The sequence below is a fragment of the Enterobacter sp. DN genome (genome assembly GCF_046054285.1).
Taxonomy (GTDB): Bacteria; Pseudomonadota; Gammaproteobacteria; order Enterobacterales; family Enterobacteriaceae; genus Enterobacter; species Enterobacter hormaechei_C.
Genome location: NZ_JBJJTG010000002.1, coordinates 630,132 through 744,158, shown reverse-complemented (window position 1 = coordinate 744,158; position 114,027 = coordinate 630,132). Strand labels below are relative to the sequence as shown.

Genomic DNA, 114,027 nt, shown 5'->3' with positions numbered 1-114,027 from the left:
AAAGAATGCTGAGTTCCTGGTGTAAGTTATCGGCCTATTATGATAGGCCTTATTAAAAAAGAGGAAAATAAATAGAAAGGCAATAGGTCTATTTTATGATTTTTTCTGAAAAAGAAAAAGGCCGCAAATGCGGCCTTTTTATCATGTGAAACCGGTATCAGTGATGTTCTACCGAATGATTGTGCTCAACGTCTTCATTCTTACGGCTGAAGCGGCGGCGAACCACCACGAAGAACACCGGTACGAAGAAGATCGCAAGAACGGTCGCGGTTACCATCCCACCCATTACGCCGGTACCTACTGCGTTCTGTGCGCCGGAGCCCGCGCCGGAGCTGATAACCAGCGGCATAACGCCGAGGATAAATGCCAGGGACGTCATCAGGATTGGACGCAAACGCATACGAACGGCTTCCAGCGTTGCTTCAATCAGGCCTTTTCCTTCTTTCTCCATCAGATCTTTGGCGAATTCGACGATTAGTATCGCGTTCTTCGCCGACAAGCCAATGGTTGTCAGCAGGCCCACCTGGAAGTAAACGTCGTTGGTCAGCCCACGGAACGTTGCGGCAAGCAGCGCACCGATAACCCCCAGCGGAACCACCAGCATAACGGAGAATGGAATCGACCAGCTCTCATACAATGCCGCCAGACACAGGAACACCACAATCAGTGAAATGGCGTACAGGGCAGGGGCCTGGTTACCGGACAGACGTTCCTGATAGGACATGCCGGTCCAGTCGTAGCCGACACCCGCAGGCAGTTTGCTGGCCAGTTCTTCCATCAGGTTCATGGCTTCACCGGTGCTTCGGCCCGGCGCTGCCTGACCGAGGATTTCCATCGATGGCAAGCCGTTATAACGCTCCAGACGCGGTGAACCGTATTCCCAGCGCGAGGTTGAGAAGGCGGAGAACGGCACCATCTGGCCATCGCTGCCGCGAACATACCAGTTGTTGATGTCGTTCGGCAGCATACGGTATTGCGCTTCGGACATCACGTAGACTTTCTTCACGCGACCACGGTCGATGAAGTCGTTGACGTAGCTGCCACCCCAGGCTGCACCCAGCGTGGTATTAATGTCGCTGATGGAAACACCCAGCGCCTGCGCTTTTTCCTGGTCGATATCGATCTTGTACTGCGGCGTATCTTCCAGACCGTTAGGGCGAACGCCCACCAGCAGGTCAGGGTGTTTTGCCACCTCGCCAAACAGCTGGTTACGCGCCTGAGTCAGTTTTTCGTGGCCCAGACCGCCCTGGTCAATCAGCTGGAAGTCGAAGCCGGTCGCCGTACCCAGTTCAACAATCGCTGGCAGGTTAAAGGCGAAGACCATCGCATCTTTAATCTGTGAGAAGGTGCCCATCGCGCGGCCGGTAATGGCTTCTACCTTGTTCTCTGCGCCCGGACGTTCAGACCAGTCTTTCAGAGAAACGAAGGCGATACCGGTGTTCTGACCACGACCCGCGAAGCCAAAGCCGTTAACCGCAAACACGGATTCGACGTTGTCTTTCTCTTTGGTCAGGAAGTAGTCGGTCATCTCATCCAGCACCTTTTGCGTACGCTCTTGCGTCGCACCGGCCGGAAGCTGAGCCATACTCAGGAACACGCCCTGGTCTTCATCTGGCAGGAACGAGCTTGGCAGACGAACGAACAGGAAAGCCATGCCCACCACGATGATGATATAGAGCAGCAGGTAACGACCGGTGCTGCGCAGGATGTTACCCACGCTGTCGGTGTAGTGGTGCGTACTCTTATCAAACATGCGGTTGAACCAGCCGAAGAAGCCTTTATGCTCGCCGTGACCGCCTTTCTGAATCGGCTTCAGCATGGTCGCACACAGGGCTGGCGTCAGAATCAACGCTACCAGTACCGACAGCGCCATCGCCGAAACAATGGTGATGGAGAACTGACGGTAAATCGCACCGGTAGAGCCGCCAAAGAAGGCCATCGGGATAAATACCGCAGACAGTACCATCGCGATACCGACCAGCGCGCCCTGGATCTGGCCCATTGATTTACGGGTTGCTTCCTTCGGCGGCAGGCCTTCTTCCGCCATGACACGCTCGACGTTTTCGACCACCACGATGGCGTCATCCACCAGCAGGCCGATGGCAAGCACCATCCCGAACATCGTCAGGGTGTTTATCGAGTAGCCAAATATCGCCAGCACCGCGAAGGTCCCGAGCAGTACAACCGGCACGGCGATGGTTGGGATCAGCGTTGCGCGGAAGTTTTGCAGGAACAGGTACATCACCAGGAAGACGAGAATGATCGCCTCAACCAGGGTTTTCACCACTTCGTGAATCGAAATTTTAACGAATGGCGTGGTGTCATACGGATAAACGATTTTCAGACCTGACGGGAAGAACGGTTCCATCTTCTTCAGTTCTGCACGGATAGCCGTCGCGGTGTCCAGGGCGTTCGCGCCCGTCGCCAGTTTGATACCCAGACCGGAAGCCGGTTTACCGTTGAACTTCGCAATGATGTCGTAGTTCTCACCGCCCAGCTCAACCTTCGCCACGTCACGCAGGCGAACCTGCGAACCGTCCTGATTCACCTTCAGCAGAATTTTGCTGAACTCATCGGCGGAGGTCAGACGCGTTTGCGCGATGATCGACGCGTTAAGCTGCTGGCCTTTCACTGGCGGTGTACCACCCAACTGACCGGCGGCAACCTGGGCGTTCTGCGCTTTAATTGCGCTGATCACGTCAACCGGCGTCAGCTGGAAGTTGTTCAGTTTATTCGGATCCATCCAGATACGCATCGCGTACTGGGAACCGAACAGTTGAACGTCACCCACACCAGACGTACGGCTGATGGCGTCCTTCATGTTGGCGCCCACGTAGTCGGAAATATCCTCCTGCGTCATGGTGCCGTTGGTGTTGATCACGCCGACAACCATCAGGAAGCTACTGGACGATTTCTCGACGCTCACGCCCTGCTGTTGTACTTCCTGCGGCAGCAGAGGCATCGCCAGCTGCAATTTGTTCTGCACCTGAACCTGTGCAATGTCCGCATCCGTACCGGATTCAAAGGTAAGGGTGATCTGAACCGTACCGGTTGAGTCACTGTTTGAGGACATGTACATCAGGTTATCGATACCGTTCATGTTCTGTTCGATAACCTGCGTAACGGTATCCTGCACCGTTTTGGCATCAGCGCCCGGGTAGGTTGCGGAGATCGTCACTGCCGGCGGCGCAATCGTTGGATATTGCGCGACAGGCAGCTTCAGGATCGCAAGTCCCCCGGCCAGCATGATGATTATGGCGATCACCCACGCAAATATGGGGCGATCGATAAAGAAATTAGGCATGTCTTAACGGCTCCTGTTTAAGTTAAGACTTGGTTTGTTCTGACTGGCCAGCGGCCGACGCTTGTTGTTTGTCGTCAGATTTCACTTCCTGAGCTTTGACCTGCGCACCAGGACGAACTTTTTGCAAACCAGTAATAATTACGCGATCGCCATCTTTCAGACCTTCCGTTACCAGCCACTTGTCACCAATCGCCTGCGTTGCAGTGATATTGCGCGTTTCGACTTTGTTATCGGCACCCACAACCAGTGCGCTCGCATCGCCGCGTGGCGTACGGGTCACACCTTGCTGAGGAACCAGAATGGCGCTTGGGTTAGTCCCTTCCTCAAGACGGGCGCGTACGAACATACCCGGCAGCAGGGTTTTATCCGGATTCGGGAAAATGGCCCGGATGGTGATAGAGCCGGTGGTCTGATCGACGGTCACATCAGAAAATTCCAGTGTGCCAGTCTGTGAGAACTTGATACCGTCGTTGGTAACCAGTTCCACTTTGGCTTTACCGTTTTCCTGTTTCAGGGTGCCGTTAGCCAGCTCCTGTTTGAGACGCAGGAAATCGTTGCTGGACTGGGTGACGTCAACGTAGATCGGGTCAAGCTGCTGCACGGTGGCCAGCGCGTTGGTTTGACCGTTCTGCACCAGCGCACCTTCGGTGACGGCAGATTTACCAATGCGACCACTGATAGGGGAGGTCACTTTGGTGTAAGCCAGGTTAATACGCGCGGTTTCTACCGCCGCTTTCGCCGCCACAACGGCTGCGTTGGCTTGCTGTGCATCGGCCAGGGCAGAATCGTAATCCTGTTGGCTGATGTACTGCGTGCCGAGCAGTTTCTTGTAACGATTCAACGTCAGCTGCGAGATTTTGGCTGCCGCTTCGGCTTTAGCCAGATCGCCCTTAGCGCTCTCATAAGACGCCTGATAGGTTGCTGGATCAATCTGATACAGAGACTCGCCTGCCTTGACATCACCGCCTTCGGTGAAGTTACGTTTCAGGATGATACCGCTCACCTGCGGACGCACTTCCGCAATGCGGTAGGCGCTGGTGCGGCCCGGTAGTTCTGTTGTCATCTGGAGAGGTTCGGATTTGAGCGTCACGACGCCAACTTCTGGCACCTGCTGAGCTCCTTGTTGAGCCTGTTTGTCGTCACATCCTGTAAGCGCTAAGCTGCCTGAGAGCATCAGAACGACCGCCAGAGGCGTTAACCCTCTGTTTTTGTTCATATGTAAACCTCGAGTGTCCGATTTCAAATTGATCAAGGGTCCTGAGTCTAAAACCCATTGCTGCGTTTATATTATCGTCATGCTATGGTACATACATTCATAAATGTATGTAAATCTGACTCCTGTAAATTCATCAACGTATGGCACGAAAAACCAAACAACAAGCGCTGGAAACCCGACAACACATTCTGGATGTGGCAATGCGTTTGTTCTCACAGCAGGGTGTTTCGGCAACCTCGCTGGCACAGATTGCTCAGGCCGCGGGCGTCACGCGGGGAGCGATTTACTGGCATTTCAAAGACAAGTCCGATCTGTTTGGTGAAATCTGGGAGCTTTCAGAGTCCAGCATTAGCGATCTTGAGAGTGAGTATCGGGCAAAATTCCCTCACGATCCACTCTCAGTGTTAAGAGAAATTCTAGTATATATCCTTGAAGCGACGGTTGTTGAAGAGCGTCGTCGTCTGATGATGGAAATCATCTTCCATAAATGTGAGTTCGTTGGTGAAATGGCGGTGGTTCAGCAGGCGCAGCGCGACCTGTGTCTGGAAAGCTACGATCGCATCGAACAGGTCCTCACGGAGTGCATGCAGGCCAAAATGCTTCCTGCCACATTACTCACCCGCCGGGCGGCGATCCTGATGCGAAGCTATATTTCCGGCCTGATGGAAAACTGGCTTTTTGCTCCGGAGTCGTTCGATCTCAGATCAGAGGCGCGCAGCTACGTCGAAATTTTTCTTGAGATGTGCCAGCTCTGTCCGACCCTTCAAAGTAAACATAGCCCGCGCTCTGCCTGATCGGGCATGGGAAAAATCGTAGACCCTTTCCGTCGTACTATTCTGCTTCAGCCGGGCGTGATATCCTTCATGCCCGACTATTTCCGGTCATTTCTCACATCACATTCACAACTATGCTGCACATCAATCGCTCGCAACATCCTGTTCTGGCCCTGTTTTTGATCCTGCTGTTTTACTTTGCAGCCGCGCCGCTTTCATGGGCCCGTGCAGACAATGGCAGTGACATTCCCACGCGTGCTGATGTTCAGTCGCAACTCGACACCCTGAATAAGCAAAAAGATCTCTCCGCCCAGGAAAAACTCGTTCAGCAGGATCTGACGGAAACCCTGGAAACGCTGGACAAGATCGATCGCATCAAAGCCGAAACAGCCCAGCTACGGCAGAAGGTCGCTCAGGCGCCGGAGAACATGCGTAAGGCAACGGAGGCGCTGAGTGCGCTCAGCGACGTCGATAACGACGATGAAACCCGAAAAACGCTTGCCACGCTGTCGTTGCGCCAGCTTGAGTCGCGCGTGGCGCAGCTGCTGGACGATCTGCAAACGGCGCAGTCCGATCTCTCAACCTACAACAGCCAGCTGGTTTCGCTGCAAACCCAGCCTGAGCGCGTGCAGAACGCCATGTACTCGGCGTCGCAACAGCTACAGCAGATACGTAACCGTCTGAATGGCATCACCGTGGGGGAAGGGGCGCTTCGTCCCAGCCAGCAAACGCTGTTGAACATCCAGCAGACGCTGCTAAACGCGGAGATTGAACAGCAGCGTAAGAGCCTGGAAGGCAACACGGTGCTACAGGATGCGCTGCAAAAACAGCGTGACTACGTGACCGCGAATATCAACCGGCTTGAGCATCAGCTTCAGCTGTTGCAGGAAGCGGTGAACAGCAAGCGCCTGACGCTGACTGAAAAAACGGCGCAGGAAGCGGTTTCGCCAGACGAGACGGCCCGTATTCAGGCCAACCCGCTGGTGAAGCAGGAGCTGGAGATTAACCACCAGCTGAGCGAGCGTCTGATTCAGGCGACTGAAAACGGCAGCGCGCTGGTGCAGCAAAATATTAAGGTCAAAAACTGGCTGGATCGCGCTTTGCAGGCCGAGCGCAACGTCAAGGAGCAGATTGCCGTCCTGAAGGGCAGCCTGCTGCTGTCGCGCATTCTCTACCAGCAACAGCAGACGCTGCCTTCCGCCGACGAGCTGGAAGACATGACCAACCGCATTGCGGATTTGCGTCTTGAACAGTTTGACGTTAACCAGCAGCGCGATGCGCTATTTCAGAGCGATACCTTCGTTGCCAAAGTGGAAGAGGGCCATTCAGGTGAAGTGAACGCTGAAGTTCACGACGCGCTGTTGCAGGTGGTGGACATGCGCCGCGAATTGCTCGATCAGCTTAACAAGCAGCTGGGCAACCAGCTGATGATGGCGATTAACCTGCAAATCAACCAGCAGCAGCTGGTGAGCGTTTCTAAAAGCCTCCAGGAGATCCTGACCCAGCAGATTTTCTGGGTGAACAGCAATAAACCCATGGACTGGGACTGGTTTAAATCTTTCCCGGAAACGCTGAAATCCCAGATCAAAAGCATGAAAATTACCGTGAACTGGGAGAAAGCCTGGCCTGCGGTGATGATCGCCTTCCTGACGGGGCTGCCTTTGCTGCTCATCGCTGGCGTCATACGCTGGCGTTTGAAATGGCTGAAACAGTACCAGGCGAAGCTGGCCTCGGAAGTGGGGCAACTGCGTAACGACAGCCAGCTGCACACCCCGAAAGCGATCCTGATCGATCTGATCCGTGCTCTGCCGGTCTGCCTGTTGATACTCGCCGTGGGCCTGATCCTGCTGACCATGCAGCTGAATATCAGCGATCTGCTGTGGGCGTTCAGCAAGAAGCTGGCGCTGTTCTGGCTGGTGTTTGGTCTGTGCTGGAAAGTGCTGGAAAAAGATGGCGTCGCCGTCCGCCACTTCAACATGCCGGAAAAACTCACCAGCCACTGGCGTCGCCAGATTGTGCGCATCAGCCTCGCGCTGCTGCCGCTGCACTTCTGGTCAGTTGTGGCGGAGCTTTCCCCGCTGCACCTGATGGATGACGTGCTGGGGCAACTGGTGATTATGCTGAACCTGCTGCTGATTGCCGTTCTGATGTGGCCAATGTGCCGCGACAGCTGGCGGGATAAAGAGTCCCACAATCTTCGTCTGGCTACCGTAACGGTACTGGCGATCATTCCTCTGGCGCTGATGGTGCTGACGGCGACGGGTTACTTCTATACCACGCTGCGTCTTTCCGGCCGCTGGATCGAAACGGTTTATCTGGTGATTGTATGGAACCTGCTGTTCCAGACCGTGCTGCGTGGTTTGAGCGTGGCGGCGCGCCGCATTGCTTATCGTCGTGCTGTTGCCCGTCGGCAGCATCAGGTGAAAGAGGGGGCTGAAGGGGCAGAGCCGCAGGAAGAGCCGACCATTGCTCTGGAGCAGGTTAACCAGCAAACGATGCGTATTACCATGCTGGTGATGATCGCCCTGTTTGCGGTGATGTTCTGGGCAATCTGGTCTGATTTAATTACCGTCTTCGCCTACCTCGACAGTATCACGCTCTGGCAATACAACGGTACCGAAGCGGGCGCTGCGGTAATGAAAAGCGTCACCATGGGCAGCCTGCTCTTTGCGCTGGTGTCGTCAGTGGTTGCCTGGGCGTTGATCCGCAACCTGCCGGGTCTGCTGGAAGTGCTGGTGCTCTCAAGGCTGAATCTGCGTCAGGGGGCGTCGTACGCCATTACCACCATCCTGAACTACGTCATTATTATTGTCGGGGCGATGACGGTATTCGGCTCGCTGGGCGTCTCGTGGGATAAACTCCAGTGGCTGGCGGCGGCGTTGTCGGTGGGTCTGGGCTTCGGCTTGCAGGAGATCTTCGGTAACTTTGTCTCTGGCCTGATTATCCTGTTCGAACGTCCGGTGCGTATCGGCGATACCGTCACCATCGGTACTTTCTCCGGGACCGTCAGCAAGATCCGCATTCGTGCGACCACCATTACCGACTTCGATCGTAAAGAGGTGATCATCCCGAACAAAGCGTTTGTGACCGAGCGTCTGATCAACTGGTCGCTCTCGGATACCACCACTCGCGTGGTGATCCGACTCGGGGTGGCCTATGGCTCGGATCTGGACAAGGTGAAAGAGGTACTGCTGAAGGCGGCAGCTGACCATCCAAAAGTGATGCACGATCCTGCGCCAGCGGTATTCTTCACCACCTTCGGGCCGAGCACTTTGGATCATGAGCTGCGCCTGTACGTACGCGAACTGCGCGATCGCAGCTACACCGTCGATGAGCTGAACCGCACCATTGACCGTCTGTGTCGTGAAAACGATATTAATATCGCCTTTAACCAGCTTGAGGTTCATCTGCGCAACGAGAAAGGCGATGAGCATACGGAAGTGAAGCGCGAGATTAAGGGGGACGACCCTCACCCTAACCCTCTCCCTTGAAGGGAGAGGGAATAATCTGGTGCGGGCTGCTTTTACCCTCTCCCCTCAGGGGAGAGGGCAGGGTGAGGGGGTAATTTTCCCTCAAAATCCCGCCGCACAATCTCCAGCGCTTTCAGCACCGTCTCCGCCGGGATCTCGTGATTCTCCAGCAGCATAATTAAATCGACGGCCAGCTTGACCTCGTCGGGGGCATTTTCCAGTGACATCAGTGGCTCCTGTTAACGGGTCAGGCGTTCAATGACGCGTTCAATCTCATCCAGCGCCTGACGGCAGCGGACGATGCGGCCTTCCAGCGCGCTGATTTCACGCATTAATAACTGCTGCTCTTCCAGCGTTTCGCTGGTGTTCAGGCGGGCTTCGCGCTCGCGCTTCATCTCAAACAGACGGCGCTCAAACTCCTGGTTCTCCAGCCGCTTGCGCTGCCATTTACCGAGCCCCGGCGAGGCGCTGTCCCACGCCCGTAACGGCCAGGCGGCGATTTCCCGGTGCAGGGCGGTGATCTGCTCGGTAAGATGCTCCGCAAGCCACGCGACCTGTTCCTGCTGTTCACTCTCAACCGCGTGACGAAGCTCGTCGAGATTGGTCTGCGCTTCAGCAAGATAATCCTCAATGACGGTGCTGCGGGTGCGGAAGAGCTGCCGGTCAAAGCGCGGTTTCAGCGTGGCGTGGCCCATCAACGGCGTGGCCTGCGCCCGCAGCGCGATCAGCTGATTTTGCAGCCTCTCAAGAAGCAGTGCTGTTTTCAAGGCGCTCTCCAGTGGTAAAGTAGCCGTTCAGTTTGATAACGATTCGCATTATGCAGCGTACTATTTTAATCATCATTGGCTGGCTCGCGGTAGTGCTGGGCACGCTGGGTGTGGTTTTACCCTTGCTGCCGACCACCCCGTTTATCCTGTTGGCCGCCTGGTGCTTCGCCCGCTCGTCGCCGCGTTTTCACCACTGGCTTCTGTACCGCTCGTGGTTTGGCGGCTACCTGCGGCACTGGCAAAAACACCGGGCCATGCCGCCCGGGGCTAAGCCGCGCGCCATTGCCTTCATCCTGATCACCTTCGCCGTCTCGTTATGGCTGGTGAAAATGATGTGGGTGCGCATTCTGCTGCTGGCGATCCTGGTTTGCCTGCTGATCTTTATGTGGCGGATCCCCGTGGTTGATGAAAAGCAACAAAAGCACTGAAGCCTCATCATGGCGGTTGCAATTATGGCGCACAGCCAGTAAATTCGACCGTTTTCGAGCACAGGTGCGCCTGGTCAAAGGTTAAACAACTGTTACTTTGACCGACTCGTCGCGCGCCGTGAGTAACACTGTTTCATTTAGGCACAAACCGATGACCGCAACTGCACAGCAGCTTGAATATCTGAAAAATAGCATCAAAAGTATCCAGGACTATCCAAAACCTGGCATTCTTTTCCGCGATGTCACCAGCTTGCTGGAAGACCCGAAAGCGTACGCCCTCAGCATTGAACTGCTGGTTGAGCGTTATAAAAACGCCGGGATCACCAAAGTAGTAGGTACTGAAGCCCGTGGCTTCCTGTTTGGCGCACCGGTTGCGCTGGCGATGGGCGTGGGTTTTGTGCCGGTGCGTAAACCGCGCAAACTGCCGCGTGAAACCATTGCTGAGAGCTATGAACTGGAATACGGCACCGATCAGCTGGAAATTCACGTTGATGCCATCAAGCCAGGCGACAAAGTGCTGGTGGTGGACGATCTGCTGGCAACCGGCGGCACCATCGAAGCGACCGTGAAGCTGATCCGTCGTCTGGGCGGGGAAGTGACCGACGCGGCATTCATCATCAACCTGTTCGATCTCGGCGGCGAGCAGCGCCTGGAAAAACAGGGTATTACCAGCTACAGCCTGGTGCCATTCCCGGGACATTAATCCCGTATCTCACAACCTCGCTCAATGGGTGAGGTTGTGATAGCATTCCCCTCCATTAATTCACCTTCCAGCGTTGCAGAGCCTGCCCATGAGTTATCAGGTGTTAGCCCGTAAATGGCGACCACAAACCTTTGCTGACGTTGTCGGTCAGGAACATGTGCTGACGGCCCTGGCGAACGGCTTGTCGCTAGGTCGCATCCATCACGCCTATCTTTTTTCCGGCACCCGCGGCGTCGGTAAAACCTCTATTGCCCGTCTGCTGGCAAAAGGTCTGAACTGCGAAACCGGGATCACCGCCACCCCGTGCGGCGTGTGCGACAACTGTCGTGAGATCGAGCAGGGGCGTTTTGTCGATCTGATCGAGATCGACGCCGCCTCGCGCACCAAAGTGGAAGACACCCGCGATCTGCTCGACAACGTGCAGTACGCCCCGGCGCGCGGCCGCTTCAAGGTCTATCTGATCGATGAAGTGCACATGCTGTCGCGCCACAGCTTCAACGCCCTGCTGAAAACGCTGGAAGAGCCGCCTGCGCATGTCAAATTCCTGCTGGCGACCACCGATCCGCAAAAGCTGCCGGTCACGATCCTCTCGCGCTGCCTGCAGTTCCATCTGAAGGCGCTCGACGTTGAGCAGATCCGCGCTCAGCTTGAGCATATCCTCGATGAAGAGAACATTGTCCATGAACCGCGTGCGCTGCAACTGCTGGCCCGTGCCGCGGACGGCAGCCTGCGCGATGCGCTGAGCCTGACCGACCAGGCGATTGCCAGCGGTGACGGTAAACTCTCCACCGACGCGGTCAGCACTATGCTCGGCACGCTGGATGACGATCAGGCGCTGTCGCTTATTGAAGCGATGATTGCCGCCAACGGTGAGCGAGTGATGGCGCTCGTCAACGACGCTGCTGCCCGTGGCATTGAGTGGGAAGCGCTGCTTGTCGAGATGCTCAGCCTGCTGCACCGCGTGGCGATGCTGCAACTGTCTCCGTCGGCCATTGGCGCGGACATGGCGACCATTGAACAGCGGATGCGTGAACTTGCGCGCACCGTGCCGCCGGCTGATGTTCAGCTTTATTATCAGACGCTGCTGATTGGCCGCAAAGAGCTGCCGTTTGCACCGGATCGCCGGATGGGCGTTGAAATGACGCTGCTGCGCGCGCTGGCCTTCCATCCGCGCAAGCCACTGCCGGAGCCGGAAACGCCCCGGCAGTCCTTTGCGCCGGTTGCGCCGACCGCGGTAATGTCACCGCAGCAGGTGCCACCGCAACCGGCATCGCCGCCGCCGCAAAACGTGCCGCTGTCGGATGCCACCAGTTCGGTGCTTGCCGCACGAAGCCAGTTGCAACGTGCGCAGGGAGCAACCAAACCAAAAAAGAGTGAACCGGCAGCGCCTGCAAGAGCGCGGCCGGTGAACAACGCCGCGCTTGAACGACTGGCCTCGGTAACGGAGCGCGTGCAGTCGCGTCCGGCACCGTCCGCGCTCGAGCAAAAAGCCCCGGCGAAAGAAGAGGCATACCGCTGGAAGGCGACCACCGTTGTTGAAACGGTCAAGGAAGTGGTCGCCACGCCAAAAGCGCTGAAAAAGGCGCTGGAGCATGAAAAAACGCCGGAGCTATCCGCGAAGCTCGCGGAAGAGTCCATCGAGCGCGATGCCTGGGCCGCCGAGGTCAGCAAACTGCAACTGCCGAAGCTGGTGGAGCAGGTCGCGCTGAACGCCTGGAAAGAGCAGGACGGTAATCAGGTGCGTCTGCACCTGCGCCCTGGCCAGCGGCACCTCAACTCCCCTGGCGCGCAAAAGGCGCTGGCCGAGGCGCTTACCGCATTACAGGGTGTACCGGTTGAATTGACTATCATTGAAGATGATAATCCGGCGGTGAAAACGCCGCTCGAGTGGCGTCAGGCCATTTATGAAGAGAAGCTCGCGCAGGCGCGCGAGGCGATAATTGCGGATAACAACATCCAGACCCTGCGCCGGTTCTTCGACGCCGATTTGGATGAAGAGAGTATTCGCCCCATTTGATCGTGAGTCTGACTTACGGTTGTAATCCTTAACGTGAAAGAAGAGAGAAGCCTATGTTTGGTGGAAAAGGCGGTCTGGGTGGCCTGATGAAGCAGGCTCAGCAGATGCAGGAAAAAATGCAGAAGATGCAGGAAGAGATCGCTCAGCTGGAAGTCACGGGTGAATCCGGTGCCGGTCTGGTCAAGGTGACCATCAACGGTGCGCATAACTGCCGTCGCGTTGAAATCGACCCGAGCCTGCTCGAAGACGACAAAGAGATGCTGGAAGATCTGGTTGCAGCCGCGTTTAACGATGCCGCTCGCCGTATCGACGAAACCCAGAAAGAGAAAATGGCCTCTGTTTCCAGCGGTATGCAACTGCCGCCGGGCTTTAAGATGCCATTCTGATGCAAACCAGTCCGCTGCTCACGCAGTTAATGGAAGCACTGCGCTGCCTGCCGGGCGTTGGCCCGAAGTCGGCGCAGCGTATGGCGTTTACGCTATTGCAGCGCGACCGCAGCGGCGGGATGCGCCTGGCGCAGGCTCTGACCCGCGCCATGTCAGAAATTGGCCACTGTGCGGATTGCCGGACCTTTACCGAGCAGGACGTATGTAACATCTGCACGAACCCGCGTCGTCAGGAAAACGGTCAGATTTGCGTGGTGGAGAGTCCGGCGGACATCTACGCCATCGAACAAACCGGGCAGTTTTCCGGCCGCTATTTCGTGCTGATGGGGCATCTCTCCCCGCTGGATGGCATCGGCCCGGACGATATTGGTCTCGATCGCCTGGAGCAGCGCCTGGAGTCGGAAACCATCAAAGAGGTGATCCTCGCCACCAACCCGACGGTGGAAGGGGAGGCAACCGCCAACTACATCGCCGAACTGTGCGCGCAGTACGGCGTTGACGCCAGCCGCATCGCCCACGGCGTGCCGGTCGGCGGTGAGCTGGAGATGGTCGACGGCACCACGCTGTCACACTCGCTGGCCGGACGTCACAAGATTATTTTCTGACCAAACGGAGGCTGCGCGCGCGGCCTCCGCTTGAAAATTCCTCCCCTTATCCCCATCTCTCACTCAACGTTTTACAACCCCATTAAATGGCATTGTTGAGGTCGACTTAGATGAAAGGACAAGAAACCCGTGGTTTCCAGTCAGAAGTAAAACAGCTTCTGCACCTGATGATCCATTCCCTGTATTCCAACAAAGAAATCTTCCTGCGTGAGCTGATTTCCAACGCCTCTGATGCGGCGGACAAGCTGCGCTTCCGCGCGCTGTCTAACCCGGATCTGTATGAAGGCGACGGCGAGCTGCGCGTGCGCGTCTCGTTTAATAAAGAGAACCGCACCCTGACCATCGCCGATAACGGCATCGGGATGAACCGCGACGAGGTGATTGACCACCTCGGAACCATCGCCAAATCCGGCACCAAAGCGTTCCTTGAGTCCATGGGCTCTGACCAGGCGAAAGACAGCCAGCTGATCGGTCAGTTCGGCGTAGGCTTCTACTCGGCGTTCATCGTGGCGGACAAAGTCACCGTGCGCACCCGCGCCGCGGGCGACAGCGCCGAGAACGGCGTGCTGTGGGAATCCAAAGGGGAAGGCGAGTACACCGTTGATGACATCACCAAAGCGGATCGCGGCACCGAAATCACCCTGCATCTGCGTGAAGGCGAAGATGATTTCCTGAACGACTGGCGCGTCCGCTCCATCATCAGCAAATATTCCGACCACATCGCTCTGCCGGTTGAGATTGAAAAACAGGAAGAGAAAGACGGCGAAACCGTGGTTTCCTGGGAGAAAATCAACAAGGCGCAGGCGCTGTGGACGCGTAATAAAGCTGAAATTAAAGACGACGAGTACAACGAGTTTTACAAGCACATCGCCCACGACTTCACCGATCCGCTGACCTGGAGCCACAACCGTGTTGAAGGGAAGCAGGAGTACACCAGCCTGCTGTACATCCCGGCGCAGGCGCCGTGGGACATGTGGAACCGCGATCACAAGCACGGCCTGAAGCTGTACGTGCAGCGCGTGTTCATCATGGACGACGCCGAGCAGTTCATGCCGAACTACCTGCGCTTTGTGCGTGGCCTGATAGACTCCAACGATCTGCCGCTGAACGTCTCCCGTGAAATTCTTCAGGACAGCACCGTCACCCGTAACCTGCGCAACGCCCTGACCAAACGTGCGTTGCAGATGCTGGAAAAACTGGCGAAGGACGATGCGGAAAAATACCAGACCTTCTGGAAACAGTTTGGCCTGGTGCTGAAAGAAGGTCCGGCGGAAGATACTGCGAACGTGGAAGCTATCGCTAAACTGCTGCGCTTCGCCTCTACGCACAACGACTCCTCCGCCCAGACCGTGTCGCTGGAAGAGTACGTCTCCCGCATGAAAGAAGGGCAGGAGAAGATCTACTACATCACCGCCGACAGCTATGCGGCAGCGAAGAGCAGCCCGCATCTGGAACTGCTGCGTAAGAAAGGCATCGAAGTGCTGCTGCTGTCTGACCGCATCGACGAGTGGATGATGAACTACCTGACCGAGTTCGACGGTAAATCCTTCCAGTCCGTTGCCAAAGCCGACGAGTCTATCGATAAGCTGGCGGATGAAGTGGACGAGAGCGCGAAAGAAGCCGAGAAGGCGCTGGAGCCGTTCGTTGAGCGCGTTAAAACGCTGCTGGGCGACCGCGTGAAAGAGGTGCGCTTCACGCACCGTCTGACCGATACGCCAGCCATTGTCACCACCGATGCGGACGAAATGAGTACCCAGATGGCGAAACTGTTCGCTGCGGCGGGCCAGGCCGTGCCGGATGTGAAATATATCTTTGAGCTTAATCCGGATCACCCGCTGGTGAAACGCGCGGCGGATATCCAGGACGACGCCCGCTTTGCGGAGTGGGTTGAACTGCTGCTGGATCAGTCCCTGCTGGCCGAGCGCGGTACGCTGGAAGATCCTAACCTGTTCATTAAACGTGTGAATGCGCTGCTGCTGGCGTAATTAAACACCTACCCCTCACCCTGCCCTCTCCCCAAAGGGGAGAGGGTGTTCAAGTTCCCTCTCCCCTTTGGGGAGAGGGTTAGGGTGAGGGGGGATCCACCGCACTAACCAAAATTATCTCCCCCCGTTAACCGTTTCAGCCTTCCCACCTTCCTTGAGCCATACCCGTTCTGGTGGTATTGTTTAGCGCTTTTTGAAAAATTGAATCGACTTTTGAGGGGATTTTCGCAATGCGTATTATTCTGCTTGGCGCTCCGGGCGCGGGTAAAGGAACTCAGGCTCAGTTCATCATGGAGAAATACGGTATTCCGCAAATCTCCACCGGTGACATGCTGCGCGCCGCTGTTAAATCTGGCTCCGAGCTGGGCAAACAAGCTAAAGACATCATGGACGCAGGCAAGCTGGTGACCGACGAACTGGTTATCGCGCTGGTTAAAGAGCGCATTGCTCAGGAAGACTGCCGTAACGGTTTCCTGCTGGACGGCTTCCCGCGCACCATTCCTCAGGCTGACGCCATGAAAGAAGCGGGCATCAACGTGGATTACGTGCTGGAGTTCGACGTACCGGACGAGCTGATCGTTGACCGTATCGTTGGCCGTCGCGTGCACGCTGCCTCTGGCCGCGTTTACCACATCAAATTCAATCCACCTAAGGTTGAAGGCAAAGACGACGTGACCGGCGAAGAGCTGACCACCCGTAAAGACGATCAGGAAGAAACCGTGCGTAAACGCCTGGTGGAATACCATCAGATGACCGCACCGCTGATCGGCTACTACACCAAAGAAGCGCAGGCGGGTAACACCAAATACGCGAAAGTGGACGGCACAAAAGCCGTGGCTGATGTACGTGCAGAGCTGGAAAAAATCCTCGGCTAAGCACACCTCTCTCACCCGGAGCCCCGGGTGAGAAAAATTCTCATCTTACCTATTACAGCAATGGGTTTCGTTTAAACGCATTTCCGCTACAATTGACAGCCTATCAAATGGTTAAGAGGCGTGAATGAGTCAGGCGAAAACCGGCATCCTGCTTGCCAATCTGGGCACCCCAGAAGCACCTACTCCAGCGGCGGTCAAACGCTACCTGCGACAATTTTTAAGCGACACGCGCGTCGTGGATACCCCAAGACTGCTGTGGTGGCCACTGCTGCGTGGCGTCATTCTGCCGATTCGTTCCCCGCGTGTGGCAAAGCTCTATCAGTCCGTGTGGATGGAAGAGGGCTCGCCGCTGATGGTCTACAGCCGTCGTCAGGAGAAGGCGCTGGCCGCCCGCCTGCCGGACATGCCCGTTGCGCTCGGCATGAGCTACGGTAAGCCGTCCCTGGAAAGCGCCGTCGACTCTCTGCTGGCGCAGGGCGTTGAACACATTGTGGTGCTGGCCCTTTATCCGCAGTATTCGTGCTCCACGGTGGCTGCCGTCTGGGACGAACTGGCGCGCATTCTGGCGACCCGCCGCCGTATACCGGGTATCACTTTTATCCGCGACTACGCCGATAACGAGCTGTACATTCAGGCGCTTGCCAGCAGCGCGCGCGCGTCGTTTGAAAAACACGGCGAGCCGGATCTGCTGCTGCTCTCCTATCACGGTATTCCGCAGCGTTTCGCGAACGAAGGGGATGATTACCCCCAGCGTTGCCGCGATACCACCCGCGAGCTGGTCTCCGCCCTCGGCCTGCCGCCTGAGAAGGTGATGATGACCTTCCAGTCGCGCTTCGGTCGTGAACCGTGGCTCACCCCGTATACTGATGAAACGCTTAAAATGCTGGGCGAGAAGGGCGTGAAGCACATTCAGGTGATGTCGCCGGGCTTCTCGGCGGACTGTCTGGAAACGCTGGAAGAGATTGCTGTCCAGAACAAAGAGTTCTTTATGGAGGCGGGCGGAACGAAATACGAATACATTCCTGCGCTTAACGACTCCCCTGAACACATCGACATGATGGTCTCACTGGTCACCACCCGCCGCTGATCGCGTTACGGGCCGGGTTTGTGCTACCATTCCCGGCCCGTATTCTTTGCACAGTTCAGACCATGAAATTTCCCGGTAAACGTAAGTCCAAACACTATTTCCCCGTCGATGCCCGCGATCCGCTGTTACAGCAAATTCAGCAGGAAAGCGAAACCAGCGCTGCCTGGGTGGTCGGTATCGATCAGACGCTGGTGGACATTGAAGCCAAAGTGGATGATGCGTTTGTCGCACGTTACGGTCTGAGCGCCGGGCACTCGCTGGTGATTGAGGATGACGTTGCTGAAGCGCTGTATCAGGAGCTGGTGCGCGAAAATCTTATCACCCACCAGTTTGCCGGCGGCACCATCGGCAACACCATGCACAACTACTCCGTACTGGCAGACGACCGCTCGGTGCTGCTTGGCGTGATGTGTAGCAATATCGAAATCGGAGGCTACGCCTACCGCTACCTGTGCAATACTTCCAGCCGCACCGATCTGAACTATTTGCAGGGCGTTGACGGGCCGATTGGCCGCTGCTTTACGCTGATAAGCGATTCCGGCGAGCGTACCTTTGCCATCAGCCCCGGCCATATGAATAAGCTGCGTGCTGAAAGTATCCCGGAAGAGGTGATCGCGGGCGCGTCTGCGCTGGTATTGACCTCCTATCTGGTGCGCTGCAAGCCGGGCGAACCAATGCCGGACGCAACCATGAAGGCAATTGAGTACGCGAAGAAATACAACGTGCCTGTGGTTCTGACGCTGGGCACCAAATTCGTCATTGCCGACAACCCGGAGTGGTGGCAGGCCTTCCTGAAAGAACACGTCTCGATTCTGGCGATGAATGAAGAAGAGGCCGAAGCGCTGACCGGCGAAAGCGATCCGCTGCTGGCGTCTGATAAGGCGCTGGACTGGGTAGATCTGGTGCTCTGCACCGCCGGGCCGGTCGGGCTGTATATGGCGGGCTTCACGGAAGAAGAGAGCAAGCGGAAAACCCAGCACCCGCTGCTGCCGGGCGCAATCGCCGAATTTAACCAGTACGAGTTCAGCCGCGCCATGCGTCATAAAGACTGCATCAACCCGCTGCGTATCTTCTCCCACATCGCACCGTATATGGGTGGCCCCGAGAAGATCATGAACACCAACGGCGCGGGCGACGGCGCGCTGGCCGCGCTGCTGCACGACATCACCGCCAACGCCTACCACAAAACCAATGTGCCGAATTCCAGCAAGCACACCTTCAACTGGCTGACCTACTCCTCGCTGGCGCAGGTGTGCAAGTACGCGAACCGCGTGAGTTATCAGGTGCTGAACCAGCATTCACCGCGCTTAACGCGGGGGCTGCCGGAACGGGAAGACAGCCTCGAAGAGGCGTATTGGGACAGGTAAAAGCAAAACGGCAACCCGTGGTTGCCGTTTTTAGTGTTTGTTCCCTCTCCCTGTGGGAGAGGGCCAGGGTGAGGGCATCAGGCCGCACATAACTTAACCCGTCACCGCCTCTTCAACCGGCGGTTTCGTCAGCATTGTCAGCATCGTATTCGCAATCTCACGCTCGCCCATCACCACCTGATTCGCGCCGCGCTCGGTGATGTACTCCACTTCGTCATCATAATGGGCGCGGGCAATGATTTCGATATGCGGGCATTTTTCACGGGCTGTGGCGACAATCTCGCCAGCTTCGTAACCGTTCGGGATAGTGAGCAGCAGCCAGCGAGCGCAGTCCAGATGCGCCAGATTCATAATCTCTTCGTTAGCAGCGTTGCCCAGCACCGCACGGATGCCGCGCTCGCGAAGCTCGTCGACGCGGGTGCGGGAGGTTTCAATCACCACCAGGGGGATCCCCTGGGCCATCAGCTTCTCACCGAGCAGGCTGCCGACGCGGCCAAAACCGACCAGCAGCGCATGGTTGCAGATATCCACGGGGATCTGTTTCTCCTCCTCAATCGCTTCTTCCAGGGTTTGCTCTTCGAGGGTTTCGGTCTTCTCGAGATATTTCTCCAGCAGGGCAAACAATACCGGGTTTAGCATGATGGAGAGGATCGCCCCCGCCAGCACCAGATTTTGCCCCGCCTGTGGCAGCAGGTTCAGGGCCATCCCCAGACCGGCCAGAATAAAGGCGAACTCGCCAATCTGTGCCAGGCTGGCGGCGATGGTCAGCGCCGTGCGCGGCGAGTGACCGAACATCCGTACCAGGAAGAAGGCGGCAACGGACTTACCAAAGATAATGATCGCCAGCGTGCCCAGCACCGCCAGCGGCTGCTGGATCAGAACCAGCGGATCAAACAGCATCCCGACGGAGACAAAGAACAGCACGGCGAAGGCGTCTCGCAGCGGCAGGGTGTCGTGCGCCGCGCGGTGGCTCAGCTCGGATTCGTTCAGCACCATCCCCGCGAAGAACGCGCCCAGCGCAAAGGAGACGTCAAACAGCTCAACCGCGCCAAAGGCGATCCCCAGCGCCAGCGCCAGCACGGAGAGAGTAAACAGCTCGCGTGAACCCGTCGCTGCGCTGCGGGACATGATCCACGGCACCAGACGGCGACCCACCAGCATCATGATGGCGATAAACGCCACGACTTTACCAATGGTGATACTCATATCCAGCGCCAGCGAGGCAAAACCGACGTTGTCTTTTTCCATCATACCGGCAACGGCAGGCAGCAGAACCAGCGTCAACACCATCACCAGATCTTCAACAATCAGCCAGCCAATCGCGATTTGCCCGCGCTGGCTGTCTATTAGCTGTCTCTCTTCAAGCGCGCGCAGCAGCACCACGGTACTGGCGGTTGAAAGACACAGCCCAAACACGATGCCGGTCATCAGCGACCAGCCCAGCACCGCCGAAAGCGCCATCCCCAGCAGCGTCGCCACCCCTATCTGGGCGATCGCTCCCGGTATGGCGATAGACTTTACCGCCATCAGGTCCTTCAGCGAGAAATGCAGGCCTACGCCAAACATCAGCAGAATCACGCCCAATTCCGCCAGTTCAGGTGCCAGTTTAGTATCCGCCACAAAACCCGGCGTAAAGGGCCCCGCCAGCACGCCCGCTAACAAATAGCCTACCAGGGGCGAAATACGCAGTTTATTGGCAATCATGCCGAGGATAAAAGCGAGCACAAGTCCACCAACAATGGTGGTGATAAGCGGTGTGGCGTGGTGCATTCCGTCTCCTTTCGCGATGGGTGATCCATTTTTGGTGCAAATACCAAAAAGCCGATTAATAGTTTATGACAATTTTTACGCTTATGTTTATGAATAATTGTTGAAATCAGAATAAAAACGCAATAAGCGTGAAAAAGTGCATGTTTTGGTAAATTTGCAGGTGGGAGGGAGAGGAAAGCCTTATGGCCTCAGGTTATCCGGCTGCCAAAGTTTAACTTTGGCAGCCGTGAAGTCACGCTTTATGACGGTTGTCAGGCAGGAATATGGTCAACATCCCAAGAAGTGGCAGGAAAGCGCAGATTTTATAAACCAGGAAGATACTGGTGTGGTCTGCAACCATCCCTAACACCGCGGCTCCCAGGCCACCCATGCCAAAGGCAAAACCAAAAAAGAGGCCTGAAACCATACCGATACGTCCCGGCAGCAGCTCCTGCGCGTAGACCAGGATGGCTGAAAATGCCGATGCGAGGATAAAACCAATAATCACCGTCAATATTCCAGTCCATTCCAGCGTTGCGTACGGTAAAACAAGCGTAAACGGCGCAACGCCGAGGATAGAGCCCCAAATCACATATTTACGTCCAATTTTATCCCCCACAGGGCCGCCAATCACCGTGCCTGCCGCCACCGCAAACAGGAAGGCAAAGAGGTGGAACTGGGCATTTTGTACCGATAATCCGAATTTTTGCATCAGATAGAAGGTGTAATAGCTGCTAATGCTCGCCATATAGAAATATTTTGAGAAAATCAGCACCAGCAGCACGCTGACGGCAAGGATCACCTTATTGCGCGGAAGGGGATTGGTTATCTTCGCGGCAGGTTTTCCCTTATTTACGCGATGCTGCGCGGCATACCAGCGGCTGATTTGCGCCAGGACGACAATCGCCAGCAGCGCGGCCAGCACAAACCACGCCACGTTGCCTTTGCCGTAAGGCGCGATAATTACCGCCGCCAGCAGAGGACCGAGGGAGCTACCAAAGTTCCCCCCCACCTGGAACAGGGACTGCGCCAGCCCATGGCGTCCGCCGGAGGCCATACGCGCCACGCGGGACGATTCCGGATGGAACACCGATGAACCGGTTCCCACCAGCGCCGCGGCAACCAGTACCGCCTCAAAGCTGCCCGCCATGGCCAGCAGCACCAGCCCGCTCAGGGTGAAGCACATCCCAATGGGCAGCGACCATGGCATCGGGTATTTGTCCGTCCAGTAGCCCACCACCGGCTGGAGTAGCGAAGAGGCCAGCTGGAAGGTCAGGGTGATCATCCCGATCTGCACGAAGGTTAATGAGAACTCAGACTGCAACAGCGGGTAGATCGCCAGAATCAGCGACTGGATCATGTCGTTGAGCAGATGAGAGAGACTGATTGCGCCTAATACTTTAAAGGAAGTGCGCGATTTCGGCGGCGACGCCGGAGCGCCCTGGACGGGCTGGGTTGATTCACTGATTGCCATAAATACCACGTCGATTTGTTATTAGAGATGCAGGGAGTAATTATTATCCGACTAACATACCCGTCCGTGACATTTGAAGAAAGTCGCAATTCTGAAAACTTATTTGTCTATTCTTGTGAGTCACTGTAATTTTTGCGTTTGTCTATGGGTCAGGGAGAGAGAAGATGAAGTTAATGAAGCGTGGCGTCGCGCTGGCGCTCATCGCCGCATGGGGGCTGACAAGCCTGCCCGCGCAGGCGTATGAAAAAGATAAAACCTATAAAATTACCATTCTGCATACTAACGATCATCACGGCCATTTCTGGCGCAGCGAATACGGTGAATATGGCCTGGCGGCGCAAAAAACGCTGGTGGACGGCATTCGTAAAGAGGTCGCGGCCCAGGGCGGCAGCGTGCTGCTGCTGTCGGGCGGGGATATTAATACCGGCGTACCGGAATCTGATTTGCAGGATGCCGAGCCTGATTTTCGCGGCATGAATTTAATTGGTTACGACGCGATGGCGGTCGGAAACCACGAGTTTGATAATCCGCTGAGCGTGTTGCGCCAGCAGGAGAAGTGGTCCAAATTCCCGTTCCTTTCCGCCAATATTTATCAGAAAAGCACCGGCGAGCGCCTGTTTAAACCGTGGGCGCTGTTTAAGCGTCAGGATCTGAAGATCGCGGTCATCGGCTTAACCACCGACGATACGGCCAAAATTGGCAACCCTGAATTTTTCACCGACATCGAATTCCGTAAACCGGCGGACGAAGCGAAGCTGGTGATCCAGGAGTTGCAGCAGAATGAAAAACCGGATGTGATTATCGCTACCACCCACATGGGGCATTACGATAACGGTCAGCACGGCTCTAACGCGCCGGGCGACGTGGAGATGGCGCGCAGCCTTCCTGCGGGCTCGCTGGCGATGATTGTGGGCGGTCACTCACAGGATCCGGTCTGCATGGCTTCTGAGAATAAAAAGCAGGTAGATTATGTGCCCGGTACGCCGTGTGCGCCGGATCGTCAGAACGGGATCTGGATTGTACAGGCCCACGAGTGGGGGAAATACGTTGGTCGCGCGGATTTCGAATTCCGTAACGGCGAGATGAAGCTGGTGCACTATCAGCTCATCCCGGTCAACCTGAAGAAGAAAGTGACCTATCCGGACGGCAAAAGCGAGCGGGTACTCTACACGCCAGAGATCGCTGAAAACCAGCAGATGCTCTCTCTGCTGACGCCGTTCCAGAGCAAAGGGAAAGCGCAGCTGGACGTGAAGATTGGCACGCTTAACGGACGACTGGAAGGAGACCGCAGCAAAGTTCGCTTCGTACAGACCAACATGGGGCGTCTGGTGCTGGCCGCGCAGATGGCGCGCACGAATGCGGATTTCGGCGTGATGAGCGGCGGCGGTATTCGTGATTCCATTGAAGGCGGAGACATCACCTATAAAGACGTGCTCAAAGTACAGCCGTTTGGCAACGTGGTGGTCTATGCGGACATGAGCGGGAAGGAGGTGATTGACTACCTGACCGCCGTGGCGCAGATGAAGCCGGATTCCGGGGCGTATCCGCAGTTTGCTAACGTCAGCTTTGTCGCGAAGGACGGCAAGCTTAACGATCTCAAGATCAAAGGCGAACCGGTTGATCCGGCGAAAACCTACCGCCTGGCAACGTTAAGCTTTAACGCCACCGGCGGCGACGGCTATCCGCATATCGATAACAAACCGGGCTATGTAAATACCGGGTTTATTGATGCGGAAGTGTTGAAGCAGTTTATCCAGCAAAATTCACCGATTGACGTGAACATGTATGAGCCGAAAGGCGAAGTGAGCTGGCAGTAGTGCGTTTTTTTGCCGGGTGGCGGCTTCGCCTTACCCGGCCTACATTCGAATCGTAGGCCCGGTAAGCGCAGCGCCACCGGGCAATTTTCTCAATCCCGGCGCGCAATATCCGCAAATTTCGCGTCCAGCATTTTCGCCAGATCGCCTGCGGCCAGTTCGATATCCAGCCCGCGTTTGCCGCCAGAAATATAGATCGTCTCAAATTCCTGCGAAGGCGCATCGATCAGCGTCGGCAGACGCTTTTTCTGGCCGAGCGGGCTGATCCCGCCGACCAGATAACCCGTTGTGCGTTGCGCAACCATCGGGTCAGCCATATCGACCTTTTTCGCTCCCAGCGCTTTGGCCACTTTCTTCAGATCAAGCTGTCCGGCGACGGGCGTCACTGCCACGGCGAGGTGCTTCATATCGCCGTTCACCGCGACCAGCAGCGTTTTGTAGACCTGGTCCGCGTTCAGCCCCAGCTTGCGCACCACTTCATCACCAAAGTTGGTTTCGTTCGGATCGTGATCGTAGGTGTGGATCCGGAAGGAAATTTTGTTTTTTTCGAGTAATTTAACGGCGGGAGTCATGGCTATCCTTCTTGCGACAGACGATTCATACCAGCAGCATACGCCTGACGTTTGTCTAAAAAATAGCACCATCTTGCGCAATAGTATTGGCAGTGATGGTTACTTTGAGCGACAATCGGCGTAGCCGAAGGTCACTTCGGTATAATAAAAACGATGAAATTCCTCTTTGACGGGCCAATAGAGATATTGGCCATTTTTTTATTTCAGCAGCGACGGCAAATTCCCTTCTCCGTACAAATGCAACGCGCCAACCGCGACAACATAACGACCGGCAGGCAGGGCATATAGCGTCTCCCGCCACGCCTGGTTGCGCGCGTTCATCAGCACATCATACAACGATTCACTGAACGTCGACGGTAGCGCCAGCTTACCGTCTGCGGGCGGCGCATCCAGCCACCAGCCAATCATCGTTTGCAGCAGACGCGCGTTGGTGTGCCAGTGGGTCAGGGTATCATCCAGTAGCATCAGGCCGTCATCGGGAAGCTGGCGAAGGAGCGCAATCTGGCTGTCCGTGCCTTCCAGTTCAATAACGGACAGGTTGCGCGCCCTTGCCGCATTCAGCAGTTGATAATCGATACCGTAATCGCCGCGCAGCCCCAGGCGCTGCGCCTGGGTGGCCTGTAGCACCATGGCAATTTGCCACAGGGGCAGAGTGTCGAGCATTGAGAGCGAGACGCCGGTCTCATCCGCAAGACGGGTAAGCTCAGCCAGCTGCGTCTCGTTAAGACGTTCCGCCAGGGGGCGATCGCTTTCCAGCCCGGCAAACGGCGATTCATGGCCGGAGATGTCGGCTTCGACGATCAGCGCGTCGGCGCGCTTCAGCAGTTTAATCAGGCCGGAGGGTAGGGGGGACATATCCTGCGTGCCCATATGAATGCTTCCCACCAGGTGCAGATGCTGCCCGCCCGGAAGCGAAATATCCATACCGGGCCAGGCATAACGGCGGGGAAAAAGGGCGCGAAACGATGTTTTTAGACGATTAAACAGACCCATACGCGCTCCATGATCGGAAAGGTTCATGCTAGCGCGTACGGGTACAAGGTTCAATCCTTCGGTTTAAACCGCAGCAGACGGTTAGCGTTGCTCACCACGGTAATTGACGAGAGCGCCATCGCCGCACCCGCAACAACCGGGTTCAGCAGGGTACCGGTCAGCGGCCACAAAATCCCGGCGGCAATCGGAATGCCGAGCGAGTTATAGACGAAGGCCCCCAGCAGGTTCTGCTTCATGTTGCGCAACGTGGCTTTCGAAATCGCCAGCGCATCCGCCACCCCCATCAGGCTGTGGCGCATCAGGGTGATCGCCGCGGTTTCAATGGCGACATCGCTCCCGCCGCCCATCGCAATGCCTACGTCAGCCTGCGCCAGCGCCGGGGCGTCGTTGATGCCGTCGCCCACCATCGCCACCTGGCGACCCTGACTTTGCAGGTTCTTGATGGCGTCCGCTTTGCCGTCCGGCAGCACGCCCGCGATCACCTCATCAATACCGGCTTCTTTCGCAATGGCGTTGGCGGTGGTCGGATTGTCCCCGGTTAACATCACCAGACGATAGCCCGCGCGGTGCAGGCGCTGTAAGGCATCCACGCTGTCCTGGCGCAACGGATCGCGCACGGCCAGCAGCGCCGCCACCTGACCATCCCTCGCCAGCAGAACCGGCGTCGCGCCCTGAGAGGCCTGCGCGTTTAGCTCTGCGTCCAGCGCGGACGTATCAACGCCGTGTTCAGTCAGCAGTGCCTGGTTGCCCAGCAGCAGCGTATGGCCTTCGGCTTCACCGCTGACCCCTAAACCGCGCAGGGTGCGGAAGTTGCTGACCTGCGGCAGACGGCCATCACCGGCTTTCTCCAGGATGGCGCGCGCCAGCGGGTGGCTGGAACCTTGTTCCAGCGCGGCGGCAAGGCGCAGGGCGTCCGTCTCCGTACAGCCAACGGTACTGACGGCCACCACCTGCGGTTTGCCCTCGGTGAGCGTGCCGGTTTTATCAAAGACAAGGGTGTCCAGCGTGCTTGCCCGTTGCAGGGCGTCAGCATCACGGACCAGTACGCCAAATTCGGCGGCGCGTCCGACGCCAGAGATAATCGACATCGGCGTGGCCAGGCCAAGGGCACAAGGGCAGGCGATGATCAGCACCGTGGTGGCGATCACCAGGGTGTAGACAATCTGCGGCGCCGGGCCGAAGAAATACCAGATCGCCGCGCTCAGCAGGGCAATACCGACGACCACCGGCACAAAAATGGCGGAGATTTTATCGGCAAGCTGACCAATCTCCGGCTTACTGCTCTGCGCCTGGCGGACCATGCGAATGATGCGTGACAGCGTGGTATGGCTGCCGACCGCGCTGGCGCGGAACAGCACGCTGCCGTCCTGTACCACCGTACCCGCATGCACCGCATCGCCCTGAGATTTCTGCTGGGGTATCGGCTCGCCGGTCAGCATCGCTTCATCCAGCCAGGCATCGCCCTGGGTGATTTCACCGTCGACGGGCACGCGGTCGCCGGTGGTCAGGCGCAGCGTCATTCCCGGCTGTACCTCTGAGAGCGGAACGCTTTTTTCCCCGTCGTCCGTGACCACGCGGGCCGTCGGCGGGGTTAAATCGAGTAATCTTTCCAGCGCTTTCGACGAGCGCTGACGCGCGCGGGCTTCGAGCATATGGCCTAAGTTAATCAGACCGATAATCATCGCGCTCGCTTCATAATAGAGATGGCGCGCCTCCATCGGGAACCACTGCGGCCAGACGTTCACGCTCATCGAATACAGCCACGCCGCGCCGGTACCGAGCGCGACCAGCGTGTCCATCGTCGCGGTGCGGTTTTTCAGGCTCTTCCAGGCGCTGGTATAGAAATGTCCGCCAGCAAACACCATCACCGCAAGAGTAATCAGACCAATCACCAGCCACAGGGTGCGGTTGTCAGCGGTGACCATCATGTTGTCACCCATCATGCCCCACACCATCACCGGAATACCGACCAGCAGGGCGACAATCGCCTGCCAGCGGAAGCGCTTCATGGTGGCGACAGCCGTTTCCTGCTGGCGCTCGCGGCGCTCGGCATCATCTTCGATGGCCTCTGCCCCGTAGCCCGCTTTCTCCACGGCCTGCACTAACTCTGCGGCGGAGGCGCTGCCCATCACCAGCGCAGTACGCTCCGCCAGGTTTACCCGTGCCTGTGCGACGCCCGGTACCGCCTGTAAGGCGTTTTGTACCCGGGAGACGCAGCTGGCGCAGCTCATGCCGTTGATCAGCAGCTGTTGGCTGTTATCAATATCATCAGCTACCGGAAGCTCAGGAGTGGCCGCTGTCAGTGCTTCCGACGGGGATGATGACTCTGCCAGCGGTTTAGCCTTTGGGTGGCTTAACTCCGCCCCGTAACCGGCCTGTTTAATGGTATCAATCAGCGCGTCGGCGCTGGCGCTGCCGGTCACGGCGGCATGATCGATACTCACCTCAGCGCTTTCCACGTCAGGACGCTGCTCCAGGCTTTCTTTAACGCGTTTGACACAGTGGCCGCAGGAGAGGCCGTCCAGTGTCAGGTCAATAGTGTGAGACATAACAAAACTCCCGTATAATGTTCTGGTCAATTGTTGACCTTCACTCTGCTTTTCGCTAACTGTTATGAAGGTTAAACCTTCCATCAAGGGGAAGGTCAAGTGTTTAAATAGCTGATTGAAATGGGGTTTTAAAATCAGCGTCCACACTTCGAAAAAAGTGTCCACATTTCAAATACAAACCCTGATTAACTCAGGCGTTTTTGTAGAGTTAGGTGCCGATAGTTGTAAATGCAAAATGTATGCAATTGATCTTCGTTAGTGTAACTCATGAAACATTTATCCAAAAAGAAATGTATTAAATGAAGGATATTATAATGCCAGTACCAGATAAGTTATTTAAATATAAATCTTTTAATTCTGATTGCATGGAGTTGATCATTGGTGATTATCTTTATTTTGCTAATCCGAATCAATTTAATGACCCTCTTGATTGCAAAGTTTCTATATTTGATGATATTAAGGATGAAGAGCAATTGAAAAATATATTATCAACTCTTTATCAAAGAAATGCGGAGGGTAAATTAAAAGGTGCGGCTAATAATCTTCATTATAATGGCCAGAAAACCCAAGATAAAATATCACTCCTTAGTAAAAGTGAATCAGAAAGAATGATTGCTGATATATATCAGCAATTTGATTTTTACGAAGATGAAACATTTTCTATAACAGGTGTATTAGCTAATTTAATCGGAAAGATCATCCTTTCTGGATATAGCAAAGGAGTACTCTCCCTTGCTGAGGATTGTGATTGTCCATTAATGTGGTCGCATTATGCTGATAATCATAGAGGATTATGCTTGGGCTATACGATTCCAACTAATGCTAAAGATAAAATCCAACCAATAAATTATACAAGTAACTCAAGAGATATCAAAACCAGTCAAATATTGCAAATGCTGAATGGCGATGCGAATGCAAAACTTGAAATAGAAAAAGCGATTTTTCTTCGGAAGGCATCTCCTTGGCAATATGAAAAAGAATGGCGAATGATTTCTAACATTGGTAAGCAAAATGCATCATTATATTTATCGGATATTATTTTTGGCATGAGATGTAAAGATACTACCATTTACACAATCATGAAATCCTTGCAAGGACGAGATTTACCTATTACATTTTGGCAAATGACTGAAGTCCATCAACAGTTTACACTTCAGAAAATTGAAATTAATTTAGATGATGAATGTTTTATTTATTTACCTCGCTGTATGGAATCAATAGCTAATTTTTTGATGAAGAATGATTAATCCCTTCTCCGTTTATTGTTTTTCAAAAAGCTCCCTCCAGTACATGGAGGGGGGCATAAAAGTGCCAGATTTAACTGCTACATTCCATAGTGCGAAGCAGGGAAAGTATCGCAGGGGGAATCAGGCTGTAACGGTTTCCGGTTCTGGGACAACCGTATTAGAGACTCAGAGGATTGTACCTTTGAGGTTTATACCGTTACAGCACAGATTCTGGCTGACAGTGTCGCTGAGGCGCAATTCGAATCAGTGGACGAACCGCTAACCCCGGCTAACGTTAAGGACATGGTTATTTTTCAGTAATTTTCGATCCCAATATTGCCTACCACCACCGGAGCACTACTTGTACGATTTCTAATGCCACTCACTCAGAGCGCATGAGCGCCATTTTGGCAGGCGCAAACTGCGATCGACCCCGCACATATTCAGAAGTAATTAAGCGCACGATGAAGGCGTAAAAGGCCGAACAATGGCAATTAAAGCCCTGTTCGCCCCCCCTGTCGTGTGGGCTGTTCTCACGTCACCTGCGCGCAACAAACACGCTTGTTTTCTCGCAATAGCAAATACACAGCCGGGAAGCATAGCTGCTGCGCTTAACAGTGATAATAAATATAAAAAAATTTGTGCAAGTTTGTGCAAGTTTGTGCAAAATAATAATCACAAAATCAAAGTTACCTATGGGGCTCAAGCGTGGCTGATTGGAAAAATAATCCTTGGATAGTTGCAGTAATATCAGGTTCTGCAGTGCTGACTACAACATTATTTATCGTTTTTAATTATGTAATCCCGACATACCAAAAAGAAGACAGTAATAAAATATCAGAACTGCAGATCAAAGTTGATAGCAAAAATGAGCTTATCAAACAAATAACTCAGGAGAGCAACAAAACAGCAACTGAAAAGGATAGTGATTTACATACCTTAAGTGCATTTAAAAATTCAGAGATAAACAAGCTTAAAGGTGATTTGACATCTAAAAGTACAGAGTTAAATGAATTGAAAAAACTCATGCAATTCCAGAGGTTAGGGGCTTTGTATCAAAAAGGGTCATACTTACCTATTGGTTACGACGCCATTGATATAGGTGCGAGCAGAGATTCAATTTTTAAATTTTACGGATCGCCGAGGGTGATGCCTGACCCAAAGTATGGCTACATATCAATAAATTATGGGCAGGGAGGAATAGATCATATTGTTTATTATCTTAAGGATAAAAAAGGAAAAATAAATAATAAAGGGGATGTGGTTTCACACATAGCTGTATTTAAAGAAAACGAAATAACTATCGATAGAGAGAGGAAGACATTCCTTGAAAATTTATCTCTCAAGGATTTCCTAATTAGTAATTTGGGATACATTGAGCCATGTAAAAATGACTATTATGTATGGCACTTTCCAAATAAAAAAATAGCTGTTTATTATGATGACAGCGAGGGTGATAGATATTTAATTTACGATGATAATTTTGCTCCAGCTAATTTTGATGAAGAGTGTCAGTTTATATATAATGAAAGGTGATTTCATATAAGAAAAAGGGAGCGGGGCTCCCTTTTGTTTTTGATATTTGAAGTGATACTGTCTTGTGATTATATTACCATCAACGATAATGCTTATTTATATTTTCTAGGGCTCAAATGCTCATAAAACAAAAAATTCATACCGGAATAGTGTATTAGTTAGTGACGTAACGATTTCACCGATTTAGCTTTTTATTCACGGGTTTAAGACATTTTTTCGCTTCAGCCATCCGGGTTTTATGTTAAGGATAGTCACAAAATACGTCAGCTATGGGTCATTAAATTCTTTTAATGGCTGGACCAGGCTTACTTAGTCTCGCCGCCTCATCTGAGCGGATATAATGTTTTTTTGGTCTCCCGTCCCTCATGTGAAGTTTCACGATAATAGAGCCAGTTTTGATAGTCAGCTTCCCTTTTATAGGGAACAAAATACTTGCCCACTTTCCCCCGGTAATGAGCATAACCCTTAGCTTTTCTAGTATCATATCATTCTCCCGTTATTTTTACGCTTAAACCCTTTGCATGACATCATCACTACACTCTTATGCTGCGTTTGATCCTAATAGTTTCGCTGTACAGGCCAGACAGAATTTTTCAACACCATAGGTTATGTCATCAGGTTATGTCATCCTGATTTAACTCAGCATTACAGCCTCTATCCCTACAGTATATCTCTTTACTCTTTTCTACCAGATAGCCATCGTTCAGATATCGGTTGATGTCACTAGGATAATCAAACACAGGGAATTAGGGCGGCTTTTTCGGATGGGTTATAAAACGTTCGGCTTGAGGATGAAAAAAACAAATCCCAATTTGCCAGATGGAAAGGTGGACCACATTTTGCGACATACATTCGCTACATACTTTATGATGAACGGTGGCAGCATAATGGCCTTAAAGCGAATTATGGGTCATGTGTATATTTCTCAAACGATGGTTTATGCGCTCTTCGCACCAGAGCACCAGACTATTTACTGGACGCTGTGAGCTATAATTCTCTTAGCGGCATGTCCACATTGTGTTCACACTCTGGAGGCAAAGCGGGGGATTTGAGGATTAGTTAAGTATGTGAAATACTGATTTGGCGCAGTAGTTTACGGAGCTGCGCCTGTCAGAATCCCACCATCAAGGGGAAGGTCAAGGGGGAAATGTGAATATCAGCGATGTTGCGAAAAAAACCGGCTTAACCAGCAAAGCGATTCGCTTTTATGAGGAAAAAGGGCTGGTGACGCCACCGTTGCGCAGTGAGAACGGCTACCGCAGCTATACGCAGCTGCATCTTGATGAACTGACGTTACTGCGCCAGGCAAGACAGGTAGGATTTAACCTTGAAGAGTGCGGCGAGCTGGTTAACCTGTTTAACGATCCGAAACGCCACAGTGCCGACGTGAAAAAACGTACGCTGGAAAAAGTGGCGGAGATCGAACGCCATATCATCGAATTACAGGCGATGCGTGAGCAACTGTTACAGCTGGCAGAATCCTGCCCGGGAGATGACAGCGCCGAGTGCCCGATTATCGACAATCTTTCCGGCTGCTGCCACCGTAAAACCCACGCCTAACAGGCTTTAACCCGCAGGGTAATGCCTTCCACCGCAATGACCTCAACCCGCGTGCCGGCGCTGAGGTCATCGTCGGCCACTACCGGCCACGAACTGTCCCCCACGCGCATATGACCGCGTCCGTTGATCAGCGCGTTATCAAGCGTAAAGCGTCTACCCACGATCTGCTGCCCACGCTGGTTGAGGTGCGCGTCGACCGGCTTCTGCGCCTTCACCCGTTTGTTCAGCCAGCGCCACCACAGCCAGGCGGCCAGCAGCGTCAGCACGGCAAACAGCGCGCCCTGCCACTCCCAGCCGACAGGCAGCAGCCAGACGACCAGCCCGGTAATCACCGCGGCAACCCCGCTCCACAGCAGATAACCGTTGCCGCCAAGCATCTCGGCGGCCAGCAGTAAGCCGCCAAGGCTTAGCCAGAACGCATGAGGATGTGCAACGATGAGCTCTATCATTTTTTACGCTCGTTTCCGCCGTCTTTGATCAACTCGGCAATTCCGGCGATAGATCCCATCAGACTGCTGGCATCCAGCGGCATCATTACCACCTTGCTGTTGTTCGCGGAGCCGATCTCCTTCAGCGCATCGGTATATTTTTGCGCGACGAAGTAGTTCACAGCCTGGATATCCCCGGCGGCAATCGCCTCGGAGACCATTTGCGTCGCACGGGCTTCCGCTTCTGCCGAACGTTCACGCGCTTCCGCCTGGAGGAAGGCAGACTGACGGTCGCCCTCGGCTTTCAGGATCTGCGACTGTTTTTCCCCTTCCGCTTTCAGGATTTCAGCCTGACGCACCCCTTCGGCTTCAAGAATATAGGCACGCTTGGTACGCTCGGCCTTCATCTGCGCGTTCATGGAAGCAATCAGCTCTGCCGGTGGGCGCACGTCGCGGATCTCAATGCGGGTCACTTTGATCCCCCACGGATTGGTGGCTTCATCCACAATGTGCAGCAGGCGGGTATTAATGCTGTCGCGCTGGGAGAGCATTTCGTCCAGCTCCATTGAGCCAAGCACGGTACGGATGTTGGTCATGGTCAGGTTGACGATCGCCAGCTCCAGGTTGCTCACCTCATAGGCCGCTTTCGGCGCATCAATCACCTGAATAAAGCACACCGCATCGATGGTGACGTTGGCGTTATCCTTGGAGATGACTTCCTGGGAAGGGATATCCAGCACCTGCTCCATCATATTGATCTTACGCCCAATTCTGTCCATGAACGGGACGATCAGGCTTAAACCCGGCTGAAGAGTATTGGTGTAGCGACCGAAGCGTTCGACGGTCCACTGGTAACCCTGCGGGACAATTTTGACGCCTGCGCCCACGATAACCAGCGCAACGAATATAAGGACAGGAACAACGATGAGCATAAAAACCTCCTGTTTTGCATGCCGTAACGAGAAAAACTGCGTATTTGTTGAACGTAAGTATATCGGCTAACGAACAGGATTTCGCCCCTGTAAAGAGGTGGGAACCGGACTGGCAGAAATAAAACGCCCCGTTCGGGATGCGGGGCGCAAAGCGTTACTTTTCAGACCAGGTATAGCTGAAGTCAGTGATAAACCCATCCCCGGCGTCAGCGATAGCTTTTGATAAGCCCTGATAGTATTTTTCCAGGCCGATGGCCTCTATCTGCTGGATCTGCTCGCGAACGGGAGCGCAGAACAATACCGCATTGCCCGCCCCGACACGTTTGTTGTTCGGCGGCAGATCGCCGGTAATCGCCTTAAACCAGGTTCTGATCCCTTGCTTTAAGCTGTGCGGCGCTTTTGTAAGATCCTCCTGGCCGGTCAGCACCTGTAGGGTAGGGAATTCATTAGCATTGACGGCGGTTTTCATACGCGCAAAGAACGCGGTAAAAAGCTCAAAAGAGCCGAGATCTGTGACGCGAGGCTTGGTGGTTTTTCCGTTTTTATTGCCCATTTTTCCGGCAGGGGCTGTAGGCGCCGGAACCACATTGACCTTATGCAGATCCAGACCAAACAGCAGATTGCAGTGCGCCCGGCGCTCTTTAAGCGGGTAGGACATCAGCACGTCAATAAACGCCGTCGCCTTCACATCGGCCAGATCATGGTTAATCAGCCATTGCGAGCGGGCAAATTCCGCGGGGGAAACGAACCAGTCCGGCACCTCAGTAAAGCGTCTGGATTTACCCTTGCCGTCAAACTCGAGAAAGTAAGCTCCATCATCGAAAGCAAAATAGCAGTTTTTAAAGCTACCGATTGTGGTGTTAACGATGAGCGCCTTCTTAACAAAATCGACCACCTCTGCACCCATGACAAAACGCGTGAGTTCAGAAGAATTGATGACTTCCATTAATGTTTCCACATCAGGAACACCAGGCTTCAGGGAAGAGAACTCATAAAAGATATGTGTCATGTTGCTGACTTCCTGTAGTTATAGAGGTGACAATTAGCGAGCAAAAAGTTTAACACTTGCTATAGGTTAAGGCTATTCGCGCTGCGTAGCGGAAAGGATTATGCTAAAGGCTGTTCTTATTACAGCGGTTAACGGAATCGGAATGAATAATAAAAAAAATCTTCTGGATATCAGGGATGTTGGCTTTCGTGTGGGTGATAACACCATCCTTCAGCACGTCGATTTTTGTCTCTCTCCGGGCGAATTTAAACTGATAACTGGCCCCTCCGGCTGCGGCAAAAGCACCCTCCTGAAAATCGTGGCTTCGCTACTGAGCCCAACGGAGGGAACCATCCTGTTTGCAGGAAAAGATATCGCCACGCTTTCACCGGAAAGCTATCGCCAGCAGGTGTCATACTGCGTGCAAACGCCGTCCCTGTTTGGCGACACGGTGTACGACAATCTGGTTTTCCCCTGGCACATCCGCAACCAAACGCCTGATCCGAAAAAGTTTACCGACGATCTGACCCGGTTCGGGCTTTCGCCGGAGACGCTGACCAAATCGATCGCCGAACTGTCGGGAGGGGAAAAGCAGCGCGTCTCGCTGATCCGTAACCTGCAATTCTTGCCGAAGGCGCTGTTGCTGGACGAAATCACCAGCGCGCTGGATGACGCTAACAAGCGCAACGTCAATGACATTATCCATCGCTACGCCCGGGAGCAGAATATTGCCGTGCTGTGGGTGACGCATGATTCAAATGAAATTACCCATGCGGATGATGTCATCACGCTCAGGCCGCAGGGCGGAAAAATGGAGGAGGCTCACCGTGGGTGAACATAACATAACCAACGAATCGCTGGCGCTGTCGATGGTCCTGGTGCTGGTGGCGATTGTGGTCAGCTACCGGGAAAAGCTGGGGCTGGAAAAAGATATTCTTTGGAGTATCGCCCGCGCGGTCATTCAGCTCATCATCGTCGGCTATGTGCTGAAATACATCTTCAACGTCAATCATGCCGTGCTGACCCTGTTGATGGTGCTGTTTATCTGCTTTAACGCGGCATGGAACGCGCAGAAACGCAGTAAATACATCGATAAAGCGTTCATTTCGTCGTTGATCGCCATCACTACCGGGACCGCGTTAACGCTGGCGGTACTGGTACTCTCCGGCTCGATAGAATTTACGCCGATGCAGGTGATCCCCATTTCCGGGATGATTGCGGGCAATGCGATGGTGGCGGTCGGGTTGTGCTACAACAATCTGGGGCAACGGTTCAGCAGTGAACAGCAGCAGCTTCAGGAGAAGCTAAGCCTGGGCGCGACGCCGAAGGTGGCCTCGGCGCGGTTGATCCGCGACAGCATTCGCTCTTCGCTGATCCCAACGGTGGATTCCGCCAAAACGGTGGGTCTGGTGAGCCTGCCAGGCATGATGTCGGGGCTGATTTTTGCCGGTATCGATCCGGTAAAAGCGATTAAGTACCAGATTATGGTGACGTTTATGCTGCTCTCTACGGCGAGCCTGTCCACCATCATTGCCTGCTACCTGACCTATCGGAAGTTTTACAACGCGCGCCACCAGCTGGTGGTGACGCAGTTGAAAAAGACGGGGTAATATCGGCTTTTGTAGGCCCGGTAAGCGTTAGCGCCACCGGGCATTTTTTTACTAGTAGAGCAACGCGTACAGCTGACGACGATATTTCGACGCCAGCGCGTCACCGGTACCCAGCGCGGCCAGGATCTCCTGGAACATCTTCCGCGCCTGTCCGTCTGCGGCGCCCAGGTCCTTCTGAAGATGGCTAAACAGCAGCTCCAGCGCCTCTTCGTTACGCCCCACCTGATGAAGCTGAAGCGCCAGCTGGCTTGCCAGCGCGGCATCCTGCGGGTTGTCCGCAACCTGCTGCTGAAGCTGTTGAATTTCAGGGGTATCGGCCGCCTGTTTCAGCAGGTCAATCTGCGCCACCAGACCCTGATAACGGGTATCCTGATCCTGCATCGGCACCGTTTTCAGCACGGCTTCCGCGTCTTCAGGGCGGTGCAGCGCAATCTGGGTCTCTGCCAGCAGCAGACCAATCTGGCTGTTCTGGTTCGACAGCTGCCACGCGTCTTTTAACAGCGGCAGCGCCTCGTCGTACTTGCCTTCCTGCATCAGCGCCATGGCTTCCTGCGCTTTCAGCTCTTCTTCGCGCGGCAGAACTTTATCCAGCAGGGCGCGGATCGCCTCTTCCGGCTGCGGCCCCTGGAAGCCATCCACCGGCTGACCGTTCTGGAACAGGTAGACGGTTGGGATCGCGCGCAGGCCAAACTGGGAAGCCACCATTGGTTCGGCGTCACAATCCAGCTTCGCCAGAATGAACTGACCGTTGTACTGCGCGGCAAGGCTTTCCAGGACCGGCGTCAGTTGCAGGCAGTGTTGGCTGCGTTCAGACCAGAAGTAGAACAGCACCGGTTTAGTCATTGACTGTTCGAGCGTCTGTTGCAGGTTAGCTTCAGTTATGTTGACGATATTCTGTACGGACATGCGGCATTCTCTTTTATCGGTTTACTCTTTACATGGGGGTAAGCGTCGTCGCTTCAACTCAACCCTGCAAAATTTTGTCCATCATCCGCCCCGGCAGCAGGCGTTTCAACCAGCCGACGGCATGGGTTACCAGCGTGACCGGATAGCGCATTTTAGGGGTATCGCTCTCAAACGCGTGGCGCACTTTGGCAACGACGGCTTCTGGCCCAAGCGTAAAACGCGCCGCGATGCCGGGGTTTTCGACCGGTTTGTCCGCCTGCGTCTGGTTAACGTTTTCCGTAAAGCGGGTGCGGATCGGGCCCGGTTCAATCAGGCTGACCTTAATACCGCTGTGGCGCAGCTCCATGCGCAACGCATCGGACCAGGCTTCAAGCGCATATTTACTGGCGGCGTAAGCCCCGCGGCCCGGCGTGGAGATCAGGCCCATGACCGAGGAGGTCATCACGATGCGCCCTTCGCCGTGCGGCAGCATGGCGGGGAGAAGGCGCATGGTAAGCTGATGCGCCCCGAAAAAGTTTGCGGAGAACTGCTGCTCCAGCTGTTCCCGTGAGAGAGTCTGTAGCGGGCCGTACACGCCGTAGCCCGCATTGTTGAACAGACCGTAAAGACGGTTGTTGGTCAGGGCGATAACCTCATCGGCGGCCTGCTCTACGCTCTCTGGCGAATCGAGATCCAGCAGAATGCCCGTAAATCCCAGCCCTCGCATGCGTTCGACATCCTCGGGTTTACGGCAGGCTGCCAGTACCCAAAACCCCTGGCGTTTCAGTTCAAGGGCGCTTTCAAGGCCAATTCCGCTGGAACATCCTGTTATTAAGACCGATTTTTGCATAACTTTACCTGTCAGGTTCTCAGCTGTTTGACGAGTCATGTTTTACTAAAGGAGCCAGCCGGGTTGCCATCCAGTCGGCAATGAACGGCTGGGCATCGCGATTGGGGTGAATGCCATCATCCTGCATCCACTGGGGTTTCAGATAGACCTCTTCCATGAAAAATGGCAGCAGCGGAATATCAAACTCTTTGGCAAGCTTAGGATAGATCGCGCTAAACGCCTCATTATACCGACGGCCGTAGTTAGCGGGCAGGCGAATTTGCATCAGCAGCGGCTGGGCGTTGGCGGCCTTAATGGTCTGCAAAATGGTCCGCAGCGTTTGCTCCGTTTGCTGAGGCTGGAAGCCGCGCAAACCATCATTACCGCCCAGTTCGACCAGCACCCAACGCGGTTGATGCTGCTTAAGCAGGGCAGGCAGGCGCGATAAGCCTTGTTGCGACGTATCGCCGCTAATGCTGCCGTTAACGACAGACGCCCGGGACTGCCATTTATCATTGAGCAGGGCGGGCCAGGCCGCACTGGCGGCCATACGATAGCCCGCGCTCAGGCTGTCGCCCAGAATCAATAACGTGTCCGCAGCCGCCGCGCGGAAGGTCATCAGCATCAAAAACAGGAAGGGCAAATGCCAGCGGAAAACATTGTTGAAGTTCATCGTCTTAAGAAGTCCGTCGGTCAGGGAGAACACGAGCTTTCCATCCTCACCGGAGTTGAACTCGTTGTCAAACGTGCCGAAACCATCGCCCTGATTGGTGAATCCGGTTCCGGTAAGTCCACGCTGCTGGCCATTCTCGCCGGTCTGGACGATGGCAGCAGTGGGGAAGTGAACCTGGTCGGCCAGCCCCTCCACGCGCTTGATGAAGAGGCCCGCGCCGCGCTGCGTGCCCGGCATATCGGGTTTGTCTTTCAGTCATTCATGCTGATCCCGACGCTGAACGCGCTGGAAAACGTTGAACTGCCCGGCCTGCTGCGCGGTGACAATACCCGTGAAAGCCGCGATCACGCCAAGGCGTTGCTGGAACAGCTGGGGCTGGGAAAACGTCTCGACCACCTTCCGGCACAGCTTTCCGGCGGTGAGCAGCAGCGCGTGGCGCTGGCGCGCGCGTTTAACGGCCGCCCTGAAGTGCTGTTTGCCGATGAACCCACTGGTAACCTTGACCGTAAAACCGGGGACAAAATTGCCGATCTGCTGTTTTCCCTCAACCGCGAGCACGGCACCACGCTGATTCTGGTTACCCACGATCCGCAGCTGGCCGCCCGCTGCGACCGCCGCCTGCGGCTGGTGAACGGTATTCTTCAGGAGGAAGCATGATTGCCCGCTGGTTCTGGCGCGAGTGGCGCTCGCCCTCGCTGCTGATTGTCTGGCTGGCGTTGAGCCTGGCGGTGGCCTGCGTGCTGGCGCTCGGTAGCGTCAGCGATCGTATGGAGAAAGGGCTTAGCCAGCAGAGTCGGGAATTTATGGCCGGGGACCGGGCTCTGCAAAGTTCTCGCCCCGTGCCGCCGGGCTGGATTGAGGAGGCGCGCAAAGAGGGGCTGAAGGTAGGGGAGCAGATCACCTTTCAGACTATGACCTTTGCGGGCGACACGCCGCAGCTTGCCAGCGTAAAAGCCGTGGATGACATCTACCCGATGTATGGTGACTTACAAACCAGCCCGCCGGGGCTAAAACCGACGGCCGGTACGGTCCTGCTGGCATCGCGACTGATGGCGCTGCTGAACCTGAAACCCGGCGACAGTATCGACGTCGGCGACGCGACACTCAAAATTGCCGGGGAAGTGGTGCAGGAGCCCGACTCTGGATTTAATCCGTTCCAGCTTGCGCCGCGCCTGCTGATGAACACCGCCGATGTGGCGAAAACCAACGCCGTCCAGCCGGGAAGCCGTGTCACCTGGCGGTATAAGTTTGGCGGGACGCCTGCGCAGCTGGAGGCGTACGAAAAATGGCTCCTGCCGCAGCTCAAGCCGGAACACCGCTGGTACGGGCTGGAGCAGGATGACGGGGCGCTCGGCAAATCCCTCGAACGTTCCCAGCAGTTCCTGCTGCTGTCGGCGCTGTTAACCTTGCTGCTTGCCATTGCGGCGGTTGCCGTGGCGATGGGGCACTACTGTCGCAGCCGTTACGATCTGGTGGCGATCCTCAAAACCCTCGGCGCGGGCCGCGCGCAGCTGCGCAAGCTGATTGTCGGCCAGTGGCTGATGGTGCTGGCGTTGTCGGCTCTGACCGGCGGGGCGATAGGGCTGCTGTTTGAAAAGCTGCTGATGGTGCTGCTCAAACCGGTACTCCCCGCCGCATTACCGCCTGCCAGCCTCTGGCCGTGGCTGTGGGCCATCGGCGCGATGACGACGATCTCCCTGCTGGTGGGGTTACGCCCGTACCGGCTGCTGCTCGCCACCCAGCCGCTGCGCGTGCTGCGCCGCGATGTGGTGGCCAGCGTCTGGCCGCTGAAGTTCTATCTGCCGGTGATTATTGCGGTGGCGGTCGGGCTGTTGGCCTGGCTGATGGGCGGCAGTACGCTGCTGTGGGCGGTGCTGGCGGGCGCGGTGGTGCTGGCGCTGCTGTGCGGCGTGGTGGGCTGGATACTGCTTAACCTGCTGAGAAAGCTGACGGTTAAATCGCTTCCCGTGCGGCTGGCGGTCAACCGACTGCTGCACCAGCCGTGGTCTACCCTCAGCCAGCTCTCGGCGTTTTCGCTGTCGTTTATGCTGCTGGCGCTTTTGCTGGTGCTGCGCGGGGATCTGCTCGATCGCTGGCAGCAGCAGCTTCCGCCGGAAAGCCCGAACTATTTCCTGATCAACATTGCTCCCGAACAGGTGACGCCTCTGAAGGGTTTCCTGTCTGAGCATCACATTATTCCGGAATCGTTCTATCCGATCGTGCGCGCCCGCCTGACGCAGATCAACGGCCAGTCCACGGACGGAAATAAGGATGAATCGCTCAACCGCGAACTCAATCTGACCTGGCAGGCGAAACGTCCGGACCATAACCCGATCGTTGCCGGCACCTGGCCGCCGAAAGCGGGGGAAGTGTCGATGGAGGAGGGGCTGGCGACACGCCTGAACGTGAAGCTCGGCGATAGCGTGACTTTCACCGGCGATACCCAGGATTTCACCGCCAAAGTCACCAGCCTGCGTAAAGTGGACTGGGAAAGCCTGCGACCAAACTTCTTCTTCATCTTCCCGCCGGGGGCGCTGGACGGACAGCCCCAGAGCTGGCTCACCAGCTTCCGCTGGGAAAACGGCAACGGCATGCTGACGCAGCTTAACCGGGAATTTCCGACGGTGAGCCTGCTGGATATCGGCGCGATCCTCAAACAGGTCGGGCAGGTGCTGGAGCAGGTGAGCCGCGCGCTGGAGGTGATGGTAGTGCTGGTGACCGTCTGCGGCGTGCTGTTGCTGCTGGCGCAGGTGCAGGTGGGCATGCGTCAGCGTCATCAGGAGCTGGTGGTCTACCGCACGCTGGGAGCCAGTAAACGGCTGCTGCGCGCCACGCTGTGGAGCGAATTTGCTCTGCTCGGTCTGGTGGCGGGCCTGGTGGCGGCCATCGGGGCGGAAACCGCGCTGGCGGTACTCCAGAGCAAAGTCTTCGACTTCCCGTGGGAGCCCGACTGGCGGCTGTGGCTCACGCTGCCCGTCTGCGGCGCCGTGCTGCTGTCCCTGTGCGGCGGCTGGCTCGGAACCCGGCTGTTGAAAGGTAAAGCGCTATTCCGCCAGTTCGTCAGCTAGTTTACTGACGTGATGATGACGCACCGGCATTTCTGCTGGTGCGTCATCGCTTAACGGCACAAATCGTTAATGCCCCTGCATTTAGTAGCACAAAACATTAAAAACCCGCCCACACAGCCCGAATTTTTCCGGTTAATATTCACCAGCTAAATATTTAGCAGCGTGTCTATCAAGGAAAAAGAATGACTATAAGAAAAACAGCGCTGGCGACAACGATCGGCGCAGCAGTGGCATTGGCTTCTTTCGCATCTCAGGCGGAAATCACCCTTCTGAAACAGGATCCGCAGGCGGGTAACCCGCTGAGCCGCCTGAACTTCACCGTTGGCGGCAGTATTCGTCCTCAGTTCCAGAATATGACCGGTGATGACGGCAAAAACAGCTACAAGCGCAACGGCTTTGACGGCGGCACCCGCTTCCGTTTCGCTGCGGATTACTACCTGTTCGATGACATCAGCTGGATCAGCTACTACGAGCTGGGTGTGAACATTCCGGCGCAGTTCAACTGGGATCATCACTACGCCGACGGCGCGCACGACACCTCTCGTCGTATGCTCTACACCGGTCTGAAGAGCGACACCTGGGGTACGCTGACCTTCGGCCAGCAGAACAGTGTGTACTATGACGTAGTGGGCGCAAAAACCGATATCTGGGACTACGACATGATTGGTCAGGCGCCAGGTAACGGGATCAACGGCGACTATGACGGCTCTTACCGTTCACGCCAGATGCTGAAGTACAAGAAAACCGTGGGCGATGCTGACATCTACGCCTCTTACCTGTTTGAAGACAGCGAATACCTGCCGGGCAACGGCCTGCGTTACAAACGTAAAGGCGGCGGTTCACTGGGTATCGATTATCACCTGACTACCGATCTGACCTGGGGCGCAGCGTGGAACTACACCCGCGCGGACATGCGTAACCCGGACAACGGCGACAGCAAATCCTACGACCAGAACATCCTTGGTACCGCCCTGAGCTGGACGCCGGATAACTGGACCTTCTCCGCAGGCGGCGGCTGGTATCAGAACTTCCTGACCACCAAAAAAGTGTCCGTTAACGACTACTTCGCCGGTGATGCATGGGGTATTGAATACTTTGCGGGTTACAAGTTCCCGGTTGGTCAGTATGCGGTGAAATCCATCCAGCCGTACTTCATGGGCGACCGTATCGAGTACGTGAATGGCCGTAACTACCAGCGCATCGACAACGGTGTGGGTATCAGCTTCCAGCTGGATTACGGTTTCCGCGTGGATTACGAACACGTGTTCACCTCCAGCACCGACAACCTGGGCGATATGAACCTGGTGCGTCTGCGTTACGACTTCTAAGTGGTTTGTTCCCCGGTGGCGCTGCGCTTACCGGGGTTACAAAAGTACGCGTAGGCCGGGTAAGGCGTAGCCGCCACCCGGCTTTTTTCAGCGATCGAGCCACTCAGCAATTTCTTCGTACGTCCCGCGATACACAATCTTCTCCGCCTTTTTCTCCAGCTGGTAGCCGTACATCGGGTCGTAATAGTCCTTCAGCAGCGGCACAAGCCAGCTGAAGTGCGCGTCAGTGCTGCCAGTACGCTGTTGCTCGACAAGCGCGGCATCCAGCAGGGCGGTAAATTCCGCAAAGCGTTGCAGCCCCAGACGGCGACGAATGGCGTACAGGCCGTGATGCAGATATTCGCTGTATGCTTTCCAGCCCGCTTCTTCACCGTAGGCGGCAGAAAAGTCGGCCCACGTGTGGACGAAATACTCTTCGCGCAGGCGCTCAAGACGGATCTCAAACGGATCCTCGACCACCACGACAGGCGCTTCAGCCATGCGGTCGCGCAGGCACTCCGGCAGGTGGTTAGAGCCAATCATCCGGCCTTCATCTTCCAGCACCCAGCGCGCGGCGTCTTTTTTTAGCAGTTTGACGGCAAGGTGATTTTCAAAGCTCGCCTGGGAAAGCTGCGGGGTGAGCGTGCGACCAAATGACGAGCCGCGATGGTGCGCCAGCCCTTCCAGATCGATGCCCTGCGCATGCTGCTTCACCAGCAGCGTTTTACCGTTACCGGTACAGCCGCCGATAAGCACCATCGGCTTTTGTGACTGCTCAATGGTCACCTGAATCGCCGTCTGACGCAGGGCCTTATAGCCGCCGCGGATCAGCGGGTAGTCGATGCCCGCCTCTTTCAGCCAGGCCTGGGAGATGTGTGAGCGCTGGCCACCGCGCGCGCAGCAAAGGTAGCCCTCAGGATGGGCAAGGCTGGCTTCCCGCCAGGCGCTGATACGTGCCTCACGCGTCTCGCCGTTGACCAGGCTATGGCCGAGCGCCAGCGCGGCGTCCGGACCCTGGCGTTTATAGCAGGTGCCGACGGCGGCACGCTCGTCGTCGTTCATTAAGGGCAGGTTGAGTGCGGCGGGCATCGCACCCTGGGCAAATTCGATCGGCGCGCGAACGTCGATTAAAGGGGTATCGGACGCGAGGATCGCGCGATAGTCCGTTCCATCGTTCATGGTGGTTCCAGAAGAAAACTGAGCAGCAATGGGCGGGGATTGTACGCCGGGGAAGGGGAAGGTCAACTCCCCGGCGAGGGATACTTACTTCAGTTTTGACTGCGCCCAGACAATACCGCTCGCATATTCTGGCGGCAGCAGGGGAACAATCGCTTCCAGCGTGGCGCTCAGGCGGTCCGTGTCGGTATCGTTCAGGTTCAGATGGCCGACCTTACGCCCCGGACGCACCTCTTTGTCGTACCAGTGCAGGTGCACCAGCGGCAGCTTCAGCCAGTTGTAGTTCAGATCGGTACCGATCAGGTTGATCATCACCGACGGGCTGGTCACCACCGGCTGCGGCAGCGGCAGATCGGTGATGGCGCGCAGGTGCAGCTCGAACTGGCTGATGGAGGCACCGTTTTGCGTCCAGTGGCCGCTGTTGTGCACGCGCGGCGCAAGTTCGTTGATCAGCAGACCCGACGGCGTGACGAAACACTCCATCGCCATCACGCCCACATAGCCCAGCTCATGCATGATGGCAGAGAGCATCTCTTCCGCCTGCGCCTGCTGGTCAGCATTGGCCTGCGGGAAGGCAACGCTGGTGCGCAGAATCCCGTCCTGATGCAGGTTATGCGTTAGCGGGTAAAAAACGGTGTGCCCGTCATGCCCGCGCGCGCCAACCAGCGACACTTCACCGCTAAAGTTAATGCCCTGCTCAACAATGCATTCGCCGTAGCAGTCGTCCGGCAGCTCGGCGGTGTCGTTCGCGCGCAGGCGCCACTGCCCGCGGCCGTCGTAGCCGCCGACGCGACGCTTCACAATCGCCAGGTCTCCCAGCATCGCAAACACGTCATCCCACTCGCGCTTATCGGAAAGCAGCTGCCACGGCGCGGTTGCGAGGCCGAGCTTGTCGAAAAGCTGTTTTTGCGTGAGACGGTCGGCAATGATCGGGAAGACGTCGCGGTTCACAAAGGCGTTATGGCGCGCCAGCTCGCGGGTCAGGGCGGTTTCCGGCCAGCGTTCAATTTCGGCAGTGATCACGCTCTGATGGAACGGCACGGCTTCTGGCTCGGCGTCCAGCCCGACGGGCCAGACGGCAATGCCCAGCGGTTCACCGGCCTGACGCAGCATCCGGCCTAGCTGACCGTTGCCAAGAACGCAAACCTGCTTCATGCCGCACCCCGCGGGTCCGGGTTATCCAGCACCTCGTCGGTCTGGGCTTTACGCCACTCCGCCAGACGCTGATGTAAGTCTTTATCATGCGTCGCCAGGATCTGCGCGGCCAGCAGGGCGGCATTTGCCGCACCCGCTTTACCAATCGCCAGCGTACCGACGGGAATACCGCGGGGCATCTGGACGATAGAGTAAAGGCTATCAACCCCGCTTAACGCGGCGCTTTGCACGGGAACACCCAGTACCGGCACCAGCGTTTTGGCGGCAATCATGCCCGGCAGATGTGCTGCGCCGCCCGCACCGGCAATGATCACCTCGTAACCGTTCTCTTCGGCGCTTTCGGCGAAGCTGAACAGTTTATCCGGCGTACGGTGCGCGGAAACCACTTCGACGTGGTGCGGAACATTCAGGATTTCAAAGATTTCGGCGGCGAACTGCATGGTAGCCCAGTCGCTTTTGGACCCCATCACGATGGCGACACGCGCCGGATTATTGCGGGAAGACATGCGTCTTAAAACTCCTGTGGTGCGGAACACACTGCTTTCGAGGGCACAGAGAATAGCATGTAATACCGGCAAGGAAAACGGTTGCGTGGTCGGGAAATGAGCGAAAAGACGGGGGGCGTTAAAACGGGAAGGCGATCAGTTCAACACCTTCCGGCGTGACTTTGACCATCGATCCTTCGCTGTGCCAGGCGCCTAAAACCACGCGATGGGCGGGCTCGCCGTTGGCGATAAGGGAATGCACATCGGGACGATGGGTATGGCCGTGGATCAGCCACTGAACACGGTGCTTCTCCATCACCTTTACCACCGCCTGCGGGTTGACGTCCATGATGGTCATCGATTTGCTGCTGTTGGCGGCCTTGCTGCCCGCGCGCATTCTGGCGGCGATGCGGTTGCGGATAAACAGCGGCAGGGCGAGGAACACTTTCTGGATCCACGGGGTGTGAACTTTGGCGCGAAACGCCAGGTAGCCGGTATCGTCAGTGCAGAGCGTGTCGCCGTGCATGATCAGAATATTGCGGCCATAGAGGTTTAGCACCTGCTCTTCCGGCAGCAGCGTCATACCGCTCTCGCGGGCGTAGCGCTGGCCGATCAGGAAATCACGGTTGCCGTGAATGAAATAGCAGGGGACGCCGGAATCCACCAGCACTTTAATGGCCGCAGCCATCTCACGGTGCAGCGGGTTCGGATCGTCGTCGCCTATCCAGGCCTCAAACAGGTCACCCAGAATGTACAGCGCATCGGCGCTTTTCGCTTCACCGCGTAAAAAACGCAGAAAACCGGCGGTTATCGCCGGTTCTTCTGTTTGCAGATGCAGATCCGCAATAAAGAGTGTCGCCACGAATTACTCGCTGACGGTCACGCTTGTGATCACAACGTCTTCTTTAGGAACGTCCTGGTGCATACCGCTGCGGCCAGTAGAAACGGCTTTGATCTTGTCGACCACGTCCATGCCTTCAACCACTTCTGCGAATACGCAGTAGCCCCAGCCTTGCAGACTTTCGCCAGAGAAGTTCAGGAAGTCGTTGTCCGCTACGTTGATGAAGAACTGTGCGGTCGCAGAGTGTGGCGCCTGAGTACGGGCCATTGCCAGCGTACCACGGGTGTTTTTCAGGCCGTTGTTCGCTTCGTTTTTGATCGCTTCTTTCGTCTCTTTCTGGCGCATGCCAGGCTCGAAACCGCCGCCCTGGATCATAAAACCGTTGATCACGCGGTGGAAAATGGTGTTGTTGTAGAAACCTTCGCGGCAGTAGTCCAGGAAGTTTTTAACTGTTTCAGGCGCTTTGTCATCAAAGGTTTTGATTACGATATCGCCATGATTAGTGTGGAAAGTAACCATTTTTGCATCCTGTTCCGTTATTGTGGTGCGTCGACCCGTGCTCGGGTCACATATAGGGGCTTGTTATAGCATAACCACAGGACACGATCACCTTGCATTGTGTGCTGACCGTACTCCGAATTATGGGTATTATAAGGAACAAACAATCCACACACGTGTTTACATGGAATCTTCGATGTTAAAAATCTTTAATACAATGACGCGCCAAAAAGAGGAATTTAAACCTATCCATGCCGGGGAAGTCGGCATGTACGTGTGTGGTATTACGGTTTACGATCTCTGTCATATCGGCCATGGCCGTACCTTTGTCGCGTTCGACGTGGTGTCACGCTACCTGCGCTTCCTGGGCTATAACCTGAAGTACGTGCGCAACATCACCGACATCGACGACAAAATCATTAAACGTGCTAATGAAAATGGCGAAAGCTTTGTCGAGCTGGTGGATCGCATGATCGCCGAAATGCACAAGGATTTTGATGCCTTAAATATTCTGCGCCCGGACAGCGAGCCGCGTGCGACCCACCATATCCATGAAATCATTGATATCACCCAAAAGCTGATCGAGCGCGGTCACGCCTATGTGGCGGACAACGGCGACGTGATGTTCTCGGTGCCGACGGACCCAACCTACGGTGCGCTTTCCCGCCAGGATCTGGACCAGCTCCAGGCCGGTGCGCGCGTGGACGTGGTTGACGTGAAGCGTAATCCGATGGACTTCGTGCTGTGGAAGATGTCCAAAGCGGGCGAACCGAGCTGGCCATCCCCGTGGGGCGAAGGGCGTCCGGGCTGGCACATTGAATGTTCCGCGATGAACTGCAAGCAGCTGGGCAACCATTTCGACATCCATGGCGGCGGTTCGGATCTGATGTTCCCGCACCATGAAAACGAAATCGCGCAGTCCACCTGCGCCCACGGTGGCGAGTACGTGAACTACTGGATGCACTCCGGGATGGTGATGGTTGACCGCGAGAAGATGTCGAAATCGCTGGGTAACTTCTTCACCGTGCGCGACGTGCTGAAGTATTACGACGCGGAAACCGTGCGCTACTTCCTGATGTCTGGCCACTATCGCAGCCAGCTGAACTACAGCGAAGAGAACCTGAAGCAGGCGCGCGCTGCGCTGGAGCGTCTGTATACCGCCTTGCGCGGCACCGATAAATCTGTTCCGGCCGCAGGCGGTGAGGCGTTCGAGGCCCGCTTCGTTGAGGTCATGAACGACGACTTCAACACCCCGGAAGCCTACTCCGTGCTGTTCGACATGGCGCGTGAGGTGAACCGCCTGAAGTCAGAAGATATGGCGGCGGCCAATGCGCTGGCGTCTCATCTGCGTAAGCTCTCTTCCGTGCTCGGTCTGCTGGAGCAGGAGCCGGACCTGTTCCTGCAAAGCGGCGCGCAGGCGGACGACGGTGAAGTGGCGGAAATTGAAGCACTGATCAAAGCACGTCTCGAAGCGCGTCAGGCGAAAGACTGGGCGGCGGCGGATGCGGCGCGTAACCGTCTGACCGAGATGGGTATTATTCTGGAAGATGGCCCGCAGGGAACCACCTGGCGTCGTAAGTAATTTTCCCCTCACCCTAACCCTCTCCCACCGGGAGAGGGAATTGTTAGGTTTTCTCCCTCTCCCTGTGGGAGAGGGCCGGGGTGAGGGCATTAGCGCGCACGTTTTCTCCACCACAACATCCCCATCAGCACCATCCCCGGCAGCCACACCCACAGCAGTTCTGAAATGATTACCTGATGCCCGTACGGCGTGGTATAGCGCGACAGCGCAAACGGCGCGACCTTGATCACCTGCCACGGCGCAAAGAAGCGCTCATCTGACCAGGGCCACAGCCAGCCGACGCCTTTCCCGCCTGTCGTTATTGAATCCAGCAGGCTGTGCGACAGCAATGACACGGTTAAAAACAGCCAGCACCGCGTCAGGCTGGCCCTGAACCAACGTCGGCCAGCCAGCACGCAGAGTATCGGCACCACCAGGGCAAACAGTAGCGAATGAGTGAAACCGCGGTGGCCGAAAATATTCCCGTAGGCGACACCGAATTTAAACGCCAGTACGTCGGCATCGGGCAGCATGGCGAGGACGATCCCGGCAAACAGCAGGCGGGGTGGGATGACGTTGGTTCCGAGCCCTAAGCCCAGACACAGAGGTACGGCAGCGTGGGTGATAATGGTAGGCATTGCATTTATCCATGGCAAATCATGGGAATATAGCAGCAGATCCGCCGCAGCAAACCTGTGCTAAATTCTGATTTTACGCCGATTCCCGCGCGATAAGCTGCCCGGAGAGGGTAATGCGCTGCGTTTGCAGATCCGGCTCTTTCAGCCTGCGGATCATCAGCCCTGCCGCCTGGCGGCCGGTCTCTTCGCTGGCAGACGAAACGTAAGTCAGTGACGGCGACGTGAGATTAACGTGGAGCATATCTTCAAAACCAATCAGCGCCACCTGCTGGGTTAAAAACACGTCTTTACCCACCGTGCGCCCCACCTGGTGAATACCTGAGATTGAACCGATCATCGCGTCCGGTGAATGGCAGAGCAGGGCGGTAATCGTGTTGTTCTTCTCCAGCAGCTGACGAGTCGCCATGGCCGCCGCCTGCGTGTCATCGGTGCAGGCGGGAGAATATTCCTCACGCCAGACCAGGCCGCTCTGCGTCATCGCGCTGCGAAAACCAAGCAGGCGCTGCTCGCGGATACGGCACCCGTCGCGCCCGCCAATGTAGGCGATGTTGCGGTGCCCGCGCTCGATAAGATAACGCGCGGCCAGGTTCGCCGCCTGGCGGTTATCGCGCATCACCAGGTTGCATTTCTCTTCCAGCAACGACTGCGAAACCGCCACAAGCGGCAGCGGGCAGTGACGAATGTGTTCCGGGAGAGAGGCGGCGCGGGTGTCCGACGCCAGGTAGATGACGCCCGCCACGCCCTGCTGCTTAAAGGAGAGCAGGGTACGCTCAAGATGTTCGCCGTCGTTCAGCGGCTGACCGAGAAATACCATATAACCCTGTTTCTCCAGCTCCTGAACGATGCTCGCCATCACCTTGATGGAAAAGCTGTCGCTGAAGTCGCGCAGGATCAGGCCGATTAAGTTGGAGGTGTTGGCGCGAAGATTGGCAGCGGCGACGTTATGAACATAGCCCAGCGTTGTGATGGCGGCATTGACCTTCCCGATCGTCGCCTCTGAGATCTTCCCTTTCTGGCGCAGCACCAGCGAAACGGTAGAAACCGACACGCCCGCATGCTTTGCGACATCAATAATGCTGACTTTCTTCAAAACCGCTCCCTGAAATTTCCCGATTATCAGCCAGATAAGAGGCGTCCCCCAGCGTACAGGAGACGCCTCCTTCAGGCATCTTATTATTTGCCAATCATCGTGGACATGGTCTGGGCGATAAACTGTGCTCTGGCCCCGAAAATCACCTGTATTCCGTTATCGCCAACGAACACCACGCCGCGTGCGCCAAGCCCGTTCAGCCCGTCCCGGTCCACCGCTTCGCTCTTCGCCACTTCCAGACGCAGACGCGTGATGCAGGAGCCGACGGAATCAATGTTCTGCGCACCGCCGAGCAGGCCGATGATTTCGGTGGCAAGTTCGGAATCGGACTTGTCATTCGCGCTGGCGGTCACTTCAGTGCGGCCCGGCGTCTTCACGTCGAAGCGACGGATCACGAAGCGGAAGGTGAAGTAGTAGATCAATGCCATCGGAATGCCGATGATAATGGCGCTCAGGAAGTTGGTCTGATAGCCGTTAAACGACGGCAGGATCCCGAACGACAGGTAGTCGATAAAGCCCGCCGAGAACGACTTGGCGATGTGTGCATGCAGCAGGTACATGGTCATGTACGCCAGGCCCGCCATGATGGCGTTGAAGACGTAAAGGATCGGCGCCACGAAGATAAAGGTGAACTCTACCGGCTCGGTGATGCCCGTCAGGAAGCAGGTGAGGGCAGCGGAGAACAGAATACCGGCCGCGATTTTCTTATTCTTCGTGTGCGCTTCGTGGTACATCGCCAGACACGCCGCGGGCAGTGCGAACAGCATCAGCGGGAACTCGCCCTGCATGAATTTCCCGGCGTTCTGGTAGGTGTCGCTGCTGAAGGATTTCACTCCCTCTTCCAGCATCTTGAACCAGATGGTCTGGTCACCGTGGATCACCTGACCCGCCTGGGTAGTGTAATCCCCGAACGAATACCAGAAGGAGGGATACCAGATATGGTGCAGGCCGAGCGGGATCAACGCGCGCTCCACCAGCCCGAAGATAAAGGTCGAGGCCGCCTGGTTATCGCCGTTTACCACCACGGACAGGGCGTCGATCCCGGACTGAATATGCTGCCAGACGTACGGCAGCAGCAGGCCGAGCAGGAACGACAGAAACGCCGTCGCAATCGCCACAAAGCGCTTGCCGGAGAAGAAGCCGAGGAACTCCGGCAGCTGCATGGTGTGGAAGCGGTTGTAACACCAGGCCGCAAGAATACCGCAGATCAGGCCGCCAAAGACGCCCATCTGCAACGTCGGAATGCCAACGACCATGGCATATTTCCCGCCCTGAGAGGCCATTTCCGGCGTGATGCTCAGCACGGTGCTGATGGTGATGTTGGTGACAAACACGGAGACCGCCGCGGAGAGTGCGGCAATGCCGGATTCCGAAGCCAGTCCGACGGCAGAGCCGATGGCGAACAGCATCGGCAGGTTATCAAAGATAACCCCGCCGGCGTTCATCATCAGCGGCAGATGGAACTTATCGCCGAAGGCCAGCAGCAGGCCCGCAGCGGGAAGCAGTGAAATTGGCAGCATTAAGGCGCGACCAATCATCGATAACTTAGACAGCGATTTAACAAACCCTGATATCAGGCTCATGCTGATTTCCCCCGAGTAGCGCTTTTTTCACGCTGTTATTGTAAGTAGAACGTTTTAGTAGAACGTTCTACTTATCGTGGGGAAAGTCTGAAAATCGCGCAACTTAATTTTCACATTTCGCCAGAGGGAATAGTGATTATTTGAAGTTGATCGATAATTAACCGTGATGGGTGTGAGGGGATTGTGAGAGAAATTGCCGGGTGGCGGCTTCGCCTTACCCGGCCTACAAACGGAGACAGTACGTAGGCCCGGTAAGCGCAGCGCCACCGGGCATCAGACAGCTCAGGCTGTCACGGTCACGCTCTGTCCTGCGAAGCTCACGGTCTGCCCCGCGACAATTTTGCAGCGCTTGCGGGTTTCCACCGAGCCGTCTACTTTTACCTGCCCGTCGGCGATGACGATCTTCGCCTGCGCGCCGCTTTCGCTCCAGCCTTCCAGCTTCAGCAGATCGCACAGCTCAACGTGCGGGTGTTTACCTAAAGAAAAAGTTGCCATGATTACGCGTCCTCTACGTCGTGATACTCCTCGCACGCCTGCAAGGTATTCTGAATCAGTGTTGCTACCGTCATCGGGCCTACGCCGCCCGGGACCGGAGTAATATAGGATGCGCGCGCTGCGGCATCTTCATACACCACGTCGCCGACCACTTTGCCGTTTTCCAGACGGTTAATACCCACGTCCACGACGATTGCGCCCTCTTTGATCCACTCGCCCGGAATAAAGCCCGGCTTGCCGACCGCAACGATCAGCAGATCGGCGTTTTCGACGTGGTGACGCAGGTTTTTAGTGAAGCGGTGGGTAACGGTGGTGGTACAGCCCGCCAGCAGCAGCTCCATGCTCATCGGGCGGCCCACGATGTTGGAGGCGCCAATCACCACGGCGTTGAGGCCATAGGTATCGATGTTATAACGCTCCAGCAGCGTCACGATGCCGCGCGGGGTGCACGGACGCAGGCGCGGCGCGCGCTGGCACAGTCGGCCCACGTTATACGGATGGAAACCGTCAACGTCTTTGTCCGGCGCGATGCGCTCCAGCACCTTCACGTTGTCAATGCCCGCAGGCAGCGGCAGCTGAACCAGGATGCCGTCGATCTCTTTATCGGCATTCAGGGTGTCGATCAGTTCCAGCAGTTCCGCTTCGCTGGTGGTTTCCGGCAGATCGTAAGAGCGGGAGACGAACCCCACCTCTTCACACGCTTTGCGTTTGCTGCCGACATAAATTTGCGAAGCCGGGTTGCTGCCAACCAGCACAACGGCCAGCCCGGGGGCGCGAAATCCGGCGGCTTTACGCGCCTTCACTTTTTCCGCAACCTCAGAGCGCACCTGCTGCGCAATCGTTTTACCGTCAATAATCTTTGCTGCCATCAGAGAGAAGATTCCGTCTGTAACGTTAGAAAGGGGGGATTGCCTGTATTTTGTCAGAAGCGAGCGCCGCTGTCAGTCACCCTTTACGAGATTTCATCGATGGCCTGCAAAATCCCTTCTCAGGGCATGGTCAATTTCTTAGAGGTGATTAGGATGTGACCTGGCAAAATGACAGCGTTTTGACATATTACAAAATAAATTCCTGAGCTACTTTGTCCTCTCCGAAATAAGCCTTCAATTTTTTAATTGATCGTATTTCTTATTCCCGAATATGCGCGGGAAGGGTTATTTACATTTTAAAGGAATAGACATGAAACTCAGCAACATTGCTTCTACTGTTATTGCAACTCTGGCCCTGGTCGCGGGTGCCGCTCACGCAGAAGATCCGGTAGCGCCTGTATCTGTAAACGGTGGTACGGTGCATTTTAAAGGTGAATTAGTGAATGCCGCGTGTTCAGTGAATACTGACTCTTCAGAGCAGACGGTTAATCTTGGCCAGTACCGTACCGCGAAATTCACTAAAGTGGGTGACACCACCTCCAATATTCCGTTCACCATCGAACTGAACGACTGCGATCCTGCGGTAGCGAAAACCGCTGCTGTCGCGTTTACCGGCCAGATCGACGCCACCGACAAAACGCTGCTGGCGGTAAGCTCCGGTAATAACGACAACTCCGCGAAGGGCGTGGGTATTGAGATCCTCGACAGCAAATCCTCCACGCTGACCCCGGACGGTGCCACCTTCTCTGCGGCGCAGAACCTGATTGAAGGGACTAACACCCTGAACTTCACCGCGCGCTATAAAGCCACGGCGGCGACCACCGAGCCAGGCCAGGCAAACGCGGACGCAACATTCGTAATGAAATACGAGTAATGCCTGAGTACAGGGATGTGGCTGGCCTCAGGGAAGAGGTCTTTTGATCGCCTATACCGGGAGCGAAGGATGACAAGGACTGGGATACTGCTGTGTGCCCTTGCGATTGCCTCAGCGGTAAACGCACATACCGTGGTCATAGACGGCGGCAAAGTACACCTCAGGGGAGAGCTGGTTAACGGCGGCTGCGCCGTGGCCCCGGACAGCCAGAATATGCGCGTGGATATGGGGCAATACCGCACAAACGCCTTTTCCGGCGTCGGCAGCTTTTCCACGGTTAATGTGCCTTTCACCGTACGTCTGCTGGATTGCAGCGTGGACGTCTCCCGCACCGTGGGGATCCAGTTCCAGGGAGTGACACCGGCAGAAGATCCGCAGGTTTTCCTGGCGACATCGCGGCCGGGGGAAAATGCGGTCAGCAGTGGTGTCGGGCTGGCGCTTTTTGACGAACAGCAACGTCAGATCATCCCGAACGCGACGGCGGTGAGCTGGTTACCCATTGACACCCGCGAGCTGGTATTTCATTTCAGCGCCCGCTACCGGGCAATTTCCGAACACCTTGTACCAGGCACTATTCAGTCGAATGTCTGGTTTACGTTGATTTATCCCTGACGCCTGCGAACTAATTATTAAAGGTACGGTTGTGATGAACACCCTGATTAAACCTGGACTGTTTTTAGCTTTTATTTTGATGATGGTTTCTGCCAGCGCGAATGCGTCCGGCGGAATTGCGCTGGGCGCGACGCGCGTTATTTATCCGGCCGATGCCAAACAAACGTCGCTGGCGATCACCAACAGCAATAAACAAGAGCGCTATTTAATTAACGCGTGGATAGAAAATGCCAACGGGCAAAAGGAAAAAACCTTTGCCGTCACGCCGCCGCTGTTTGTCAGCGAGCCGGCCAGCGAAAACACCCTGCGCATTATCTACGCAGGCCCGGCGCTGCCTGCCGATCGCGAATCACTCTTTTACATGAACGTCAAAGCGATTCCCTCCGTCAGCAAAAAACATCAGGACGGCAACAACGTCCTGCAACTGGCTATTCTGTCACGTATCAAGCTGTTTGTTCGCCCGGCTAACCTGGCGATGCCGCCGGAAGAGGCGCTCTCACAGCTGCGCTTTGAGCGCGTCGGCAACCATCTTAAGGTGAGCAATGCCTCGCCGTATTACGTCACGCTGGTCAATCTGAAGCTCGGCGGTCAGACGCTGGATAACCTGATGGTTGCCCCTAAAAGCTCGGCACAGCAGGTGCTGCCTGCCGCTGCGAGCGGCACGCTCTCCTGGCAGAGTGTGAATGACTATGGCGCCATTACGCCGGCGCGTAGCGTCAGCCTGTGAGCAGAGACAGGGCGATGAACACTCAATGGCGTTACTGCCCGGTTGCGCTGGCACTGATGGCAACGCTCTGGCCACTCGCTGGCTGGGGCGAAAGCTACTTTAACCCGGCGTTTCTCTCCGATGACACGGCGAACGTGGCGGATTTGTCGCGTTTTGAAAAAGGCCACCAGCAGGCACCGGGCGTCTATCGCGTCGATATCTGGCGTAACGATGAGTTTATCGGCACGCAGGACGTGCGGTTTGAGCAAGCTGACAACACGCCGCCGGTCGCGGGCGGTTTGTCGCCGTGCATTACGCGCGCGATGCTCGATCGCTTTGGCGTCAATATCGCCGCCTTCCCGGAACTGAGCAACGTGCAGGGCGATGCCTGCGTTCCGCTCACCACGGCTATTCCGGGCAGCGAAACGGCGTTCAACTTCGCCTCGTTGCGCCTGAACGTCAGCCTGCCTCAGGTGGCGATGCAAAACAGCGCCCGCGGGTATATTCCACCTGAACAGTGGGATGAAGGCATCCCCGCCGCGCTGCTGAACTACAGCTTTACCGGCAACCGGGGCAGCGACGACGACAGCTACTATCTGAACCTGCAAAGCGGGTTGAACTATGGCGCCTGGCGATTACGCAATAACGGCGCGTGGCGTTATACCGAAAGCAACGGCCAGCGGCACAGCAGCTGGCAAAATATTGGTACCTGGGCGCAGCGTACGATCATCCCGCTGAAAAGCGAGCTGGTGCTTGGCGACAGCAACACCGGTAACGATGTCTTCGACAGCGTCGGTTTTCGCGGTGGTCGCCTCTATTCGTCCGACAGTATGTACCCGGACAGTCTGCAAGGTTACGCGCCTACCGTGCGCGGAATCGCCCGCACCCCTGCCAAAGTGGTGATCCGCCAGAACGGATACGTGATTTACCAGAGCTATGTGCAGCCGGGGGCTTTTGCGATAACTGATCTTAACCCGACCTCCTCAAGCGGTGACCTGGAGGTGACGGTGGAAGAGAAGGACGGCAGCCAGCAGCGCTACACCGTCCCGTATTCCACCGTTCCGCTGCTCCAGCGTGAAGGGCGCTGGAAATACGATCTGGTGGCAGGGGACTATCGCAGCGGCAACAGCGAGCAGGATACGCCGTTCTTTACTCAGGGTACGATGATTGCGGGCCTTGCCGACGGCTACACGCTGTACGGCGGAACGCAGCTGGCCTCGCGCTATACCGCCATCGCCATTGGCGCGGGTAAAAACCTCGGTGACTGGGGGGCGGTTTCACTTGATCTCACCCATGCCCGCAGCCAGCTTGCCGATGACAGCCGCCATGAAGGGCAGTCCCTGCGGTTCCTGTACGCAAAATCCCTTAACGGATTCGGCACTAACTTCCAGCTGCTGGGCTATCGCTACTCGACTAAAGGCTTCTACACCCTCGACGATGTGGCCTGGCGCACAATGGAAGGCTACCAGTATGGCGACGATCAGGACGATGACGGCGTGCCGGACGTGCAGAGCTATCACAACCTGACGCTGAATAAAAAAGGGCGTTTCCAGCTCAATATCTCCCAGTCTCTCGGCGATTACGGCTCGGTGTACGTGTCGGGCAGCCAGCAGAGTTACTGGGGCACCAGCGAATCCAACGTCTGGTATCAGCTTGGCTACGCGGGCGGGGTGAAAGGGGTCAGCTACGCCTTATCCTGGTCGTGGAACAAGGCCGTCGGCATTGACGGAACCGACCGGATCGCCTCGTTCAACGTCTCCGTCCCGTTCAGCCTGTTCACCCGTCACGGCTACCGTCGCGATAATGCGATCGACCGGGCCTATGCCACAGCCTCTGCCAGCCGTAACAGCGACGGTGATACCAGCTGGCAGACCGGGATCAGCGGAACGCTGCTCCAGGATCGTAACCTGAACTACAGCGTCACGCAGGGTCACACCAGCAATAACGGTGCCAGCGGCAGCGCCAGCGCTAACTGGCAGGCGACGTACGGCACGCTGGGCGTGGGCTACAACTACGCCCGGGATCAGCACGACCTCAACTGGCAGCTCTCCGGCGGCGTGGTAGGGCATTCAGACGGCATCACATTCAGTCAGCCGCTGGGCGATACCAACGTCTTGATCAAAGCGCCGGGCGCGTCAGGCGTGAGCGTCGAAAACCAGACCGGCGTCAAAACAGACTGGCGTGGCTATGCGGTGATGCCGTACGCCACGGTGTACCGTTACAACCGCGTGGCGCTCGACACCAACACTATGAGCAACAACACCGACATTGAAAATAACGTTTCCAGCGTCGTGCCGACGAACGGTGCGCTGGTGCGCGCCAGTTTTGACACCCGCATCGGCGTGCGTGCGCTGCTCACCGTGAAGCGTGATAACCAGCCTGTACCGTTTGGGGCGGTGGTGCGTGAGACGCAGAGCGGCGTAACCAGCATGGTGGGAGATGACGGTCAGATTTACCTGAGCGGGCTGCCGCTGAGCGGAGAACTGCTGATTCAGTGGGGAGACGGGAAACAGTCCCAGTGTCGTGCGCCCTACAGCCTGCCAGAACAAAGCCTGCAACAGGCGATCACACTTAAGGGGATCCGCTGTGAATAAAATCCATTATCTGGGGCTATCCCTGCTGGCGTTTTTGCCGCTATCTAAGGCCTTCGCCACCGTTTGCGTCAATGAAAATGGCGTGCCGACGGAGGTGTATTACGACCTGACGGATAAATTCAACAGTTCCAATAACCAGGTGGGGCAGATAGTCACGCTCAGCGAGAAGTCCCAGTGGGTGGGCGTCAACGCCGTCTGTCCTAAGGGAACGTCCGGGAACACCACCAAGCGTAGCTATGTTACCGATTTCCCGGTCACGGGCACCAGTGATGGCTACCAGTATCTGAAGCTAAACGACTATCTGGACGGGGCGATGAAAATTACCGACAGCTACGCTGGCACGTTTTATCCGCCCAAAAGCTACATTCAGATGGGGAGCCACCCGAATGTGTCTAAAAACAAACCGTTTGGCGTACAGGATTCCAGCCTCGTCTTCCGGCTTAAAGTGACCCGACGCTTTATCAATATGGTGGTGATCCCCCGGGCGACCATGTTCCGGGTTTACGTCACCACGACCTCCTCGGATCCGCTCACCACGCCGGTTTATACCATCAGCTACAGCGGGACCATTCAGGTGCCTCAGAGCTGTGAAATTAATGCCGGGAATGTGGTGGAGTTCGATTTCGGAGACATCGGCGCCTCCCTGTTCAGTAAAGCGGGCATCGGGAATAAGCCGGAGGGGATCTCAGCGCAAAGCAAAACCATCGGCATCAAATGCACCAACGTCGAGGCGAACGCCATGCTCACGATGCGTGTTGAGGCGGAGAAGGTTTCAGGCAGTACGCTGGTTTCCGATAACGCGGATGTGGGTTTTGTGATTGCCAACAGTAATGGCGTGCCGCTGACGCCCAACAACCTGACCAGCAAAATCCCGTTCCGTCTGGACGACAGCGCTCAGGCGCAGGTGGGGATCCGCGCGTGGCCCGTCAGCGTAACCGGTAAAAAACCTGCCGAGGGGCGTTTTACCTCTCGCGGCTATTTACGCGTCGACTACGACTAAGGAGCAGGTATGCGAAACGGAATGCGGTATTTAGCCGTCGCGCTCTTTGCGCTTTGCTCCCCTGCACACGCAGAGACGGCGCTTGGGGAGATTAACATTCAGCTTTACGGCAATATCGTGGATTTTACCTGCGTGGCGGAGGGGGACGACAGCAATAAAACCGTCACGCTCGGCACCTGGCCCACGAAACAGCTTCGCACAACGGGGAGCCGGACGCAGCCTGTACCGTTCACCCTGAAGCTGACCGGATGCCCGCCGGGGGCGGCTTCGGTCACATTTACGGGGAAGATGGACGGGCATGATAACAGCCTGCTGGCACTGAATGATGCCAGCGCGGCCAGCAACGTGGCCGTGGAGATCCTCGACCGGGATAAAACGCGCCTCGCGTTGCAGCAGGCCAGCCAGACGGTGGCGGTGGATGCGCAGGGAAATGCCGAACTGTCGTTTTATGCCAATTATATCGCCACGGCGGATAACCCGCAGCCGGGACGGGCTGACGCCGATGCAACTTTCATGATTAATTATAATTAATCGTATCCACTCTCCCTGTAACGGTTATATGTTGCAGGGAGAGGGAAGGATTACAGTAATTCGTGCGCCTTCGCGTAATCAATTAATTCAACGATACTTTGCACGCCCAGCTTGGAAAAGATATTAGACTTATGGGCGCTAATTGTTTTGTTGCTAAGTAATAATTGATCCGCAATCTCCTTATTAGATAATCCGTTCGCCAGATATCGCAGAACCGTCACTTCACGATTCGATAATGGCATATCCACGGCGGCGCCCGTCCGCGAGCCCAGATGGTTTATAAAACTCAATGTTTCTGAAGGGAAGAAAGAATAGCCCGTCAGGATCATTTCCACCGCGTTATAAATTTCCCCCAGATCTTTTCGCTTACTGACAAAACCATTTGCCCCGGCGCGGATGGCGCGTCCTGCGTAGAAAGCTTCAGATTTTGAAGAGAGGAAAAGAACCTTAATGTCTTTATTTAAGTTCCTGATTCTTTTCAGCAATACGAACCCATCCGTGCCCGTCATTTCAATATCGAGAATGACCAGGTCAATGGGGTGGTTGCGTATACAGTCAAGCACCTCGTGGCTGTCGCCTGACTTCAGTTTGACCAGGATGTTTTTATTTTTCTGTAGCAGGACTTCTATCGACATTCTGACGATAGGGTGTTCGTCCATAATGATAACGGATGCCGGTTTCATTTTTTATGCCTCAGATTGTTAAAAGCGTTATGCTGAGTTTTGTTAAAACTCTCGAAAAGCCGGAAGGATAATTGCGCAGATCCTTGTACGGTAAATGTCCCTGGGAAGAGCGAAAGCATCCTTGTTTACGTAGTGGTGATATCAATGCCTCAGCGCAGTTATCTCATAAGGCTGGTTATGGCAAAATGATTTTTCTTATTCGCGTGTCAAACACGTCTTATTATACCGTTTAAGTATTGTCCGAAAAGCCTGTAAATTAATATCCATATATTACTGATTATTATGTTCTGGATCTGAATCGCTAACTTTTTAAAATTAGCAAAAATGTCCTGATATTGCATTTACCACACACTTTCATCTTTATGTAATAACAAAAAATAAACGATTTTACTGTATGTTAATGGAGTGTTAACAGTGCGCGGGCTGTGACAACCAGCATCCCTCCTGCCCGCCATCCCTGAAATCCGCCATTTCGTGCGTCATCTCTCCATTTCAAACGCCTCCTGGCAAATTGCCGTTCCCAACAACAGAACAGCACTATCTGCTGTTTTCTTCACCTCTCATCGCATTCTTTTACAGGTGAATCGCTTGTTTTTACACCATTATCATCCTGTTAACTGAAGCGCCAGAACCTTAACGCATGGATAAAATCACTCTCGTTGAGCGTACCGGCAGCATTTCGCATGGTTTAAGACCTGGAATTAGGAATAGTTATAAAATCGAAAGTTTTGTTAAAAAACACAAAAATTTAACATATATCCTAAGTAATTTCCTAAAGGTCTTTAGGAATTAAGAAGTTACTGAATACGTTAATACGTGAAATCTGAGAGGTTGTTGAGAAGATGTAGCAACTCATGACGATGATTCAGCCCAAGTTTCGCCAGGATGCAGCTGAGACGGTAAATAATGCGGCTGTAGGGGCGGTTCTGTAACTGCGCGATCTGCCGCAAGGAGCTCCCCTGCGACAGCGCCTGTAAGATCGGCCATTCATCCCGTGAAAACCACTCTTTGCGGTTGCCGGCCGGTGACGGTGCTTCCAGCAAGGTTTGTTGCATAGCCAGCGCCGTTAGCTGGCGTTCAAGCACATGAAAAGGGCCAGCCGCTTTACAAAACAGGCGAGCATCATAATCATCGGCGCGGACGAGCAGGTAGGGTGTCAGGTAGGGGGCGAACAGGCTGTGGCGGCGTAATCGGTCCAGCAGGTCGATGAGCGGCGAGGCGCGGCTCTCAATGTCTATTACCAGACGCGATGAAGGCCAGTGATTTAAATCACTGAGGGCGGCTTCCAGCGTGGAATAGTCGCAGCAATTGCTCAGGGGCGACTGCCCGCTCAGTAAACCGGAACGGAAAAAATTATCCTGTGTGACCAGAATGATAAAGGGAGCATCGGTTTTGCGGGTCTGGTTGATTGACTGGCTCAAATATTCGAGACGATCAAAAAATGGGAGAGCAAAAGGCGAGTGCGTAGAACCCAGTGAATCACTTCCTGTCCGACGACGCCGGTAACGGCGCACTGTCATTCGCATAGCTTCCCTCTTGGCGATGACCGTTCAGTCCTCCTGCCATCTCCAGGATGGCCAATAATATCCCTGACCGAAGCGCGCGCCAGCATGAAGCGCGCATGTACGGTCCCTTTCTGTTTCAATGCCTTCAATAAGCACATTCGCAGCGATTTTTGAACAAAGGGTGACCAGCTGTGTCAGCGCCGGCGTTTCACGTAAACGCCAGAAAGCGATCTTATCGATTTTTATTCCGCTTAATGGCAGGCGGCAGGATAAAAATGCTTGTCCTGACGCTTCATCAATATCATCCAGCCAGATCCGGTGTCCTCGCGCGGTCAACTGCTGAAGCGCACAACTCACCCTCAGACGCGCCGGGTCTGAGAGTGTAAAGAACGAGGCAGGCTCCACGAGTTCAATGTTCAGCGGTGGGCTGTTAAGTTGCAGTAAACGCTGGAACATTTCCGGTATGGTCAGAACGGTTATCGGCAAATTTATGAAAAGGTTGTCACAGGGGAAGGGGTTTTTTAACGCGGCGATCTGTGCTTCCAGCAGCATAAGCGCCCGGGCGGCGGACCAGTCCTGGAAAAAGCTTTCGCTTTGCTGATGCGGCGACAGCACGCTGAGCACTTCGGCCCCCACCGTGTGCGAAGAGGAGAGGGCGACAATGGGTTCAAGCTTGATGCCTGTAATATCGTGTGAGATGTGCTGCACGCACGAGGGGAAACCTGTCTGGTCTGGCGCTGTCACTCCGTCGTCCTGTTCACTTCCAGCCTCCAGGCGGCCGGGTTACCGCAGGACAGTGTGAAGGTGAAGTAAACAGGAAAACAGCAGGCGTTACTTAAAAGCGGCTAAGCCTTTTCGCAGCCCGTAAAAGAGGGATAAATGTTGAAAAAACAGCCGTATTTACAATCAGCTAGTCATTATCGCCAGAGAAGGCGGAAAAGGCATTGACTCACTACGCATTGACCGTATAATTCCAGGCGTTTCACCACCGCGAAGTACACTCTTCTCCGTGCGCCCTTAGCTCAGTTGGATAGAGCAACGGCCTTCTAAGCCGTAGGTCGTAGGTTCGAATCCTACAGGGCGTGCCATTAAATTTCACAGATTGCCGCCTGCGTGACGCCCTGCTGATTTTCCCCATGAAACACCCATTCCGAAAGTAGCGTTAACGCACATTTTTCACAGCACAATTGACTGTTATAACAGTATTTTTTTTACACTGTGGCAATTTTGCTATTCCTCTACCATGCTCATATCACCTCACTCTTACTCGTGGGGCTTTTTGTAGTTGCTGATTAATCTCAAGGAAAAAGGTTATGAAAAAAACGACTGCTATTTTGATGGGCGCTGCATTTCTGTTTACCACCAATACCTTTGCGGCTGAACTGCTGACGAAAAACGAGTTTGAGAAAGTGGAATCACAGTATGAAAAAATCGGTACGGTTAGCACTTCCAATGAAGTCTCGGTAGACGACGCGAAAAAAGAGCTGATCGAGAAAGCCGATAAAGAAGGTGCTGATGTGCTGGTGCTGACTTCCGGTAATACCAACAACAAAATTCACGGTACCGCCGATATTTTCAAGAAAAAATAATGCCTTAGCAACCACCCCTGTTTCGGGGTGGTTGCGCGCCATACCTCCCGCCAGCCTTGTTTCTTGTCTCTTCTCGCTCAGAGATGCCCGTTGACACTTGATTACGTATTCATAATGCGTATAGTTCTCATTTGCATTTCTTTTAATAACTTTTAAGGCCCGACAACGGGTCATTTTTGCGCGCACGTTAAGAGCTCATTATGAACAACACCACAATGCACAAAACGCTGCTGGCGATTGCCATCGGCGCGGTTACACACTCCGCCTTTGCGGCGGATGAGAAAAAAGAGGACACCATCGTGGTCCAGTCCACGGCGGGGAGTGATTTCAAACCCGGTGGTGACCAGCTGCTTCCGGCCTTCCTCGACGGCCAGGTGGCGAACGGCGGGCGCATGGGGATGCTCGGTCAGCAGAACGCCATGGACGTGCCGTTCAACATCATCAGCTACACCTCGAAGCTGGTGGAAGATCAGCAGGCAAAAACCATTGCTGACGTGGTTGCCAACGACGCGGGCGTGCAATTCGTTCAGGGTTACGGCAACAGCGCGGAAACCTTCCGCATTCGCGGCCTGAAGTTTGACGGCGACGATATGACCTTTGGCGGATTGTCCGGGGTGCTGCCGCGTCAGGTGGTGGATGCCCAGATGGTCGACCGTATCGAGATTTTCAAAGGGGCCAACTCCCTGATGAACGGCGCCGCAAGCTCCGGCGTGGGCGGGATGATCAACCTTGAGCCAAAACACGCGGGCGACACCCCGCAGGCGAAAGTGGGCGTTGACTACACCTCGGATTCCCAGATTGGCACCACGCTGGATGCGGGTCGTCGCTTTGGCGATAACGACCAGTTTGGCGCGCGCGTGAACCTCGTGCATCGCGAAGGGGAAACCGGCGTGCCGAACGACCGCCGCCGCACCACGCTGCTCTCCACCGGCCTGGATTACAAAGGCGACCGCTTCCGCACCTCGCTGGACCTGGGCTACCAGAAAAAAACCTTCCACGGCAGCCCAACCAGCGTCAACATCTCGGCGGTGGACTTTGTGCCTGAGCCGCCGAAGAACGATCGCAACTTCTCGCAGAAGTGGGCCTACAGCGATATCGAAAACGAGTTCGGGATGTGGCGCAGCGAGTATGACATCACCGATAGCTGGACGGCATATACCGGTCTCGGCGCGCAGCACGCGCACGAAGAAGGGATCTACAGCGCGCCGAAGCTCCTCGATAAGAGCGGTAATGCGACGGTCAGCCGCCTTGATACCAACCGCATCAGCGATTCCGTCAGCGGCATGGCGGGTATTCGCGGTAACTTCACTACCGGCTTCGTCTCGCACAAGGTGAACGTCGGGTATTCGGCGATGACCAAAAACGAAAAAATCGCGTGGAAAATGTCGGCCGCGGCGGATAATCCGACCACCAACATCTACCACAACACCGGCGTGGCTATGCCGGACAGCAGCAACTTCAGCGGCTCAGGCGGCAAATACAGCGATCCGCTGACCAGCGGGCGCACCCGCACGCAGGGCTGGCTGCTGAGTGATACCCTGGGCGTGCTGGATGACAAGCTGCTGTTCACCGCAGGCGCACGTCATCAGAAAGTTGTCATCCGCGGGTACAACAAAATCACCGGCGCGGAAAACGACGCGGACGGTTTCGACGGCAGCCGCTGGATGCCAACCTACGGCGTAGTCTATAAACCGTGGGAGGAAATTTCCCTCTACGCCAACCACACCGAGGCGTTACAGCCCGGTGAAACTGCGCCGAACACTGCTACTAACTACGGCCAGAGCACCGGTATCGTGCACTCTAAGCAGAACGAAGTGGGCGTAAAGGCGGACTTTGGCCGCGTGGGCGGCTCCCTGGCGCTGTTTGAGATCAAAATGCCGTCGGCGATCCTTGACGACAGCGGTCACTACGGCCTGGATGCAGAACAACGTAACCGCGGCGTGGAGCTGAACGTCTTCGGCGAGCCAATGCTTGGGATGCGTCTGAATGCCAGCGCCACCTGGTTGCAGGCTGAGCTGACCAAAACCAAAAACGGCGTCAATCAGGGCAACGATGCGATCGGTATTCCGAGCTTCTACGCCGTGCTGGGCGCAGAGTACGATATCAAGCCGATTGAAGGCCTGACGGCGACCGCGCGCGTTAACCACTCCGGCACGCAGTATGCCGATCTTGCGAACACCAAAAAGCTGGACAGCTACACCACGCTGGATCTGGGCATGCGCTATCGCTTCGCGGTGAACCACAATGAAAACCAGATGACCGTGCGGGCAGGCATCGACAACGTGACCAACGAGAACTACTGGTCAAGCGTGGACGATTCCGGTACTTACATCACTCAGGGCGAGCCGCGTACCTTTAAGGTCTCGGTTGGCTACGAGTTCTAAGCGTTCCACCTCGTTATCCGGGGCAGGGACGCCCCAATCCCTTCGTTGTCGTGTTATAAAATTGTAATAAAAGCTTCTTACACTGGTCGCCACATCCTTACCTCTTGGCCAATGACAGGAAGCCGCTATGGGCAGACCCCTCAAATCCGTATTTAAAAAAGAACATCGCGACGATATCAGTAACCGCAGCGCTAACCCGGTATTCTCCGAGGTTGCAGAGGTGTTCCTCTCCCGCCGCCGTTTTCTCCAGATGGGGGCCGTAGCGGGGGCCGCCGTATCATTCCCGTATCTGATCACACCCGAAAATGCCATTGCCGCGGTATCGAAGCCTTCCGCGCTGGCAAAAGCAGTTTCCCTGGGCTTTACCAGCATCGACGTCTCCACGGAAGACACGGTCAGGGTGCCAGAAGGCTATATTGCCCGCCCGTTCTATCGCTGGGGTGATCCGACGGGGATCAAAGACAACATGCCGGCATTTAAGCCGGACGCCAGCAATACCACAGACGAACAGGCTGTGCAGGCGGGCATGCACCACGACGGCATGGCGTGGTTTAGTCTGCCGCAGGGGGCGCAAAACCCGGAGCATGGCCTGCTGGCGCTGAACCATGAATACATCGATAACGGGATGCTGTTTATCGACGGTACGGCGAACTGGAGCCTCGACAAAGCCCGCAAGGGGCAGAACGCGATGGGCGTGTCGGTGGTGGAAGTGAAAAAAACGGGCAGCGGCTGGGAGGTGGTGCGTCCGTCTTCCTTCGCCCGGCGTATTACCGTCAATACGCCGATGCAGCTTACCGGCCCGGCGCGGTATCAGGATTTAATGAAAACCGCCGCCGATCCGCAGGGGGAACGCGTTCTGGGCACCATGCAGAACTGCGCCAACGGCCACACGCCTTGGGGCACCTATCTCACCTGCGAGGAGAACTGGTCGGACATTTTTGTGAAAAAAGCCGATCTCAAACCGCTGGAAAAACGCTACGGCATCAGCGACAGCGATGAGTCCTATCGCTGGAACGAGGTGGATGAGCGGTTCAGCGTCGATAAAACCCCTAACGAACCCAACCGTTTCGGCTGGGTGGTGGAGATCGATCCCTACAACCCGACCTCCACGCCTCGCAAGCACACCGCGCTGGGCCGCTTCAAGCATGAGGGGGCAGCCGTCACGCTCGCCGCCGATAATCGCGTGGTGGTCTACATGGGCGACGACCAGAAGTTTGAGTACATCTATAAGTTTGTCTCCGACAAAAAATACGATCCCGCGAACCGGGAAGCCAATATGCAGCTGCTGACGTCCGGCACGCTGTACGTCGCCAGGTTCAACCAGGACGGAAGCGGCGACTGGCTGCCGCTGATCTTCGGGCAAAATGGCCTGGATAAAAGCAACGGGTTTGAAAGCCAGGGCGATCTGCTGATCAAAACCCGCCTGGCGGCCGACGCGGTGGGGGCAACGAAAATGGATCGTCCTGAGTGGATTGCCGTCGATCCGCACGCCAGCGGCAGCGTCTACTGTACGCTCACCAACAACAGCGATCGCGGTAAAGAGGGGAAGGCACCGGTCGATGCCGCTAACCCGCGCGCCAACAACGTGTTTGGTCACATCATGCACTGGCACGAAGAGGGTGCCGATCCTGCCGCCGCACGCTTTAAGTGGGATATTCTGGTTATGGCCGGGCGTACCGACGGCGACGATCCGAAGGCCAAAGGCTCCATGCAGGGCGCGGCATTCGGCAGCCCGGATGGGTTGTCGTTCGATCACCAGGGCGTCCTGTGGATCCAGACCGACGTCTCCTCCAGCACCATCAATAAGAAAGCGTACGAGGGGATGGGCAATAACCAGATGGTCGCCACCATTCCGGGCACCAACGAGTATCGCCGTTTTCTGACCGGGCCGCGCGGATGTGAAATCACCGGCATTGCGTTTACGCCGGACAACCGCACGCTGTTTATCAACATTCAGCATCCGGGGGAGGGCGGGGATGATATTACCGACCCGGCCAATCCGCGCGCTGTTTCCAACTGGCCAGACGCCAGCCCGAACGGGCGTCCGCGATCGTCAACGGTGGTGATTACCAAAGCGGACGGCGGGATCATCGGGTCGTGACGTTAATCCGCCGGGCGCATGCGCTGGCCCGGCGTTAAGCTTGCTACCACCAGCATGAAGTGTTAAAACGTGCCCCTTCTAAAAAAGAGACAGGGGTAGGGCGTGAAAGACGCGTCATCCGCTTCAGGCCGTGGTAGCGCTGAAGCTTCGTCGGATCAGAGTCCGACGCTGCAACGTGGTTTGCAAAATCGACATATTCAGTTAATTGCCCTCGGCGGCGCGATCGGTACCGGGCTGTTTCTCGGCATCGGCCCCGCCATTCAAATGGCTGGCCCGGCGGTTCTACTGGGTTACGCTATCGCCGGGATTATCGCCTTCCTGATCATGCGCCAGCTCGGCGAGATGGTCGTTGAAGAGCCGGTGTCCGGCTCCTTCGCACACTTTGCCTATAAATACTGGGGGCCGTTCGCAGGCTTCCTCTCCGGCTGGAACTACTGGGTGATGTTCGTGCTGGTGGGCATGGCAGAGCTGACCGCCGCCGGCATCTATATGCAGTACTGGCTCCCGGACGTGCCGACGTGGATTTGGGCCGCGGCCTTCTTCATCATCATTAACGCCGTTAACCTTGTGAACGTGCGCCTGTATGGCGAGACCGAGTTCTGGTTTGCGCTGATCAAGGTGCTGGCGATTATTGGCATGATCGGCTTTGGCCTGTGGCTGCTGTTCTCCGGTCACGGCGGCGAGCGTGCAAGCATCGACAACCTGTGGCAGCACGGCGGCTTTCTGGCGACCGGCTGGAAAGGGCTGATCCTGTCGCTGGCGGTCATTATGTTCTCCTTCGGCGGGCTGGAGCTGATTGGCATCACCGCGGCTGAAGCGCGCGATCCGCACAAAAGCATTCCGAAAGCGGTCAACCAGGTGGTGTACCGTATCCTGCTGTTCTATATCGGCTCGCTGGTGGTGCTGCTGGCGCTCTATCCGTGGGTAGAAGTGAAATCTGACAGTAGCCCGTTCGTGATGATCTTCCACGATTTGAACAGCAACGTGGTGGCTTCGGCGCTCAACTTCGTCATTCTCGTGGCGTCATTGTCGGTTTACAACAGCGGGGTTTACTCCAACAGCCGCATGCTGTTTGGCCTCTCCGTACAGGGCAACGCGCCGAAGTTCCTCACCCGCGTCAGCCGTCGCGGCGTGCCGATCAATTCGCTGTTCCTTTCTGGCGCTATCACCTCGCTGGTGGTGCTGATTAACTATCTGCTGCCGAAAGAGGCGTTTGGCCTGCTGATGGCGCTGGTTGTCGCCACGCTGCTGCTGAACTGGATCATGATCTGCCTGGCGCACCTTCGCTTCCGCGCGGCGATGCGACGCAAGGGGCGCGAGACGCAGTTTAAAGCGCTGCTCTATCCGGCGGGGAACTACCTCTGTATCGCCTTCCTCGGCCTGATTCTGGTGCTGATGTGCACCATGGATGAGATGCGCCTGTCAGCGATGCTGCTGCCGGTGTGGGTGGTGTTCCTGTTTATTGCGTTTAAGCTCTCACGTAAAAAGTAGCGCGGTTTTCTCCCTCTCCCTGTGGGAGAGGGCCGGGGCGAGGGCACCAGACCGCACCAAACCAGACCGCACCACACTGCCCGCCTTCACGCCCGGTGGCGCTGCGCTTACCGGGCCTACATGTTCGGAGGCCGGGTAAGGCGCAGCCGTCACCCGGCACCTCCCCTTCACCTTTATCGTGACTCCCCTCCCAATTCTGTTTTGATCCACAGGATCTTTATTTTGTAATCGATTACTTTTCATTTGAACGAATTTGTAATCGATTACTTTTTCCGGGTGAGGCTTATCATGGTGTCAACTGAGAGTAGTGAAAAGGCGATAACGCAGCACCGGCTGCTGGTGCCGCGTCTGTCGCTGATGATGTTTCTGCAATTTTTTATCTGGGGTAGCTGGTCGGTCACGCTTGGCCTGGTGATGACCCGGCACAACATGTCTTTGCTGATTGGCGACGCGTTCTCTGCCGGACCCATCGCTTCCATTCTTTCGCCGTTCGTGCTCGGGATGCTGGTGGACCGCTTCTTCGCCTCGCAGAAGGTGATGGCGGTGATGCACCTCGCGGGCGCGGCGATCCTCTGGTTCGTGCCGGGGGCGTTGATTGCTGAGAACGGCGCGCTGCTGATTGGCCTGCTGTTTGGCTACACGCTCTGCTATATGCCGACGCTGGCGCTGACCAACAACATTGCGTTTCACAGCCTGGCGAACGTGGATAAAACCTTCCCGGTAGTGCGCGTGTTCGGCACCATCGGCTGGATCGCGGCGGGCATTTTCATCGGCGTCACCGGCGTGGCGTCCAGCGTCACCATCTTCCAGGTGGCGGCGGTCAGCTCCGTGCTGCTGGCGGTCTACAGCCTGACGCTGCCGCACACGCCAGCGCCGGCAAAAGGCCTGCCGGTTAAGGTGCGGGATCTCTTCTGCGCGGACGCCTTCGCGCTGCTTAAAACCCGCCACTTCTTCGTCTTCTCCGTCTGCGCGATGCTGATCTCCGTCCCGCTCGGCACCTATTACGCCTACACCGCCTCGTATCTGGCGGATGCCGGCATTGCCGACGTCAGCACCGCCATGTCCTTCGGGCAGATGTCTGAGATCGTCTTCATGCTGGTTATTCCTCTGCTGTTCCGCCGTCTGGGCGTGAAATATATGCTGCTGATCGGCATGCTGGCGTGGTTCGTACGTTATGCCATGTTCGCGCTGGGCGTCAGCGAGGAGGGGCGCATCCTGCTGTATCTCGGCATTCTGCTCCACGGCGTCTGCTACGATTTCTTCTTTGTCGTCGGCTTTATCTACACCGACCGCGTGGCGGGCGAAAAGGTGAAAGGCCAGGCGCAGAGCATGATCGTGATGTTCACCTACGGCATCGGCATGCTGCTCGGCTCTCAGATTTCCGGCGCGCTCTACAACCGCCTGGTGGCAGGACAGACCGTGCCGCAGGCGTGGGTCACATTCTGGTGGATCCCGGCGGTGGCTGCCGCGGCGATCGCGCTGATTTTCCTTCTCACGTTTAAGTATGACGATGACAAGGCGTAACGTTCAGGAGGTGGTATGAGGACAATGAAAGGACCGGGCATTTTTCTGTCGCAGTTTATTGGCGGGGAAGCGCCCTTCAACACGCTCGACGGGCTGGCAGGATGGGCGGCGGGGAAGGGTTACAAAGCGGTGCAGATCCCCTGCAACCATCCGCATATTTTTGATGTGGAGAAAGCCGCAGAGAGTCAGGCCTACTGCGACGACATCACCGCCAGGCTGGCCGCGCATGGGCTGGTCATCAGCGAGCTGTCGACCCATCTGGAAGGGCAGCTTGTTGCGGTAAACCCGGTTTACAGCGAGGCGTTTGACCACTTCGCCCCTGCTTCCGTGCGGGGTAACGAGGCGGCGCGTCAGGCGTGGGCGACGGAAAAGCTGAAGCAGGCGGCGGTCGCCTCGGCCCGATTAGGCCTGAAAGCGCACGCCACCTTCTCCGGATCGCTGGCCTGGCCGTTTTTCTATCCGTGGCCGCCGCACAACGAGCAGCGCTTTCAGGAGGCGTTCCAGGCGCTGGCAGCCCGCTGGCGGCCGATTCTGGATACCTTCGACGAGCAGGGCGTGGACGTCTGCTTTGAGCTGCATCCGGGGGAAGATCTGCACGACGGCGTCACCTTCGAGCGTTTTCTGGCGCTGGTCGATAACCATCCGCGCTGTAATATTCTCTACGATCCAAGCCATATGCTGCTCCAGCAGATGGACTATCTGGCCTTTATCGATATCTACCATGCGCGCATTAAAGCGTTCCACGTGAAGGACGCCGAGTTCCGCCCCAGCGGGCGCAGCGGCGTCTACGGCGGCTACCAGCCGTGGATCAACCGCGCCGGACGCTTCCGCTCGCCCGGCGACGGACAGATCGACTTTAAGGGCATTTTCAGCAAGCTGACCCAGTACGACTACGACGGCTGGGCAGTGCTGGAGTGGGAGTGCTGCCTGAAGGATGGCGATACCGGCGCGAGTGAGGGCAGCGAATTTATCCGCCGTCATATCATCCCGGTTTCCGGACGGGCGTTTGATGATTTCGCCGCAGGGGGCAGCCATGATTAACGTCGGGATTATCGGCAGCGGGTTTATTGGCCCGGCGCATATCGAGGCGCTCAGGCGTCTCGGGTTTGTGCAGGTGGTCGCGCTCTGTGACGGCTCGCTCGTTAAGGCGCAGGAAAAGGCGCGCCAGCTCAATGTGCCGCACGCCTGTGCCAGCGTGGAGGAACTGCTCGCGCTCCCTAATCTGCACGCGGTGCACAACTGCACGCCGAACCACCTGCACGCGGAGATTAACCGCCAGATCCTGCGTGCGGGCAAGCACGTGTTTTCCGAAAAGCCGCTGTGCATGACGCCGGACGAGGCGCGCGAGCTGGTGGCGCTGGCGGAGCAGGCAGGCGTGGTGCATGGCGTGAGTTTTGTCTATCGCCAGTTTGCGATGGTGCGCCAGGCGGCGAGCATGATGCGTGCGGGCAGCCTCGGGCGGCTGTTTGCTTCGCACGGCAGCTATTTACAGGACTGGATGCTGCTGGAAACCGACTACAACTGGCGGGTTGATGCCGCGCTCGGCGGCGCGTCGCGGGCGGTGGCGGATATCGGCTCCCACTGGTGCGATACGGTACAGTATGTGACCGGCAGGCGCATTACCGAGGTGATGGCTGATTTATCCACCGTCTGGCCGACGCGCAAGGCCAGCGCGGGCGGTCATCAGACCTTCTCCCATGACGAACAGGCGGAGTATGAAGACAAACCGGTCACCACCGAAGACTTTGGCTCGGTGCTGTTCCGCTTTGACGACGGCAGCAAGGGCAGCTTTAGCGTCTCGCAGGTGAGCGCGGGGCGAAAAAATCGCCTGACCTTTGAAATTAACGGCAGCGAGCAGTCGGTGGCGTGGGATCAGGAAATCCCGCAGCAGCTGTGGGCCGGCCATCGCGCCAGGGCAAACCAGATACTCTGCGACGATCCGGGTCTGATGAACCGTGACGTGGCCGACAGCGCCCACTTCCCCGGCGGGCACATTGAAGGCTGGCCGGATGCCTTTAAAAATATGATGGCGCAGTTTTACCGTGCCGTGCAGGCGGGCGCGATGCCGGATAATCCGCAGTTTGCCACCTTCCACGATGGCGCCTGTGTGATGTATATCATTGATGCGATTGTGAAAAGTCATCGGCAGCAGCGCTGGGTGCGCGTGGAATACTGACGTATTGCCCGGTTCGCCGGGCAATCAATTTATGGTAGCCTGCACAAAACGCTAACCGCAGGATGTATCGTCGCTATGTCAATTCAGAAAATCGCTCAACTGGCCGGGGTATCCGTGGCAACGGTCTCCCGCGTACTGAATAACAGCGATACCGTGAAGGCGAAAAACCGCGAGCGCGTTTTGCAGGCGATCCAGGAGAGTAACTATCAGCCCAATCTGCTGGCGCGTCAGCTGCGCACTGCCCGCAGCTATATGATCCTGGTGATGGTCTCGAACATCGCCAACCCGTTCTGCGCCGAAGTGGTGAAGGGCATCGAAGCCGAGGCAGAAAAGAACGGCTATCGCATTCTGCTGTGCAACTCCGGCTCGGATATTGAGCGCTCCCGCTCGGGCTTAAGCCTGCTCTCCGGCAAAATCGTCGACGGCATTATCACCATGGATGCATTCTCGAAACTGCCGGAGCTGGCCGCGCTGATTGGCAACGCGCCGTGGGTGCAGTGCGCTGAATACGCCGATGCGGGCGCGGTCTCCTGCGTGGGGATTAATGATGTTGATGCCTCCCAGCACGTTGTCAGCCAGCTTGCGGACGGGGGACGCAAACGCATTGCGCTGATCAACCACGACCTCAGCTACAAATATGCCCGTCTGCGCGAGCGCGGCTATAAGAGCGTCATACACCTGCGGGATCTGGACTATCAGGCGGTGGAGTACGCCAGTGAGCTCAGCTCTGGTGCGGGCATGGCGGCGATGCAAAACCTGTTAAAAGCAAACCCGCCGGATGCGGTGTTTGCCGTTTCCGATACGCTGGCGGCGGGGGCGCTGCGCGCCATTCAGCAGGCAGGGCTGCGGGTGCCAGAAGATATCGCGGTGGTCGGCTTTGACGGCACTGAGCTGGCGGAGATGATTTCACTCACCACTATTGAACAGCCGTCGCGGGATATCGGGCGCAAGGCGGTCAATCTGCTGTTAAATAAGATCGACAACCCGGATGCGCCCACGGAAAGGGTCATGATGGACTGGCGCTTTATTTCCCGCGCCAGCTCCTGATTATCTGGCGATGACGCCAGCCAGCGAGCGAATATCGTTTCCGGTTGGCGACTGGTGAATACGTAGGCCAAATTCATCTACCACCGCGAAAATATGATCGAAGATGTCGGCCTGAATATCTTCGTATTCCGCCCAGATCACCGTGTTGGTAAAGGCATATATTTCAATCGGCAGCCCGTTGGCATCCGGCGCGAGCTGGCGCACCATCAGCGTCATATCTTTGCGAATGCGCGGGTGGTTACGCAGATATTCATTCAGGTAGGCACGGAAGGTGCCGATATTAGTCATCTTGCGCAGGTTTAATACCGATTCCCCTTCGCCGTTCTGCTGATTCCACAGGTTAATTTCCTCATGACGCGCCGCCAGATACGGCTTCAGCAGTTTCGCCTGAATCAGTTTCTGCTGCTCCTGCTCGTCGAGGAAATGAATGCTGGTGGTATCGATATTCAGGCTACGCTTGATGCGGCGACCACCGGAGGCGGACATGCCGCTCCAGTTGATGAACGCATCGGACACCAGCGCCCAGGTCGGGATGGTGGTGATGGTGTTATCGAAGTTGCGCACTTTAACGGTGGTCAGGCCGATGTCGGTCACCGTGCCGTTGGCGCCGTACTTCGGCATCTCCAGCCAGTCGCCGAGCTTGAGCATGTCGTTGGCGGAGAGCTGAATGCCCGCCACTAAGCCCAGTATCGGGTCTTTAAAGACCAGCATCAGAACGGCAGCCATCGCACCCAGGCCGCTTATCAGAATGGCGGGTGACTGACCGATCAGCAGGGAGATAATCAGTATCCCTACCAGAATGGCACTCACCAGCTTAACGCCCTGGAATATCCCCTTCAGCGGCAGCTGCGAGGCGGTAGCCATTTTCTGCGACAGATTGAAAATCACGTCCAGCAACGAGAAGAAGGAGAGCAGGGCATAAACCATCACCCACAATTTCGCGCAGGTGGTGAGTAATTCCGCCGCTTCGCTGCCTTTTTGCAGCCACAGAACCGCCTGAACGTTGACGATTATCCCCTGGAGGGTAAACGCCAGACGGTGAAATAATTTGTTCTGCGTAATGATCTGCAACCATAAATGACTGCTGGCCTGGGCGCGTTTCTCGAATGCGCGCAGCACCACTTTGTGCAGAATAAAATGAACGATAATGGCTGTAAGAAAAATAATACCAAAGATAATCACTAAAGAGGTGGTGTGATTAATTTCAATCCCTAACTCTTCAACCTGAGCAATTAATTCCTGCATAACGTCTCCTGTATTGATGCAGCCCCATAATGGCGGCTGCGGATCTATTATGCAAATTCAGGCAGTTTTATTTTGTCGCCGGACAGGCCTTGACGACCGGTAAACACAGACGATGGCGCATACGCAGCGTGACCAGCGCCAGCACCACCATCATGGCCGTTTCCACCATCAGGAAGACGTTGACCGCCTGGGTGTAATCTCCGTGATGATTTTGCAGCCCGTGCAGCAAAATCGCGCCGAAAATGGCCGGGCCAAGCCCCAGCGCAGCCTGTTGCAGCGTGCTTAAAATCGCGCTCGCGGCCCCCGCGTCGTCAGGCTGAATATCGCGCATCCCGATACGGTAGAAGCTGTTTACAATCAGCGCCTGCCCGTAACCCACCAGCCCGGTGGCCGGGGCCAGCGTCAGCGCGGTATTCTGCATTCCCCAGTGACGGAACGTGGCGATCAGCGCCACCAGGCCGACAAGCTGAATCGCAAGCCCGGTCAGCAGGATGGCGCTGGTGCTGTAGCGGGCAATCAGGCGTGGGGCGAACCAGGCAGAAATAAAATAGGTGACGCCAAGCGCGATAAAGCTGTTCCCGGACTGCCACGGCGCCATCCCCAGACCGCTTTGCATGGTCAGCGCCATACAGAACATGAACCCGGACCAGACGCTGAAAAAGAGTATCCCGATCAGCACGCCAAAGCGGATGCTGCGCAGCTGTAACAGGCGCGGCGCGATGAGCGGGTGGGCATTCTCACGCTCTTTTTTGCGCGCGTTCAGCACCATCAAACAGGCCAGCGGCACAATCGCCAGCAGTGCGGCCTTCAGCGGCCACGACCAGTGCCACTGCGGGCCGAGCGCCATCGGGAACAGCAGACAGCACAGTATCGCCGTCAGCAGGACAGTCCCGGTCCAGTCAATGCGCGACGGCGTGTCGCGGCGGGTTTCCGGCACGTAGCGACGGCTCAGCGCCAGCACCACCAGACAAATCGGCACGTTGATAAAGAAGGCGTTGCGCCAGCCCAGCCCGGCGATGTCCGCCGACACCAGCCAGCCGCCACCCATCTGGCCGACGATAAACGCAATTCCGCCGATACCCCCGAACAGGCTGATCGCTCTGGCGTGTGCCGTTCCTTTTAACGTCACATGCAACGTCGCGAGAATTTGCGGCATGATCAGCGCGGCGCCTGCACCCTGCATAATGCGCGCGCCAAGCAACTGTTCGATATTTCCTGCCATGCCGCACAGCAGCGAGGCTAGGCCAAAACACGCCACGCCCCACATAAACAGGCGACGGCGGCCAAGGTTATCGCCCAGCTTGCTGCCGGGGGCCAGGCAGACGGCAAAGGCCACGCCGTAGAGGGCGACGATCAGCTCCAGTTCGGTGGCGGTGGCGTGTAACGAATGGGTGATGGAATCCAGCGCCACGTTGGTGATTGAGGTATCAATCAGCGGCAGCATCTGGCCGGTTAACAGCAATATCAGGCCCGCACGACCCGGTGAAACAACTGACGTATTCATGGTGACTCCATTGCGTCAAACAGCGTAGAGTCGTAGCATCAACCATCTGATAAACGGGTACCAGTTCTTGCTTATACTGGTACTGGTACTACCATGCAGGAGATGTTATGGCGCTGATGTCTGAACCTGTCACCTCTCTCCAGGATGACACCCGCAAGCAGCTGGGCGCGTTTTTGCGTGCCCGGCGCGAAAGCCTCGATCCGCAGCGCCTCGGCTTACCGCGCAGCGGCCGCCGCCGCACGCCGGGCCTGCGTCGGGAGGAGGTGGCAATGCTCGCGGATGTCGGCGTGACCTGGTACACCTGGCTGGAGCAGGGCCGGGACGTCAATCCGTCCAGCGCGGTGATGGCCGCCATTGCAAAAGCGCTGCAATGCACCCCGACCGAAGCCCGACATCTTTTTGTGCTCGCCGGTTTGCCGCCGGGTGAAGCCCCGCAGGCGGTGTGCTGCGAGGGGATCAGCGAAGGCACGCGACGCCTGCTGGATACCCTGATGCCGAAACCTGCCAGTATTCAGAAACCGAATTTCGATATCGTGGCGTGGAACGACAGCTTCGGCCACCTGATGGGCGTCGATTTCAACGCCATCCCGCCGGAAGATCGCAACTGTATTTACCTGTTCCTCACCCATCCGGCGTGGCGCGCGCGGCTCGGCAAACGTGACGACGTGCTGCCGATTTTCGTCTCCTACTTCCGCGCGGCCATGGCTGAGCACCGGGGCGACCCGCTCTGGGAAGCGAAGCTGGCGCGTTTTTTTGCGGTGTCCGAAGAGTTCAAAACCCTGTGGCACCAGCGTAACGACGTGCGCGGCGTGGAGAACCAGCTCAAGCTGTTCACCCATCCCGAGCTGGGGGATTTTCATCTCCAGCAGATGTACTGGTACTCTGCGCCGCGAAACGGATCGCGGCTGCTGGTCTATTTACCCGTGGATGAGGCAGGGGAGAGGGCGATGGCGTGGCTGGCGGAGCAGGGGAAATAAGTTTTTTGCGAGGGGCTTTCAGGGAATCAACGCGGATCCGGTCCTGCCTGGAATAAGCTGGTAAGGTGAATCACGAAAGGCAAAATTAGCCTTTAATGCAAATTGCCTTACATGCTAATATTATCAGGGATGAAATACAGTGTTCAGACTTATCGTTCATGCGGCAGTCAGGGAGGAGATCCTCTCATTGCCTGCGGGAGTACAGGCGAAGCTGATTCGCCAGCTTGATAAATTACGCAACAACCCGACAGTATTGCGTGAACCTGACAGCAAACCCTTACCCAATGGTTTGTTCGAAATCCGAACCGTCGGGCTGATCCATACTCGTGGGATCTACGTTTATCAGCGGGAAAGAACCATTTTTCTGCTGCGGGTGTTTATCAAGAAGACGCAAAAAACGCCCTCTGCTGAACTCCGTCTGGCACTGAAACGACAACAGGAGATGTTGGATGAGCAAAAAGATTATTGACTGGGACGAACTCAGAGCTGAACTGTTAAGCGATTCAGAAGTTCAGGCTTCCTTTGATGCAGAAGAGCGCAAGGAACGCCTGCGGGAGATGCTGGCGCAATGGCGCAATCATGCTGGTCTGACGCGCGCCCAGGTGGCGGAGCGGATGGGCGTCAGCGCACCGACGGTATCACGAATGGAAGCAAATATTACCCGGGCGAGTCTCGATACATTAACGCGTTATGCGCTGGTGTGCGGGGTAAAGCATCCGCAGATAACGCTTTACTGAAAACGGGCACGCCGATAGCCGGCGTGCCAGAAGCGCTTAGCATTCAGTCACAATCGTGCTCAGCGGCAGGCGAGATTTCGGCAGCGTGGCGTTGAAATCTTCCACGCTGTGATGCCCGACCGGGACCACCACCAGGCTGGTGAAGCCTTTCTCTTTCAGGCCAAACTCTTCGTCGAGGATCGCGGCGTCAAACCCTTCGATGGGTACCGCATCCAGGCCCATCGCGGCCACGCCCAGCAGGAAGTTGCCGACGTTCAGGTAAACCTGCTTCGCCATCCACTGGTCGTCATCTTTCAGATCCACGCGGTGCATGTCGGCAAAATAGCAGCGGCCTTTGTGGTTCGCGGCTTTTGCTTCTGGCGTGGCGAAACGGCCGTCAGCCTCTTCCTGATCGACAACGCGCTCAAGCCAGGCATCGTCCATCGCGGTTTTCGCGCAGAACACCACCACGTGAGAGGCATCCAGCATTTTGCGTTCGTTAAACACATAGGTGCCCGCCGCGGATTTTGCCACGCGCGCTTTACCCTCTTCAGTGCTGGCAACAATAAAGTGCCACGGCTGGGAGTTGGTGCTGGACGGGCTGTATTGCAGCAGCGTTTTGATTTTTTCCGCTTCTTCTGCGGTCAGTTTTTTGGCTGGGTCGAACGCCTTGGTAGAGTGGCGTTTCAGGGCGACAGAAATAATATCCATAACAACTCCTGGTGATGAAATTCGCCCGCGGGCGGGCGTGAAAGGAAAGCAGATTACCGCGCGAAGCGGGAAAAGATAAGTGCGATTCGAGCGCTTATTCTGTTCGTCTCAGACGAACAATCAGGCTGGCCGAATCCACTTCTGATCTTTTTTCGGCAGTTTATCAACGACCAGATTCCACGAATCCGTAATCAGGTCGGTGACCAGTTCAGGCGTGATGTCGTCCGTGCCATAAAGTGAGATCCAGTGTTTTTTATTCAGATGGTAACCGGGCTCCACGCCACGGTAGATCTGCTGATTGAGCAGCGATTTTTCCGGATCGGATTTCAGGCTGACGTGGGCCCGACCGTGTGCGGTCGCCATCAGCATAAAAATTTTCCCGCCCACCTTAAATACGTCATACTCCGGGCCAAACGGCCAGCAATGTTCGGTAAAAGGCATCTCCAGCGCGACGCGTCTGGCATGTTCCTGCAAGGATTTACTGTCCATGGTTATCTTCCTCAGCAAGCCCGCGCCACATGGCTTCAAAGCCCAGCGCTTTAAAATCGACGGCACGGGACGGATCGCGCGCGGCAAACTCCATGGTGGTTTCAGCCAGCGATAAGAACATTGCATCACCGAAGGTCTTAAACTCGTCAGACATAAACACCGGGCGGATCGAACGACGACACAGTTCATGCAGTTCCGGGAACATGTCTTTCACCGCCTGCTCGGTTTCTGCGTTCAGCTTTTCACTGACGCCAATCTGGCGGATAGCCGCATGCGCCAGGGGGTTACGAATGCCCCAGTCTACATAGCTGTTCCAGATATTGCGGGTATGCTCTTTTGGCTCGGTGATGGTGCGATCGAGATTCGCCAGCATGGTCTGGCAGAGATCCTGCTTCAGATGCAGGTAGAGGGCATTCAGCAGATCGTCTTTGGTAGCAAAGTAGCGAAACAGTGTCCCTTCAGCGACGCCCGCATTACGGGCAATTAACGCCGTTGAGGCGGCAATACCTGACTGCGCAAACGCAGCCGTTGCTGCTTCCAGTAAGGCCTGTTTTTTATCTTCACTCTTCGGACGTGCCACTAAATTTTTCCTCCCGTCAATTGTAAAAGCCCTGATTGAAACACGAGCCTTGATACGCTGCAACGCGGAATGTCAAAGAACGAAAACCTTCTTGACGGCGTAATCATCCTATCTATAATGAGTGCTTACTCACTCATAATCAAGTGTCACCCGCGCAAACCATCGGATGGGGCGCGTAGGCGGGTCAGGAAATGAAAAAGCCTCTATTCATCTGCGTGGTGTTAGTCATGATTATTGCTTCAGCTGCCAGTTTACCGTTTGTACTGAATGCCGGATTTGGCCAGCCACCGCAGGGTGCGCAGCTCTCTGAAGTGGAAGCCTCTCCGCACTATCGCGACGGGCAATTCCATAACACGCTCCCTACGCCGGGCTTTACCGGGCAACAAAATATGCTGGTGGCGTGGTGGCAGTTCCTTACCCGTAAAACCGAAAACGCCCGTCCTGCGCAGCCGCTGCCGCTGGTGAAAACCGATCTGGCGAGCCTGTCGCCTGAACAGGACACGCTGGTGTGGCTCGGCCACTCCTCCTGGTATATGCAGCTGGCGGGGAAACGCATCCTGATCGATCCGGTTCTGAGTAGCTACGCCGCACCGTTCTCCTTCCTCAATAAAGCGTTTGCGGGGGAGTACCCGTGGCGTGCGGAGAGCATGCCGGAGATCGACCTGCTGATTATCTCCCACGATCACTATGACCATCTGGATTACGCCACCATCAAGGCGCTGCTGCCGAAGGTTAAGCGCGTGGTCACCCCGCTGGGCGTGGGGTCGCATCTGCGCTACTGGGGGATGAACCCTGAGATTATCGACGAGCGGGACTGGAACCAGTCGGTGCATATCAGCGATACGCTGACGATTTACGTTCTGCCGGCGCGCCATTTTTCCGGGCGCGGCATTAAGCGTAACCAGACCCTGTGGGGCAGCTTTATGTTTGTCACCCCAGAGCGAAAGGTCTACTACAGCGGAGACTCCGGTTACGGCCCGCATTTCAAAGCGATTGGCGAGCAGTTTGGCGGAGTTGACTTAGCCATCATGGAAAACGGCCAGTACGACCAGGACTGGAAGTACATCCATATGCACCCGGCAGAAACGGCGCAGGCCTCGGCAGATCTCAATGCCAAAGCGGTCGTACCGGGACATAACGGGCGTTTTGTGCTGGCGAAACATACCTGGAACGATCCACTGATCCAGCTGGCGAAAGCCAGTAAGGATAAAAACTACCGGCTTCTGACGCCGGAGCTGGGCGAGCCCGTGCGGGTGAGTGATACCACGCAACAATTTCGCGAGTGGTGGGAATAATGTTTAAGCGAGAAGCAGAGGGGGAGAGCAGTATGACGATTTCCGCTCAGGTCATTGATACGATTGTCGAATGGATTGATGACAATCTACACCAGCCGTTACGCATCGAAGAGATTGCCCGCCATGCGGGTTACTCAAAATGGCATTTACAGCGGCTGTTTATGCAGTACAAAGGCGAAAGTCTGGGGCGCTACATCCGCGAACGCAAGCTGCTGATGGCGGCGCGCGATCTGCGTGAGTCAGACGAGCGCGTGTACGATATCTGCCTGCGCTACGGGTTTGACTCGCAGCAGACGTTTACCCGCATCTTTACCCGCACCTTCAACCAGCCGCCGGGTGCGTACCGTAAAGAGAACCATAGCCAGACACATTAACATGTCGCGTGTAGGCCGGGTAAGGCGTAGCCGCCACCCGGCTTTTTTGTGGGCCCGGTGCCCTAAGTTGCCCGGTGGCGCTGCGCTTACCGGGCCTACAAATCACTTACCACCGATAATTCACCGTTGCCGTCACCGTCCGGCCAATCCCGTAGAAGCACGCCGTATCGCTTGCGCATGACGCCACATACTTCGTGTCTGCCACGTTATTGACGTTGAACTGCACGCTTGCCCCTTTCAGGCTGCGGTTCATCTCGCCCAGATCGTAGCGCAGCATCGCGTCATACAGATCCACCGATGGCACCTTGAAGGTGTTCTTCGCATCGCCGTAGCTGGTGCCGATGTAGCGCATCCCCACGCCAGCGGTCAGGCTCTTCAGCGCTCCGCCCGGAACGGTATAGCTGGCGAACGCCGATGCCATATGCGCTGGAATGCGCGCAGGCGTTTTGCCTTCAGTTCCCGCCACCGTGGTGCTTTCGGTTTTTGCATCGGTGTAAGTGTAGGAGCCAATCAGGTTGATGTTATCCATCAGCGTGGCGTGGATTTCCGCTTCAGCGCCTTTCGAACGCACCTTGCCCGCATTTTCGAACCAGCCTTCAGCGCTGTTATAGGTCGCGACGTTGTCCTGAGTCAAATCGTACAGCGCCAGGGTCATCAGCGTGGTGTCGACCGGCTGATATTTCAGACCAATCTCGGTCTGCTCCCCGGTAGTGGGCCTGAATGGCGCGACGCCCGGCGCACGGTTGGTTTGCAGGTTCGGTTCAAACGAGGTGCTGTAGCTGATGTACGGCGACAGGCCAGAATCAAACGCGTACAGCAGGCCAGTGCGCCAGGTAAATTTGCTGTCGTTCTGCTGCGTAAAGCTGTTATCGGTGAAGTCGTTGGTACGCACTTCGCTCCAGTCGTAGCGCCCGGAAACCAGCCACTCCCAGTTGTTCCAGCTCATCTGATCCTGAAGATACAGGCCCATCTGGTCGAGATTTTGCTGCTCGTCGGTGGCCGTTTTGAAGGTACTTTCATCCACGTTCACGCCGTAAACCGGGTTTGTCCAGTCGAGGTCATACTGTGAGCCGCTCCCGCGCGCCAGCAGCTGTTTATCCTTACTGGTCTTGTAATCAAACCCGCCGAGCAGGGTGTGGTTGACGCTTCCGGTCTCCAGCAGATATTCCAGCTGGTTATCAAGGCCAAATTCGTTGGTCGTGCGCTCTTCACGCTGGGCGCGACGGGTCAACACCGTGCTGTTGGCCGTGCTGTTGGCGTAAACCAGATAACGATATTTCTGCTTGATGGTGGCGTAACGGGCGTTCTGGCGGAAGGTGAGGTTGTCGGCGAACTGGTGTTCCAGCTCGTAGCCAATCATCGTCTGCTCGCGCCAGGATTGATTGTAATTCGGATCGCTGACGTTAAAGTCGCGCGGGATGTACTTCCCGTCGGCACTTTTCACCGTGCCATACGCGGGCAGGAAGTTGCGGTATCCGGCATCCGGATCTTTCTGGTAGCTGGTCAGCAGCGTAAAGCGGGTCTGATCGTTCGGGTACCAGGTGATCGCCGGGGCGATCGCCATCCGCGTCTCTTTATAATCGTCCACCTGATTATGCTGCGTACGGGCGATACCGTTCACGCGATACAGCACGCGGCCGTCGTCGCTCAGCTTGCCGCCGAAATCAAACGCACCTTCGGCGAGATCGTTATTGCCGGTGCGGAACTGCACGTTGTGAATGGCCTCCGCCGTCGGGCGCTTGCTGGTCATACTGATTAACCCGCCCGGATTCACCTGTCCAAACAGCACCGACGCCGGGCCGCGCACCAGCTCCACGCGCTCCAGCAGCCACGGGTCAACTGTGCCCGTCTGTGAGGAAGCCGTTGCGCCAAAGCTTAAGCCGTCGAGGAATTTCGGCACGTAGCTAAAGCCGCGCACAAACACCTCGTCGTTACGGTTAGACGAGCCCCGGTACTCGGTAAACACGCCCGCCGAGTAGCGCAGCGCCTGCGAAACGGAGGTGACGTCCTGCATGTTCATCTGATCGCGGGTGATCACCGATACCGACTGCGGTGTCTTCACGATCTCCGCGCTGGTCTTGGTGGCGGAGAGCGTTTTCGTCGCCACAATGCCTTTTACGGGCGCAGTGGGCTCTTCACTCACGCCCTGCGTCACCGTAATCGTTTCTTCTTTCGTTTCTGCCTGAGCCGCGACGCTGGTCGTCGCCAGACTCAGCAGCCAGAGCTGCATTATCTTATTATTTTTAAACATTTTTATTGAACATCCTTGGTTGCTATCGCCATAAAAACACCGGTAAAACGCCGTTGATGATATTGCAAATTATTACCATTTGCATTAGCGTTGTTAACAAATTTCGTTGGGGAACAAGCGGTAATGAAGAGGGTATGGAGTGGGTTGCTGCTGGGGATCGGCGCGCTGCCCGCCGTGGCGGCAACGTGCGAGCAGTCGTCCCGGCAGGGCGATGTTCAGGGAAAGTTTGATGCCAGCGGCGAAGTCTGCTTCTCCCTGCCCGAGCTGGATGAAAATTACGTTTCCGCCACGCTGCATGGCGTGACGGATGCGCGCCTGCTGGATGGGCAAAACCGTCGCATCCGCACGCTGATCGAAAACGGTCCTGCGGACGGGGAACACACGCTGCTGTTTGCCCTGCCGGTGAAACAGAACACCTCGCTGGTGCTACACGGCGAAGCTGGCAAGCCGTGGCGTTTTCAGTGGCGGATGAAAGAGACCTCTCCGTTACCACGCGTGCAGATGCTGGCGCCAGAAAGCCCGACGCTGAAGGCGCTGGCAAACGTCATTTCTGCCGGTGGAAGTACCGAGGCGTTCTGGCAGGCGCAGCGTCGACAGGGAACGCCGATGGTGGAGCCGGTAGATGCGAGCCATAAGCGGGTGACCTTTCTGTGGCGCGGCGCGCGGGATAACGTCTTCATTCTCGGCTCTCCGGCGGGGGATCACGATCCGCTGTTCCGTCTGGGCAACAGCGACGTCTGGTTCCGCAGCTACGTGGTCCCCGCTGATACGGTGATGCAGTACAAGCTCGCCCCCGATGTGCCGATCGTTGAAGGCTCTGCCCGCGATCAACGCCGTGCCATCCTGGTAAGCGCGCAGGCCGATCCGCTTAACCCGAATAGCTTTGGGGAGCAGAAGACCGATCGCTGGAATCGCTATTCTCTGCTCGATCTCAGCCCGGCGCGCTACTGCTCCGTTCGGGCTACGGCACAGCCGCTGTTACACGGGATGTTGAGCCGCCAGAGGCTGAGCAGCAACATCCTCGGCAATGCCCGCGACGTGATGATCTACCAACCGCGCGGCGCACAGCCTGCACGCTGGACGCTCATCCTTTTCGACGGACAGGTTTATCAGGACGAATACCATTTTGCCAACGTGCTGGACGGTCTGATTGCCCGACATCACCTGCCTCCGATTAACGTGGTGTTTATCGACAGCCTCGATCACGCCCGTCGCGGCAACGAGCTGCCGCCGAACCCGGATTTTGCTGACTTTATGGCGCACGAGCTGCTGCCGTGGCTGCGGGGGAAGGGCATCGGCATGCAGCGGCAGAAAACCGTACTGGCAGGATCAAGCTACGGGGGAATTGCCTCTTCATGGGTGGCGCTGCGCTATCCGCGCCTGTTTGGCAACGTGCTGAGCCTTTCCGGTTCTTACTGGTGGGCACCAGAAGGTGACGCTCCCGGCTGGCTGACGCGTCAGTACCAACAGTCTCCACCGTATCCGGTGCGCTTCTGGTTACAGGCCGGGAAGTTTGAAACCACGGGACCGGGCGGCGGCATCTATCGCACCACGCAGGATTTTGAACAGGTGCTGAGGAATAAAGGCTACCGCGTCAGCTTCCACCCCTCATCCAGCGGCCACGACTACGCGGCCTGGTGTGAAGCGCTGATCCACGGGATGCGCGATCTCACTGGCTTACGACGCCAGTGAAAACCAGCGGCGCCAGATGAAACGCAGGATAAAGAATTCGATGGCGCCGAGCACCAAAAACCACAGACAGAACAGAATGGTGTACAGCTGATTCAGATCGACCATATGAAAGGTCTGAACCAGCTTCTGCGCCAGCACCAGACCCAGCGACGGCGCGGGTAACAGCAGGCAGGAGAGCAGGGCCATCAGCAAAATGCCCCCTGCGGTGAGCAGCGATTCTAACGGGTGTTTCATCGTAATGTTAATCGTCAGTTAAAAATGTCATTGTCCGGCATCCTGAAACGTAAAGCAATATCATCCCCGCTGGCAAAATTGGGTAAAAGGCCACCGTTATTCTGCGAATTAATAACAGAAAATAGATAATATTTTCGGGGCGATTAAATTAATATCGCGTTATGTAAATAAACGTCTTTCTCACGAAAATAATTTTACAAAGCTATAGGTGCTATATCCAATTAACGTCGCAATAACAATGGCTGCGACAATGTATAACGCCAGACGCCGTCCGCGATAAATACCAAACATGCTTCCTCCTCGTTTAGTGTTGGTTTAGAAATATTTTGTAAAAATCAACGCGTCGAAATAATTTTAATCAGTTTTGAATAACCGGGTAGTCAATATATTGCGGTAGATCAATTTAACCCGCAAGACTTAAAAATGAATTATTTAAAGCCAGAAAGGAATTCCGGCTTCCGTCCACCGGATATTGAAGGAAAAATACCATGACCAAAAAAAATTTCTCGCAGAATATGCCACCCGCAGGCGGGCAGGCGTACCAGCAGACCGTAGAGCAGGTGCTTGCTCAGGCGCAGAGCCAGGCTAATGGCCTGGACCGTGCCGAGGCGCAGGCGCGTTTACAGAAGCATGGCCCGAACGCGCTGCCGGAGAAAAAAGGCAAGCCGGGCTGGCTGCGTTTTCTCGCGCATTTTAACGATGTCCTGATTTACGTCCTGCTGGCAGCCGCCGTATTAACGGCAGTAATGGGACACTGGGTTGATACGCTGGTTATTCTGGGCGTGGCGGTAATCAATGCCTTAATTGGCCACATTCAGGAAAGTAACGCGGAAAAATCCCTGAAGAGTATTCGCAATATGCTCTCCAGCGAGGCGCGCGTTATTCGTAACGGCAACCATGAAACTATCCCGACGACGGAAATCGTCCCGGGCGATATTATTGTGTTGCGCGCAGGAGATCGTATACCGGCGGATATGCGCTTAATCGAAGCGCATAATTTACGCGTGGAAGAGGCAATTCTGACCGGTGAATCCACCGTGGTGGATAAACACACGAACCCGCTGAACGGCGAATTACCGCTGGGCGACCGCACGAACCTGGTCTTTTCCGGTACGACGGTAAGCGCGGGCGGCGGCGTTGGCGTGGTCATTGCCACGGGCCAGGAGACCGAACTCGGCCACATCAACCAGATGATGGCGGGCATTGAAAAACACCGCACCCCGCTGCTGGTGCAGATGGACAAGCTGGGTAAAGCGATCTTCGCCATCATTCTGGCGATGATGGCCGCGCTGTTTGTCTTCAGCCTGGTGTTCCGCGAGATCCCGATGGGCGAGCTGCTGCTCTCCCTGATTAGCCTGGCGGTAGCCTCCGTACCGGAAGGTCTGCCAGCGATTATCTCCATCATCCTCTCGCTGGGCGTACAGGCGATGGCGCGCAAGCGGGCGATTATCCGCAAGCTGCCGACGGTTGAAACCCTGGGCGCGATGACCGTGGTCTGCTCGGATAAAACCGGCACCCTGACCATGAACGAGATGACGGTGAAAGCCATCATCACCGCCGACACCTGCTATCGCGTGGACGGCAACAGCTACGAGCCGGTGGGCAACATCTACCTCGAAGGCAGCGACGAGCCGGTGCAGATCCAGCCGGGCACCGTGCTGGAGCAGTATCTGCGCACCATCGACCTGTGTAACGACAGCCAGCTGATTCAGGACGAGCGTGGCCTGTGGGGCATCACCGGCGGGCCAACCGAGGGCGCGCTGAAGGTGCTGGCGGCCAAGGCCCACCTCGAGCCGGTCGTGACCACGCTGGTTAACAAGATCCCGTTCGACTCTCAGTACAAGTACATGAGCACCCACTACCAGATTGGCAGTGAGGAGCAGATTTTGATTACCGGCGCGCCGGACGTGATTTTCGCCCTGTGTGAGCAGCAGCAGACCCGCAACGGTGCGCAAGCCTTTGACCGCGCGTGCTGGGAAACGGAGATGGAGCGCTATGCGCGTCAGGGGCTGCGCATGGTCGCCGCGGCGTTCAAGCCAGCGAACGGCGAGCAGGCATTAACTCACGACGACCTGAGCCACGGTCTGATCTTCCTCGGCATTGCCGGGATGATGGATCCGCCGCGTCCGGAAGCGATTGAGGCGATTAACGCCTGCCAGCAGGCGGGGATCCGCGTGAAGATGATCACTGGGGATCACCCGCAGACGGCGATGAGCATCGGCCAGATGCTGGGGATCACCAACAGCGAGCAGGCGGTTACCGGCTACCAGCTGGAGAAGATGGACGACGCCGAGCTGGCGGAAGCGGCGGTGAAGTATGACATCTTCGCCCGTACCAGCCCGGAGCATAAGCTGCGCCTGGTGAAAGCGTTGCAGGACAAAGGCGAAATCGTCGGCATGACCGGTGACGGCGTGAACGATGCCCCGGCGCTGCGCCAGGCGGACGTGGGTATCGCGATGGGCATCAAAGGCACGGAAGTGACCAAAGAGGCGGCGGACATGGTCCTGACGGACGATAACTTCGCCACCATCGCCAGCGCGGTGAAAGAGGGACGTCGCGTTTACGACAACCTGAAGAAGACCATTCTGTTCATCATGCCGACCAACCTGGCGCAGGGGCTATTGATTGTGATTGCGCTGCTGGCGGGGAACATCATTCCGCTGACGCCAGTGCTGATCCTGTGGATGAACATGGCGACCTCCGCCACGCTCTCCTTCGGCCTGGCCTTCGAGGCCGCCGAGCGCAACATTATGCGCCGCCCGCCGCGTCAGACCGGGCAGCACGTGATGGACGCCTACGCCGTCTGGCGCGTGGCCTTCGTCGGCACCATGATTGCCATCGCCGCCTTTGCGCTGGAAGCCTGGCTGGCCCCGCGCGGCCACAGCGCGGAGTTCATCCGCACCGTGCTGTTGCAGATGCTGGTCTGCGCCCAGTGGGTATACATGATTAACTGCCGCAACACCGACGGGTTCTCCCTGAACCGCGGCCTGCTGGCGAACAAAGGGATCTGGCTGGTAACGGGCGTACTGTTCCTGCTCCAGGCGGCGATTATCTACCTGCCGTTTATGCAGATGCTGTTCGGCACCGAAGCGCTGCCGCTGCGCTACTGGTTCGTGACGCTGGCGGTGGCGGGCGTGATGTTCTTCGTCGTCGAAATCGAGAAGCGACTGACCCGCAGGTTCCGTAAGGCTGCATAACCTTTTGCCCTCACCCTAACCCTCTCCCACAGGGAGAGGGAACTCTGACCTCCCTCTCCCTGTGGGAGAGGGCCGGGGTGAGGGAAAACAACGCCGAGGTACTCCCATGAAATTCCCACTCCTGTTCGCGCTCCTCGCCTGCACCCTGCCACCCGCATTCGCCGCGGCCATTCCCGTGCGTGTCGCCACCGTGGAGCAGACCGCCCACGCCGCCGAGCGTCAGATCCCGGGTCGCATTGAAGCTATCCACACCGTTGAACTGCGCGCCCGCACGGAAGGCGTCATCACCAGAATCCACTTCCGCGACGGGCAGTACGTGAAAAAAGGCGACGTGTTGTTCGAACTGGACGACGCCGAGCCGCGCGCCGCCCTGCGTCTGGCGCAGGCCGAAGTGAGAAGCGCCGAAGCCACGCTGCGTCAGGCGCAGCAGCAGCTGTCACGCTTCGAAAGCCTGGGCAGCAGCAACGCCATCAGCCGCCACGACGTGGACAACGCCCGCATGCAGCGCGACGTAGCGAGCGCCGCGCTGGAGCAGGCGAAAGCCCGGCTCGACACCCGCAGCGTCACCCTCAACTACACGCGCATTACCTCACCGATTGACGGGCGCGTGGGGCACAGCAACTTTCACGTCGGCAGCCTGGTGAATCCTGCCAGCGGTGTGCTGGTGGAGGTGGTACAGCTCGATCCCATCCGCATTGCCTTTGCGCTGGAAGAGGGCACGTTTGCCACTAAAGCCGGACAGCATGCGGATATCAGCGCCATGAAGCAGGCCTGGCAGGCGCTGATTGACAGCAACGGCCAGCGCATCAGCGGGGAACTCACCTCCGTGGACAACCGCATCGACCCGCGCACCGCCAGCGTGATGCTGCGCGCCGAGTTCGCCAACCCGCGCCATCAGCTGCTGCCCGGCGGCAACGTGAACGTCTACCTGCGTCCGTCAAGTGAGCAACCAGTGCTGACTCTGCCCGCCGCTGCCGTACAGCAGAATGGCGACGGGTTCTTCGCATGGGTGGTTAACGCCGAGGATAAAGCCGAAATGCGTCCGCTGAAGGTCGCCGTACAGATCGGCCAGCAGTTCCAGATTGCCTCCGGCCTGAAGCCCGGTGAGCGAGCGATTACTGACGGTGCGCAGCGCGTGCAGCCAGGCGTTGCCGTCCAGATACTGAATTAAGGAGCCATCATGCTGACGTTTTTCATCAAACGCCCGCGCTTTGCGATGGTGATTGCGCTGGTCATCACCCTGCTGGGGGCCTTCGCGCTGAGGATTATTCCGGTGGAGCAGTACCCGCAGATCACCCCGCCGGTCGTGAATGTGTCAGCGTCATGGCCGGGCGCCAGCTCGGCTGACGTGGCGGAGGCCATCGCCACGCCGCTGGAAACCCAGCTGAACGGGGTGGATCATATGCTCTATATGGAGTCCACCAGTTCGGACGAGGGTAGCTATAGCCTGAACATTACCTTTGCGGCAGGCACCGACCCGGATCTCGCCGCCATCGACGTGCAGAACCGCGTGGCGCAGGCCGTGGCGCAGCTGCCGACCGAGGCGCAGCAAAACGGCGTGCAGGTGCGCAAGCGCGCCACCAACCTGATGATGGGGGTAAGCCTTTACTCACCGAACAACACCCACACGCCGCTGTTCGTCAGCAACTACGCCAGCACCCAGGTGCGCGAGGCGCTGTCGCGTCTGCCGGGCGTCGGGCAGGTACAGATGTTTGGCGCACGGGACTACAGCATGCGCATCTGGCTGCGCCCGGACCGCATGAACGCCCTGAACGTGACCAGCGATGACGTGGCGCAGGCGCTGCGCGAGCAGAACGTGCAGGGGGCGGCAGGCCAGGTCGGCACGCCGCCGGTGTTTAACGGCCAGCAGCAGACCCTGACCATTAACGGGCTGGGGCGCTTAAATCAGGCCGACGACTTTGCCAACATCATTATCCGCGCCGGGGAGATGGGTCAGCTGGTGCGCCTGAAGGACGTCGCCACCATCGAGCTTGGCTCGCGCAGCTACAGCTCTGGCGCGCAGCTGAACGGGCACGACTCCGCCTACCTCGGCATCTACCCGACGCCGTCCGCTAACGCCCTGCGCGTGGCCGATGCGGTGCGCGCGGAGCTGAAACGGTTATCCACGCGCTTCCCGGACGATCTGGTCTATGAAGTCAAATTCGACACCACCTCCTTTGTGGCCGCCACCATCAAAGAGATTGGCGTCTCGCTGGCGCTGACGATGCTGGCGGTGGTGGTCGTGGTGTCCCTGTTCCTGCAAAGCTGGCGCGCGACGCTGATTGTTGCCCTTGCCATTCCGGTGTCGCTGGTGGGCACCTTCGCGGTGCTCTATACGCTCGGCTACTCCGCCAATACGCTGAGCCTGTTCGCCATCATTCTGGCGCTGACCATGGTAGTGGATGACGCCATCGTGGTGGTGGAGAGCGTCGAAACGCTGATGGCGGAAGGGCAGAGCCGGACGGCGGCGACCGCGCTGGCGCTGCGTCAGATCGCTGGGCCAGTGATTGCCACCACGCTGGTGCTGCTGGCGGTGTTTGTGCCGGTGGCGCTCTTGCCGGGGATTGTGGGCGAGCTGTACCGCCAGTTCGCGGTGACGCTCTCCACCGCCGTCACGCTCTCAAGCCTCGTGGCGTTGACTCTTACGCCCGCCCTGTGCGCGCTGTTGCTGCGCCCGCGACCGGAGAAACCTGCGGCACTCTATCGCGCCTTTAACCACGGGCTGGACGCCACGCGCGGTTTCTACACCCGCATCGTGAACGTTTTAAACCTGCGCCCGTGGCTGGCGCTGCTGGCCACCGCGGGTGCGGCGGCGGTGGTGGTATTCAGCTTCATGTCGATGCCAAAGGGCTTCCTGCCGCAGGAGGATCAGGGCTACTTCTTCGCCAGCGTCCAGCTGCCGGAGGCAGCCTCGCTGGAGCGCACCGAAGCGGTGATGACCACCGCGCGCGAGCTGATCGCTAACAACCCGGCGGTAGAAGACGTGATTCAGGTCTCCGGGTTTAACATCCTCAACGGCACCAGCGCATCGAACGGCGGGTTTATCTCCATCATGCTCAAAGACTGGAGCGAGCGTCCGCCGCTGGATGAGGTGATGGGCATCCTTCAGCGCCAGCTGCTGGCCCTGCCGGAAGCCACCATCATGACCTTTGCGCCGCCGACGCTGCCGGGGCTGGGCAACGCCTCCGGCTTCGACCTGCGCATTCAGGCGCAGGCGGGGCAAAGTCCGGCGGAGCTGGAGCGCGTGACGCGTGAGGTGCTGGCGAAAGCCAACCAGAACCCGCAGCTGAGCCGCGTGTTCACCACCTGGAGCAGCAACGTACCGCAGATGACGCTCACCGTTGACCGCGAGCGCGCGGCCCGCCTCGACGTGCCGGTGTCACGCATCTTCAGCAGCCTGCAAACCGCCTTTGGCGGCACGCGCGCCGGGGATTTCAGCGTCAACAACCGCGTCTACCACGTAGTGATGCAGAACGAGATGCAGTGGCGCGAGCGCGCGGAGCAAATCAGCGAGCTGTTCGTGCGCAGCAACAGCGGCGAGCGGGTGCGTCTGAGCAACCTCATCACCATCACGCCGACCGTCGGCGCGCCATTTATTCAGCAGTACAACCAGTTCCCGTCGGTATCGGTGAGCGGCTCGGCAGCGGAAGGGGTGAGCAGCAGCACCGCAATGGCGGCGATGGGCGAGATTCTGGCGGAAAACCTGCCAGCCGGGTACGACTACGCCTGGAGCGGCATGTCGTATCAGGAGCAGCAGACCGGCAATCAGGCGATATGGATCGTGCTGGCGGCGGTGGTGATGGCGTGGCTGTTCCTCGTCGCCCAGTACGAGAGCTGGACGCTGCCGGCGAGCGTGATGCTCTCAGTGCTGTTCGCCATCGGCGGGGCGCTGGTCTGGCTGTGGCTGACGGGCTATGCCAACGACGTATACGTGCAGATAGGTCTGGTGCTACTGATAGCCCTCGCCGCCAAGAACGCAATTCTTATCGTGGAGTTTGCCCGCGCCCGGCGCATGGATGGAATGGCGATTGTCGATGCCGCACGGGAGGGGGCATCGCGCCGCTTCCGCGCGGTAATGATGACCGCCGTGTCGTTCATTATCGGCGTCCTGCCGATGATGCTGGCGACCGGGGCGGGTGCCCAGAGCCGCCGCATCATCGGCACTACGGTGTTCAGCGGCATGCTGGTGGCGACCGTGGTGGGGATAGTGTTTATCCCGGCGCTGTTCGTGCTGTTCCAGCGCCTGCGCGAGTGGGGCCACGGCCTTACGGACTCGTCGCCCACAGCTCACAGTGCTTCTGCACCAGAGAAATCAGCGAGCCGCCATCGGCGATAAAGTCCCGCATGCGCTGCGCCTCGCTCTTGCCCTGCTTTAACAGCAGGGCAATCTCATTGATTGCGCTTGTCGCGCCGAGCTTCTCGGCCGACGGCGCAACCTGCTCGAGCAGCCAGGCGATATCTTCTGCCACGGTTTTGTGCTCGCCGGTATGTACGTCCGTCAGAATGCCTTCCAGCCCGTAGCGACAGGCCTGAAAACGGTTAAAGCGATAGAGCAGAAAATCCCGTTCCTGATGCTTATAGGGCCGCGCGGTCAGCAGCCAGTGCGACGTCGCCTGAATAAGCCCGGCGATGTTAATGGCGTGGCTGAGCGTCAGCGGCGTATCCATCACCCGCACCTCGACGGTGCCGAAGTGCGGGCTGGGGCGGATGTCCCAGTGCAGATCCTTAATGCTGTCGATCATGCTGGTGGAGCTCAGGCGGCGGAACAGCCCCTCGAACTCCTGCCAGCTGTTGACCCACGGCATCTGACCGTTATCCGGGAAGCCCGAGAAGATGTTGAGACGCGATGAGGCGAACTTCGTGTCCGTGCCCTGCATATACGGTGATGCGGCGGCCAGGGCGATAAAGTGCGGCACAAAGCGCGACAGGCCGTGCAGCAGGTAAATGGCGTCGTCCCCGGTCCGACAGCCGACGTGTACGTGCTGGCCGAACACCGTCGCCTGCAAAATCAGATAGCCAAAGCGCTCCAGCGTGACGTTATAGCGCTCGTCGTCGCACACTTCCTGCCGCTGCCATTTCTGGAACGGATGCGTCCCACCGCCGCAGATCTGGATATGCTGATCTTCCGCCGCGCGCAGGATGCTCTGCTGCATCACTGAAAACTGCGCCGCTGCCTGGTCGATGGTCTGGCACACGCCGGTGGCGATTTCGAGCATGCTTTCGGTGATGTCGTGTTTGACTTCCCCCCCTTTGATGTCGTCTTTGACGGCGGCGATGAGGGCAGAGGAGTCCTGGCTCAGATCGTAACCCGGCGGGTTAACCACCTGGAGTTCGAGCTCAATGCCGAGGGTATAAGGTTCAGAGGATTTGAAGTCGGGTAAAGGCATGGCGCACTCCGTTGTCTGTTATGAGTTGAGTATAGACAATGGGCGTGGCGCGCTCTTTTCAGGGTGGTATAACTGATAGCAGGCTTAGCAAAAGGGGAGTGATCCATGTCTGACTATCCAACCATTGCGCTGACAGGACCCGGTGCGATTGGGACCACCATCGCCGCGGTGCTGCATGAAGCGGGCCGCACGCCGCTGCTGTGTGGGCGCACCGCGCATCCGGAACTGCGCCTGCGTCATGATGAGGGTGAAATTGTGGTGCCCGGTCCGGTACTCACCGATCCCAGCGTCATTACGCGCCCCGTTGACCTCGTTTTTTTGGCGGTCAAAACGACGCAAAATGCCGACAGCGCCGGGTGGCTGCGCGCTCTGTGCGATGAAAACACCGTGGTCTGCGCGCTGCAAAACGGCGTGGAGCAGAAAGCCCAGCTTGCGCCTTTGGTCAATGGCGCAACGGTGCTGCCCTCGGTGGTCTGGTTCCCTGCCCAGCGCGAGCCGGATGCCTCCGTCTGGCTGCGCGCCAAACCGCGCCTTACGCTGCCGGACGTGCCGCAGGCGCAGCGGGTGGTGGAGGCGCTTCGCGGCACGCGCTGTGACGTTGAGCTCTCGACAGATTTCACTACCGTCGCCTGGCGCAAGCTGTTGCAAAACGCGGTCGCCGGGCTGATGGTGCTGGCCAATCGCCGCGCCGGGATGTTCAGGCGCGAGGATATCAGCGAGCTGGCGCTGGCCTACCTGCGCGAGGGGCTTACCGTCGCCCGCGCCGAAGGGGCGAAGCTGGACGATGCGGTGGCCCAGGAGATTCTGGCGAACTTCCAGCGTGCGCCAGTGGATTTAGGCACGTCGATCCTTGCCGACCGTCAGGCGGATCGCCCGATGGAGTGGGACATACGCAACGGCGTGATCCAGCGCTATGGCCGCAGGCACGGGATTGCGGTGCCCGTCAGCGACGTGGTGGTGCCGCTGCTGGCGGCGGGGAGTGAGGGGCCGGGGTGAGCCAGGGTCTGGCGAGAAGGAAGACCCGGCCGTTGTGCGCCGGGTAACTCTCTTACTTACCCTGACGGGCTTTCTCAGCGTTTAGCTCTTCCATTGTTGCTTCCAGGATCCAGAGGCACTGAGCACCCTCAACCGTATCCAGCAGCGCCCGGCGGGTGCGCTGATAGAACGCGTCGACTTCGGCGGGGGATTTCTCTAGAGGCGGCGTGCAGACGATATCGCTGCCAACCATGTGCGGCCACTTTCCCGCGTCAATGGTCTGGAGCGCTTTCAGTGTGGCGCTGGTGTTTGTTGTGAGCGCTGCGGCCAAAGCATCCTCCAGCAGTTGCGCCTGCCTGACGTCAGCCGTGGCAGCCAGCGTTGGGGCTTGCTCAATCCAGTGTGTGTCACCTGAGGCGATTCCATGAAGTGCTGATGGCCAGTCAGTGCTGGCTGCAATGGCTGGGACAGTGAGCGCACAAAGCAGCAGGACGATTGGATATTTCATCGCACTACCTCAAGCTCACCGCCGTCACGAAGGATTTTACGTCGCGTTGACAGTGAGAGAATAATGCACCCCTCCGAAGCAAATCCGGCTGGACCGTACTTATGGTCACCATGAATGCGGAACTCTGAACGACCAAAACTCTCTCCCGAAGTTTGCTCAAGGATAATGGTAATGGGTCCTTTAGAATTCGAATGTCCCGCAATTTTATATGTTCCGCGCGGCAATGGACCCAGACCCTTCACATGCTGACGGTCCGGATTATTTTTATTGGTAAGGGCACCGGAATATCCTGTCTCAATTAATTTGCCGTCTTTATACATCTTGCCAGTTGATTGCTCATACTTCCATCCCATAACGTTCTCCTTATGCCGTCTTACGGTCATTCCAGCTATCTGAATGCATGATTTTACCGTCCACGTAGCGCCAGGTAATTTTTTCATAGAGCAGCTCTACCAGCTCAAGATGGTTATGCTTCTCATAGTCAGGATCTTTGATATCAAGCATCATTGGACAGACGCTGGCGATCTTCACGCCTTCCAGAAGGGTGGAAAAATATTCCACTTCCTGACCAGCATCGTTGATACGGTAAAACTTTGTCTCTGCGGATTTTAGCTTCTGGCCCGTGCTAACAGCCTTATACAAATAGGGGCTGGAAGCGTCGATCTCTTTATCGAAAGAATAGGGGGAATGGATGCGAAGACTTGTCGCCTTGCCGTTATGCTTGTCCGTGGGCTGCATTATGCCGTGATTTAAGGCGATAATCTCGATGCTACCTTCACGTCCATATATATCGACAGAGCCTTTTATATCGGCGCCGCCGTCATCTTTAAGCCATAAATAAGCGGGAATAGCCATTTGTTTAAAACTCCATTTAAGGAAATCCTGAAAAGACCTTATGGTTTAGCTTGTTACGTAACTAGTGCAACGCTAGCGCGTACAAAATTGGCCGTCAATTTTGTACAGGGTGGATATAAAACGATCTGCGGTTTCGTTGATGCAAATTAAGAAAGTATGGGGGCTTATGGTTTGGATCTGGATAAATTGTTAATGATTAATACGGTGGTTTTGCTTAAATAATAATTAAGTGAATATTAATTGAAGATGTAATAAATACTTGAATGTTTATTGGGTATTCTGTCTATTTGACTCTTTATTAATTGTTTAAAAACTCATAACGGCTCGTCTGAATATCCACCTATCCGTAGCGACACACCTGAAAACGGTAAAGAGGTACCGCAGAAAATCCCGTTCCTGATGCTTATAAGGCCGCGTGGTCAGCAGCCAGTGTGACGTGGCCTGGATCAGCCAGGCGATATTAATCGCGTTGTTGAGCGTCAGCGGCTTATCCGTCGACCGCACCTGCATGGTGCTAATGTGCGGGCTGGGGCGAATGTCCCAGTGCAGATCTTTAATGCTGTCGATCCTGTCCGACCGTCAGGCGGATCGCCTGATGGAGTGGGACATACGCAACGGCGTGATCCAGCGCTATGGCCGCAGGCACGGGATTGCGGTGCCCGTCAGCGATGTGGTGATGCCGCTGCTGGCGGCGGGGAGCGAGGGGCCGGGGTGAGAGAGATAGTGGTATTAACGTCTGGGGAATTGGTCTGGGTGAAAACCTCGCATCAGTTCCCTACAAACGCACTCACCGGCAAACCAAAACGCTTCGCCAGCGCGCATATGATCCAGCGTTAACGTGCCTGATCTATCTTGGTCTGAAATATTTGTTTAATTTGCGTAGCGTATTCAGGAATTGCTTGCTGAGAAGAAGTGCAGCGGAGATAGTTTTGCTAACCAGGTTATATAGAAACGTGTGAAAGATGCGTCCGCTATGTGTCAATAACAGGCATTGCGGGATATGTATGAGACTGGCCGCCATTCCCGATAGCACAGCTCTGATGCTACACTGTTTTCAGTCCTCATTACCTCATCAAATAAATTTATGACTACCGCTGATTTCAAACGCCCTAAACTAGAACTCCCAAACGGGGCTGATAAACTGCTGCTGCACTCCTGTTGCGCTCCGTGTTCTGGTGAGGTAATGGAGGCGATCCAGGCCTCAGGGATCGACTACACCATCTTCTTCTACAATCCGAACATTCATCCGCAGAAAGAGTATCTGATTCGTAAGGATGAGAATATTCGCTTTGCCGAACAGCACGGCGTACCGTTTATTGATGCGGATTACGATACAGATAACTGGTTTGAGCGCGCCAAAGGCATGGAATGGGAACCCGAGCGCGGCATTCGCTGCACCATGTGTTTTGACATGCGCTTTGAGCGGACTGCGCTTTACGCCGCTGAAAATGGCTTCAACGTGATTAGCAGCTCACTGGGCATCTCTCGCTGGAAAAATATGCAGCAAATCAACGACTGCGGTCAGCGAGCCGCCGCCCACTATCCGGGTATGGTCTATTGGGACTATAACTGGCGGAAACAGGGCGGTTCGTCGCGCATGATTGAAATCAGCAAGCGCGAGCAGTTCTACCAGCAGGAATACTGCGGCTGCGTTTATTCACTGCGTGACAGCAACCTGCACCGCAAATCCCAGGGCCGTCCTCTCATTCAGATCGGTAAGCTTTACTACGGTAAAGAAGACGACCAGGCCTGATTTTATGTCACGCCCTCTGTGGCGTGACCGCCTTCCTGTGCATTCCTCTAACAATTGCATGCCCCACCCGGCACGAACAGTAATTTTTAGTCATGAGATGGCTGAAAGTCGATCTGGCATCGAAGCCTGCTGAACGCTCTTAACCGTCATTCATCAAACAACGTTGTCCTTTGTGTAAGGCCGACTCAGTGAGCCGTTATATAATGCTCCTTCACAAACTCCGCTAACAACCCAGCAGTTGCTTACAGAGCGTGGAAAATGTCACCGCATCGTCCATTTCCACCAGTACGCTCACGTATGCCGCACAGGTGCCAGCCAGTTCAAAGAGATCCGCAGAATCGGGAAGTTGCAGGTGAAGAAGGGATGAAAAGGGATGCCCCTGAATTACATAAGGTTGCTTAAAAGTTTGCGAGGCGGCTTCCAAAGGGCATTGCCGGGTGGCGGCTGCGCCTTACCCGGCCTACAAAACCGCCAACAAGCCAACCAACCCGCGACACGAACCGTAGGCCCGCGCAAGCGCAGCGCCGCCGGGCACAGCCACACCGTAGCTACTCCTCGCTCATCATCGCCAGAAACCGCTTCACCGTCCGCGAACGCTCAAAGCGCCGCCAGCAGAGCGCGATATCGGTATAAAGCTCCGGCGAGCGCAGCGCATGGTAGGTGACATTCGGCGGAGAAATAGCGGCCATGGATTTCGGCACCAGCGCGAACCCGCCGCCAGCGGAGACCATGCTCAGGGAAGAGGAAAGTTGTGAAGATTGCAGCGTGTGTTGCATATCGATCCCGGCCCGCTCGCAGCTGCCGTAAACGCGGTCATACAGCCCCGGTGCTACCTCCTGGGGGAACAGCACCACCGGCGTATCCCGCAGCTCATCCAGCGCCAGATCGCCACATGCCGCCAGAGGATGATCGCGATGCAGCGCCACCACCATCGGCTCCCGATCGAGGATTTTTAATTCGAACACCTTACTGCTTTCGCACGGCAGGCGCACAAAGGCGATATCCAGCTCACCCTCCGCCAGCATCGTCGTCAGCGACGACATATTGGCTTCCACCTGGTGAACCTGCACAGCCATGTTCTGCACCTGAAACTGGCGAATCAGGGCGAAGATTTTGGGATGAAAAGCATCTGAACTGGTGATGCCAATCGACAGGCTGCCGTTCAGCCCGCGCGCGATGCCCCGGGCTTTCTCCAGCGCGGCATCGCTCAGCGCCAGGATCTTACAGGCGTCCTCATAGAAGGCCTCTCCCGCTTCGGTCAGCTCCACGCCCCGCGTCAGGCGCCTGAACAGCGGCGTGCCCACTTCCTCTTCGAGCCGTTTGATCTGCTGACTCAGAGGAGGCTGTGAAATACCCAGCGCTTTGGCCGCCCTGGTGAAGTGTCGCTCGCGTGCTACCGCGACAAAATAGCGCAGATAACGAAGTTCCATATCAAAAACGTCTCAAACCAGCATGGATTCTATATTGGAACTCTCTGCTGAATCGGGTCAACATTTATTTAACCTTTATAAATAAAGTTGAAGAGGACGGGCATGATGATGCATTCATCTGCATGCGACTGTGAGGCGAGTTTATGCGAGACCCTGCGTGGGTTCTCGGCTCAGCATCCTGACAGCGTGATCTATCAGACATCGCTAATGAGCGCCCTGCTAAGCGGCGTCTACGAAGGGGAGACGACCATCGCCGACCTGCTGGCACACGGTGATTTTGGTCTCGGTACCTTTAACGAGCTGGACGGTGAAATGATTGCCTTCAGCAGCCAGGTGTACCAGCTGCGCGCCGACGGCAGCGCCCGCGCCGCGAAGCCGGAGCAAAAAACGCCGTTCGCGGTGATGACCTGGTTCCAGCCGCAGTACCGCAAGGCCTTCGACGGGCCGGTCAGCCGTCAGCAGATCCACGACGTGATCGACAAGCAAATCCCCTCCGATAACCTGTTCTGCGCGCTGCGCATCGACGGCAATTTCCGCCACGCGCACACCCGCACCGTACCGCGCCAGACACCGCCGTACCGGGCGATGACCGACGTGCTGGATGACCAGCCGGTGTTCCGCTTTAACCAGCGCGAGGGCGTACTGGTCGGGTTCCGCACCCCGCAGCATATGCAGGGCATTAACGTGGCGGGCTATCACGAACACTTTATCACCGACGACCGTCAGGGCGGGGGCCACCTGCTCGACTATCAGCTGGAGAACGGCGTGCTCACCTTCGGCGAAATCCACAAGCTGATGATTGACCTGCCCGCCGACAGCGCGTTTTTACAGGCCAACCTGCACCCCAGCAACCTTGATGCGGCTATCCGCGCCGTCGAAAACTAACAGGAGAACTACCGTGAACAGTGAGAAACAGTCACGTCAGTGGGCGCACGGCGCCGATATGGTTGTCGGCCAGCTGGAAGCGCAGGGTGTGAAGCAGGTGTTCGGCATACCGGGCGCAAAAATCGACAAGGTCTTTGACTCCCTGCTGGACTCCTCCATCGAGATTATCCCGGTGCGTCACGAGGCGAACGCGGCGTTTATGGCGGCAGCGGTAGGGCGGCTAACCGGTAAGGCCGGGGTCGCGCTGGTCACCTCCGGGCCGGGCTGCTCCAACCTGATCACCGGCATCGCCACCGCCAACAGCGAAGGTGACCCGGTGGTGGCGCTGGGCGGGGCGGTGAAGCGGGCAGATAAAGCGAAACTGGTGCACCAGAGCATGGATACCGTCGCCATGTTCAGCCCGGTCACCAAATACGCCGTCGAAGTTAATTCACCGGACGCGATTGCCGAGGTGGTGTCGAACGCGTTTCGCGCTGCCGAGCAGGGCAGGCCGGGCGGGGCGTTTGTCAGCCTGCCGCAGGATATTGTCGACCAGCCCACCACGGGGGCTATTTTACCCGCCAGCACCGCGGCGCTGATGGGCCCGGCGCCGGAGTCAGCCATCAACGACGTGGCGAAGCTTATCGCGAAGGCCAAAAACCCGGTCATCTTACTCGGCCTGATGGCCAGCCAGCCCGCCAACAGCGCCGCGCTGCATAAGCTGCTGGAGAGAAGCCGTATTCCGGTCACCAGCACCTATCAGGCCGCCGGGGCGGTGAATCAGGAACACTTCACCCGCTTCGCCGGACGCGTCGGCCTCTTTAACAACCAGGCGGGCGACCGGCTGCTGCATCTGGCGGACCTGATTATCTGCATCGGCTACAGCCCGGTGGAGTACGAGCCGTCCATGTGGAACAGCGGCGACGCCACGCTGGTGCACATTGACGTGCTGCCCGCCTATGAGGAGCGCAAGTATGTTCCCGATCTGGAACTGGTCGGGGATATTGCCGCCACGCTGAATCTGCTTGCCAGTCGAATCGAGCACAAACTTGAACTCAGCCAGCGCGCCTCGGAAATTCTTGTCGATCGCCAGCATCAGCGGGACCTCCTCGACCGTCGCGGCGCATCGCTTAACCAGTTTGCCCTGCATCCGCTGCGCATCGTGCGCGCCATGCAGGACATCGTGAACAACGACGTGACGCTCACCGTCGACATGGGCAGCTTCCACATCTGGATCGCCCGCTACCTCTACAGCTTCCGGGCGCGTCAGGTGATGATCTCCAACGGTCAGCAGACCATGGGCGTGGCGCTGCCGTGGGCTATTGGCGCGTGGCTGGTCAACCCGGGGCGCAAGGTGGTCTCGGTCTCCGGGGACGGCGGCTTTTTGCAGTCGAGCATGGAGCTGGAAACCGCCGTACGCCTCAACGCCAATGTGCTGCACATCATCTGGGTGGATAACGCCTACAACATGGTGGCCATCCAGGAAGAGAAAAAATACCAGAGGCTTTCCGGCGTCGAGTTCGGCCCGGTCGATTTCAAAGTTTATGCCGACGCGTTCGGTGCGAAAGGCTTTGCTGTCGAGAGCGCCGATGCGCTCGAACCGACGCTGCGTGCGGCAATGGATGTCGATGGCCCGGCCGTGGTGGCCATTCCCGTCGACTACAGCGATAACCCGCTGCTGATGGGCCAGCTCCATCTCAGCCAGATTTTGTGAATCAATATAAGGACAGAGAAATGCAAAAAGTGGCTCTCGTAACCGGCTCCGGCCAGGGGATTGGCAAAGCGATCGCGCTTCGCCTGGTGAAGGATGGTTTTGCCGTTGCTATTGCGGATTACAACGAAGAGACGGCGAAAGCGGTCGCGGATGAGATCACCCGTAACGGCGGGAAGGCCGTCGCCGTGAAGGTGGACGTCTCTGACCGCGAGCAGGTGTTCGCGGCGGTGGAAAAAGCCCGCACCGCGCTGGGCGGTTTTAACGTCATCGTCAATAACGCCGGGGTGGCGCCGTCCACGCCCATCGAATCCATCACGCCGGAGATTGTCGACAAGGTTTACAACATCAACGTGAAAGGGGTGATCTGGGGCATTCAGGCCGCAATTGACGCGTTTCGTAAAGAGGGGCACGGCGGCAAGATCATCAACGCCTGCTCCCAGGCGGGCCACACCGGTAACCCGGAGCTGGCCGTCTACAGTTCCAGTAAATTCGCGGTGCGCGGCTTAACCCAGACCGCCGCGCGGGATCTCGCGCCGCTGGGGATCACTGTTAACGCCTACTGCCCGGGGATCGTCAAAACGCCGATGTGGGCGGAAATCGACCGTCAGGTCTCCGAGGCGGCGGGTAAACCGCTTGGCTACGGGACGGAAACCTTTGCCAAACGCATCACGCTTGGCCGTTTGTCCGAGCCGGAAGACGTGGCTGCCTGCGTCTCTTACCTCGCCGGGCCGGATTCCGACTACATGACCGGTCAGTCGCTGCTGATTGATGGTGGGATGGTGTTCAACTAAATACACAATACTAAAAAGCTCTGACATGAACTTTCCCCTGCTCCCGTGCAGGGGCTTTTTTTTGTCTCGTCAGCCATTGTGCATTACACTGCGCGCTGCAAAACTTTAGTCTTGAGATCTGACAGGCGGTAACAGCGATGAACGGTACAATCACAACGTGGTTTAAAGATAAAGGCTTTGGATTTATCAAAGATGAAAACGGCGACAACCGCTATTTTCATGTGATTAAGGTCGCCAACCCTGATCTGATTAAAAAAGATGCGGCGGTGACCTTCGAGCCAACCACCAACAGCAAAGGCCTTTCCGCGTATGCGGTGAAGGTGATCCCGGAGAGTAAGCATCTTTATATTGCGGGCGAGCGCGTGAAGCTCACCTCAATTAAATCCTTCGTGGTGTTCAGCGAGGAAGAGCCCGTTGAGACCAAAATCGACAAAGAGAATGCGGTGCTGTCGGTGGGGCTGCTGATGAACAGCATCAAACCAAAAACCGAGAAAAAGCCGGGCGAAATGCGCACGGTGAAGAAGCTGGCGATCACCACCTTCCAGAACACGACGATGATCTTCACTGAAGATGAGATCGACATTGATGCCACGGTGAAGCTGCTGAAGTGATTTTTTGCCGGGTGGCGGCTACGCCTTACCCGGCCTACGAAATGCGTGCGGCACTCGCCGCCGCACGGTTTACCCCATCCTGTGCTCCCCCTGCAACATGGCTTCACGGTCAAATACCCGCTGGATCTCCCCGTGCGCCATAAATGCCGCCCGGTCGGACATATGCGCAATCACGTCCGCATCGTGGCTCACCAGCAGGTAGGTCATGCCGTGCTGCGCCTTCAGGCGGTTGAGCAGGTTCAGGATCTCCGCCTGTACCGACATATCCAGCGCCGAGGTCGGTTCATCCAGCAGCAGAAGCTGCGGGCGCAGCAGCAGCGCGCGGGCGATGGTCACGCGCTGACGCTGTCCGCCGGAAAGCTGATGCGGGTAACGCCTGCTGGCGTCGGCAGCCAGACCCACCTGTTGCAGCGCATCCGCCACCTTTTCGGCAACCTGGGTTTCGCCGTGGAAGTTTAACGGCTCCGACAGGGTGCGGGCAATGGTGTGGTTCGGGTGCAAAGACGCCCACGGATCCTGGAACACCATCTGCACGTTACGGCGAAGCGCGCCTTCAAAACGTCGTCCTGGCCGTAAATTTTCCCCGAGGACGGAAATGTGGCCATTCCACTCGCGCAGCAGCCCCGCCAGCACGCGCAGAAGAGTCGATTTGCCGCAGCCGGATTCACCGATCAGGCTGAAGGTTTCGCCTTTTTCGATCGCAAAACTGGCGGCGGAAACCGCCGTTTTTTCACCAAAACTCACCCGGAGCTGGTTAACCTCAACGAGTGCCATTGTCGGCCTCCTTCCACGGTTGCGAACGGTCGAGCGTCGGCAGCATCTGGCCAAACGTCCCGGCGTTCGGGCGGCAGGTCCAGAGCGTGCGCGTGTAAGGATGGGTTGCCTGCGGCAACTGGCTCGCCGCCATTTCATCAACTTTCTCACCCTGATACATCACCAGCACGCGGTCACAGTGTTCCGCGACGAGCGGCAAATCGTGGCTGATTAACAGCATCGCCATCTGCCGCGCCTCGCACTGCTGTACCAGCAGCTCCAGGATCTGGTTGCGCAGGCGTGCGTCCAGCGCGGAAGTCGGTTCGTCGGCGATCAGCACCTGTGGGTTGTTGACGAGCGCAATGGCGATCATCACGCGCTGGCCCATGCCGCCGGAGAGTTCGCCGGGATAGCGCTGGAGCACGTGCTCGTTCAGCCCCACGGCGCGGATGATATCGTGAATGCGCGCCAGGCGTTCGGCGCGGGGCAGGCGCTGATGGAGGGTCAGCGCCTCATCAAGCTGGGCGGCGACGGTTTTCACCGGGTTTAGCGCGTAGCGCGGGTCCTGTAGAACCATCGCAATGCCGTTGCCGCGCAGCGCCTGCCAGCGGCGGCTGTTCAGGGTCAGCAGGTCGTTGCCAAGCACGTTAAGCCGCTTAGCGCTCACGATGCCGGGCTTGCGCACCAGCCCCAGCAGGGCGCGGGCAGACATGGACTTGCCGGAGCCGGATTCTCCCACCAGCGCCAGCCGCTCGTTGCCTAACGTAAAGCTCAGGTTGTTGACCACGCGCGCGGCGGGGTAGTCGATATTTAGCGCATCGACGATGACGCGGTGTTCAGTCATGCTGTGGCTCCAGTACGTCGCGCAGGCCATCGCCCAGCAGGTTAAAGGCCAGGCTGGCAAACAGAATCGCCCCGCCTGGAATGGCGGCAATCCACCACTGGTCAAAAATGACCTGCATGCCGTCGGCTATCATCGCGCCCCATTCCGCCATCGGTGGACGTGCGCCCAGGCCAAGGAAGCCCAGCCCGGCGGCGGCCAGAATGATCCCGGCCAGATCCAGCGCCAGCCGTACAATCGCGGAGGGCAGGCACAGGGGCAGAATATGGCCGACCAGCAGGCGCGGGCCGCGAATGCCCATCATCTCCGCGGCGGCCAGATAATCGCTGTGGCGCAGACGCTGGATTTCACTGCGCGCCTGGCGCGCATAGGCAGGCCAGGTCGTTAAGGCCAGCGCCAGCGCGCCGTTCACCAGACCGGGGCCGAGCATCGCGACAAACGCGAAGGCGAGGATCAGGCGCGGCATCGACATCACCACGTCGGTAAAGCGCATCAGGATGCGCTCCATCCAGCCGCCGTAGTAGCCTGACAAAATCCCCACCAGCAGACCGGCGGGGAGGGTAATAACGGTGACTAAGGCCACCAGCCCCAGTGCCGGACGGGTGCCGTAGATTAATCGGGAGAGCAGATCCCGCCCATAGCTGTCGGTACCCAGCCAGTGCTGCGCGTTGGGCGGTTGCAGACGCGCGGCGGCGTCCTGCCAGTTGGGATCATGCGGCGCAAGCCACGGCGCGAACAGGGCAATAAGCACCAGCAGCGCGATGGCGATCAGCCCGCAAAACGCGGCAGGGGAGCGGCGCAGGCGGCGTAAGAAGAGATAAAACGGCATTAGCGCACCCTGGGATCGGTCGCCCGCACAAGCAGGTCGGTAAGGTTATTGATCAGAACAAAGCAGACGCCAATCAGCAGCGTGCCGCCCATCACGGCGGTGGTGTCACCGGCGAACAGGGCCGTGGTGAGGTAGCGCCCGATGCCCGGCCACGAGAAGACGGTTTCGGTTAATACCGCGCCCTCCAGCATGCTGGTGTAGGCCAGCGCAATCACCGTCAATAGGGTACTGCGAATGTTCGGCAGCACGTGACGCAGCAGGATGGTCATCTCTCCAGCGCCCTTGGCGCGGGCGAGCAATATGTACTCTTTGTTCATCTCGCTCAGACAGGCGGAGCGCGTCAGTCGGGTGATACTTGCCAGCGAGTAGTAGGCCAGCAGCAGTACCGGCAGCACCAGGTGGCTGATGGCGTTGCGGAACGCCTCGCGGTCGCCGGAAAGCCAGGTATCAACCAGCGCAAATCCGGTTCGTGGCTCAACGGTGAATTGCCAGATGTCGTCCAGCCTGCCGGGGCCAGCGCTCCACTGTAGTTTCGCGTAGAACAGAGCCAGCATCAGCAGTCCGAGCCAGAATATTGGCACCGAATTGCCGAGCAGGGTGAGCGTTCTGATCGCTAAGTCCAGTGGCGAACCGGCGTAGCGGGCGCACAGTACACCCGCAATCACGCCGAGTACCGTGCCGATAATTAGCGCCAGCGTTGCCAGTTCCAGCGTGGCGGGAAAGGCGTGCAGCAGGTCCTGCAATACCGGCTGACCGGTAGCGCTGGCGGTGCCTAAATCACCGTGAGCGAGGTTTTGCAGGTAGTGCCAGAACTGTACGGGAAGAGGCCGATCCAGCCCAAGCTGGTGGCGAACCTGATCGTAAGTGGACTGGCTGGCGTGATCGCCGACGATCTGCAATACGCGATCGACCGGGGAAAAGGCAGAGAGCGCAAACGTGACCAGCAGTAGCCCGAACAGCGTGAGCAGGAGAGTCAGCAGACCCTGAAGCACGTGGGTGGAAAGATGTGGCATGGGAAATCTCTTTATGCCGGGTGGCGGCTTCGCCTTACCCGGCCTGCAAAAACCAGGAACGTAGGCCGGGTAAGCGCAGCGCCACCCGGCAACAAGGGCTACTTCGTAACGCGATCGTACCAGACCATATCCGCGTTCAGCCCCTGCTGATACCCCTTCACGTTATCGCGCACCACGATCTGGGTTTTGCCCTGGTCAACGAACACATACGGCGAGTTATGCTGTAACTGTTCCTGCATCTTCTTATACAGATCCAGACGTTTTGCCGGATCCGGCTCGGCAACCGCCGCCAGCGTAGCGTTGTTCAGCTCCGGAATTTTCCAGCCGTTAAGCCCGGCCACGGTGCTGGATTTCCCGTCATTCCATGCGAAGGCGCTGGCGTTGGAGTGTGCATCGAAGTAGTCCGGGATCCACAGACGTATGGCCGCCTGATGCTGTTTCGCACGCACGCGGGCGTACACCTGGCTACCCGCCGCGGGCAGCAGATCCACCTTCACGCCGCCCTGAGCGAAGCTCGCCTGCATGGATTGCGCGATGGTGATGAACGGCGGTTTATTCTCTACGTCCAGCGTGAAATGCGCGTCTTTGATGCCCGCCCTGGCGAGGATCGCTTTTGCTTTTGCCGGGTCAAACGTGAACGGATTGTCCTCCAGCGCGCCCGGCAGGCCGACCGGCAGGAAGCTCTGATGAACAAAATACTGGCCTTTCAGCAGGTCCTTGGTGATGCCTTCATAATCCACCAGCCAGCGCGAGGCTTCCCAGAACGCTGGATTATTCAGCAGCGGGTTAGCGCTGTTGCCGGTGTTAAACACCAGATAGTTTTGCTCGGCAGAAGGGATGCTAAGCACCTTCACGCCCGGCTTGCCGCTGAGGGCGATTATCTGGTCTGCACCCAGATCGCGCGCCACGTCCGCATCACCCTGCTGGATCAGCAGGCGGCGGGAAGCGGGATCGGGGACGTTTTTAATGATGATGCTTTTAAGCTTCGGCGCGCCGCCGGGCGCGGATTCGTTGGCTTCCAGCACGATGGCCTGATGCGGCTGGTAAACGCGCATTTTGAACGCGCCGCTGCCCGCAGAGTGCATTTTTAACCACGCGTTGCCGAAGTCGTTATCCTTCACGTTCGCCGCAACCTGCTTTTCATCGACGATGGAGGCAATCGGCGTGGAGAGTATATTCAGCGCTACCGACGGGCTGACGTCCGCCGTCCAGCGAAGCGTGAGGGTATGGTCGTCCACTTTCTTCAGCTGGCTGGCGATGTTGCTGGCGTCCCAGCCCAGTACGTTGAGGATAAACGCCGGGGATTTGTTCAGCGTCACGGCGCGGGTATATGAGAAGATCACATCTTCCGGGCGCAGCGGGTTGCCGGAGGCAAATTTTGCATCGGGCTTAAGTTTGATGGTCAGGGTTTTTGCTGCCGCGTCCGCTTCCCAGCTTTCGGCCAGAACCGGGGTGATTTTTTCCGGGTTATCGCGGTCCGGCTGTACCAGACGCTGATACAAACTCGGTACGGTCTGGATGCTGGAAAGTTCGTTGGCTTCGGCCGGGTCAAGGCTCACGATATCATCCAGACCCTGGGCGACAACCAGCGTGTTGGGCGGGGTAGCGGCGTGAGCAGCGCTTGAGAGCGCAGCCAGCACCAGTAACGGCAGCAGTTTTTTATTCATAGCGATCCCTGAAGAAAATATATTGTGATTGTTTTATGCACCGTTACGGTAGGCTGGCTGAGGATTTCCTCAAAGTCGAAATTCTGCTTTGCTTATGCCCTCCGGGAATAACGCATTCGGTCTGGTTATGAGTCACCTCTCTTTTCGTTCGCTTTTTAACCTGCTATAACAAACTCCTTACCTTTCAGGGAGTCACCGCCGTGCCCGAAATCAATCAACATGGTCAAACCGTTAATGATATTGTCCCGGACTGGAAATGCGCCCGCGCGTTAACCCGTACCCTGCTCACCGGGCAGTATTGCCGCCTGGAGCCGCTGGATGCTGACCGCCATTCGGCTGATTTGTTTGAAGCCTATGCGCTGGGTGACGACAGCGACTGGACGTGGCTTGCCAGCACCCAGCCTGTGAGCGTTGAGGCCACTGCGCACTGGGTGCTGGGAAAGGTGCTGGATGACGACCTGGTGCCCTTTGCCGTTATCGATCTGCGCACCGAAAAGGCGGTAGGGCTGGTCAGCTATATGGCGATAGAACGCTTTCAGGGCTCGGTTGAGATCGGCCACGTCACCTGGTCGCGCAGAATGAAGGGCACCCGCGTGGGTACCGAAGCGGTGTGGCTGCTGCTGAAAAATGCCTTTGAGCATCAATATCGCCGGCTGGAGTGGAAGTGCGATTCGATGAACATCGCCTCACGCAACGCGGCGGAGCGGCTGGGGTTTGTCTGGGAAGGGCGCCTGCGCCAGAAGCTGGTGCGTAAAGGACGCAACCGCGACAGCGATATGCTTTCGATTATTGACGGCGAATGGCCGCAGCGCGATGCAGAGCTGCGCGCCTGGCTGGCGGCGGAGAATTTTGACGGGGAAGGACGGCAGGTTAAGCGGCTTGAAGCATTTCGGCAATAATTTCCCCTCACCCTAACCCTCTCCCAGAGGGAGAGGGGACGATGACACCCTCTCCCTTTGGGAGAGGGCCGGGGTGAGGGGAGAAGTTCGCACTCAGCGGCGAACCGGCGCCCCATCCGCCACATAATACGCCGCCGTGCTCTTCGCCAGCGGCTCGCGCCCGCGAATGGCGTCGGCAATCTTTTCGCCAATCATAATGGTGGTGGCGTTCAGGTTGCCGGTGATAATCTGCGGCATAATCGACGCATCCACTACGCGCAGCCCTTCCAGCCCGTGAACCCGGCCTTCGCCGTCAACCACCGCCATTTCGTCGTAGCCCATTTTGCAGGTGCCGCACGGGTGGAAGGCGGTTTCGGCGTGGTTGCGCACGAACTCGTCCAGCTGTTCGTCGGTCTGGCATTCGATGCCCGGGCTGATTTCACGACCGCGATACTTGTCCAGCGCAGGCTGGTGCATGATCTCGCGGGTGATGCGGATCGCGTCGCGGAACTCCTGCCAGTCCTGCTCGTGGGACATGTAGTTGAACAGGATCGCCGGATGCTGGTGCGGATCGCGCGACTTGATGCGCACGTGGCCGCGGCTCGGCGAGCGCATGGAGCCAACGTGGCACTGGAAGCCATGTTCTTTCACCGCGTTCGAGCCGTTGTAGTTAATCGCCACCGGCAGGAAGTGATACTGAATGTTTGGCCACTCGAACTCCTCGCGGCTGCGGATAAACCCGCCCGCTTCGAAGTGGTTGCTCGCGCCCACGCCTGTGCCGCCAAACAGCCACTCCGCGCCAATCTTCGGCTGGTTCCACCATTGCAGGGCAGGGTAGAGTGAGACCGGCTCCTTACATTCATACTGAAGGTACATCTCCAGGTGATCCTGCAAGTTTTCCCCCACGCCGGGTAAATCATGTACCAGCGGGATATCAAACTGCTTCAGCAGTTCAGCGTTGCCCACGCCGGAGCGCTGGAGGATCTGCGGAGACGCGATGGCGCCCGCGCACAGCAGTACCTCTTTCTTCGCTGTCGCTTTTGACGGAATGGTGCTTTCGCCTTCCAGCCACTCGACGCCCACCGCGCGCTTGCCGTCAAAGATAATGTGATCGGTCATGGCGTGGGTGCGGATGGTCAGGTTCGGGCGCGGTTTGGCCTGGTCCAGATAGCCGCGCGCGGTGCTGGCGCGTCGGCCCTGCGGCGTGACCGTGCGGTCCATCGGACCGAAGCCTTCCTGCTGATAGCCGTTGAGATCGTCGGTGCGCGGGTAGCCCGCCTGCACGCCCGCCTCTACCATCGCTTCAAACAGCGGGTTCACGCCCGGCTTAGAGGTGGTGACGCTCACCGGACCGTCGCCGCCGTGGTAGTCGTTCGGCCCCACGTCGCGGGTCTCTGCTTTGCGGTAGTAGGGCAGGCAGTTCAGATAGCTCCAGTGCTCCAGACCCGGTTCTTTCGCCCAGTTGTCCAGATCCATTGCGTTGCCGCGCACGTAGCACATGCCGTTGATCAGCGACGAGCCGCCCAGCCCTTTACCCCGTCCGCACTCCATGCGGCGATTGTTCATGAAAGGCTCTGGCTCGGTTTCATACGCCCAGTTGTAGCGCTTGCCCTGCAACGGGAAGGCCAGCGCGGCAGGCATCTGGGTGCGGAAGTCAAAGCGGTAGTCCGGCCCGCCCGCCTCAAGCAGCAGGACGGTGGTGTTCGGATCTTCAGTCAGTCGTGTTGCCAGTACGTTGCCGGCAGAGCCGGCTCCGATAATGATGTAGTCAAATTGCAAATAAACCTCCCGGTTAAAATATGGACTGGAATTTACCCATCTCAACCTGGATGGACTTCACCTGGGTGTAACTCTGAAGCGTCATGACGCCGTTCTCACGGCCAATGCCGGAGTGTTTGTAGCCACCGACCGGCATCTCTGCGGCGGATTCACCCCAGGTGTTGATCCAGCAGATGCCCGCTTCGAGCTGATGAATAGCGCCGTGGGCGCGGTTCAGATCGGCGGTGACGATGCCCGCCGCCAGACCGTAGTCGGTATCATTGGCGCGGCGAATGGCCTCTTCGTCAGTGTCATAGGTAAGAATGGACATCACCGGGCCGAAGATCTCTTCGCGCACGATGGTCATTTCGTCGGTGCAGTCGGTGAACACGGTCGGGGCCACCCACGCGCCGTTGTCAAAGCCGTCACCCTTCAGCACGTCGCCGCCGCACAGCACGCGCGCGCCTTCCTCTTTGCCTTTGGCGATGTAGCGCAGCACGCTGTCGCGGTGCGGGAAGCTGACCATCGGGCCAAAGTTGGTGTTTTCATCGAACAGGTCGCCCGCGCGGATGCGGCCCACGCGCTCAACGATTTTTTGCTCAAACGCGGCTTTGACCTTCGCGGGTACGAACACGCGGGTGCCGTTGGTGCACACCTGACCGGAGCTGAAGAAGTTCGCCATCATGGCGATATCTGCCGCGAGATCCAGATCCGCGTCGTCAAACACTATCAGCGGAGATTTACCGCCCAGCTCCATCGTCACCTCTTTCAGGGACGAGGCCGCCGAGTTCGCCATCACCTTTTTGCCGCTGGCCACGCCACCGGTGAAGGAGACTTTGGCGATGCCCGGATGCTCGGTCAGGAACTGGCCGGTCTCTGCGCCCACGCCCGGCAGGACGTTAAACACGCCGTCCGGCACGCCTGCTTCGGTGTAGATCTCCGCCAGTTTCAGGGCGGTAAGCGGAGTCACTTCGCTCGGCTTGAAGATCATCGCGTTGCCCGCCGCCAGCGCCGGGGCGGATTTCCACAGGGCGATCTGGATCGGGTAGTTCCACGCGCCGATGCCCGCCACCACGCCCAGCGGCTCGCGGCGGGTGTAGACGAACGAGGTGTCGCGCAGCGGGATCTGGCTGCCTTCCAGCGCCGGGATCAGCCCCGCGTAGTACTCCAGCACGTCCGCGCCGGTAACGATGTCGACGGTCGAGGTTTCGGAATACGCTTTACCGGTGTCGAGGGTTTCCAGCGTTGCCAGCTCGTCGTTGCGCTCGCGCAGGATATCGACGGCGCGGCGCAAAATGCGCGAGCGCTCCATGGCGGTCATCGCCGCCCAGATCTTCTGCCCGCGCTGTGCGCTTTCCACGGCGCGGTCCACGTCTTCGCGCCCGGCGGCCTGCACGGTTGCCAGAACTTCACCGTTCGCCGGGTTGATGGTCTCGAAGGTGCGACCGCTGGTGGCCGATGTGTAACCACCATTGATATAAAGCTGCTGTTCTGCCATTCGGGACATAAATTCTCCTCGGTTAATCGGTCGGTAAATGCTGGCTGATAAAGTGGCTGGTGAGCGACTGGGCCAGGGTTTTATCCAGCGGTTTGCCGCTGAGCGCAGCGCGCAGCCACAGCCCGTCAATCAGTGCGGCGAGCCCGTAGCCCGCCTCTTCAGCCTGTTCACGCGGCAGCTCGCGGCGGAACTCGTACACCAGGTTAGAGAGCAACCGGCGGCTACTGACCTGCTGCAAACGGTAGAGCATCGG

At 57.0% G+C, this 114,027-nt stretch carries 101 protein-coding genes, 1 tRNA gene, 3 pseudogenes and 1 other annotated feature (1 of these 106 cut by a window edge); of the genes and pseudogenes, 56 read left to right on the top strand and 49 right to left on the bottom strand.

All coding sequences use genetic code 11. The features are described 5' to 3' along the window. Positions 1-157: 157 nt before the first annotated feature. Both acrB and acrA read right to left on the bottom strand, forming a co-directional pair. Positions 158-3,304, bottom strand: a complete 3,147-nt coding sequence (gene acrB / locus ACJTMZ_RS08125; RefSeq protein ID WP_015571248.1) for a multidrug efflux RND transporter permease subunit AcrB — start codon at positions 3,302-3,304, stop codon at positions 158-160. Positions 3,305-3,326: 22 nt separating this feature from the next. After that, the gene (acrA, locus tag ACJTMZ_RS08120) at positions 3,327-4,520 is read right to left on the bottom strand and encodes a multidrug efflux RND transporter periplasmic adaptor subunit AcrA (RefSeq protein ID WP_017694395.1); all 1,194 of its coding nucleotides are present in this window, start codon (positions 4,518-4,520) and stop codon (positions 3,327-3,329) included. Positions 4,521-4,660: 140 nt separating this feature from the next. Here acrA and acrR point away from each other — a divergent pair, with 140 nt between their 5' ends. Both acrR and mscK read left to right on the top strand, forming a co-directional pair. Further along, complete coding sequence (gene acrR / locus ACJTMZ_RS08115; RefSeq protein ID WP_193041799.1) at positions 4,661-5,314, top strand: multidrug efflux transporter transcriptional repressor AcrR; 654 nt, start codon at positions 4,661-4,663, stop codon at positions 5,312-5,314. 113 nt (positions 5,315-5,427) lie between these two features. Beyond that, on the top strand, positions 5,428-8,784 hold the full coding sequence (gene mscK / locus ACJTMZ_RS08110; RefSeq protein ID WP_252010918.1) for a mechanosensitive channel MscK: 3,357 nt from the start codon (positions 5,428-5,430) through the stop codon (positions 8,782-8,784). A gap of 32 nt (positions 8,785-8,816) precedes the next feature. On the opposite strand, the gene rsmS is transcribed toward mscK, so the two are convergent. Both rsmS and priC read right to left on the bottom strand, forming a co-directional pair. Then, positions 8,817-8,990 carry a pleiotropic regulatory protein RsmS gene (rsmS, locus tag ACJTMZ_RS08105; RefSeq protein WP_023334736.1) on the bottom strand — a complete coding sequence of 58 codons (174 nt, stop codon included), beginning with the start codon at positions 8,988-8,990 and terminating at the stop codon, positions 8,817-8,819. A 12-nt stretch (positions 8,991-9,002) separates the two neighbouring features. Further along, a complete protein-coding gene (priC, locus tag ACJTMZ_RS08100) occupies positions 9,003-9,530 on the bottom strand; it encodes a primosomal replication protein N'' (protein ID WP_017383213.1) in 528 nt (175 codons plus the stop codon). A 50-nt stretch (positions 9,531-9,580) separates the two neighbouring features. On the opposite strand from priC, the gene ACJTMZ_RS08095 reads away from it, so the two are divergent. The 9 genes from ACJTMZ_RS08095 to ACJTMZ_RS08055 all read left to right on the top strand — a co-directional run bounded on the left by ACJTMZ_RS08095 (position 9,581) and on the right by ACJTMZ_RS08055 (position 18,983). Then, positions 9,581-9,958 carry a DUF454 family protein gene (locus ACJTMZ_RS08095; RefSeq protein WP_015571246.1) on the top strand — a complete coding sequence of 126 codons (378 nt, stop codon included), beginning with the start codon at positions 9,581-9,583 and terminating at the stop codon, positions 9,956-9,958. Between the two features lie 151 nt (positions 9,959-10,109). Beyond that, positions 10,110-10,661, top strand: a complete 552-nt coding sequence (gene apt / locus ACJTMZ_RS08090; RefSeq protein WP_000127359.1) for an adenine phosphoribosyltransferase — start codon at positions 10,110-10,112, stop codon at positions 10,659-10,661. An 88-nt stretch (positions 10,662-10,749) separates the two neighbouring features. Next, positions 10,750-12,678, top strand: a complete 1,929-nt coding sequence (dnaX, locus tag ACJTMZ_RS08085; RefSeq protein ID WP_017694393.1) for a DNA polymerase III subunit gamma/tau — start codon at positions 10,750-10,752, stop codon at positions 12,676-12,678. Further along, positions 12,008-12,072: a sequence feature (DnaX frameshifting element), on the top strand. It overlaps the preceding gene by 65 nt. 53 nt (positions 12,679-12,731) lie before the next feature. After that, a complete protein-coding gene (locus tag ACJTMZ_RS08080) occupies positions 12,732-13,064 on the top strand; it encodes a YbaB/EbfC family nucleoid-associated protein (RefSeq protein ID WP_003858972.1) in 333 nt (110 codons plus the stop codon). After that, a complete protein-coding gene (gene recR / locus ACJTMZ_RS08075) occupies positions 13,064-13,669 on the top strand; it encodes a recombination mediator RecR (RefSeq protein ID WP_006809843.1) in 606 nt (201 codons plus the stop codon). Before ACJTMZ_RS08080 ends, recR begins: the two co-directional genes overlap by 1 nt. A 110-nt stretch (positions 13,670-13,779) precedes the next feature. Further along, positions 13,780-15,654 (top strand): molecular chaperone HtpG, encoded by a 1,875-nt coding sequence (gene htpG / locus ACJTMZ_RS08070; protein ID WP_252010917.1) that lies wholly within the window; start codon positions 13,780-13,782, stop codon positions 15,652-15,654. A 230-nt stretch (positions 15,655-15,884) separates the two neighbouring features. Further along, positions 15,885-16,529, top strand: coding sequence for an adenylate kinase (adk, locus tag ACJTMZ_RS08065; RefSeq protein ID WP_006809841.1), 645 nt, complete (start codon positions 15,885-15,887; stop codon positions 16,527-16,529). A gap of 124 nt (positions 16,530-16,653) precedes the next feature. Next, positions 16,654-17,616: a ferrochelatase gene (gene hemH, locus ACJTMZ_RS08060; protein WP_017383216.1), complete on the top strand. Its 963-nt coding sequence runs from the start codon at positions 16,654-16,656 to the stop codon at positions 17,614-17,616. A 62-nt stretch (positions 17,617-17,678) separates the two neighbouring features. Then, complete coding sequence (locus tag ACJTMZ_RS08055; protein ID WP_032104066.1) at positions 17,679-18,983, top strand: inosine/guanosine kinase; 1,305 nt, start codon at positions 17,679-17,681, stop codon at positions 18,981-18,983. Positions 18,984-19,076: 93 nt separating this feature from the next. Here ACJTMZ_RS08055 and ybaL read toward each other — a convergent pair whose 3' ends face one another. Continuing rightward, positions 19,077-20,753, bottom strand: a complete 1,677-nt coding sequence (gene ybaL, locus ACJTMZ_RS08050) for a YbaL family putative K(+) efflux transporter (RefSeq protein WP_252010916.1) — start codon at positions 20,751-20,753, stop codon at positions 19,077-19,079. 232 nt (positions 20,754-20,985) lie between these two features. Beyond that, on the bottom strand, positions 20,986-22,206 hold the full coding sequence (locus ACJTMZ_RS08045) for an MFS transporter (protein WP_015571242.1): 1,221 nt from the start codon (positions 22,204-22,206) through the stop codon (positions 20,986-20,988). A gap of 164 nt (positions 22,207-22,370) precedes the next feature. Here ACJTMZ_RS08045 and ushA point away from each other — a divergent pair, with 164 nt between their 5' ends. Further along, entirely contained in the window at positions 22,371-24,023 is a 1,653-nt protein-coding gene (gene ushA, locus ACJTMZ_RS08040) for a bifunctional UDP-sugar hydrolase/5'-nucleotidase UshA (protein ID WP_045907183.1), read from the top strand. 89 nt (positions 24,024-24,112) lie between these two features. Here the strand turns inward: ushA and ybaK are convergent, their stop codons facing one another. The 3 genes from ybaK to copA all read right to left on the bottom strand — a co-directional run bounded on the left by ybaK (position 24,113) and on the right by copA (position 28,134). Beyond that, a complete protein-coding gene (gene ybaK, locus ACJTMZ_RS08035; RefSeq protein ID WP_010428207.1) occupies positions 24,113-24,592 on the bottom strand; it encodes a Cys-tRNA(Pro)/Cys-tRNA(Cys) deacylase YbaK in 480 nt (159 codons plus the stop codon). Between the two features lie 198 nt (positions 24,593-24,790). Then, complete coding sequence (locus tag ACJTMZ_RS08030) at positions 24,791-25,585, bottom strand: TraB/GumN family protein (protein ID WP_039271455.1); 795 nt, start codon at positions 25,583-25,585, stop codon at positions 24,791-24,793. A gap of 50 nt (positions 25,586-25,635) precedes the next feature. Further along, a complete protein-coding gene (gene copA, locus ACJTMZ_RS08025; RefSeq protein ID WP_252010915.1) occupies positions 25,636-28,134 on the bottom strand; it encodes a copper-exporting P-type ATPase CopA in 2,499 nt (832 codons plus the stop codon). 314 nt (positions 28,135-28,448) lie between these two features. On the opposite strand from copA, the gene ACJTMZ_RS08020 reads away from it, so the two are divergent. The 6 genes and pseudogenes from ACJTMZ_RS08020 to cueR all read left to right on the top strand — a co-directional run bounded on the left by ACJTMZ_RS08020 (position 28,449) and on the right by cueR (position 32,456). Then, positions 28,449-29,381 carry a DUF2971 domain-containing protein gene (locus ACJTMZ_RS08020; RefSeq protein WP_185807554.1) on the top strand — a complete coding sequence of 311 codons (933 nt, stop codon included), beginning with the start codon at positions 28,449-28,451 and terminating at the stop codon, positions 29,379-29,381. Positions 29,382-29,510: 129 nt separating this feature from the next. Then, positions 29,511-29,681, top strand: a pseudogene (locus ACJTMZ_RS08015) (phage tail protein); the annotation flags it as partial. Between the two features lie 166 nt (positions 29,682-29,847). After that, positions 29,848-30,099, top strand: coding sequence for a hypothetical protein (locus tag ACJTMZ_RS08010; RefSeq protein WP_408626895.1), 252 nt, complete (start codon positions 29,848-29,850; stop codon positions 30,097-30,099). Beyond that, positions 30,069-30,896, top strand: a complete 828-nt coding sequence (locus ACJTMZ_RS08005; protein WP_127348555.1) for a hypothetical protein — start codon at positions 30,069-30,071, stop codon at positions 30,894-30,896. The genes ACJTMZ_RS08010 and ACJTMZ_RS08005 overlap by 31 nt, the downstream gene beginning before the upstream one ends. A 764-nt stretch (positions 30,897-31,660) precedes the next feature. Beyond that, positions 31,661-31,882, top strand: a complete 222-nt coding sequence (locus ACJTMZ_RS08000) for a tyrosine-type recombinase/integrase (protein ID WP_045343185.1) — start codon at positions 31,661-31,663, stop codon at positions 31,880-31,882. Between the two features lie 163 nt (positions 31,883-32,045). Continuing rightward, positions 32,046-32,456 carry a Cu(I)-responsive transcriptional regulator gene (cueR, locus tag ACJTMZ_RS07995; RefSeq protein ID WP_017383222.1) on the top strand — a complete coding sequence of 137 codons (411 nt, stop codon included), beginning with the start codon at positions 32,046-32,048 and terminating at the stop codon, positions 32,454-32,456. On the opposite strand, the gene ACJTMZ_RS07990 is transcribed toward cueR, so the two are convergent. From ACJTMZ_RS07990 to ACJTMZ_RS07980, 3 genes are all read right to left on the bottom strand, one after another. Next, positions 32,453-32,905, bottom strand: coding sequence for an NfeD family protein (locus ACJTMZ_RS07990; protein WP_015571238.1), 453 nt, complete (start codon positions 32,903-32,905; stop codon positions 32,453-32,455). The two genes, cueR and ACJTMZ_RS07990, sit on opposite strands and share 4 nt — an antisense overlap. After that, positions 32,902-33,816 (bottom strand): SPFH domain-containing protein, encoded by a 915-nt coding sequence (locus ACJTMZ_RS07985; RefSeq protein WP_003858941.1) that lies wholly within the window; start codon positions 33,814-33,816, stop codon positions 32,902-32,904. Before ACJTMZ_RS07985 ends, ACJTMZ_RS07990 begins: the two co-directional genes overlap by 4 nt. Positions 33,817-33,970: 154 nt before the next feature. Next, on the bottom strand, positions 33,971-34,825 hold the full coding sequence (locus ACJTMZ_RS07980) for a hypothetical protein (RefSeq protein WP_015571236.1): 855 nt from the start codon (positions 34,823-34,825) through the stop codon (positions 33,971-33,973). Positions 34,826-34,967: 142 nt separating this feature from the next. On the opposite strand from ACJTMZ_RS07980, the gene fetA reads away from it, so the two are divergent. Both fetA and fetB read left to right on the top strand, forming a co-directional pair. Next, entirely contained in the window at positions 34,968-35,639 is a 672-nt protein-coding gene (gene fetA, locus ACJTMZ_RS07975; protein WP_015571235.1) for an iron efflux ABC transporter ATP-binding subunit FetA, read from the top strand. Then, the gene (gene fetB, locus ACJTMZ_RS07970) at positions 35,632-36,414 is read left to right on the top strand and encodes an iron efflux ABC transporter permease subunit FetB (RefSeq protein ID WP_017383223.1); all 783 of its coding nucleotides are present in this window, start codon (positions 35,632-35,634) and stop codon (positions 36,412-36,414) included. Before fetA ends, fetB begins: the two co-directional genes overlap by 8 nt. A 51-nt stretch (positions 36,415-36,465) precedes the next feature. Here the strand turns inward: fetB and ACJTMZ_RS07965 are convergent, their stop codons facing one another. The 3 genes from ACJTMZ_RS07965 to tesA are packed head-to-tail and all read right to left on the bottom strand — an operon-like array spanning position 36,466 to position 38,801. Beyond that, positions 36,466-37,320: a co-chaperone YbbN gene (locus tag ACJTMZ_RS07965; protein ID WP_003858935.1), complete on the bottom strand. Its 855-nt coding sequence runs from the start codon at positions 37,318-37,320 to the stop codon at positions 36,466-36,468. 58 nt (positions 37,321-37,378) lie between these two features. Continuing rightward, positions 37,379-38,188, bottom strand: a complete 810-nt coding sequence (locus ACJTMZ_RS07960; RefSeq protein ID WP_006809829.1) for an SDR family oxidoreductase — start codon at positions 38,186-38,188, stop codon at positions 37,379-37,381. Then, positions 38,169-38,801, bottom strand: coding sequence for a multifunctional acyl-CoA thioesterase I/protease I/lysophospholipase L1 (tesA, locus tag ACJTMZ_RS07955; RefSeq protein ID WP_003858933.1), 633 nt, complete (start codon positions 38,799-38,801; stop codon positions 38,169-38,171). Before tesA ends, ACJTMZ_RS07960 begins: the two co-directional genes overlap by 20 nt. Here tesA and ybbA point away from each other — a divergent pair. The 3 genes from ybbA (at position 38,772) to ACJTMZ_RS07940 (ending at position 43,197) form a co-directional block, all read left to right on the top strand. Then, positions 38,772-39,458: a putative ABC transporter ATP-binding protein YbbA gene (gene ybbA, locus ACJTMZ_RS07950; protein WP_017383226.1), complete on the top strand. Its 687-nt coding sequence runs from the start codon at positions 38,772-38,774 to the stop codon at positions 39,456-39,458. The two genes, tesA and ybbA, sit on opposite strands and share 30 nt — an antisense overlap. Next, entirely contained in the window at positions 39,455-41,869 is a 2,415-nt protein-coding gene (ybbP, locus tag ACJTMZ_RS07945) for a putative ABC transporter permease subunit YbbP (protein WP_252010914.1), read from the top strand. The genes ybbA and ybbP overlap by 4 nt, the downstream gene beginning before the upstream one ends. A gap of 182 nt (positions 41,870-42,051) precedes the next feature. Further along, positions 42,052-43,197 carry a porin gene (locus tag ACJTMZ_RS07940; RefSeq protein ID WP_017383228.1) on the top strand — a complete coding sequence of 382 codons (1,146 nt, stop codon included), beginning with the start codon at positions 42,052-42,054 and terminating at the stop codon, positions 43,195-43,197. A gap of 87 nt (positions 43,198-43,284) precedes the next feature. Here ACJTMZ_RS07940 and mnmH read toward each other — a convergent pair whose 3' ends face one another. The 5 genes from mnmH to ppiB form a co-directional block, all read right to left on the bottom strand. Beyond that, entirely contained in the window at positions 43,285-44,355 is a 1,071-nt protein-coding gene (mnmH, locus tag ACJTMZ_RS07935) for a tRNA 2-selenouridine(34) synthase MnmH (protein ID WP_252010913.1), read from the bottom strand. A gap of 84 nt (positions 44,356-44,439) precedes the next feature. Next, positions 44,440-45,507: a 5-(carboxyamino)imidazole ribonucleotide synthase gene (purK, locus tag ACJTMZ_RS07930; protein WP_003858922.1), complete on the bottom strand. Its 1,068-nt coding sequence runs from the start codon at positions 45,505-45,507 to the stop codon at positions 44,440-44,442. Then, a complete protein-coding gene (gene purE, locus ACJTMZ_RS07925) occupies positions 45,504-46,013 on the bottom strand; it encodes a 5-(carboxyamino)imidazole ribonucleotide mutase (protein WP_006809824.1) in 510 nt (169 codons plus the stop codon). Before purE ends, purK begins: the two co-directional genes overlap by 4 nt. A gap of 118 nt (positions 46,014-46,131) precedes the next feature. Further along, positions 46,132-46,854, bottom strand: coding sequence for a UDP-2,3-diacylglucosamine diphosphatase (gene lpxH, locus ACJTMZ_RS07920; protein WP_047637546.1), 723 nt, complete (start codon positions 46,852-46,854; stop codon positions 46,132-46,134). 3 nt (positions 46,855-46,857) lie between these two features. Further along, positions 46,858-47,352 carry a peptidylprolyl isomerase B gene (ppiB, locus tag ACJTMZ_RS07915; RefSeq protein WP_000256009.1) on the bottom strand — a complete coding sequence of 165 codons (495 nt, stop codon included), beginning with the start codon at positions 47,350-47,352 and terminating at the stop codon, positions 46,858-46,860. A 175-nt stretch (positions 47,353-47,527) separates the two neighbouring features. Here ppiB and cysS point away from each other — a divergent pair, with 175 nt between their 5' ends. Then, on the top strand, positions 47,528-48,913 hold the full coding sequence (cysS, locus tag ACJTMZ_RS07910; protein WP_063931495.1) for a cysteine--tRNA ligase: 1,386 nt from the start codon (positions 47,528-47,530) through the stop codon (positions 48,911-48,913). An 89-nt stretch (positions 48,914-49,002) separates the two neighbouring features. Here cysS and ACJTMZ_RS07905 read toward each other — a convergent pair whose 3' ends face one another. The 5 genes from ACJTMZ_RS07905 to folD all read right to left on the bottom strand — a co-directional run bounded on the left by ACJTMZ_RS07905 (position 49,003) and on the right by folD (position 53,567). Next, positions 49,003-49,530 (bottom strand): metal-dependent hydrolase, encoded by a 528-nt coding sequence (locus tag ACJTMZ_RS07905; protein ID WP_252010912.1) that lies wholly within the window; start codon positions 49,528-49,530, stop codon positions 49,003-49,005. A 73-nt stretch (positions 49,531-49,603) separates the two neighbouring features. Further along, the gene (gene malI / locus ACJTMZ_RS07900; RefSeq protein ID WP_023303216.1) at positions 49,604-50,620 is read right to left on the bottom strand and encodes a Mal regulon transcriptional regulator MalI; all 1,017 of its coding nucleotides are present in this window, start codon (positions 50,618-50,620) and stop codon (positions 49,604-49,606) included. 83 nt (positions 50,621-50,703) lie between these two features. Beyond that, a complete protein-coding gene (locus tag ACJTMZ_RS07895; protein ID WP_003858916.1) occupies positions 50,704-52,203 on the bottom strand; it encodes a PTS transporter subunit EIIC in 1,500 nt (499 codons plus the stop codon). A gap of 282 nt (positions 52,204-52,485) precedes the next feature. Beyond that, positions 52,486-52,698, bottom strand: coding sequence for a ribosome-associated protein YbcJ (ybcJ, locus tag ACJTMZ_RS07890; RefSeq protein WP_015571224.1), 213 nt, complete (start codon positions 52,696-52,698; stop codon positions 52,486-52,488). A gap of 2 nt (positions 52,699-52,700) precedes the next feature. Then, positions 52,701-53,567 carry a bifunctional methylenetetrahydrofolate dehydrogenase/methenyltetrahydrofolate cyclohydrolase FolD gene (gene folD / locus ACJTMZ_RS07885; protein ID WP_006809817.1) on the bottom strand — a complete coding sequence of 289 codons (867 nt, stop codon included), beginning with the start codon at positions 53,565-53,567 and terminating at the stop codon, positions 52,701-52,703. 310 nt (positions 53,568-53,877) lie between these two features. Here folD and fimA point away from each other — a divergent pair, with 310 nt between their 5' ends. The 6 genes from fimA to sfmF all read left to right on the top strand — a co-directional run bounded on the left by fimA (position 53,878) and on the right by sfmF (position 59,884). Next, complete coding sequence (gene fimA / locus ACJTMZ_RS07880; protein ID WP_003858911.1) at positions 53,878-54,441, top strand: type 1 fimbrial major subunit FimA; 564 nt, start codon at positions 53,878-53,880, stop codon at positions 54,439-54,441. 69 nt (positions 54,442-54,510) lie between these two features. Then, positions 54,511-55,053, top strand: coding sequence for a type 1 fimbrial protein subunit FimI (gene fimI, locus ACJTMZ_RS07875; protein WP_017383235.1), 543 nt, complete (start codon positions 54,511-54,513; stop codon positions 55,051-55,053). Positions 55,054-55,087: 34 nt separating this feature from the next. Beyond that, a complete protein-coding gene (gene fimC, locus ACJTMZ_RS07870) occupies positions 55,088-55,780 on the top strand; it encodes a type 1 fimbria chaperone FimC (protein ID WP_015571222.1) in 693 nt (230 codons plus the stop codon). A gap of 14 nt (positions 55,781-55,794) precedes the next feature. Then, entirely contained in the window at positions 55,795-58,353 is a 2,559-nt protein-coding gene (locus ACJTMZ_RS07865) for a fimbrial biogenesis usher protein (protein WP_252010911.1), read from the top strand. Further along, positions 58,346-59,353 (top strand): type 1 fimbria D-mannose specific adhesin FimH, encoded by a 1,008-nt coding sequence (gene fimH, locus ACJTMZ_RS07860; protein WP_252010910.1) that lies wholly within the window; start codon positions 58,346-58,348, stop codon positions 59,351-59,353. The genes ACJTMZ_RS07865 and fimH overlap by 8 nt, the downstream gene beginning before the upstream one ends. A 9-nt stretch (positions 59,354-59,362) precedes the next feature. Continuing rightward, a complete protein-coding gene (gene sfmF / locus ACJTMZ_RS07855; protein WP_023296055.1) occupies positions 59,363-59,884 on the top strand; it encodes a fimbria assembly protein in 522 nt (173 codons plus the stop codon). A gap of 50 nt (positions 59,885-59,934) precedes the next feature. Here the strand turns inward: sfmF and fimZ are convergent, their stop codons facing one another. The 3 genes from fimZ to ACJTMZ_RS07840 form a co-directional block, all read right to left on the bottom strand. Further along, positions 59,935-60,567, bottom strand: coding sequence for a fimbria biosynthesis transcriptional regulator FimZ (gene fimZ, locus ACJTMZ_RS07850; RefSeq protein ID WP_252010909.1), 633 nt, complete (start codon positions 60,565-60,567; stop codon positions 59,935-59,937). 809 nt (positions 60,568-61,376) lie between these two features. Continuing rightward, positions 61,377-62,093: a response regulator transcription factor gene (locus tag ACJTMZ_RS07845; RefSeq protein ID WP_017383240.1), complete on the bottom strand. Its 717-nt coding sequence runs from the start codon at positions 62,091-62,093 to the stop codon at positions 61,377-61,379. Between the two features lie 24 nt (positions 62,094-62,117). Further along, positions 62,118-62,780 (bottom strand): EAL domain-containing protein, encoded by a 663-nt coding sequence (locus tag ACJTMZ_RS07840; RefSeq protein WP_193041774.1) that lies wholly within the window; start codon positions 62,778-62,780, stop codon positions 62,118-62,120. Positions 62,781-63,083: 303 nt separating this feature from the next. On the opposite strand from ACJTMZ_RS07840, the gene ACJTMZ_RS07835 reads away from it, so the two are divergent. The 9 genes from ACJTMZ_RS07835 (at position 63,084) to ACJTMZ_RS07795 (ending at position 74,384) form a co-directional block, all read left to right on the top strand. Continuing rightward, positions 63,084-63,160, top strand: a tRNA-Arg gene (locus tag ACJTMZ_RS07835). Positions 63,161-63,385: 225 nt separating this feature from the next. Beyond that, positions 63,386-63,661 carry a DUF1471 family periplasmic protein YahO gene (yahO, locus tag ACJTMZ_RS07830; RefSeq protein WP_015571217.1) on the top strand — a complete coding sequence of 92 codons (276 nt, stop codon included), beginning with the start codon at positions 63,386-63,388 and terminating at the stop codon, positions 63,659-63,661. A gap of 200 nt (positions 63,662-63,861) precedes the next feature. Beyond that, positions 63,862-66,045, top strand: coding sequence for a TonB-dependent siderophore receptor (locus tag ACJTMZ_RS07825; RefSeq protein ID WP_023296057.1), 2,184 nt, complete (start codon positions 63,862-63,864; stop codon positions 66,043-66,045). Positions 66,046-66,172: 127 nt separating this feature from the next. Beyond that, entirely contained in the window at positions 66,173-68,146 is a 1,974-nt protein-coding gene (locus ACJTMZ_RS07820; protein WP_252010908.1) for an alkaline phosphatase PhoX, read from the top strand. A gap of 102 nt (positions 68,147-68,248) precedes the next feature. Then, complete coding sequence (gene pheP, locus ACJTMZ_RS07815; protein WP_252010907.1) at positions 68,249-69,637, top strand: phenylalanine transporter; 1,389 nt, start codon at positions 68,249-68,251, stop codon at positions 69,635-69,637. Between the two features lie 288 nt (positions 69,638-69,925). Then, positions 69,926-71,161 carry an MFS transporter gene (locus ACJTMZ_RS07810; protein ID WP_063138404.1) on the top strand — a complete coding sequence of 412 codons (1,236 nt, stop codon included), beginning with the start codon at positions 69,926-69,928 and terminating at the stop codon, positions 71,159-71,161. A 15-nt stretch (positions 71,162-71,176) separates the two neighbouring features. Then, a complete protein-coding gene (locus tag ACJTMZ_RS07805; RefSeq protein WP_192969447.1) occupies positions 71,177-72,202 on the top strand; it encodes a sugar phosphate isomerase/epimerase in 1,026 nt (341 codons plus the stop codon). Beyond that, a complete protein-coding gene (locus ACJTMZ_RS07800) occupies positions 72,195-73,337 on the top strand; it encodes a Gfo/Idh/MocA family oxidoreductase (RefSeq protein WP_252010906.1) in 1,143 nt (380 codons plus the stop codon). Before ACJTMZ_RS07805 ends, ACJTMZ_RS07800 begins: the two co-directional genes overlap by 8 nt. 75 nt (positions 73,338-73,412) lie before the next feature. Continuing rightward, the gene (locus ACJTMZ_RS07795) at positions 73,413-74,384 is read left to right on the top strand and encodes a LacI family DNA-binding transcriptional regulator (protein ID WP_015571213.1); all 972 of its coding nucleotides are present in this window, start codon (positions 73,413-73,415) and stop codon (positions 74,382-74,384) included. On the opposite strand, the gene ACJTMZ_RS07790 is transcribed toward ACJTMZ_RS07795, so the two are convergent. Together ACJTMZ_RS07790 and ACJTMZ_RS07785 are read right to left on the bottom strand one after the other, a co-directional pair. Then, positions 74,385-75,629, bottom strand: a complete 1,245-nt coding sequence (locus ACJTMZ_RS07790; protein WP_015571212.1) for a mechanosensitive ion channel family protein — start codon at positions 75,627-75,629, stop codon at positions 74,385-74,387. Between the two features lie 67 nt (positions 75,630-75,696). Beyond that, complete coding sequence (locus ACJTMZ_RS07785; protein WP_015571211.1) at positions 75,697-77,133, bottom strand: MFS transporter; 1,437 nt, start codon at positions 77,131-77,133, stop codon at positions 75,697-75,699. A 107-nt stretch (positions 77,134-77,240) separates the two neighbouring features. Here ACJTMZ_RS07785 and ACJTMZ_RS07780 point away from each other — a divergent pair, with 107 nt between their 5' ends. From ACJTMZ_RS07780 to ACJTMZ_RS07770, 3 genes are all read left to right on the top strand, one after another. Beyond that, positions 77,241-78,110, top strand: a complete 870-nt coding sequence (locus tag ACJTMZ_RS07780) for a helix-turn-helix transcriptional regulator (protein ID WP_017382554.1) — start codon at positions 77,241-77,243, stop codon at positions 78,108-78,110. Positions 78,111-78,249: 139 nt separating this feature from the next. Then, complete coding sequence (locus ACJTMZ_RS07775) at positions 78,250-78,579, top strand: type II toxin-antitoxin system RelE/ParE family toxin (protein ID WP_017382553.1); 330 nt, start codon at positions 78,250-78,252, stop codon at positions 78,577-78,579. Continuing rightward, positions 78,560-78,847 carry a helix-turn-helix transcriptional regulator gene (locus ACJTMZ_RS07770; RefSeq protein ID WP_015571209.1) on the top strand — a complete coding sequence of 96 codons (288 nt, stop codon included), beginning with the start codon at positions 78,560-78,562 and terminating at the stop codon, positions 78,845-78,847. Before ACJTMZ_RS07775 ends, ACJTMZ_RS07770 begins: the two co-directional genes overlap by 20 nt. A 36-nt stretch (positions 78,848-78,883) precedes the next feature. Here the strand turns inward: ACJTMZ_RS07770 and nfsB are convergent, their stop codons facing one another. The 3 genes from nfsB to ACJTMZ_RS07755 form a co-directional block, all read right to left on the bottom strand. After that, positions 78,884-79,537 (bottom strand): oxygen-insensitive NAD(P)H nitroreductase, encoded by a 654-nt coding sequence (gene nfsB / locus ACJTMZ_RS07765; protein ID WP_003858884.1) that lies wholly within the window; start codon positions 79,535-79,537, stop codon positions 78,884-78,886. Positions 79,538-79,657: 120 nt separating this feature from the next. Then, positions 79,658-80,026 carry an MmcQ/YjbR family DNA-binding protein gene (locus tag ACJTMZ_RS07760; RefSeq protein WP_003858883.1) on the bottom strand — a complete coding sequence of 123 codons (369 nt, stop codon included), beginning with the start codon at positions 80,024-80,026 and terminating at the stop codon, positions 79,658-79,660. Continuing rightward, a complete protein-coding gene (locus ACJTMZ_RS07755) occupies positions 80,016-80,606 on the bottom strand; it encodes a TetR/AcrR family transcriptional regulator (protein ID WP_003858882.1) in 591 nt (196 codons plus the stop codon). Before ACJTMZ_RS07755 ends, ACJTMZ_RS07760 begins: the two co-directional genes overlap by 11 nt. A 191-nt stretch (positions 80,607-80,797) precedes the next feature. Between ACJTMZ_RS07755 and ACJTMZ_RS07750 the strand changes: the two genes are divergently transcribed. Both ACJTMZ_RS07750 and ACJTMZ_RS07745 read left to right on the top strand, forming a co-directional pair. Beyond that, the gene (locus ACJTMZ_RS07750; protein WP_213811975.1) at positions 80,798-81,901 is read left to right on the top strand and encodes a RomA family MBL fold metallo-hydrolase; all 1,104 of its coding nucleotides are present in this window, start codon (positions 80,798-80,800) and stop codon (positions 81,899-81,901) included. 32 nt (positions 81,902-81,933) lie between these two features. After that, positions 81,934-82,275 carry a RamA family antibiotic efflux transcriptional regulator gene (locus ACJTMZ_RS07745; RefSeq protein WP_017694370.1) on the top strand — a complete coding sequence of 114 codons (342 nt, stop codon included), beginning with the start codon at positions 81,934-81,936 and terminating at the stop codon, positions 82,273-82,275. A gap of 106 nt (positions 82,276-82,381) precedes the next feature. Here ACJTMZ_RS07745 and ACJTMZ_RS07740 read toward each other — a convergent pair whose 3' ends face one another. Next, the gene (locus ACJTMZ_RS07740) at positions 82,382-84,526 is read right to left on the bottom strand and encodes a TonB-dependent siderophore receptor (RefSeq protein ID WP_063151096.1); all 2,145 of its coding nucleotides are present in this window, start codon (positions 84,524-84,526) and stop codon (positions 82,382-82,384) included. Between the two features lie 123 nt (positions 84,527-84,649). Between ACJTMZ_RS07740 and ACJTMZ_RS07735 the strand changes: the two genes are divergently transcribed. Beyond that, positions 84,650-86,218: an alpha/beta hydrolase-fold protein gene (locus tag ACJTMZ_RS07735; RefSeq protein ID WP_063136471.1), complete on the top strand. Its 1,569-nt coding sequence runs from the start codon at positions 84,650-84,652 to the stop codon at positions 86,216-86,218. Here ACJTMZ_RS07735 and ACJTMZ_RS07730 read toward each other — a convergent pair. Then, entirely contained in the window at positions 86,204-86,452 is a 249-nt protein-coding gene (locus ACJTMZ_RS07730) for a DUF1158 domain-containing protein (RefSeq protein ID WP_003858875.1), read from the bottom strand. The genes ACJTMZ_RS07735 and ACJTMZ_RS07730 overlap by 15 nt on opposite strands. Before the next feature lie 488 nt (positions 86,453-86,940). Between ACJTMZ_RS07730 and ACJTMZ_RS07725 the strand changes: the two genes are divergently transcribed. From ACJTMZ_RS07725 to ACJTMZ_RS07715, 3 genes are all read left to right on the top strand, one after another. Then, positions 86,941-89,649, top strand: coding sequence for a cation-transporting P-type ATPase (locus ACJTMZ_RS07725; protein WP_408626894.1), 2,709 nt, complete (start codon positions 86,941-86,943; stop codon positions 89,647-89,649). Between the two features lie 106 nt (positions 89,650-89,755). Continuing rightward, a complete protein-coding gene (locus ACJTMZ_RS07720; protein ID WP_023303242.1) occupies positions 89,756-90,820 on the top strand; it encodes an efflux RND transporter periplasmic adaptor subunit in 1,065 nt (354 codons plus the stop codon). A 9-nt stretch (positions 90,821-90,829) separates the two neighbouring features. Next, positions 90,830-93,985 (top strand): efflux RND transporter permease subunit, encoded by a 3,156-nt coding sequence (locus ACJTMZ_RS07715; RefSeq protein ID WP_408626893.1) that lies wholly within the window; start codon positions 90,830-90,832, stop codon positions 93,983-93,985. On the opposite strand, the gene ACJTMZ_RS07710 is transcribed toward ACJTMZ_RS07715, so the two are convergent. Further along, positions 93,915-95,036 carry a YbdK family carboxylate-amine ligase gene (locus tag ACJTMZ_RS07710; RefSeq protein WP_015571201.1) on the bottom strand — a complete coding sequence of 374 codons (1,122 nt, stop codon included), beginning with the start codon at positions 95,034-95,036 and terminating at the stop codon, positions 93,915-93,917. The genes ACJTMZ_RS07715 and ACJTMZ_RS07710 overlap by 71 nt on opposite strands. 105 nt (positions 95,037-95,141) lie before the next feature. On the opposite strand from ACJTMZ_RS07710, the gene ACJTMZ_RS07705 reads away from it, so the two are divergent. After that, entirely contained in the window at positions 95,142-96,032 is an 891-nt protein-coding gene (locus ACJTMZ_RS07705; protein ID WP_032105017.1) for an oxidoreductase, read from the top strand. Positions 96,033-96,084: 52 nt separating this feature from the next. Here the strand turns inward: ACJTMZ_RS07705 and ACJTMZ_RS07700 are convergent, their stop codons facing one another. The 4 genes and pseudogenes from ACJTMZ_RS07700 to ACJTMZ_RS07685 form a co-directional block, all read right to left on the bottom strand. Beyond that, positions 96,085-96,519 carry a hypothetical protein gene (locus ACJTMZ_RS07700; RefSeq protein WP_003858863.1) on the bottom strand — a complete coding sequence of 145 codons (435 nt, stop codon included), beginning with the start codon at positions 96,517-96,519 and terminating at the stop codon, positions 96,085-96,087. After that, entirely contained in the window at positions 96,516-96,872 is a 357-nt protein-coding gene (locus ACJTMZ_RS07695; protein ID WP_006809708.1) for a tlde1 domain-containing protein, read from the bottom strand. Before ACJTMZ_RS07695 ends, ACJTMZ_RS07700 begins: the two co-directional genes overlap by 4 nt. Before the next feature lie 10 nt (positions 96,873-96,882). Further along, positions 96,883-97,374: an Hcp family type VI secretion system effector gene (locus tag ACJTMZ_RS07690; RefSeq protein WP_015571199.1), complete on the bottom strand. Its 492-nt coding sequence runs from the start codon at positions 97,372-97,374 to the stop codon at positions 96,883-96,885. A gap of 343 nt (positions 97,375-97,717) precedes the next feature. Next, a pseudogene (locus ACJTMZ_RS07685) lies at positions 97,718-97,941 on the bottom strand (glutamate-cysteine ligase family protein); the annotation flags it as partial. Between ACJTMZ_RS07685 and ACJTMZ_RS07680 the strand changes: the two are divergent. Next, positions 97,937-98,089 (top strand): annotated as a pseudogene (locus ACJTMZ_RS07680) (ketopantoate reductase C-terminal domain-containing protein); the annotation flags it as partial. The pseudogenes ACJTMZ_RS07685 and ACJTMZ_RS07680 overlap by 5 nt on opposite strands. Positions 98,090-98,458: 369 nt before the next feature. Next, complete coding sequence (locus ACJTMZ_RS07675; protein WP_023296073.1) at positions 98,459-99,127, top strand: epoxyqueuosine reductase QueH; 669 nt, start codon at positions 98,459-98,461, stop codon at positions 99,125-99,127. A 548-nt stretch (positions 99,128-99,675) separates the two neighbouring features. On the opposite strand, the gene ACJTMZ_RS07670 is transcribed toward ACJTMZ_RS07675, so the two are convergent. Next, entirely contained in the window at positions 99,676-100,557 is an 882-nt protein-coding gene (locus tag ACJTMZ_RS07670) for a LysR family transcriptional regulator (protein ID WP_015571195.1), read from the bottom strand. A 105-nt stretch (positions 100,558-100,662) separates the two neighbouring features. Between ACJTMZ_RS07670 and budA the strand changes: the two genes are divergently transcribed. The 4 genes from budA (at position 100,663) to ACJTMZ_RS07650 (ending at position 104,537) form a co-directional block, all read left to right on the top strand. Next, positions 100,663-101,442, top strand: coding sequence for an acetolactate decarboxylase (gene budA / locus ACJTMZ_RS07665; RefSeq protein WP_026094386.1), 780 nt, complete (start codon positions 100,663-100,665; stop codon positions 101,440-101,442). 13 nt (positions 101,443-101,455) lie between these two features. Beyond that, the gene (alsS, locus tag ACJTMZ_RS07660; protein WP_023296074.1) at positions 101,456-103,135 is read left to right on the top strand and encodes an acetolactate synthase AlsS; all 1,680 of its coding nucleotides are present in this window, start codon (positions 101,456-101,458) and stop codon (positions 103,133-103,135) included. A 20-nt stretch (positions 103,136-103,155) separates the two neighbouring features. Further along, the gene (locus tag ACJTMZ_RS07655; protein WP_003858846.1) at positions 103,156-103,926 is read left to right on the top strand and encodes a (S)-acetoin forming diacetyl reductase; all 771 of its coding nucleotides are present in this window, start codon (positions 103,156-103,158) and stop codon (positions 103,924-103,926) included. 137 nt (positions 103,927-104,063) lie between these two features. Next, positions 104,064-104,537 carry a cold-shock protein gene (locus tag ACJTMZ_RS07650; protein ID WP_017382537.1) on the top strand — a complete coding sequence of 158 codons (474 nt, stop codon included), beginning with the start codon at positions 104,064-104,066 and terminating at the stop codon, positions 104,535-104,537. 69 nt (positions 104,538-104,606) lie between these two features. Here ACJTMZ_RS07650 and ACJTMZ_RS07645 read toward each other — a convergent pair whose 3' ends face one another. The 5 genes from ACJTMZ_RS07645 to ACJTMZ_RS07625 form a co-directional block, all read right to left on the bottom strand. Then, the gene (locus ACJTMZ_RS07645; RefSeq protein WP_408626892.1) at positions 104,607-105,311 is read right to left on the bottom strand and encodes an ABC transporter ATP-binding protein; all 705 of its coding nucleotides are present in this window, start codon (positions 105,309-105,311) and stop codon (positions 104,607-104,609) included. Further along, entirely contained in the window at positions 105,298-106,134 is an 837-nt protein-coding gene (locus ACJTMZ_RS07640) for an ABC transporter ATP-binding protein (protein WP_032647613.1), read from the bottom strand. The genes ACJTMZ_RS07645 and ACJTMZ_RS07640 overlap by 14 nt, the downstream gene beginning before the upstream one ends. Continuing rightward, positions 106,127-106,960, bottom strand: coding sequence for an ABC transporter permease (locus ACJTMZ_RS07635; protein WP_015571190.1), 834 nt, complete (start codon positions 106,958-106,960; stop codon positions 106,127-106,129). Before ACJTMZ_RS07635 ends, ACJTMZ_RS07640 begins: the two co-directional genes overlap by 8 nt. Continuing rightward, complete coding sequence (locus ACJTMZ_RS07630) at positions 106,960-107,973, bottom strand: ABC transporter permease subunit (protein WP_252010903.1); 1,014 nt, start codon at positions 107,971-107,973, stop codon at positions 106,960-106,962. Before ACJTMZ_RS07630 ends, ACJTMZ_RS07635 begins: the two co-directional genes overlap by 1 nt. A gap of 98 nt (positions 107,974-108,071) precedes the next feature. Continuing rightward, entirely contained in the window at positions 108,072-109,640 is a 1,569-nt protein-coding gene (locus ACJTMZ_RS07625; protein WP_023303250.1) for an ABC transporter substrate-binding protein, read from the bottom strand. A 200-nt stretch (positions 109,641-109,840) separates the two neighbouring features. Here ACJTMZ_RS07625 and ACJTMZ_RS07620 point away from each other — a divergent pair, with 200 nt between their 5' ends. Then, on the top strand, positions 109,841-110,539 hold the full coding sequence (locus ACJTMZ_RS07620) for a GNAT family N-acetyltransferase (RefSeq protein ID WP_032103078.1): 699 nt from the start codon (positions 109,841-109,843) through the stop codon (positions 110,537-110,539). Between the two features lie 93 nt (positions 110,540-110,632). On the opposite strand, the gene betA is transcribed toward ACJTMZ_RS07620, so the two are convergent. The 3 genes in view from betA to betI are tightly spaced (at most 13 nt apart) and all read right to left on the bottom strand, a layout consistent with a single transcriptional unit that may run on beyond the window. Beyond that, the gene (gene betA, locus ACJTMZ_RS07615; RefSeq protein WP_023303251.1) at positions 110,633-112,297 is read right to left on the bottom strand and encodes a choline dehydrogenase; all 1,665 of its coding nucleotides are present in this window, start codon (positions 112,295-112,297) and stop codon (positions 110,633-110,635) included. A 13-nt stretch (positions 112,298-112,310) separates the two neighbouring features. Continuing rightward, positions 112,311-113,783 carry a betaine-aldehyde dehydrogenase gene (betB, locus tag ACJTMZ_RS07610; RefSeq protein ID WP_017694352.1) on the bottom strand — a complete coding sequence of 491 codons (1,473 nt, stop codon included), beginning with the start codon at positions 113,781-113,783 and terminating at the stop codon, positions 112,311-112,313. Between the two features lie 13 nt (positions 113,784-113,796). Continuing rightward, positions 113,797-114,027, bottom strand: the 3' end of a protein-coding gene (gene betI, locus ACJTMZ_RS07605; protein WP_017382531.1) for a transcriptional regulator BetI. 357 nt of this gene lie beyond the right edge of the window; only the last 231 of its 588 coding nucleotides appear in the window; the start codon falls outside the window, past its right edge — the gene reads right to left on this strand; its stop codon occupies positions 113,797-113,799.

What these genes read in the sequence shown, in the direction of transcription:
- dnaX (WP_017694393.1), top strand. Translation starts at nt 10,750, where the DNA reads ATGAGTTATCAGGTGTTAGCCCGTAAATGGCGACCACAAACCTTTGCT.
- acrB (WP_015571248.1), bottom strand. Translation starts at nt 3,304, where the DNA reads ATGCCTAATTTCTTTATCGATCGCCCCATATTTGCGTGGGTGATCGCC.
- ACJTMZ_RS07655 (WP_003858846.1), top strand. Translation starts at nt 103,156, where the DNA reads ATGCAAAAAGTGGCTCTCGTAACCGGCTCCGGCCAGGGGATTGGCAAA.
- betB (WP_017694352.1), bottom strand. Translation starts at nt 113,783, where the DNA reads ATGTCCCGAATGGCAGAACAGCAGCTTTATATCAATGGTGGTTACACA.
- ACJTMZ_RS07820 (WP_252010908.1), top strand. Translation starts at nt 66,173, where the DNA reads ATGGGCAGACCCCTCAAATCCGTATTTAAAAAAGAACATCGCGACGAT.
- ACJTMZ_RS07990 (WP_015571238.1), bottom strand. Translation starts at nt 32,905, where the DNA reads ATGATAGAGCTCATCGTTGCACATCCTCATGCGTTCTGGCTAAGCCTT.
- ACJTMZ_RS07985 (WP_003858941.1), bottom strand. Translation starts at nt 33,816, where the DNA reads ATGCTCATCGTTGTTCCTGTCCTTATATTCGTTGCGCTGGTTATCGTG.
- ACJTMZ_RS07865 (WP_252010911.1), top strand. Translation starts at nt 55,795, where the DNA reads ATGAACACTCAATGGCGTTACTGCCCGGTTGCGCTGGCACTGATGGCA.
- ACJTMZ_RS07795 (WP_015571213.1), top strand. Translation starts at nt 73,413, where the DNA reads ATGTCAATTCAGAAAATCGCTCAACTGGCCGGGGTATCCGTGGCAACG.
- ACJTMZ_RS07630 (WP_252010903.1), bottom strand. Translation starts at nt 107,973, where the DNA reads ATGCCACATCTTTCCACCCACGTGCTTCAGGGTCTGCTGACTCTCCTG.
- ACJTMZ_RS07905 (WP_252010912.1), bottom strand. Translation starts at nt 49,530, where the DNA reads ATGCCTACCATTATCACCCACGCTGCCGTACCTCTGTGTCTGGGCTTA.
- ACJTMZ_RS07735 (WP_063136471.1), top strand. Translation starts at nt 84,650, where the DNA reads ATGAAGAGGGTATGGAGTGGGTTGCTGCTGGGGATCGGCGCGCTGCCC.
- ACJTMZ_RS07645 (WP_408626892.1), bottom strand. Translation starts at nt 105,311, where the DNA reads ATGGCACTCGTTGAGGTTAACCAGCTCCGGGTGAGTTTTGGTGAAAAA.
- acrR (WP_193041799.1), top strand. Translation starts at nt 4,661, where the DNA reads ATGGCACGAAAAACCAAACAACAAGCGCTGGAAACCCGACAACACATT.
- ACJTMZ_RS07805 (WP_192969447.1), top strand. Translation starts at nt 71,177, where the DNA reads ATGAGGACAATGAAAGGACCGGGCATTTTTCTGTCGCAGTTTATTGGC.
- nfsB (WP_003858884.1), bottom strand. Translation starts at nt 79,537, where the DNA reads ATGGATATTATTTCTGTCGCCCTGAAACGCCACTCTACCAAGGCGTTC.
- htpG (WP_252010917.1), top strand. Translation starts at nt 13,780, where the DNA reads ATGAAAGGACAAGAAACCCGTGGTTTCCAGTCAGAAGTAAAACAGCTT.
- rsmS (WP_023334736.1), bottom strand. Translation starts at nt 8,990, where the DNA reads ATGTCACTGGAAAATGCCCCCGACGAGGTCAAGCTGGCCGTCGATTTA.
- ACJTMZ_RS07715 (WP_408626893.1), top strand. Translation starts at nt 90,830, where the DNA reads ATGCTGACGTTTTTCATCAAACGCCCGCGCTTTGCGATGGTGATTGCG.
- folD (WP_006809817.1), bottom strand. Translation starts at nt 53,567, where the DNA reads ATGGCAGCAAAGATTATTGACGGTAAAACGATTGCGCAGCAGGTGCGC.
- ACJTMZ_RS07725 (WP_408626894.1), top strand. Translation starts at nt 86,941, where the DNA reads ATGACCAAAAAAAATTTCTCGCAGAATATGCCACCCGCAGGCGGGCAG.
- ACJTMZ_RS08095 (WP_015571246.1), top strand. Translation starts at nt 9,581, where the DNA reads ATGCAGCGTACTATTTTAATCATCATTGGCTGGCTCGCGGTAGTGCTG.
- tesA (WP_003858933.1), bottom strand. Translation starts at nt 38,801, where the DNA reads ATGAACTTCAACAATGTTTTCCGCTGGCATTTGCCCTTCCTGTTTTTG.
- ACJTMZ_RS07940 (WP_017383228.1), top strand. Translation starts at nt 42,052, where the DNA reads ATGACTATAAGAAAAACAGCGCTGGCGACAACGATCGGCGCAGCAGTG.
- sfmF (WP_023296055.1), top strand. Translation starts at nt 59,363, where the DNA reads ATGCGAAACGGAATGCGGTATTTAGCCGTCGCGCTCTTTGCGCTTTGC.
- ACJTMZ_RS07750 (WP_213811975.1), top strand. Translation starts at nt 80,798, where the DNA reads ATGAAAAAGCCTCTATTCATCTGCGTGGTGTTAGTCATGATTATTGCT.
- ACJTMZ_RS07790 (WP_015571212.1), bottom strand. Translation starts at nt 75,629, where the DNA reads ATGCAGGAATTAATTGCTCAGGTTGAAGAGTTAGGGATTGAAATTAAT.
- fetA (WP_015571235.1), top strand. Translation starts at nt 34,968, where the DNA reads ATGAATAATAAAAAAAATCTTCTGGATATCAGGGATGTTGGCTTTCGT.
- ACJTMZ_RS07640 (WP_032647613.1), bottom strand. Translation starts at nt 106,134, where the DNA reads ATGACTGAACACCGCGTCATCGTCGATGCGCTAAATATCGACTACCCC.
- ACJTMZ_RS07965 (WP_003858935.1), bottom strand. Translation starts at nt 37,320, where the DNA reads ATGTCCGTACAGAATATCGTCAACATAACTGAAGCTAACCTGCAACAG.
- ACJTMZ_RS08000 (WP_045343185.1), top strand. Translation starts at nt 31,661, where the DNA reads ATGGGTTATAAAACGTTCGGCTTGAGGATGAAAAAAACAAATCCCAAT.
- ACJTMZ_RS08030 (WP_039271455.1), bottom strand. Translation starts at nt 25,585, where the DNA reads ATGGGTCTGTTTAATCGTCTAAAAACATCGTTTCGCGCCCTTTTTCCC.
- ACJTMZ_RS08020 (WP_185807554.1), top strand. Translation starts at nt 28,449, where the DNA reads ATGCCAGTACCAGATAAGTTATTTAAATATAAATCTTTTAATTCTGAT.
- ACJTMZ_RS07780 (WP_017382554.1), top strand. Translation starts at nt 77,241, where the DNA reads ATGGCGCTGATGTCTGAACCTGTCACCTCTCTCCAGGATGACACCCGC.
- ACJTMZ_RS07810 (WP_063138404.1), top strand. Translation starts at nt 69,926, where the DNA reads ATGGTGTCAACTGAGAGTAGTGAAAAGGCGATAACGCAGCACCGGCTG.
- ACJTMZ_RS08080 (WP_003858972.1), top strand. Translation starts at nt 12,732, where the DNA reads ATGTTTGGTGGAAAAGGCGGTCTGGGTGGCCTGATGAAGCAGGCTCAG.
- ACJTMZ_RS07960 (WP_006809829.1), bottom strand. Translation starts at nt 38,188, where the DNA reads ATGACTCGTCAAACAGCTGAGAACCTGACAGGTAAAGTTATGCAAAAA.
- ACJTMZ_RS07675 (WP_023296073.1), top strand. Translation starts at nt 98,459, where the DNA reads ATGACTACCGCTGATTTCAAACGCCCTAAACTAGAACTCCCAAACGGG.
- ACJTMZ_RS07695 (WP_006809708.1), bottom strand. Translation starts at nt 96,872, where the DNA reads ATGGGATGGAAGTATGAGCAATCAACTGGCAAGATGTATAAAGACGGC.
- ACJTMZ_RS07980 (WP_015571236.1), bottom strand. Translation starts at nt 34,825, where the DNA reads ATGACACATATCTTTTATGAGTTCTCTTCCCTGAAGCCTGGTGTTCCT.
- ACJTMZ_RS08055 (WP_032104066.1), top strand. Translation starts at nt 17,679, where the DNA reads ATGAAATTTCCCGGTAAACGTAAGTCCAAACACTATTTCCCCGTCGAT.
- apt (WP_000127359.1), top strand. Translation starts at nt 10,110, where the DNA reads ATGACCGCAACTGCACAGCAGCTTGAATATCTGAAAAATAGCATCAAA.
- recR (WP_006809843.1), top strand. Translation starts at nt 13,064, where the DNA reads ATGCAAACCAGTCCGCTGCTCACGCAGTTAATGGAAGCACTGCGCTGC.
- purE (WP_006809824.1), bottom strand. Translation starts at nt 46,013, where the DNA reads ATGTCTTCCCGCAATAATCCGGCGCGTGTCGCCATCGTGATGGGGTCC.
- fimZ (WP_252010909.1), bottom strand. Translation starts at nt 60,567, where the DNA reads ATGAAACCGGCATCCGTTATCATTATGGACGAACACCCTATCGTCAGA.
- ACJTMZ_RS07690 (WP_015571199.1), bottom strand. Translation starts at nt 97,374, where the DNA reads ATGGCTATTCCCGCTTATTTATGGCTTAAAGATGACGGCGGCGCCGAT.
- acrA (WP_017694395.1), bottom strand. Translation starts at nt 4,520, where the DNA reads ATGAACAAAAACAGAGGGTTAACGCCTCTGGCGGTCGTTCTGATGCTC.
- mscK (WP_252010918.1), top strand. Translation starts at nt 5,428, where the DNA reads ATGCTGCACATCAATCGCTCGCAACATCCTGTTCTGGCCCTGTTTTTG.
- ACJTMZ_RS07825 (WP_023296057.1), top strand. Translation starts at nt 63,862, where the DNA reads ATGAACAACACCACAATGCACAAAACGCTGCTGGCGATTGCCATCGGC.
- ACJTMZ_RS07710 (WP_015571201.1), bottom strand. Translation starts at nt 95,036, where the DNA reads ATGCCTTTACCCGACTTCAAATCCTCTGAACCTTATACCCTCGGCATT.
- ACJTMZ_RS07745 (WP_017694370.1), top strand. Translation starts at nt 81,934, where the DNA reads ATGACGATTTCCGCTCAGGTCATTGATACGATTGTCGAATGGATTGAT.
- ACJTMZ_RS07650 (WP_017382537.1), top strand. Translation starts at nt 104,064, where the DNA reads ATGAACGGTACAATCACAACGTGGTTTAAAGATAAAGGCTTTGGATTT.
- yahO (WP_015571217.1), top strand. Translation starts at nt 63,386, where the DNA reads ATGAAAAAAACGACTGCTATTTTGATGGGCGCTGCATTTCTGTTTACC.
- hemH (WP_017383216.1), top strand. Translation starts at nt 16,654, where the DNA reads ATGAGTCAGGCGAAAACCGGCATCCTGCTTGCCAATCTGGGCACCCCA.
- ACJTMZ_RS07760 (WP_003858883.1), bottom strand. Translation starts at nt 80,026, where the DNA reads ATGGACAGTAAATCCTTGCAGGAACATGCCAGACGCGTCGCGCTGGAG.
- ACJTMZ_RS07730 (WP_003858875.1), bottom strand. Translation starts at nt 86,452, where the DNA reads ATGAAACACCCGTTAGAATCGCTGCTCACCGCAGGGGGCATTTTGCTG.
- ACJTMZ_RS08045 (WP_015571242.1), bottom strand. Translation starts at nt 22,206, where the DNA reads ATGGCAATCAGTGAATCAACCCAGCCCGTCCAGGGCGCTCCGGCGTCG.
- ybcJ (WP_015571224.1), bottom strand. Translation starts at nt 52,698, where the DNA reads ATGGCAACTTTTTCTTTAGGTAAACACCCGCACGTTGAGCTGTGCGAT.
- fimA (WP_003858911.1), top strand. Translation starts at nt 53,878, where the DNA reads ATGAAACTCAGCAACATTGCTTCTACTGTTATTGCAACTCTGGCCCTG.
- ybaL (WP_252010916.1), bottom strand. Translation starts at nt 20,753, where the DNA reads ATGCACCACGCCACACCGCTTATCACCACCATTGTTGGTGGACTTGTG.
- purK (WP_003858922.1), bottom strand. Translation starts at nt 45,507, where the DNA reads ATGAAGCAGGTTTGCGTTCTTGGCAACGGTCAGCTAGGCCGGATGCTG.
- ACJTMZ_RS07785 (WP_015571211.1), bottom strand. Translation starts at nt 77,133, where the DNA reads ATGAATACGTCAGTTGTTTCACCGGGTCGTGCGGGCCTGATATTGCTG.
- ACJTMZ_RS07700 (WP_003858863.1), bottom strand. Translation starts at nt 96,519, where the DNA reads ATGAAATATCCAATCGTCCTGCTGCTTTGTGCGCTCACTGTCCCAGCC.
- fimI (WP_017383235.1), top strand. Translation starts at nt 54,511, where the DNA reads ATGACAAGGACTGGGATACTGCTGTGTGCCCTTGCGATTGCCTCAGCG.
- ppiB (WP_000256009.1), bottom strand. Translation starts at nt 47,352, where the DNA reads ATGGTTACTTTCCACACTAATCATGGCGATATCGTAATCAAAACCTTT.
- ybaK (WP_010428207.1), bottom strand. Translation starts at nt 24,592, where the DNA reads ATGACTCCCGCCGTTAAATTACTCGAAAAAAACAAAATTTCCTTCCGG.
- ACJTMZ_RS07705 (WP_032105017.1), top strand. Translation starts at nt 95,142, where the DNA reads ATGTCTGACTATCCAACCATTGCGCTGACAGGACCCGGTGCGATTGGG.
- ACJTMZ_RS07720 (WP_023303242.1), top strand. Translation starts at nt 89,756, where the DNA reads ATGAAATTCCCACTCCTGTTCGCGCTCCTCGCCTGCACCCTGCCACCC.
- mnmH (WP_252010913.1), bottom strand. Translation starts at nt 44,355, where the DNA reads ATGAACGATGGAACGGACTATCGCGCGATCCTCGCGTCCGATACCCCT.
- budA (WP_026094386.1), top strand. Translation starts at nt 100,663, where the DNA reads ATGATGCATTCATCTGCATGCGACTGTGAGGCGAGTTTATGCGAGACC.
- ushA (WP_045907183.1), top strand. Translation starts at nt 22,371, where the DNA reads ATGAAGTTAATGAAGCGTGGCGTCGCGCTGGCGCTCATCGCCGCATGG.
- ACJTMZ_RS08010 (WP_408626895.1), top strand. Translation starts at nt 29,848, where the DNA reads ATGGCAATTAAAGCCCTGTTCGCCCCCCCTGTCGTGTGGGCTGTTCTC.
- copA (WP_252010915.1), bottom strand. Translation starts at nt 28,134, where the DNA reads ATGTCTCACACTATTGACCTGACACTGGACGGCCTCTCCTGCGGCCAC.
- ACJTMZ_RS07895 (WP_003858916.1), bottom strand. Translation starts at nt 52,203, where the DNA reads ATGAGCCTGATATCAGGGTTTGTTAAATCGCTGTCTAAGTTATCGATG.
- adk (WP_006809841.1), top strand. Translation starts at nt 15,885, where the DNA reads ATGCGTATTATTCTGCTTGGCGCTCCGGGCGCGGGTAAAGGAACTCAG.
- ACJTMZ_RS07770 (WP_015571209.1), top strand. Translation starts at nt 78,560, where the DNA reads ATGAGCAAAAAGATTATTGACTGGGACGAACTCAGAGCTGAACTGTTA.
- ACJTMZ_RS07845 (WP_017383240.1), bottom strand. Translation starts at nt 62,093, where the DNA reads ATGCGAATGACAGTGCGCCGTTACCGGCGTCGTCGGACAGGAAGTGAT.
- cysS (WP_063931495.1), top strand. Translation starts at nt 47,528, where the DNA reads ATGTTAAAAATCTTTAATACAATGACGCGCCAAAAAGAGGAATTTAAA.
- fimC (WP_015571222.1), top strand. Translation starts at nt 55,088, where the DNA reads ATGAACACCCTGATTAAACCTGGACTGTTTTTAGCTTTTATTTTGATG.
- ybbP (WP_252010914.1), top strand. Translation starts at nt 39,455, where the DNA reads ATGATTGCCCGCTGGTTCTGGCGCGAGTGGCGCTCGCCCTCGCTGCTG.
- ACJTMZ_RS07635 (WP_015571190.1), bottom strand. Translation starts at nt 106,960, where the DNA reads ATGCCGTTTTATCTCTTCTTACGCCGCCTGCGCCGCTCCCCTGCCGCG.
- ybbA (WP_017383226.1), top strand. Translation starts at nt 38,772, where the DNA reads ATGCCAGCGGAAAACATTGTTGAAGTTCATCGTCTTAAGAAGTCCGTC.
- ACJTMZ_RS07800 (WP_252010906.1), top strand. Translation starts at nt 72,195, where the DNA reads ATGATTAACGTCGGGATTATCGGCAGCGGGTTTATTGGCCCGGCGCAT.
- ACJTMZ_RS07670 (WP_015571195.1), bottom strand. Translation starts at nt 100,557, where the DNA reads ATGGAACTTCGTTATCTGCGCTATTTTGTCGCGGTAGCACGCGAGCGA.
- ACJTMZ_RS07740 (WP_063151096.1), bottom strand. Translation starts at nt 84,526, where the DNA reads ATGTTTAAAAATAATAAGATAATGCAGCTCTGGCTGCTGAGTCTGGCG.
- ACJTMZ_RS07625 (WP_023303250.1), bottom strand. Translation starts at nt 109,640, where the DNA reads ATGAATAAAAAACTGCTGCCGTTACTGGTGCTGGCTGCGCTCTCAAGC.